The sequence below is a fragment of the Myxococcus sp. AB056 genome (genome assembly GCF_006547365.1).
Lineage (GTDB): Bacteria > Myxococcota > Myxococcia > Myxococcales > Myxococcaceae > Myxococcus > Myxococcus virescens.
This window is the reverse complement of the sequence record NZ_VHLB01000029.1, coordinates 1-88,069: the sequence shown is the minus strand read 5'-3', so window position 1 is coordinate 88,069 and position 88,069 is coordinate 1. Positions and strand designations below refer to the sequence as shown.

Genomic DNA, 88,069 nt, shown 5'->3' with positions numbered 1-88,069 from the left:
TGGGAGCGGTGGGCGGGGGGCGGTGCGCTGCTCTCATCGCGAGCACCGGCCGCGCGGGAGGCTCCTCGTCCCCGAGTGCCATGGGCTCTGGCACGAGGAAGTCCTGCCCGTCCAGGATGGGCAGCTCGTCCGTCATCGTGCGCATGGCGGGCGCGCCGGGCAGGCGGTGCAGCTCCACGACGCCGCGCTCCAGCAGGGCCTTGAGGACGACCTTCACCTCGATTTCGGGCAGCCGTGCCGCCCGGGCCAGGTCCGGCACGGCATGGTCCCCGTCGATGAACGAAGCAATGTGTGCCTCGAAGGGGTGGAGCGGCTGGAGCGCGATGTCCAACCCAGCGCGCAGGTGCGGCACGGTGTGCGCGTCCATGGGCACTGTAAAGCGCGCGGTGGCCAGGTCATGCGGCGTGGGGCGCTGGGGCGGGGGCCTTGGCAGCTCCATGGTGCGCGTGCGCTGCGGTGGGGACAGCAGCGCCCGGACGATGGTGGGCTCGGTGATGACGTACTCCCCGCTGGCCTGCTGCGGGTCCAGCAGCAACCCGCACTGTGTGCACTGGAAGTCGTTTCCACCCACTGTCGCCCGGCACTCGGGGCATTCTGGTTTCGCGGCCATTCCAGGGTCATCATAGCGCCCGGTTTCTGGCCGTGTTGGACGGGGCCGTGCCCACCCTGGCTACGCCCGCCTGTCAGCCCTTCTAATCAAAAAGCAAGGCATCCAGTGTGTGTCCGACTTACGTATGGGGGAGACGGGTGCCATTGCACAATCCGTTGCATCCTCCCTGGTGCGGCTACGCCCCGGAGGGCTATACCGCGCGCGGCGGGTGGCATTGGCATCGTGTTGCGTCCGGAGAACCATGGCTGGCAATTCCCAGGCACCCTTCCACATCCTTCTCGTCGAGGATGAGCCGGTCATCCGGGAGCTCGTTCGCTCCATGCTGAGCGACGGCACCGTGGAGGTGGTGTGCGCCGCCACGGGGCTGGAGGGCCTGAAGCTGGCCAAGAGCCAGACGTTCCACCTCATCCTGATGGATGTGGTGCTGCCGCAGCTGGACGGTATCTCCGTGTGCCGCATCCTCAAGGGAGACCCCGTTACCGCGGGAGTGCCGCTCTACATGCTCACCGCGAAGGCGAAGCGCTCCGACATGGAGAGCGCCACCCAGGCGGGGGCGGACGGCTACATCCACAAGCCCTTCCGGGGCGCCGAGCTGATGGCGCTGGTGGAGCGGCTGCGCGAAGCGGGGCCGAAGCCGGAGCTGCCCTGAGTCAGGCGGGCTTCAGGGCAGGCGCGGGTGGAGGTAGCGCGCCAGGGCGATGAGGTCGTCCCAGTCCAGCTCGCCGAACTCCAGCGCGACTCCGTCCACTTCGCGGCGGCGAATCTGGCAGGTGGTGACGATTTCCCGGTCGCCGGGCAGCGGCACCGCGATGGTGAGCTCCCGCGCGGTGTCAGCCGGGTGGGCCATCAGGAACAGGCCCGCCATGGACACGTCCCGAGCGCGAACCATCACCGAGCGTCCCTTGAGGAGCACCTTCACGGGGAGGTTGGCGTCGACGCGCGGGTGAAAGCGCTCGGCAATCTGGGGGCCGCCATCGGTCGTCCGCACCGGGTTTCTCCTCTTCTCCACACGACAGGGTGCAACAACTCTGAGGCACTCCGGAGCGGACGCAAGTTTCCAGCCAGGGCCGCCGTCCAGCCTCCCGGACGCTCCTCCCGGTCCGCGGAGCGCTTCCGGACCCGCCGTGGTGCCTCAACGCCTGGGATTGCCGGGGGTTATCCCTGGCACGGCGGCTGAAACAGGGCCGGGCAACTCTCCGCAGGAGGCTGCCCGTGTCCAATGACAGTCGGATTCCCACACTGACCATCACCCATACGGTTCCGCGTCAGACGCCGCAGAACGACTTCGGCACGGTGCTGGCGCGCGCGGCGAACGAGGTGGTGCGCTCGGGAGCGGGCCTGGTGGGCGGCATGATTCCGGGGGGGCCCATCGTCAGCGCGGCCGTCTCCAGCGTGAAGACGGTGGTGTCGGCGGTGGCACCGAAGACGTCGGGGGCGGGGATGCCCGCGACGGCGGATACGGGGAGCGCGGCGGGCGCGGGGGCCGCGGCGGGCAACCAGGAGGCGTGGGACCTGCTGGAGGCGCAGAAGGTGCTCGCCGCGGAGGGCCAGAAGTTCAACATGGCCTACCTGCAGCTCCAGAACGAGATGCAGAAGGAGAGCCGCGAGCACACCGCTGTCTCCAACATCATGAAGGTCCGCCACGACTCCGCGAAGGCGGCCATCAACAACATCCGCTGAGGAGCGACACCAGCCATGGCCATGGACACGTTGGGGCCGGTGGGGGGAGCGGGCGCGTCGCCCGCGGTGGAGCCCAGCCGGGAGCGATTCAGCAAGGTGTTGGACGAGGTGCAGGGGCCTGCGAAGGGCACTGGGGTTCCGGTGGCCACGGAGGGGCCGCCGAAGCCCACGCCCACGGCGGCGCCGCGGGGTGTCTCCCGGGCCGAAGGGGTGGGGCCCGCCGCGCCGGGCTGCGCGGACGTGAAGCCGGGCACTCGCGTGGACTCGGTGCAGGCGGCGAGAGCGCAGCAGGCGGCGCAGGTGCTGGACCGGGTGGGGCAGGCGCAAAAGCGGCTGGACCACATCCTTCAGCTGGCGCAGTCCGGCCGCAGCTTCACGCCCGCGGAGTTGCTCGCGTTGCAGGCCCATGTCTACCGGGCGAGCCAGGAGCTCGACCTCGCCGGCAAGGTCGTCGAGAAGGCGACCGGCGGCGTCAAGCAGGTCCTCCAGACCCAGGTTTGAGGAGCACCCGATGCGTTTGCTTTTCCGTCGCGCTTTCTTCCTCGTGCTCCTCGTGAGCGTCACCGCCTGCCGCGAGCGCATCCAGCATGGTCTGGATGAGCGGCAGGCCAACGAGCTTCAATCCGTGCTCGTCGAGCGAGGGCTCGACGCGCGCAAGGTCCCCGAGGCGGGCAAGAAGCCCACGTGGTCCATCGAGGTGGCGGACGAGCACGCCTCGGACGCGGTCCGCATCCTGTCGGAGCTGGGGCTGCCCAGGCCGAAGGAGGAAGTGGGCTGTGACGTCTTCGGCGGTGGCGGGCTGGTGCGCACGCCGGTGGAGGAGAGCGTCTGCCGAGTGAGGGTGATGGAGCGGAGCCTGGAGAAGACGCTCCAATCCGTGGAAGGGGTGCTGCTCGCGCGCGTCCACCTGGTGGTGCCCGCGCCGCCGAGAGTGGGACAGGCCCCGGGGCCATCGAAGGCATCGGCCATGCTTCGCGTGGCGCCGGGCAATGCGGCACGGGTGCGGCAATCCTCCGAGACGTTGAAGGTCCTCCTCGCGGGTGGTGTGGAGGGACTGTCGCCGGAGGCCGTCTCGCTGTTGGTGGACGAGGTCTCCACCCGAGTGGAGGCTCCGACGGAGGTGGGCGTGTCTCCGCTGACCCGATTGCGTGCCCTCTTGGCGGTGTTGGGCCTCATGGTGACGGGGCTGTCGGTGGCGCTGGTGCTGGTGACGCTCCGGATGCGGCACTACCGCGACCGGACACCGACTCCATCCGCGCCGCCTGGACCCGCGCGGCCCGTGTTGTCACCGGGACCGGCTCGGAAGGTGGCGTGAGGTGTCCATGGAGAGCGAACGCATGGATGCGACACGCGTAGGGCGCAAGCCTCGGCCAGGCCGGCACTCCACGTCCGTCCGGGCCACTGCACCGACCGAGGAGGTTCCCCGGCTCGTGGGCCCCTTGCCGATTCCATTCGAACGCCTCGCGCTCGTCGCGTGGGTACTGGGGCGGGAGCGGGCGGGCACCTTGCTGGGCGAACTGGGCGAGGAATCGGCGGTGCGTGCGCGGGAGCACCTCCAGCGTCTGTCCGCGCTGCCCTCCGCGCAGCGACAGGCGAAGGTGGCGGTGGAGTTCGGGGAGCGAGCTGATGCCGCTGCTCGGCTGAGACACCTCATGCGTGACGCGCCTCCCATGCTTCGCCGGGAAATCTTTCGGCGTTTGCCTCCGTACCACCGGACCTTGTTTCCCGATGCGAGTCTGGCACCTCAGGCGACAGAGGTACCTCCCGCGCTGGGGGCACTGGCCGACCGCTTGATTCGCGAGGCCACGCGCTGAGTCTGGAAGCGGCGCCGTCCCGGCCCGCGTACCCGGCGTCCCGCGCACGGATGCCATGCCTTCCCAACCCCGCGACTCCACGAGGCCGGCCCCTGGCGGGGGCCCTGCACGGGAGGAGTGCGTCTCGATGCAGCAGCGGAGCCACCGATGAAGACCCGTATCGAACACGCCGGCAGCCGGAAGGTCCGCCCCCTGCGCCGCTTGGGGGCGCGCCGGCTGACCCGGGCGCACCTCGTGCTCGCGGAGCGGCCCCAGGCTGGGGGCCTTGGAAGGGAGGCGCTGGACGCGGTGATGGCGGCCCTGACTCGGGAACTCGGCTGTCCCGTGCATGCGGAGGCCCGCTTCCTGGAGTCCGTCGTCTCGCCTGCGGTTGGACTGGGCGAGCCCGCGATTTTCGCGCTGCTGGAGCTGTCGGCGGTGGGAGGCACGGCGGTGCTGGAGCTGGAGCCCGCGCTCGCCTTCATGGGGCTGGAGCGCATCGCTGGCGCGGGGCAACGGCCCGGCGTGGTGACGGAGTTGGCCCGGTTGGAAGAGGCGACGTTGGCCTATGTCCTGCTGGTCGCGCTCTCCGCGGTGCGGGCGGCGGGCGGGGCACACCCGTGGCTCGGTCCACGGCTCGCGGGCGTGACGATGTCCAGGTCGGACGTGGTGGCGCGCTTGGACCCTCGCGAACCCTTGGTTGGCATTGAGTTGATGGTGAGCGTGGGCGAGTCGCGCGCGGGCGCGCGGTTGTTGCTTCCGTCACAGGTGGTCCAGACGGTCTTCCAAGTGCTTCCGGTGGAGCGTGCGCCGGGCATCGCGCCAGAGGTGCTGGCCGCCTCGCTGGAGGCCCGCTGCCTCGTAGGCCAGACGCCGCTGCCCGCGAACGCTCTGGACGCGCTCGTGGTGGGGGATGTCGTCGTCTTCGAAGGTGTGCGCAAGCAGGCCGGCCAGCTCTTCGGGCCGGGGCGGCTGGTGACGCGCGGATTCGCGCTCTCGGGAGACTTCCTTGCCGAGGGCTTTTCACTGACCCGCGCGCAGGGGCGCGGGATTCCCCAGGAGTCGGACATGGTGGCCGTGAACAAGCAGGAGGAGGGCATGCCTCCGTTGCCCGTGGATGTGGAAATCGAGCTGACGCGGGTGATGATTCCCCTCTCGGAGCTCGCGGCGCTCAAGCCGGGCGCGCTGCTTCCCCTGCACATCAACGCCAGCGAGCCGGTGGTGCTGCGCGTGGGAGACCGCGCGGTGGCCCGCGCCGAGTTGGTGGAAATCGAGGGCGAGGTTGGAGCCCGCGTCCTGGCGCTGCTGCCGTGAGTCCCGCCATGAATGCACAGCGTTTCGTTCATTCGCCGCGCTCGCGCTTGCTGTTGGCGGGGGCACTGGTGCTGGGTTTGGCGGTGATGGGCCCGGTGGCTGGGGTGTCCACCACGGTGGCCGCGCGGTGGCTGCTGGGCGTCGTGGCGCTGGCCGCGCTGGGATGGTGGTTGCACCGGCGCGGCGCTGTCGTCGCGGGCGAAGCCACGGCGCCACGGCTCAATATCGTATCGCGAGCGGGGCTGTCGCAACGGTGCGGTGTTGCGCTCGTGGAGGTGGATGGGCGCAGCTACCTGGTGGCCTTCGGTGATGCGTTCGCGGAGATTCGCGAGACGGCAGCGCCTGCGCCGGAGTTCGGCCATGTCCTGGCGCAGGCCCGGCGGCCCATGCCCAGGTCCCGCACGATTCGGGGCCGGCGGGAGGGGCCATGAGCCACAGCTTGCTGGGAGCGCTCCTGCTGGTTCCTGCCGCGGCCGCCGCGGCGGAGAACTCACTGTCGCGGATGTCGTACGCGGGCAGCCCTCTGTCGATGATGGGCATGCTCGCGGTGATGTCGCTGCTGCCGTTCGCGGTGCTGATGCTGACGAGCTTCTCGAAGATTGCCGTCGTGTTGTCACTGGCCCGCTCGGCCATGGGCACACAGCAGGCGCCGCCTACCATCGTGCTCACGGGCCTGGCGGCGGTGCTCACCGGGCACATAATGGCCCCGGTGATGGAGCGCATGTACGACGCGGGGCAGGTGGCCTACGCGCAGGTGGCGTCGGGCTCCGGCGCGGAGATGCTCTCCGCCGCGAGCCGTGTGTCGGAGCCGCTGCGCGCCTTCCTGACCAAGCACGGGAGCGCTGAGGAGCGCGCGCGCTTCGTGGACCTGGCGCGCGAGCTACGTCCGGTGGAGGAGATGGACGCGGTGCGGGAGACGGACCTCTTCGTCGTCATTCCGGCCTTTGTCATCACCGAGCTGAAGGAAGCCTTCCAGATTGGCTTCCTCGTCTTCCTCCCGTTCCTGGTGCTGGACATGGTGATTGCCAACGTGCTGCTCGCGCTGGGCATGCAGACGCTGTCACCCAGCCAGGTGAGTCTGCCCTTCAAGATTCTCCTCTTCGTCGCGGTGGATGGCTGGTCGCTGCTCGCGCGGGGCCTCATCCTCGGCTACCGGTGATGCCATGACCCAGGACGTCTTCCTCACCCTGGGACGTGAGGCCCTGCTGTTGATGGTGATGGCGTCGTTGCCGCCCATTGGCGCGAGCCTGGTGGTGGGGTTCTTGTCGAGCCTCTTCCAGGCCACCACCCAGCTTCAGGAGTCCACATTGTCGGTGGTGCCCAAGTTGTGCGCGGCCGTCCTGGCACTGGTCCTCGCCGGGCCCTGGATTGCCGGGCAGCTCACGCGCTTCACCCACCAGCTCCTGATGCTCATCTCCGAGGTCGCGGCATGAATCTGGAGCCGCTCCGCGCCTGGCTCGAGTCACTGGGGCCGGACATCGTCGTGGTGGCGCTGTGTGCTGCGCGGCTGCTGCCCATGACGTTCCTGTGTCCGCTACTGGGAGGACAGGCCTCGCCGACGATGGTCCGCCTGGCATTGGTGCTGTCCCTGTCGCTCTTCCTCCGGGTGGAGGCGGGCGTGGCGCTGGATGTGCCTGTCACGTCCGCGGTGGCCCTGGGCGGATTGGTGATTCGCGAGCTGCTCTTCGGGACGTCCGTGGGGTTGGTCGCGGCACTCCCCTTCGATGCCGCGCGCATGGGGGGCCGTTTCATCGACCTGCTTCGTGGAACCTCCGCCGAGGCGAGTCTGCCCCTGGCGGGGAGCCGTGAGTCCGCGGCAGGGGAGGGGCTCTACCATTTGCTGGTGGCGCTGGTGGTCTCCGGTGGCATGTGGCCGCTCGTCATCTCCAGCGTGCTGCGTGGGTTCGGCGTCGTGAAGCTCGGCGCCTTCGTTCCAACCGAGGCGGCCACGTTGCATGTCGTTCTGCTGGCGGGCGCGGCCATGGCCACGGGGCTGGCGGTGGGGGCGCCGATTGCCGCGGCGGTGCTGACCGTGGACTGTTTCCTGGGCCTGGCCTCGCGAGCGGCGCCGCAGGTGAATCTTCAGGAGGTGGGGACGCCGCTGAAGATTCTGGGTGGGGGCGCCTTGTTGTGGCTGGGGACGGGCGTGTTGTGTGAGCGGCTGCTGGCGGGCGTGTTGTCCGTGGAAGGCACGCTGGCGCTGTTGGGGGAGGTGGCGCGGTGAGTGGGGAGAAGACAGAGAAGCCCAGCGCGAAGCGCCTTCGTGAAGCACGGCGCAAAGGACAGATTCCCCGCAGTCGCTTGCTGAACGCCAGCGCGGTGACGGCGGGTGGATTGTTTGGACTCACGGAGGCCGCGCCAGTGGGCATGGCGCGGCTCCAGGCATGGACGGAGCACCTCTTCCTGGGACAGCAGGCCCTTGGGGCGTGGCAGGAAGGACTCTGGATTGCCGCGCGTTTTTGTGGCCCGGTGCTGGGGGGCGCGTTCGCTGCGGCGCTGCTCGTGTCCGTGGCCACGGTGGGCCTGGAAGCCGACCTCCAGCATGTCGAGCCGAAGCTGGAGCGCATCAGTCTCGTGGCGGGCATGCAGCGGCTCTTCAGCTGGCGCCCCTGGGTGGAACTGGCGAAGACGCTGCTGATTGTCTGTCTGGTGGGGGCGCTCGTCTGGAGCGATGTGGAGGAGGCCGCTCCGGATGCGATGAAGACCGCGTGGCTGGGCGGTACGGAGGGCTTGAGTCTGGTGGTCGCGCACGTGTCCGGACTCGCGAGCCGCCTGGCCTGTTTGCTGGTGGTGCTGGGCGTGGGGGACTACGCGCTGGCCTGGCGGCGCCACATCAAGGATTTGATGATGACTCGCGAGGAGATGAAGCGCGAGTACAAGGAGAGCGAGGGCGACCCCCGGCACAAGGGGCAGCGGAAGGCCCTGCATCGCCAGCTTTCGCAGGGCGGTGCGGCACGCGGGGTGCAAAAGGCGACCGCCGTGGTCGTCAACCCCACGCACATCGCGGTCGCGCTTCGCTACGACGTCGACGAATGTGAGGCGCCCTATCTCGTGGCCAAGGCCCGGGAAGGGGATGCGCTCGCCATGCGAGAGCAGGCCCGCCGACTGGGCATTCCGGTGGTGCGGGACATCCCGCTGGCGCGCAGCCTCATCCACTACGACGTGGGCGAGCCCATCCCAGAGGAGCTGTACCAGGCGGCGGCGGTCGTCCTGCGCACGGCGATGGATGCGCGGGAGTTGGACGGCCATCCACGGAGACAGACGTCATGAACCCCCTCATGAAGGTATTGCTGAAGGCCCGAAACTCCTCGGACGTGGTGTTGGCGATTGCCATGGCCGCGGTCCTGGGCGCGCTCATCATCCCCTTGCCCGCATGGCTCCTGGATGCGGGGCTCGCCGTCAATCTGGCGGCGTCGGTGGCCCTGCTGGTGGCCGCGCTGCGTGCCCGGGACGCCTTGAAGGTGACTTCGTTCCCCGCACTGCTGCTGTTCACCACGCTGTTCCGATTGGCGCTCAACGTGTCCTCCACGCGGCTCGCGCTCGCGGAGGGGCACGCGGGAGACGTCATCCAGGCCTTCGGTGAGTTCGTCGTCCGGGGCGACTACGTTGTGGGCGCGGTGGTGTTCGCCATCCTCACGCTGGTGCAGTTGCTGGTCGTCACCAAGGGCGCGGAGCGGGTGGCGGAGGTGTCCGCGAGGTTCACGCTGGACGCGATGCCCGGCAAGCAGATGTCCATCGACGCGGATCTGCGCGCGGGCGCCATCGACCAGGCGCAAGCCCGGCGCCGGCGGCGTGACCTGGAGCGCGAGTCTCAGATGTTCGGCGCCATGGACGGCGCGATGAAGTTCGTGAAGGGGGACGTGATTGCGGGCCTGGTCATCGTCGCCGTGAACCTGCTCGGAGGAACCGTCATTGGTGTGCTGCAGGGAGGCATGCCCCTGGCCGAGGCGGCGTCGACATTCGCGCTCATCGCCATTGGTGACGGGCTGGTGTCCCAGGTTCCCTCGCTGTGCATCGCCGTGGCCGCGGGCCTCGTCGTCACGCGCGTCGCCTCGGAGAAGGAAGAGGACACGCTGGGTGCGGAGATTGGGGCCCAGTTCTTCGGAGAGGCGCGGACACTCTGGGTGGTGGCGGGCCTGTGCGTCGCGTTGGCCCTCATGCCGGGAATGCCGCACGTGACGTTCCTTCTGCTGGCGGGAGGCCTGGGTGGGCTTGGCCATGTGCTGAGCCGCGCGGGTGTTTCGAAGGTCGAAGAGAAAGCAGGCGCGCCCGCGGAAGGTGTGGCGCCTGGCGCGGCTGGAGCCCCACCGGAGAGTGCCGCGTCGCCCGTGGGGGTCTCCCCGCTCACGCTGGACCTGGCGCCTGACCTGACGGTGCTGGCCGAAGCGGAGGGCGCCGCCTTCGTCCACAAGACGTTGAACGGCGTGCGGGACGAGCTGTTCTTCGAACTGGGGGTTCGGGTGCCCGGCATCCGGGTGCGCACGCAGGCCGCCTACCTGGGCCCGGGCGAGTACCGCGTCCTGGTGGACGAAGTCCCGGCGGGTGGAGGGCAGGTGCTGCCGGGGGCGCTCTACGCGCTGGCACCTCCGGACGAACTGGCGTTCCTCCAGGTGAGCGCGGAGGCCGCGACGGAGCCCTCGAGCGGGAAGGTCATCAGCCGGATTCCAGAGTCGGCTCGGGTCCTGCTGGAGACGGCGCAAGTGCCGCTGCGGCGTCCGGGAGAGCTCGTCTCAGACCATGTGCGCGCCATCCTGCGTGTCCGCGCCGCGGACCTGCTGGGGCTGCAGGACGTCCAGGGACTGCTGGAGGGACTGGAGGCGCAGGCGCCCGTGCTCGTGAAGGAGGCGCTGCAGAAGGTGCCGCTGCCGCTGCTCACGGACGTGCTTCGCAAGCTGCTCCAGGAGGGCGTCAGCATCCGGGACTTGCGAGCCATCCTGGAGGCGCTGGTGTCGCCGACGACGGAAGGGGATGCCGTCGCGCTCGCGGAGCGCTGTCGGCAGGCGCTGCGGCGGTACCTCAGCCACAAGTTCGCGCCCACCGGGCCGCTGTACGCGTACCTCGTGGACCCGGAGGTGGAAGAGGTGCTGCGCGGCATGGGCCCGCGAGGGCTGGCGCCAGACCCGGAGCGGGTGGCGGAAATCCTCGAAGGCGTGCGGCAGGTGGCCACCGAGGGACGGGCGGTGCTGCTCACCGCTCCGGATGTCCGGCGGCCTCTGCGCAGACTGTGCGAGGGCGCGTTCCCGGACGTTGCGGTGCTCACCTATGGCGAACTGGATGGGGCCCTCCAGATTCGCCCCATCGGCCGGCTGTCGCCGGTGGCGGTAGGGCGCTGACGGAGGTGGGCCTAGAGCCCCGTGCCCGTGTTGCCCGGCCCCTTGCTTTCGGGAAGCGGGGGCAGCTCCGTCTGGGCCTGCTGGGGCGCCGGACGGTTCACGCGGTCGCGCAGCTCCTTGCCCGTCCGGAAGAGCAGGCCGCGCTTGGGCTTCACCGGGATGACCTGTCCCGTCTTCGGGTTGCGGCCCTGGTAGCCCTGGTAGTTCTTCACGTGAAAGGCACCGAGCCCGCGAATCTCGATGTTCTCGCCGCGGCAGAGGGCATCCTTCATCGACTCGAAAATCGTCTCGATGGTGGCCTCAGCCTGCTTCTGCGTCACGCCCCTCTTGGCCACGAGGATGTTGATCAGATCGGACTTGAGCATCGGACGCTCCCGCAAACCCGGTGACCCCTTGGAAACAGGGCGCTCTGGCCCGTGGTCGAATCCTGAAAACATAACAGAACACATCCTTCGTGCAAGCAGGGTGAGCTTCCAACCACCCAGAAACGCTACGGATTTCCCCCTGCGGCCACCCTGGGTGGTGGAGCGGGAGCAGGCTCGGCAAGTCCTGGGCGGAGCGGCACCACCAGGTCCAGCCATCGGGTGCGACGTAGCAGGTCGACACCGGCGCAGTCAGCTGCCTGGAAGATGGGCTCCATCTGTTCGAATCCGGGCGCCCGTGGCCCGTTCCATCCCTCCGCGCCGCCGGTGAGCATCACACCGTGCACGGCGAGCGTGGTGTCCGCCAGCGTGAGGGCAGCCGGGTCCTTCGCGGGACGCAGGCCCCCTTTGCGGAGGCGCTCCAGCAGCTCGGCGGCCACCATGCGGTCGACGACCTCGTGGACCAGCGACTCGGGGACGCGCAGCCGCGTCGCCAGCTCGCGCGGCGAGGGAGGCGGCAGTCCGTCCACCCAGGCCAGGGTGGCCTCCTGGGCGACACGGGCGGCGACCAGTTCGTGCGCGCGCGGGTGGCTTCCAAAAGCGAAGAGGGAGTGCCGGAAGGCGGTGTGTTCCACGGCATAGGAGAGCCGGGCGCCAAAGAGCACCAACAGCCAGCTCACGTAGACCCACGCCAGGAACAACGGGAGCGCGCCGAGCGAGCCGTAGAGGGGGTTGTACTGGAAGCTGCGCTCCGCGAATGCGGCGTACACCTGCTTGGCGAACGTCCACCCCAGGCCGGCCACCAGTCCTCCGGCGAGCGCGGACCGGACGCGGACATGCGCGTAGGGCGTCCAGTAGTAGAGCAGGGTGAGGCTGGCCACGGTGACGAGCGTGGTGCCCAGTAGGATGAAGGCGCTGGCGTAGGGCGCGTGGCTCTGCAGGAAGACGCGGACCTTGCCCGTCCCGGAGAAGGACAGCGCGAGGAAGAAGGGGCCCACGAGCAGGAGGCCCGAGTAGATGAGCAGCCGGATGCGCCACGGCCGCTGCCGCCGGATGCCCCACAGCTCGTTGACGGCACCGTCGAGCTGCCGCAACAGCGAGCCGGCGGATAGCAGCACCGCCAGGAAGCCCACGCTGCCAATGGCGACGGTGTGCGTGGGGTTCAGGAACCGGTCGAGGAACTGGGAGGACTTGCCGCGCACCCCGGGGTTGAGCACCTCGCTGACGACGAAGCGCAGCTTCTCCTTGAACTCATCCTGGTGGAAGGCGGTCAGCAGTACGAGCGCCACCGTCAGGAGGGGCACCAGGGAGAACATGCTGACGTAGGTCAGCGCGGCGGCCCGAAGCCGGAGATTCTCCCCGCGAAAGCCCTGGGCCACCGTCTTCGCGGCCAGGAGGGTGTCCGTCGCGAACAGCCCCACGGGCGTGTGCTGCAGGGGCGCCCAGAGCCGGGTGGCTCGCTCGCGGAAGTGACGGAGCCACGGCAGGGGCGTCAGTTTCACCGATTCCCTCAAGAGGCCCGGCCGCGCCAGGGGCGGGCCTGACGGAGGCGGAGGGAACGTGGCCCCACACGGGGCGATACGTGCTCGGAGCGTGAGGACATCATCCGTGTGACATGGCCGGCCCGCGAGGCGGGAACCGCCTTGGGGCATGGACGCTCACGCTAGCCAATCCGCGGCCGCCAGTGCCAGCCCACCCCGGCTTGAGGTGGCTTGCCAGCGTACACAGGCCGACACGGTGCGGGGCTTCGTGTGCACTGGCAGCGACTTCCGCCACGCCAGCGCCGCCGGCTCCCCGCCCCGGCCTTGAAACCACCGGCAGGGCAGGGCGCCGACGACTGACCGGCGGAAAGAACTCAGGTCGTGCCGCCCGAAGGCTCCGACCCACCACTTGAGGCTGGAGGCGGAGGCGGCGTCGAGCCACCCCCGTTCTCGCCTCCACCAGACGTGTTCTGCGAACCGCCGCGCTCTCCACGCTCGCCGCGGTCGCCACGCCGGTCGCCGCGCTCGGGACGCTCGCCGCGCTCGGGACGTTCGCCGCGCTCGGAGCGTTCACCACGCTCGGGACGCTCGCCGCGCTCGGAGCGCTCGCCCCGTTCGCCGCCGCGCTCCCCTCCACGCTCGGAACGGTCGCCCCGCTCGCCACCCCGGTCACCCCGAGGACGGTCTCCGCCACTCCGGCCGTCGCGGCGGCCCTCGCGACGGTCTCCGCCCCGCTCACCGCGCTCGGAGCGTTCGTTGCCCCGCTCACCACCCCGGTCCCTGCCACCACCGCCGCCGCCACCACCGCCGCGCCGGCCCTGCTCCTGGCGGCCGTAGCCTCCGCCATTGCTGTCGGGCTTGCGCTGCTGCATGGCCAGCTCGCCATCACCCGAGCCAGGCGACGAGGCCACCTTGTGCTCCGGTCCCGAGGCCGAGCGTCCGTAGATGTCGTACTGCTCGCGGTGGTAGTTCTGCTGCGCCTTGACCTGGATGGACTTGTTGTACCGGTCCATCAGGTGCCGCAGCTCGTTGCGCTCCTCGCCCTGGAGCAGGCGCGCCACTTCCGCGTTGCAGTTGATGACCAGCGTGGAGTCCTTGTAGCCCGGCGCTTCGCGGCGAATCTCCCGGAAGATTTCGTAGGCCACGGTGGTGGCCGTCTTCACGAAGCCGTTGCCGTCGCAGTACGGGCAGTCCTCGTGGAGCATGCGGCCAATGGACTCGCGCACGCGCTTGCGCGTCATCTCCACGAGGCCCAGCTCGGAGATGCGCAGCACGTTCGTCTTGGCCTTGTCGCGGCCCAGCGCCTCCTGCAGCGCCTTGAAGACCTTGTCGCGGTTCTGCGCCTTCTCCATGTCGATGAAGTCGCAGATGATGATGCCGCCGATGTTGCGCAGCCGGAGCTGGTAGACAATCTCCTTGGCCGCCTCGACGTTGATCTTGGTGATGGTCTCCTCGAGGCTCTTCTTGCCGACGTAGCGGCCCGAGTTGACGTCGATGGCGGTGAGCGCCTCGGCCTGGTCGATGATGAGGTAGCCGCCGCTCTTCAGCCACACCTTGCGCTGGGTGGCGCGCTGGAGCTCCTGCTCGATGCCGTACGCGTCGAAGACGGTGTCGTCGCCCTCGTGCAGGGCCACCCTGTCTCGCAGCGCCGGGTCCTGTGCGGTGACGAAGCCGAGGATGCGCTCGTACTCCTCGCGGTCATCGACGACGAGCTTCTCCACGTCGTGCGCGAAGAGGTCGCGCGTGGCGCGCAGGATGAGGTCCAGGTCGGGGTGCAGCAGGCCGGGGCCGCCGCGCTTCTCGTTCTTGCGCACCACCTGGTTCCACACCTCGATGAGGAACCGGATGTCGCTCTCGAGCTTCTCCTGCGGCACGTTCTCCGCGACGGTGCGGACGATGAAGCCCGTCCCGGGCGGGCGCAGGCGGTCCACGATTTCACGCAGACGCCGGCGCTCCTTCTCGTTGGAGATGCGGCGGCTGATGCCCACGTGGTCCACCGTGGGCATGAACACCAGGTGACGGCCGGGGATGGAGATGTGCGAGGTGAGCCGCGCGCCCTTGGTGCCGATGGGGTCCTTGGAAATCTGGACGACGACTTCCTGGCCCACCTTCAGCAGGTCCTCAATCTTGTCGGTGCGGCGCGGCTTGGCCTTCTCCTTGTCCTCGTGCTTGTCGCTCCGGCGCTTCTCCTCCTGCGGCCGGCGGCCCTTCTCCTTATCGCCGCGCTCCTTCTCCCGGCTCCGGGGCTCACGCGCCTCACGGGCCTCGCGTGGCGTGCGGCGCTCGCCGGAGACCTCGGACGGCTTCGCAGCCTGCGCGCCCTCCTCAGCGGGCGAGGGGATGAGGTCTCCCAGCGCGGTGGCCGCGGGGGGAGGGGGCTCGACGGGAAGAACGGTGGCCTCGCCCTCGGCCGCTTCCACGGCCGATTCAGCGGGCGTCGCCACCCCGGCCGCGTCGGGCTCGGACGCCGCGGCAACGGCCAGCGCCGCCTCGGGCGACGCCACGTTCGCGGCGGGCTCCACGGCGGCCTCGGCCACCTGGGGCTCGGAGGAGGGCACTGCCTCGGCCTCGCCATCCGTCGGAGCAGGCGCGGCCTCCACGGGCGCTGCCGTGGACGGCTCGACCGCGACAATCTGCTCGGGTGTGACGGGCTGAACGGCCGCCTCGGCGGCCACCACCGTCTCCGACCCGGCGGCCGGCGCTTCCTCCGCGGGCGCCACCGGCGTCTCCGCGCCCGGCGGCGTCACCGTCGGGGCGTTGGCGGCCAGCTCCAGGGCGGTGTCGCGCGGCAGGGACTCGGTGGGCGCCGCGACAGGCTCGAAATGGGCGTCCTCCGGCTCCGGCTCCACGTGACGGGGGGGCGCGTGCCGGGCGGCGGCCTCCGCGGCCTCGGCCTCGGACTCGTCCGGGACGTCGGGCGCATCCTCGTGCTCGCCCTCGGTCAGCTCGAACTGCGCGCGCGCGAAGTCAGGGTCGTAGACGACGTCACTGACATAGAGGAACGCGGCCTTCTCCAGGCCAATGTCCACGAAGGCGGCCTGCATGCCCGGGAGCACCCGGACGACGCGGCCCTTGTAGATGTTCCCGACGACGCCCTTGTCCTTCTTACGCTCGAGGTAGAACTCCGCGATGTGTCCGCCCTCGACGAGCGCGACGCGCGTCTCTCGACCCGCGGCGTTGATGACCAGGATGCTGCTCATGGATGAATCCTGCTGGCGCGCGCGGTAGGGCGGACCTCACCGGACGGGCGGCGGCGAGACGCCGCGCCTCCGAGCGCGCTGCGAAGGGAGAGGCGGCCTCCGGCGGGCCTACAGCGAGCGACGCCGGCCCGGGCATGCCGGGTGCGGCTGGGGGCTCGTTGTCGAGGACCGAGGGGACCACCGCCTGCTCCTCCGAGTTCATTGGCGCCCCGCATTGCGACCGGCACCGTGCCGGGCGAGGCCTTGTCTTCACAACGCGTTCGAGCTTCCCCACGACGCGCGTGCCGCCCGCTCTTCTATCCACACCCGGTCGATGCCCATCGTGGGCACCTTGGGGGGGCGACTGGAGCCTCGGTGCAGCTGACGCGCCCGGAGGAGCCGGGAACGCAACCCGTCAAAATCCCTACCAGACGTCGACCCCCGACAACGCGGGGCGTCACACAACCGTCCAGAAACACGGGGAGTTTTTCACGGCCCCCCAGGTGTGTAAAGCCGAGAAACGGCTTCCATCCACTGTCAGGCAGATGCCGGGCGGCTACCCGGCAGGGCATCAGGCCTGGGCGGTGATTCGCTTGCGCTCCCCTGGCTTGTCCGGTCGCCCTCGGGGCCGCCTCACCAGCCGGAGGCCTGTCCAGGTGGCGTCGATGATGCAGATTTTGTTGTCCACCAGACCGATGTCCAGGGCCGCGTGGCGGACGAAGTCCTCGGAGAGGTCCCGGCGGGCACCCTCGCCCCCCGGCCAGCACACCCAGATGCCGCCGGTGAGGGCCATGGCGCGGGCCAGGGCCGGCAGCCGCTGCACCAGTTCCTGCGGGTCCTCGGTGAAGAAGAGGATGACATCCAGGCCCGTCACCGCGGTGATGAGGAACTCCACCCCATCCGGCAGCGGGTTGAGCTTCTGCACGAAGCCCCGCGGCGGGTTGATGACGGAGACCTTGGACCCGGCCCGGATACCCAGCATGGCCGGGAGGGAGGCCAGCGCGTAGGGCGTCATGATGTGCGCTCCACGTTGAATTGACTGAACTCGCCGGTGGCCTCGCCGTCCGTGCGCTGAACGCCCGAAACCCGGGCCTGCGTCGGACCGCGATGACACCAGCGGATGAATTCCTCGAGCACGGCGGGCTCCCCTTCCACGACGGCTTCCACGGCCCCGTCCGGCCGGTTGCGCACCCAGCCCGTCAGGCCCAGGCGTGTGGCCTCAACGCGGGCGCTCTCCCGGAAGAAGACGCCCTGCACCTTGCCTTCGATGCGCAGCGAGGCTCGCCGCGTGCCACTCATGGACCGCCCCATCCTCTAGGCGTTCGTCTGCAACATCTGCAGGAACGCCTGCTCGTCCAGGATTCTTACCCCGAGTTCCTGGGCCTTCTTCAGCTTGCTGCCCGCATCCTCACCGGCCACGACGAAATCGGTCTTGCGCGAGACACTTCCGGCGACCTTGCCGCCCCGGCGCTCGACCTCTTCCTTGGCCTGCTCCCGCGTCATACCCGTCATCGCGCCGGTGAGCACCACCGACTTGCCTACGAAGGGGCCTCCCGTGGCGACCTGGGGCGCCGCGGGCTGGACCCCCGCCGCCAGGAGCGCGCGGATGGCCTCCTGATTCTGGGGCTCCTGGAAGAAGGTGTGGATGACCTGGGCCATGATGGGGCCCACGTCCTTCACGCGGGAGATGTCCTCCAGGCTGGCCGCGAAGAGCATCTCCGACCGGGGGAAGGCCTCCGCCAGCGCCTTGGCGGTGGCGTCACCCACGTGGCGGATGCCCAGGGAATAGAGGAAGCGGCGCTGCGTGGTCTGCTTGGATCGCTCCAGCGACGCGATGAGGTTGTCCGCGCTCTTGTCGCCCATGCGCTCCAGCGTCAGCAGGTCCTGCTTGGTGAGCGCGTAGAGGTCCGCGAACGCCTTCACCCTGCCGGTGGACACCAGCTGCGCGGCCAGCTTGTCGCCCAGCCCTTCGATGTCCATGGCCAGGCGGCTGGCGAAGTGGCGGATCTTCTCCACCAGCTGCGCGGGGCAGGAGGCGCCCGTGCAGCGGATGATGGCGCCGTCCTCGTCCTTGGTCGCCACCGCATCGCAGACGGGGCAGTGCTTGGGGAACTCGAAGGGCGCGGAGTCCGCGGGGCGCTTGGACAGCACCACGGAGACGATTTCCGGAATCACGTCACCGGCGCGGCGCACGAAGACGGTGTCGCCCTTGCGCACGTCCTTGCGGCGCAGCTCGTCCTCGTTGTGCAGCGTGGCGCGCGCCACCGTGACGCCGCCCACCTTTACCGGCTTGAGGTGCGCCACCGGCGTCAGCGCGCCCGTGCGGCCCACCTGGATGCCGATGTCCATCACCTCCGTGGACTCCTCCTCCGGAGGGAACTTGTACGCCACCGCCCAGCGGGGGCTCTTGGAGACCTGACCCAGGCGCTTGCGCTGGTCCTCGTCATCCACCTTCACCACCATGCCGTCCACCTCGAAGGGCAGCTCGTGGCGGCCCTTGAGGGAGGCGTCATAGGCCTCGCGCACGCCCTCCAGGCCCTCGGCGCGGCGGTACTGGTTGATGGGCAGGCCCAGCGTCTTGAGGTACTCCAGCTTCTCGATGTGCGTCTTGAAGACGGGCACGCCTTCGCCCGGGACGCATTCGTAGAGGAACACGGAGAGGGGCCGGGCGGCCGTCATCCGCGGGTCCAACTGGCGCAGGCTGCCGGCGGCGGCGTTGCGCGGGTTGGCGAAGAGCGGCTCGCCTTCCTCCTCGCGCTTCTCGTTGAGCTTCTGGAAGTCCTTCTTGCGGATGAAGACCTCACCGCGGACCTCCAGCACGTCCGGCACCTTCACGCCGTCCTGGGGGAACAGCGACATGGGCAGGCTGCGGATGGTGCGCAGGTTGGAGGTGACGTCCTCGCCGGTGGTGCCGTCGCCCCGGGTGGCGCCCTGGACGAACGCGCCCTTTTCGTAACGCAACGCGATGGCGAGTCCGTCCAGCTTGGGCTCGCAGACGTAGGCGATGCCCGGCAGGCCCACCAGCTTGCGGATGCGCTCGTCGAACTCAATGAGGCCCTGGTCCTCGAAGATGTTGGCCAGCGAGAGCATGGGTGCCCGGTGCACCACCTCGCCAAACTCCTCGGCCGCCGCGCCGCCCACGCGCTGGGTGGGCGAGTCCGGCGTCTGGAGGCTCGGGTGCTTCGCCTCCAGGTCCTGCAGCTCGCGCATCAGCTTGTCGTATTGCGCGTCGCTGACCTCGGGCGAGTCGAGGACGTAGTAACGGTAGTTGTGGTGCGCCAGCTCACGGTGGAGCTCACGGGCTCGGGCTGCGGCTTTCTGGAAGTCGTCCACGGTTCGCGGTCCTTACTCCAAAACACGGCGCGTCGGCGCGTGCCTCGAAAGGCGGCCACTCTACGGTTCCCGACTGACAAGGTCCGGTCGTCGCCTCCGCGTGAACCGCCTCCTGAGGGGAAGCGGACCCGGAGGGCCGGGTGTTGTCGCTGGCAGTGGCGATGCCCGCGCGCCGACCCGCCGGGTCCTCAGGTCCGGGGCAGGGGACTCCGGAAGGCCCGCACGGCCGGGTGGAAATGAGGGCCCCGGGGGCGCGTGTTGCTCATCTGGAAGCGACGCAACCGTGGCCCTCAAGATGCCTTGACAGGCCAGGAGGGGGTCAATAACGTCCCTTGCGGTTCATGGCGCAGGTGTATTCCGACGGCGCCGACTCTTCTCCCAACCACAAGGCTCACGCCCGCGCAGTCCCTTCCTGGGATTCCGGCGGGGCCGTCCTCCTGGAAGGTGCTTCCGAGGGCCGCGCGGACGTCTCCCCCCGCCATTCCACCCGTCCGAGTCCTCGGGCGCTTCATTCCTCCCAAGCGTTACAGACATGCGTAAAGCCCGTACTTCGAGAGAGAAGGCTGCCGACACCGATGTCGCCGTCGAGGCCGACACGGAGAAGCCACGCCGCAAGCGCGCCGCGAAGACGGTGGAGCGGGACGAGGCCGAGAAGCCCGCCCCGCGCGCCCGTCGCAGCGCCGCCCGCCGCGACGAAGAGCCCGGCGCCGAGGTCGAGGAGGCCCCCGCCGAGCCACCCCGTCCGGTGCTCACCCCCATCTCCCGCCCGGTGCGGGACGACGACCTCCAGGAAGCTCGTATCTCCGGCGAGTCCGAAGAGCCGGCCGCCTCCCTGCCGCCTCCTCCGGAGTCCCCTGAGACTCCCGCCATCACGGAAGTCACCCGGGATGGCGAGCCCATGCAGGTCATCAAGCTCAATGACCTGAAGCGGATGAAGATCACCGACCTCTCGAAGATGGCCCACGACGTGGGCATCGAGGGGTACCAGGGCCTGAAGAAGCAGGACCTCATCTTCGCGCTGTTGGGCGGCATCGCCGACAAGCGCTTCGAGGTCCACGCGGAGGGCGTGCTGGAGCTGCTCAGCGACGGCTTCGGCTTCCTGCGCAGCGCGGACAGCGACTACCAGCCCAGCCCGGACGACATCTACGTGTCCCCGTCGCAGGTGCGCCGCTTCAACCTGCGCCCCGGCGACACGGTGACGGGCCCCATCCGCCAGCCCCGCGAGGGCGAGCGCTTCTTCGCGCTCCAGAAGGTGGACAAGGTCAACTTCGCGGACCCGATGTCAGACGCGGCGCGCGAGCGCATCCTGTTTGACAACCTCACGCCGCTCTATCCGACGCGCAAGCTCAAGCTGGAGCATGAGTCGTCGGAGATGACCACGCGCATCATCGACATGTTCTGCCCCATCGGTCTGGGCCAGCGCTGCCTCATCGTGGCGCCGCCGAAGGCCGGCAAGACGGTGCTGCTGCAGAACATCGCGCACGCCATCAGCCGCAACCACCCGGACGTGTACCTCATCGTGCTGCTCGTGGACGAGCGCCCGGAAGAGGTGACGGACATGGAGCGCAGCGTACGCGGCGAGGTGGTGTCCTCCACCTTCGACGAGCCCGCCACGCGCCACGTGCAGGTGGCGGAGATGGTCATCGACAAGGCCAAGCGCCTGGTCGAGCAGAAGTACGACGTCTGCATCCTGCTGGACTCCATCACCCGTCTGGCGCGCGCCTACAACACCGTGGTGCCCGCGTCCGGCAAGATTCTGTCCGGCGGCGTGGACGCCAACGCGCTCCACAAGCCCAAGCGCTTCTTCGGCGCCGCGCGCAACATCGAAGAGGGTGGCTCGCTGACCATCATCGGCACCGCGCTCATCGACACCGGCAGCCGCATGGACGAAGTCATCTTCGAGGAGTTCAAGGGCACGGGTAACTCCGAAATCGTCCTGGACCGGAAGCTGATGGAGAAGCGCATCTTCCCGACGCTGGACATCAACAAGTCCGGTACGCGCAAGGAGGAGCTGCTGCTCGGCCCGGGCGACCTGGTGCGCATCACCGCCCTGCGGCAGGTGCTCCACCCGTTCACCCCCATCGACGCGATGGAGTTCGTGCTCAAACACATGCGGCCCACCGCGTCGAATGCGGACTTCCTCGGGTCGATGAACCGGTAGAGATTGTCTGAGCAAGGAGTGTCCATTGCTCAGACACGGACGTTTCCGCCTGCTCACCCTCGTGCTGGGGGTGACGCTGGGCGGTGGTGGAGTGGGGTGTGACGGTTTGGGAGACCTGCCGCTGGAGGACGTACCCCCGGTGCTGTCCGACCAGACCTGTTACACGGACGATGACTGCGTGGCCGACGCGTGCTGTGGGCTGGGGACCGCCGTCACGCACGCGGACGAAGGCCCGACGTGTAGTGGCCCCTGTAACAGTGGCTGCCCTGAAGGCTCCATCGACTGCGGGCGTTGCATCCCCACCTGCCGTGAAGCGCGCTGCGCCGCCGCCTGCCAGTAGGGCTCAGGCGGCGGGCGGCTGACGTTCAGCGGGCAGCGGTCCGGGCGTGGCCAGGGCCACCGCGGGCGCGGGCTGGGCCTTGAGCCGTGCGTAGTCGAAGCACGCCACCAGGACGGACGCCACCGGCACCGCGAAGAGGGCGCCCACCAGCCCGAAGAGCCGCTCTCCGGCGATGAGGGAGAAGGCGACGATGACGGGGTGCAGGTGCGCCGCCTGCCCCATGATTTTGGGGTTGAGGAAGTACGCCTCGACCGCGTGGATGCCGATGATCCACGCGAGAATCGCCAGGCCCTTCTGGAAGCCGTCCGCCAGCGCGATGAGGACGATGGGCACCGAGCTGAGGATGGTGCCGAAAATCGGGATGAGGCTGAAGAAGGTGGCGATGGTCGCCAGCAGGAACGCAAACTTCACGCCGAACAGCAGCAGTCCCATGAACGTCAGGATGCCGTTGACGATGCAGATGGTGACCTGCCCGCGCACCACGCCGGACAACGAGCGGTCGATGCGCTCCAGCAGTTGCCGCGCGTCGGTGGCGTACTCCGGGGGAATCAGCGTGCCGAAGTAGTGGCGGATGGCGTGCGCGTCGATGGAGAAGAACGCGGCCACCATCAGCACGAAGAAGAGCATGAAGACGCCAGCGGCCACGCTGGTGACGATGCTGCGGGACACGTTGACGATGTCGCCCAGGTTCTCCTGCACCAGGATGGACACGCGCTTCACCGCGTCCCCCAGGAACTGCTCCAAATCCAGCGCGAAGCCGAAGGTGCCGTTGCTGCTCCCCGCGTCCGCGCCCTCCAGCGCGCGGTTGGAGAGCGCCACCGGAATGCCTCGTGTGCTGAGCCACGTCTCCGCGCGCTGCGCGAGCTCCTGGACGTGCTCCGGGGTGAGCGTGTTGGCGAACGTCACCGCCTCACGGCTGACGCGGGACAGCTCGCGGTAGAGCTGCGGCACCAGCGCGACGATGAAGAGGTACACGCCCACGAAGAAGCCGGCGTAGATGAGCAGCAGCGCCGTCCAGCGCGGCACCGGCCGGCCGGCCACCTTCACCCGGGAGATGCGCCCCACCAGCGGCTGCACCAGGTAGGCGATGAGCGCGGCGCCGGCGAAGGGCATGACCACCGAGCGGAAGGCCAACAGGACCAGCGCCAGGCTCAGCCACAACACTCCCAAGAGGAGCAGGCGCTTGCGTCGGTTGGCGGAGGCGGTGGTGTCCGAAGGCTGCTGCGACATGCCGTCTGGCTTACGGCAGTGCCTTCCCGGTGACAAGGGCCGCCACGTGAGTCGCCCGCCCGCGTCCGGGGAAGGCGATGATGCCTGTTCAACATTTCACCGGGTCACCCGGCGGCGGCTCAGGCGCCAGGCACCGGGAAGGCGCCGAGCTTTGACTGGAGCCGCTCCAGGCAGTCGCGCATGTGCTTGCGCTTGACGCGGCCCTCCGTGGCCTCGCCCAGGCCCAGCATCTGCTCGGTGAGCCAGCGGCTGAGGAGCAGCAGGGACAGCCGGTCGCTCGGCACCAGGCCTCGCTCCAGGTAGCGCTTGTTGCGCATGTAGTCGTCGTAGGCGTCCGTTTCGCGCGCCAGCTCCCACTGCGCCAGCCGGAACGCCTCCGTGTAGACGGCCCGGGACGGCCGGGGCCGGGGCTCCGTGAAGAGCGGCGCGAAGTGGCCACCGGTGTCCAGGTCCAGCTCCTCGACGGGCGGCGGCCACTGCAGCAGGTCCTTGTGCAGCAGCTTCGCCACCTCCTCCAGGAGGTGCTCCAGCAGGGAAGTCGGTTTGAGGTCGAAGAGGTGGTCCCAGCGAGACGCCATGGCTTCTTTTCTACCTCAAATGCCGGCGTCGGCCGTGCCCGCGTCGGGGACGCCCGCGTCACCGTCGCCCGTGCCCGCGTCGGTGCCGCCGTCGTCCGTGCCCAGGCCCTGGCAGCAGGCGGGCACCTGCGCGAAGTAGAGCGCCGACTGGGAGCAGGACACGCGGATGTCGCGGCGGTAGGCGCTGCAGCCGGTGACGAAGCGGTCGCTCCCGCAGGTGGGCGGGGCCGCGGTCGCCGGGTCGCAGGCCTCCAGGGTGACGGCGCACACGGCGCGGGAGCGGTAGAAGCGTGCGTCGTTGCGGTCGCCGGGGACGACGGTGCATGTCGTGCGCTCGGTGCATGCCTGGAGGATGGGGCCGCTGGAGCACGGGCCCACCTTGCACTCCGGCTCGCAGTTGAGCGCTTCCGAATCGTCACAGCGGGGCGCCTGGGTGCACAGGTCTTCCGAGCACGCGGTGGTGAGCAGGGCGAGGAGCAGGGTCGGCAGGGCAAGACGGGACACGGAGGGCCTCTGTCAGGTCAGGTGAAGCGCTCGAGGAAGTTCAGCAGGATTCTGCGGCCCGCGGGAGAGGGCGTGAGGCCCGCCAGGAGCTGTCGGACGTATTCGCCGGGCGCGGCGCCTCGCGCCACGGAGTCCCGCTCCAGGCCCTCCCAGCGGGCCTCAATGACGGCGCGAAGGGTGTCCACGCCGGCCTCTGGATGGAACTGCACGCCGCGCACGGTGGGGCGGAAGGCCAGCGCCTGCGCGGCGGTGTTCGCGTTGCCCGCAAGCACCTGTGCGCCGTCAGGGAGGTGCGAGACGATGTCCTCGTGCGTCGCCTGCGCGATGAAGCGCTCCGGCACGCCGCCGAAGAGTGGGTCCTGCTTGCCGGCCTCGGTGAGCGTCACCTCGACGCTGCCCGTCTCCCGCCCCTGGGGATTGCGCGAGACGCGGCCGCCATACGCATGCGCCAGGAGTTGCTGGCCGAAGCACACGCCCAGCACGGGCGTGCCCCGCTCACCGGCCTCCACCATGAAGTCCGCGGCGCGCTTCATCCACGGCTCGAGCGCCGTCACCGACAGCGGCGAGCCCGTCATCATCACCGCGTCGTAGCCATCCGCGCGCGTGGGCAAGGGGGCGCCCCGGTGCGCCAGCACGATGTCGAAGCGGTAGCCGGACAGTCCGATGGCTTGCAGAAACCACCGGTCGTAATCGCCGACGGAGACGCGCACGGCCTCGGCCGCGTCACCGGCTTTCAGCAAGAGGACGTTCTTCACCGCCGTAGGTTGCCGCATCGCATCCCCATTCCTACCGTGTCGTGCCCCGCGTGTCCGTTCCTGGCCAGTCGCAGTGGAACGCGCCCGTGTGTTTCGAGGTACCCACATGACCAGCGCCTGTTGGCTCACCTCCTCATTCCTCGACCCCAGTCTGCGCATGGGCGGGCGGCGGGTGGAGCCCCAGGTGCCGGGCGTTTCCAGCAAGAGAGGGGATTGAATCGATGCCGACCCGACCCAAGGCGAAGGTCCTGACCCACCCTGCCATGGCTCGCCGGGTTCGCGGCAAGGCCTCGCGTGCTCCGGCGCGAGGCCCGGCGCTGCGGGACGCGGCGAGCGTGGACACGCTGCGCCGCTGGCTGGATGAGAAGGGCATCCAGAAGGTGAAGGTGGGCGCGGTGGACGTCGATGGCGTCTGGCGCGGCAAGTACATCTCCCTGGAGAAGTTCCTCAGCGCCGCCAAGGGCGGCCTGGGCTTCTGTGATGTCGTCTTCGGCTGGGACTTGAGCGACGACCTGCTCGACAACACCCAGGTGACGGGCTGGCACACCGGTTACCCGGATGCCCACGCGAAGGTGGACCTGTCCACCGGCCGCGTCATTCCCTGGGAGCCGGACACCGCGGCGTTCCTGCTCGACTTCGAAAACCCCGACGGCACGCCTTTCGAGGCGAGCCCCCGGCAGTTGCTCCAGAAGGTGGCCGCCCGCGCGCGCTCGCTGGGGTACCTGCCGCGCTTCGGCGCGGAGTACGAGTTCTTCATCTTCAAGGAGCAGCCGCAGAGCCTGCGCGACAAGGACTTCCAGGGCCTGACGCCGCTGACGCCGGGCATGTTCGGCTATTCGTGGCTGCGCACGTCGCTCAACGCGCCGCTGGTGCATGCGCTCATCGACGGGTGCAACGCCTTCGGCCTGGGCATCGAGGGCTTCCACACGGAGACGGGGCCGGGCGTCTTCGAGGCGGCCATCCGCTACGACGACATCGAGAAGTCGGCGGACAAGGCCGCGCTCTTCAAGACGGTGGTGAAGGAGATTTGCGCCCGCCACGGCGTCACCGCGTGCTTCATGGCGAAGGTGGACGCGAAGCTGCCGGGGTGCTCGGGGCACGTCCACCAATCGCTGTGGGATTTGGACGGGGAGCAGAATCTCTTCCACGACGCGAAGGCGCCCCATGGCATGAGCAAGCTGCTGCGCCACTACATCGGCGGGCAGGTGGCGCTGATGCCGGAGCTCACCGCGCTCTACTGGCCCACCATCAACAGCTACAAGCGCAGCGTGGAGAACACCTGGGCGCCCACCACCGTGACGTGGGGCCTGGAGAATCGCACCACCGCCATCCGCGTCATTGGTGAGAGCGCCAAGGCGATGCGCCTGGAGTACCGGCAGTTGGGCGCGGACATGAACGCGTACATCGGCATGGCGGTCAGCTTGGCCGCGGGCCTGTGGGGCATCGAGAACGAGGTGGAGCCGCCCGCGCCCTGCGAGGCCAACGCCTACGCGAAGAGCGACGCGCCGCCCTTGCCCCGCAACCTCAAGGACGCGGTGGCGCTGCTGAAGGGCAGCGAGCGCGCGCGGGAGTTGCTGGGTGACGGCTTCGTGGACCACTTCGTGCGCACGCGCGAGTGGGAGGTGCGTCAGTACGAGCGCGCCGTCACCAACTGGGAGTTGGAGCGTTACCTGGAGCTCATCTGATGAGCGCAAATGAGGCAGCCGCCATGAAGCCGTTCGACATTCCCTCCGAGCCGCGCGTCACCGAGATGGCGTGGCCCACGCGCATCGTCTTCGGCGCCGGCGCGCTGCTGCGCCTGCCCGCGCAGGCCCAGCGTCTGGGCATCCAGCGCCCGCTGCTGGTGACGGACGCGGGCGTGGTGAAGGCGGGGCTGGCCGCGCGCGTGGCGGACGTGCTCAAGACGGCGGGGCTGGCCTGTGAAGTCTTCGACCGCGTGGAGCCCAACCCCACCGAGCGCGACGTCTTCGCGGGCCTGGAGGCGTACCGGAGCCACTCCTGCGACGGCATCGTCGCGCTGGGGGGCGGCAGCGCCCTGGACGCGGGCAAGCTGATTCAGCTCCTCACCACGCACGAGCCGCCGCTCAGCCGCTACGACGACGCGAAGGGCGGCGACCAGTACGTGCGCGACGACCTGCCGCCGCTCATCGCGATTCCCACCACCGCGGGCACCGGCTCGGAGGTGGGGCGCTCGGGCGTGGTGACGCTGGAGGACACGGGCCGCAAGACGGTCATCTTCAGTCCGCACCTGCTGCCGCGCGCCGCCATCTGCGACCCGGAGCTGACGCTGGGGCTGCCGCCGGGCGTCACCGCGGCCACGGGCATGGATGCCTTCACCCACTGCCTGGAGGCCTACCTGGCCAATGGCTTCCACCCGCTGGCGGACGCGGTGGCCATTGACGGCATCCACCGCGTGGGCCGCTCGCTGGAGACGGCGGTGCGCGACGGCAAGGACCTGGCCGCACGCACGGACATGATGGTGGCGGCGATGGAGGGCGCCATGGCCTTCCAGAAGGGCCTGGGGGCCTGCCACGCGCTGGCCCACGCGCTCACGCCCGTGTCCAACGTGCACCACGGCCTGGCGAACGCCATCGTCCTGCCCGTGGTGATGGAGTTCAACCGCGCGGTCTGCACGGCGCGGCTGGCCCGGGTCGCGGTGGCGCTGGGGGACACAACGCAGGCGCGCGAAGAGGTGCTCGCGGGCAACGCCATCGACCGGGTGCGCAAGCTCAACGCGGCGGTGGGCATTCCCTCGCGGCTGCGCGACGCGGGCGTCCAGGAGAAGGACCTGGAGCGGATTGCCGAGAAGGCCTTCCAGGATGCCTCGCACCTGAGCAACCCGCGGAAGGTGTCGCAGGCGGACCTGCTGGCCCTGGCGCGCGAGGCCTACTGAGCCGCGGCCCGCCGGGGGAGGGGATTCCCCCGGCGCGCCGCTTCATGGCTCAGGGCGCTTCGTCCATGGCGCCCATGCCGCCGCCCTCGGTGCCACCATCCGACAGCACCGGGGCACCCGTGCCCTCCGGTTCGGTGTCGCCTCCCGCGCCCACCACGGTGCCCGTCACGGGCGTGCCGCCTTCCTCGGGGGTGAACTCCAACGTTTCCACGAACACGCGGCCGGGCAGGCGCAGGTCCATGGCGTTGATGCGCTCCTGGCTCCGAAGCTCGTAGAGCTGCTGTGCCACCGGGCCCGCGGGGATGCGGTCGTCGGAGAAGAAGATGTACATGCGGACCTTCCCCTCCTGCACGGGGATGCGGAAGCTCGTGTGCGCCACGGGCTTGTTCGCATCACAGCGGATGGAGCGGTTCTCCCGCGTCAGCGTGAGCTGCCGGATGACGCCCTTCTCGGACACCGTGTACAGCATGCAGTAGGGAAGCTGGCCGTCGGAGGGGATGACCTCCACCGTGGCCCCGCCTGTCTTCCGCAGCTCGGCCCGCGTGGGCCTGTCCGTCGACTTCTTCCCGTCACAAGCCGCGCCACTCAGCGCGGCCACCGCCAACAACCCAGTCCAGCGCCTCATGTGTCCCTCCCGGGGTGTGGAAGAGCCTTCACCTGCCACCCTCCAGCCTACTTCGGAGCTTCGTCCTGAGGGGAGGTCAGGGGTTGTCCTGTGACAGGTCGCGCCAGCTGCAACGACCGCCAGTGCACACCGCAACCGGGCGGGCGCGCGCATGCACGGCGTCATGTCCTCCGCGCGCGACGTGGGCGCGCGCCTGGCGGGGCTCAGGGACAGCCGGAGCTGACCTGGAGGGCGTCATAGGCCATCCACCCGTTGCGCTTCGTTCCCGTGGCGGCGATGACGTAGCCGTAGAGGAATTTCATGGTGCCGGACTGCTGACGGTAGCGTCCCGCGCTGTCCTGGACCCATAGAGGAATGTCGATGGACGGCACACCGTGCTCGGTGGGGACGTCCAGGCGCTGGAACTTCGTCCCCGCAGGGAAGTGGTCCACCGCGGGCCCGCCCAGCGCGAAGCCCGGCACGTTGAAGACCAGGTTCACCGAGCGCAGACCATTGGCGCGCACCAACGGCAGGTAGTCCCCAGCCCGCTCGTGCGTCGCCGTGCTGTCGTAGACGACCTTCTTGAATTCGAGCGTGGTGTCGTGCCAGTCGCGCACGGCGTAGCAGCCCAGGTTGCCCAGGCCCGCGCCCAGCGCGGAGACGTGGCCGACCTTCTGCTCGAAGGAAGTCCTCCCCAGGATGCTGGAGATGGGCAACCACCCTGCGCTGGAGTTGGACGTCGACACCGCGAAGGCATGCAGCTCACCCGCGAAGGTGCGCGTCTGGCCATAGTTGAAGGCCGCGCTCGTCCGCATGTTGGTGCCTACCACCGTGCCATGGCCGTCCCGGATGGGAACGCCTGTCACCAGACCCCAGTTGTCGTCCTCGGGCGCATTGGTGGGGACGCGGTTTCCACCAGACGCTTGCAGCTTGCAGTTGTAGGGGCTGACCAGACAGTAGGTGCCATTCACGCCGGAGAACGCCGCCTGCTCCCGGGAAGCGAGGGCCTCGTATGGACTGGAGTCGGCGGAGGACGGTGCCTCACCTCCACAAGCCGAGGCCACGAGCGTTGCTGCGATGAAGGCATGGAGTGGGATTCGCATCTTGAGATGGGAATTCGACAGGATTTGAGAAAGCAAGTGAGCGGCTGTGCGGGCTTGTCAGCTGGGAGGGGAAATGGTCAATGATAGACACATTCCTTTCGCCGCCGCCCGCTGGGTAGCCTTTCTGGGGGACAGGATCGACGGCGCCAGGGATTTGGATTCAATTCCTCACCTCCCCCGAAGGAGTTCTCCATGAAGAAAGTCGGCTCCCGAAGCCTCAAACCCAGCACTTCCTCCTCGAACCGCTACTCGCCGTACCCCAAGCCCCCGCCGAAGACGTCGGCCTCGCCGTCTCCATCGGCTTCGTCCTCGAATCGCACGCCGTCTCCGACGGATGGCTTTGACGGTGGGCCGGTGAGGACGCGGCCCCAGCGCGCGGCGGCGACAGGAGGGCCACGCCCCTCCAATGCGGACCTCTTCAAGCAGTCGCAGGCGGCGGGACTCCAGGATACGCACGCGGCGCGTCCGGCCAACATGGAGGCGCTCCGGACGGAGAAGGACGGTCCCAATGACAACCTGAACATGCTGGCGCACTACGGGAGCCAGGCGGCGAGCAAGAAGGGCATCTTCGCCTCGGGGCCGCTCGACCCCAGGGGCCTGGGGCCGCAGCAGGTGCAGACCGCGGTGCCGGACCGCGACAAGGGCGAGCACACCCAGGTCTTCGGGAAGATGACGGGCGGGGAGACGAGCTCCACGAAGTACCAGCAGAAGCTCGGCACGGCGGAGCCGCGAACGGACTACGAAATCCTCCACGGCATGGGCCACGGCGAGGGGGGCAAGAAGACGCAGTCGCCCAACAACCTGGCCTCGGCGTCCCATGGCGCGAACACGGCCATGATTCCTCCGGACAAGGCCATCTCCGGCAACCCGGACGTCATCGTGGACACGAAGTTCGCCATGCGCCCGGGCACGCAGCGCGCCGAGTACGTGGACCAGCGCTTCTTCCACAAGGACTTCCCCGACCAGCCTTTCTTCCAGCAGCGCATCGACGGGGACCGGCCCAAGGTCACCCAGAGCGAGTACAAGCAACTGAAGGAACAGGTGGCGCCGCTCAGTGACGCGGAACTCCTGCGCGGGGCCGCCCACTTGATGAACTTCCGCAAGAAGGCGGGGAGCAGCGGCGGCGACACCTGATCCCCGCGTCCCGGCGGACGCGGTGGCCTCGAGGGGCTACCGCGTCTCCGGCCGGACGTAGACGACCACCTGGGGCGTCTCATCCAGGTAGAGGCCCGTCACCGGCGTGCGCGTGCCGAAGGCCTGCCACGTGAGGAACTCGTGCTCGCGGAACTCCTGGTGGTACTGGTACGCGACGATGTCCGCGTCCGCCGGGCTGCCCACCGCGCGCAGGTCCTTCCGCAGCATGCCGTTGCGCTGGTAGTCGCGGAACGAGCCGCCGTGCACCTCGTGCAGGAACAGGCGTGCGCCCTGCTTCGCGTTCGCGTTGATCCACGGCAGCACGCCGGTGACGTGGCTGGACCAGAACTGGCGCTGCATGCCCAGCGTGGCCGCGCCCGGCAGTCCTCCCGCCAGCTCCGAGTACGCCGCCGTCCCGTAGGGGAACACGCGCACCGAGTACACCAGCGCGGGGGCCAGCAGCACGGCGAACACCGGCACGGCCACCACGGCCTGCGGCAATGAGGGCCACTTCATCTTCAGCCGCTCCCACAGCGCCGTGCAGCCCCGGGCCACCGCGGCGCCCGCGAGGATGCCCAGGAACACCATGGACGGGAACCAGTGCTTCACCCCGCCGAAGTGCGGCACCTGCGGGTGGCTGATGATGAGGATGGACGCCACCGCGTTCACGCACACCAGCGCCTCCGTCATCGTCACCGGGCGCTCCACCCACGCGCGCGTCCGCGTGAAGGCCCCCAGCACCATGCGCGCCACCAGCGCCGCCAGGCCCGTCACCATGGGAACGAAGAGGCTGGTGGGCACCGTCAGCGCCGTCTTCACGACGACGTAGGCGAGCGGGAAGGGCGGCTCGCGCAGCAGCTGGTTCAGATAGAACCAGGCGTAGTGGTTGTGCTTGGCGTGGAAGGCCAGGTACCACGCGGTGCGGTCCACCGGCTGGTGCCACAGGTAGGGCCAGTGCAGGTAGAAGATGACGGGCCCCAGCACCGCCATGGCGGCAATGGGCACCAGCGCGCGCGTCACCTGCGCGTTCACCTTGTCCACGCCCTTGAGCACCCAGGCGCCGCCCACCGCGAGCCCGGCGAACAGCAGCGTGTGCGGACTGAGCAGCAGGAACTTCCGCTGGAAGCCCTCACCGCCGCCCAGCGACAGCACCAGCAGGCCGTAGAACACGGCCACCGCCGTGAACACGCCCACGAAGCGGCCCAGCCAGGCGCGGGCCTCCGGCTGACCCTCGCTGGCGCTGTAGGCGCGCCACAGCGCGAAGGGCGTGAGCACGAAGGGGAGGAACAGCGCGTTGTGCTTGGTGGCCAGCGTCAGGCCAAAGGCCACGCCGCACCACAGGCCCCAGCGCACGTCCTCCATGGCGCGCCAGAAGCAGTACACGACGAGCAGCCACATGGCGGCCACGGGGACGTCGAAGCACGCCATCTCCGCGTTGAAGTACTGCCGCGGCACCAGCATGAAGGCGAAGGCGGCGAACAGCCCCGCGAGGCGGCCGTACATGGCGCTGCCCAGCAGGAAGGACAGCGCGGGAATCAGCGCCGCCATGGCGAAGGCGGGGATGCGGAACGCCGTCGCCGAACGCACCCATCCCAGCTCCGTGTGGAAGAGCAGGTGGCTCAGGCCGAACAGCGTCTTCATCAGCACCGGGTGCTCGTGGTTGTAGTCCCACGCGCGCACGATGGCCGCGTCCGTCAGCGCCCGGGCCGGTGACTGAAAGAGCTGTCGGAACCAGCTCGAGTAGCCCTCCGCCGCGATGAAGTAGACGCTTTCGTCGCGCGTGTAGCCCACCGCGGACTCCGTCAGCCACAGCGCCGCGAAGGCCAGCACCCAGAGGGCCCAGGCCAGGGACTTCTCGTCGCGCGTGGGGGCGCGTCCTTGCATCATCCCCGCACTCCCACTTCGGGCTCCACGGCCAGCACGTCCAGGCACACCTGCCGCCGGTCCGCGTTATCCGCCTGCACCCAGACCTTCACCGTGTGTGGCGCGCCCTCGGGGAGCCGGGCCTCCGCCTTCTGCACGCCCTCCAAGCCCGGCGGTATCGCCAGCGACAGCAGCCGCGCGCCGCTCGCCGCGTCATCCACGCCCAGGTGCGTGGTGGAGAAGCGTGAGTCCTTGGGGAAGGCGTGCTCGAAGATGATGCCGCCCTCCAGGCGCAGGCCCAGGCCACCGGGGATGCCGTCCAGCTCCGCCACCAGCCGCTGCTTGCCGCCCGGCGCGTGCATCCACAGGCAGCGCCGCGGCTCGTAGAGGATTTCGTGCCACTCCGGCGCCACGTACAGGTGCGAGGGCCCGGGGCAGCGGTGCACCTTGCCGTCGAAGGGACAGTCGCGGCGCGTGCCATCCGGCTGCTCCAGGTACACGCGGGCGCGCGCATAGGCCTCCGTGGCGGTGAAGCGCCGGGGCCGGTGCCGGCCGTTCTCATAGAGCGCCAGCGTCAGGGTGCCATGCCTCGACGTGGCGCCCATCGCGCGGCGGCCACGCAGGAAGGTTTCGAGGAAGCCCGCCTCGTCCGAGCGGGGCAGCTCCGGCTGGCCCAGCACCCAGACCCGTGGGTGCGCGGACAAGTCATCCTGGTCCGAGCCCAGGTAGCCGTACACCGGCAGCGTGGAGGGGACGAAGATGCGGGCGCGCTCCGTCCACCAGGGGAAGAGCAGCACCGCGTCGCCGGGCTGGGCTTCCGCCTGGAGGCGCTCCGCCACCGCGCGGTAGTCCGCCTCCGACGGGAGGCGGCCGGGCAGGCGCAGGTGGAAGAGCAGGCACAGGAACGCGACCAGGAGCAGCCCCCCCAACTCCACGAGGGGCAGCGCGCGCGTGATGCTAGGACTTCGCAAGGCGAATCTTCTGCTCGCTCTTTTCGCGGCAGAAGGTGCAGAAGATGGCTTCACCCTGGGCGAAGGACGGCGTCCAGGGCGGGTACATCGAGCAGCGCGGGTCCAGGCAGTGGTGCAGCTCCCAGAGGTGCCCCAGCTGGTGGAGCGCGTGGCGGGAGACGGCCTTGAAGGCGCTCTCCAAATCCTTGTGCGGCGCGATGGTGAGGACGGCGCGGTCCTTCCCCTGGCGCGCGAAGCCCGCCGTGGGCGCCACGCCGCTGGGAAGCTCGCGGTCCTTCAGCTTGCGCGTGGTGAGGAGCAGCACCTTGTCGTCCTTGTAGGAACGGATGCCTTTCACCTCATCAATCAGCTTCTCCGCATCCAGCGGCTCGGACATGCCCGCGGGCACCTCCAAGCTGTCGGAGTGCTCACTGCCCACGCCGAACGCCGTGTAGAGCGTGCGGTTGAACTTCGCGAGCTGCTTGTCGTCGAAGGGGTCCAGCGTCACGACGCGAATCACGGGGCGTCACCTCGGCGGAAGGGCCCCATGTGCAGGGGCCCGTCGGTCCATGGGGCTGTCAGCTCTCACCCTCGGGCGGCTTGACCTTGGGCGGACGGCCGCGCTTCTTCGGCGCGGCGGGCGCGGCGCCTTCCGCCTCGGGCGGCTTGGGCTTGGGCGGACGGCCGCGCTTCTTCGGAGCAGGGGGCTCGGCGCCCTCGGCCGTGGCTTCCGGCTTCGGCTTGGGCGGACGGCCGCGCTTCTTCGGAGCAGGGGGCTCGGCGCCCTCGGCCGTGGCCTCCGGCTTGGGCTTGGGCGGACGGCCGCGCTTCTTGGGCGCGCTCTCCTCGGAGGCCGCGGCCTCCTCGGACTCGCCTTCCTCGCTGGACTCCTCCTCGGACGGCTCGGAGGGCTCCTCGTCGGACGGCAGGTCCAGGTCGCTGTCCAGGCCCAGCAGATCGCTGTCCAGGTCCAGGTCGCCTTCCTCGCGCTGGAACTCGGCGGCGGTGCGCTTGGGGCGCTCGCGGCCGGGCGGGAAGAGGACGATGTCGATGGCGTCCTCGGCGTTGACCTCGGCGGTGCCCAGCGCGGCGGCGACCTCCGTCACCAGCAGGTGCCGGGCATTGTCGTAGAGCTCGCGCTCCTTGGTCGGCAACGGGCGCAGCTCACTGAGAACCTGGAGCCCCTTCACCACCTCGGCCAGGCCCATGATGCCGCCTTGGGTCATCCGGTCCAGGTTGGTGCGGGCTCGTTGCTTCCAGTCGAGGTCGGCCTTGTCGCTGTCCGAGCGGAGGAAGGTGAAGATGGCCTCCACGTCCTCGGCGGATGCGACCTTGCGCACGCCGATGGCGAGCACCTTGCCCTCGGGGACCATCACGACGGCGCCATCTTCTTCGCGGCGCATCGTGACGAAGGTGAGCTTCTGTCCCGCCACTTCCTTCATATCGATGGCGGAGACGCGGCAGACCCCCTGGTTCGGATAGACGACCCGGTCGCCAACCGCGAGCTGGAGTGACGCGGACCCTTCAGGCATGTCCCCCTCACGGGTGAGGTTGGTGGGCTGAACGTCGGAACAGGCCCGGGCTTAGCACCGAGCCACGTCGGACGCCACGAGTTTACCGGTGGATTGCCGCCGTACGTGCGTCCGTTTGCTGAACCCTGAGGAGGTTGCCCAGCACCAGCTTCTGCCGCGCGTCCAGCGCCGCCTCGACCTGTGCATCCGTTGGCTCCATCCCGTCCACTCCCGGCCGGGCGTCCACGCGCGCGGCCATCCCCAGGGTTCCCATCAGGCCGAACACGGCCACCGCCACCAGCTTCTTCATGGTGAGTCCTCCGTGGCGCCCAGGGTAGGGGGCAGCCTCCGGTGATCAACTTTTCAGCAACAGGTCGCTGCACCGCTGTAGCGGCCCGTTACCGGGTGGGAGCGGGAGGCCCTGGTGAGGGGGCGGGCGAGGTGCCGGGCGCCGCCACGGGCGATACCTCCAGCACCAGGCTGCCGGTGTTGTCGGCCAGGTGGTCGTCGGGGAACGCGAGCTGCAACCAGGTGGCGCCCCGCAGGCGCAGGGGACGGCCCACCTCCAGCAGCGTCAGCAGGCCGGACGCGGTCTCCGGGCCCTCGCCGGCGCCGTACAGGCCCAGCACCCGGCCCACCGGCCCCCCGTCGAAGCCCCGTGTGCGCGCGGACTCAGCGGTGTCCCGCAACACGACGTCGTAGTGCGTGCCCGGCTCCAGCCCGCGCAGCAAGAAGCGGTCGACGCGCGACAGCTTCACCGCGTGTGTCCGGGCGTCCACCCGCAGGGTGGTGACGGCGCCGTCGTTGTCCCATTCGCGCACGCGGACCATCAGCGTGCCGTGGTTGTCCGTGCGGTTCGCGTCCAGCAGGAAGACGTGGAGGCGCGAGGCGTGGCGCACCAGTCGCTCCTCGCCGTCCAGCACGCCGAAGGACTCGCGTGCCGCCAGACGCGCGTCTCCCTCCAGGAAGTACCCGGCATGCTCCACCATGCTGGCATGTCCCAGCGAGGCCCAACCCTCCACCCGGACGCTGTAGGTGCGCGACGGGTCCAGCCGCATCTGCGCGGTGGAGAGGTAGGGCACGCGGAAGGCGTGCACCACGCTGGACAGGGCCATCTGCCCGGCGGGCATCCGCACCTCATGGGGAGGCGGGGCGCGGTGTGGCTGCTGGGCGGGGCCTTGAATCCGCTTGGGGAGCAGGCGGGCATGGACGGCCAGGGTGGTGCCGCGCTCGGCGCGCACCGTCTGACTCCACGCCACCATGCCCGGGACCTGGACCTCCAGCAGGTGCTCCGCGTCCGCGGGGAGCTGCGTGAGCAGGGCGGGGGTGCGCGCGGTCTGTTGCTGGCCGTTCACCCGGATGGCGGCGCCTGGAGGGGAGGAACTCAGCTCCACGGAGAAGGTGCCCGTGCTGTTCGACACCAGCAGGGCCAGCGTGGCTGTCAGCGCCACGATGATGGGCGCGCCCAGGGTGACGGCCCGGGGCATGCCCATCGTCCGCGATGCCGCGGCGTCCAGGGGCGGGACACCGGGCTCGGGCGGCGCTCCGGGGCCGGGCAGCGCGGGGAGCGGCAGCGTGGTGCGCTCCATCCGCGCTTCGACGGGCGCGGAGGCCTGGGCGGGGGGCAGCTCGAACTCGGCGATGGGGGTCCGCTCCTCCTCTTCATCACCCAGCGGCTCGCGGACGGGCGGCGCCATCTCCCGGAGGGCGCGGCGCTCCAAGGGGGACTGGGTCCACCGGGCCATCTGCGCCAGGAACTCGCGAGGCAGCAGCACGGGGCGGCCTTCGCCCACCAGCTCCGCCTCGAAGAGGTAGCCCATGAAGTGGGCGCGCGCGCTGGAGGACACGTCGGGCGCGGCCGTGTGGAGGTGGCGTGTGAGGGCCTCGGCGAAGGCCTCCGCGGTGGCGTAGCGCTGCTCGCGCTCCACGGCCAGCGCGGTGAGGAGGATGCGCTCCAGCGCGGTGGGGATGCCTGGGTTGAGGTCGCGGGGCCGCGGGAAGTCGCCCAGGGCGAGCTTGCGCAGCACGTCCGGCATCTTCCCTTCGAAGGGGAGGCGGCCGCACAGCATCTCGTAGATGACGATGCCCGCGGCGAAGATGTCCGAGCGCGCGTCGGGCTCGCGCCCGCGGACCTGCTCCGGCGCGAAGTAGGTGTACTTGCCCTTGAGGTCGTGCTCCACCGGCTCGGCGCTGCCGGCCAGCCGCGCCCGCGCGATGCCGAAGTCGACCAGCTTCACCTGGCCTTCGTAGCTGAGCAGCACGTTCTGCGGGCTGACGTCGCGGTGGACGATGTGGAGCGGTCGGCCGCGTTCATCCAGCCGCGTGTGCGCGTAGCCCAGCCCTTCCAGCATCTCCACGGCGATGAGCAGCGCCAGCGGCTGGGGCAGGGTGTACATGCCCTTCTCCCGCGCGCGCCGCATGACGCTCGACAGGGTGCGGCCGTCCACCCACTCCATGGCGATGAAGTACTCGCCGTCCACCTCGCCGAAGTCGAAGACCTGGGCGATGTTGCCGTGGCTCAGCCCCGCGGCGATGCGGGCCTCGTTGACGAACATCGACAGGAAGGCGCTGTTGCCCGCATAGCCCGGGAGGATTTTCTTGATGACCACAGGCTTGGTGACACCCGCCGCCGCTGTCATCCGAGCGCGGTAGATCTCCGCCATCCCGCCCGTCGCGATGCGCTCGAGCAGCTTGTATTTACCGAAATGAAGCCCTTCGGAAAGCTGCTGCACGTTCGTTCCGGCTCCTTCGGGTGCAGGTGGCCGCTGCGCCAAGGGGGCCCGTGCTGTCTTGGCAGGGCCACCTGAATGTATCATGGGGTAGGCAAAACGCCATGACGGGAAAAATCCGTTGACTGTGATTCGGTGGTGGGTGCGCCTCTTCCTATGTTTCGTGACATCCACCGTCATGGCGGTGCCCGAGGTGTTGTGGGTGCCGGGGAGCAGGGCCGGGCGCCGAAGGATGCCCGCTCGGCGAGCCATGTATCGATGCGTCATCACCAGCGACGTTGGATGGCGGCCACTTGGGGGGAGCGCCACGTGAGGACGGTGCGGGGCATGTATGCGGCCACCCAGGCGCTCGCCCTGGTGCTGCTCGTCGTGGTGGGCACCGGCTGTCGGGAGGAGAAGCAGGCCGAGCCGCTCAAGTCATTGAAGCCCGAGCCCTTGCCCTCACTCGCCGTGCCGGGCGAAGCGGCTCCGGACGCACCGCGACCCGCGCCGCCATCCGAAGTGGAGGTGGCGGGCCCCATCCACGGTGAGCCGCTTCCGGCCTCCGCGCTCCGGGTGGCGCTGGCGGGGGAGCGCGTGCGCGTGGGCGAGGAGACCTTCGAGCCAGCGCGCCCGGATGACGCCGCGCGGCTGGCGCAGCGCGTGAAAGGGCACACGGTGTTGGTGGTTCCGGACGCGGACACGTTCCTGGTGCAGACGTCGGAGCTGTTCACCGTGCTGCGGGACTCGGCGGAGTCCGTGTGGCTGGCGCACCCGGATGGGCCCGTGGCCTATCCCGTGGTGCTGCGGGACGAAGCGGGCTTCCGCGCGTGGCTGGAGGAGGTCGCGCCGGGCAAGCTGCGCATCATCATGCGCGCGGACGGTTTCGAGCTGACCACCAGCGTGGGCAAGTTGCCGGGGCCGGATCCGAATGGTCCCTCGGTGCCGGTGCGGGCGGGGCGGCAGGACATCGTCACGCTCCGTCGGGGCCTGGGCCTGCTCAAGGGGCGCTTCAAGACGTCCGAGGACATCTGCCTCGTGCCCTCGTTCGGCACGGAGGTGGCGCAGGCGGCGCGGGCGCTCGGTGGAAATTTCACCGCGCCGGGTGAGCCGCTGTTCGACACCCTGTGCTTCGTCTACCCCACGCCGCACAAGGCCCCGGACGGAGGGTGAACCCGCTGTGTGGAGTCCACCGTGGCCGCGCTCTCGTGTCATCGCCTTGAGCGTTGACATCTTCGATAAGTCGCCATTTATATAAGCCCACGCTTATTTATGGAGGCGACATGATGGATGTGAAGCGGTATCTGGGGGCCGTCGTGCGGGAGGTGGAGAGCCGTGAGCATGAGGGCAAGCCCGCACGCGTCGTCGTCGCCACGCGCGATTACGACACGACGGTGGAGGACCTCTGGGACGCGCTGACCAACCCCGAGCGCATCCCCCGCTGGTTCCTTCCGGTGTCCGGCGACCTGAAGCTGGGTGGGCGTTACGAGCTCAAGGGCAATGCCAGCGGCACGGTCACCCGTTGCGAGGCTCCGCGGCACCTGGGGTTGACGTGGGAGTTCGGAGGGACGGTGAGCTGGTTGGAGGTCATCCTGGCCAACGCGCCTGGTGGTGGCACCCGGCTGCGGCTGGAGCACATGGCCCATGTGAGCCCCTTTTGGGACGACTACGGCCCTGGGGCGACTGGCGTCGGCTGGGAGCTGGGGCTGATGGGCCTGGGCATGCACCTGGAGTCCGGCGGCGCCGCTGTCGACAGCGCGGCGGTGGAATCCTGGACGACCTCGGCTGAAGGCAAGGCGTTCATCACGGCCAGCAGCGAGGGCTGGGGCCAGGCGGATGTGACGCGGGGAGAGGACGCCGCGGCGGCGAAGGCACGCGCGGCGCGGACGACGGCCTTCTATACTGGAGCGCCGCCGCCCGACGTGCGGCATCCGGGGACCTGATAGCCACGATGCATGCCTTCGACGTCCTGGGTGAGCCGGTGCGCAGACGGATCCTCGAGCTCCTGGCCGAGGGGGAACGCCCCTCTGGCGAGGTGACCGAGTCCATCCAGGCGGAGTTCGGCATCAGTCAGCCCGCGGTCAGCCAACACCTGAAGGTGCTGCGCGACAGCGGCTTCGCGGAGGTTCGCGCCGAAGGGACCCGCCGCCTCTATCGCGTCGACCCGGCGCCGTTGCAGCAGGTCGACGCGTGGCTGGAGCAGTTCCGCGTGTTCTGGACACCGCGCCTGGAGGCGCTCGCCACCGAGGTGGCGCGGGGCAAGCGGGCTCGGGCCAAGGCCGACACCGAGGGCGGCGGTCCGTAGCCTGGCGTGCGCGGTGTCCAGGCTCACCTGCTTCGGCTGCCTTGAAGGGCACCGCTCGCCCCTTCGCTTGCGGGAAGGCGCTGCCTGCCAGACAGCGGACTTCATCTGAAGCGAAGCAGGGCAGTGGACTGGCGAGGACTCGCCGGGTCTTCGCGGGCGACTTCCAGCCGGAGGATTAGATTCAGGCCCCAGGGCGGGGTGCGCTCGCCCGCTGGAGGGATACTCATGGATGTCGCATCCAAGGCCACTTCGCAGCAGGGGCTTGCTCCCGGGGGCGCGTTCCTCTTCGAGGAGGTGGGCTCGGCCCGCATCCTCACCCCGGAGACCTTCACGGAGGAGCAGCGCCTCTTCTTCAAGACGGCGCTCCAGTTCTCCCGCGAGCAGGTGCTCCCCCTGTCCGAGCGAATCGAGGCCAAGGACAACGCGCTCCTGCGCCAGTTGCTGCGACAGGCCGGCGAGCTGGGCCTGCTGAGCGTGGACATCCCCGAGGCCTACGGCGGCACCGGTCTGGATAAGACGACGTCGCTGCTGCTGGCGGAGGCCATGAGCCTCAACGGCTCCTGGTCGGTGACGTTCGGCGCGCACACCGGCATCGGGACGTTGCCCATCGTCTGGTTCGGCAACGCCGCGCAGAAGGCGAAGTACCTGCCGAAGCTGGCCACGGGGGAGTGGGTGGCGGCCTACGCGCTCACGGAGCAGGGCAGCGGCAGTGACGCGCTGGGCGCGAAGACGAAGGCAGTCCGGTCCCCCGACGGCAAGCACTGGATTCTCAACGGCTCCAAGCTCTACATCACCAACGCGGCCTTCGCGGACGTGTTCGTCGTCTTCGCCAAGGTGGACGGGGACAAGTTCACCGGCTTCATCGTGGAGAAGGACACGCCCGGCCTCACCGTGGGGCCGGAGGAGCACAAGATGGGCATCCGCGGCTCCTCCACGTGCCCGCTCTACTTCGAGGACGCGCGCGTCCCGGTGGAGAACCAGCTGGGCGAGGTGGGCAAGGGCCACAAGATTGCCTTCAACATCCTCAACTACGGCCGCCTCAAGCTGGGCGCGGGCGTGCTGGGGGGCATGAAGCTCCAGCTCCAGAACGCGCTGCGCTTCACGCAGGAGCGCAAGCAGTTCAACGCGCCCATCGTCCAGTTCCCGCTGTCACGCGAGAAGCTGGCCCGCATGGCCGCGCTCGTCTACGCGGTGGAGAGCATGACGTACCGCACCGCCGGGCTCGTGGACGCGCGCCTGGGGCAGGGGGACACGGACGCCCCGGACTACGAGGCGCGCCTCCTGGAGGCGGTAGAGGAGTACGCCATCGAGTCCTCCATCATGAAGGTGCACGGCTCGGAGTCCTTCGGCCACCTCGTGGATGACGCCGTCCAGCTCCACGGCGGCGCGGGCTACATCGAGGAGTACCCGGTGGAGCGCTCGTACCGCGATGCGCGCATCAACCGCATCTTCGAGGGCACCAACGAAATCAACCGCATGCTCATCACCGGCATGCTCCTCAAGCGCGCGGTGAAGGGCGACCTGCCGCTGTTCGCCATGGCCGGCAACGTGGCGGAGGAGCTGTCCCGGGGCGAGCGGCCCCGCGCGCGCGTGCAGGATGCCCTGGCCCCGCAGGAGGTCGCCGCCGAGGCCGCCAAGCACCTGGCGCTCCACGGCCTGCGCGTGGCGGCGGAGACGTTCGGCCCGGAACTGGAGCAACACCAGGAGGTGCTCGCGGCCCTGTCGGACGTGGTGATGGACGCCTTCGCCCTGGACTCCATGGTGACGCGCACGCGCCAGGCCGCCACGTCCGGCGCGTTGGACCCGGTGCGGGTGGCGATGACGCAGCTCTACGCGCTGGACGCCATCCCCCGCGCCTACGACAGGACGCGCCGCGCGCTGTGCGCCACGTTGAAGGGGGGCGCGCTCGACCAGGAGCTCGAGCGCCTGGGCACGCTGGACGTCTTCACGCCGTATGACCCGGCGGCGCTGCGGGAGACGGTGGTGGCTGCCCTGGAGTCCGCGGGCGGCTACCCCCTGGGCGCGGTGTAGCCTGCGGAAGCCTCCGGGCCGTCACGGCATCCGCGCGACGGCCTCCATGCCGAAGCTCACCCGGGCCTTCCAGGGGACGGGTGGCAGCGTGGCCAGGGACAACAGCCCCTCCAGCCGCTGCTGCATGTCCGGCCGGAGCCGGCCGAAGGTGGCGCCGAAGCCCGGCGCCACCGTCCCCGAGTTCTTCCGGGGCACCGTGGAGGTCCACACCACCTCGCCGTGCAGCATCATGGGCCCCTCCCGGAAGTCCATCTCCAGCAGGAAGGGCGTGCCCACCTTCACCTGGCGCGGCAGGGAAGGGGCCTGCACCTCCAGTCCCACGCCGCCCCGGGAGATGTCCCGGACGACGAAGCCCGGGGACAGGGGGGCCGCCTCGACGGCGCGCAGGTACAGGGGCAGCCGTGGGAAGCGGCGCAGGCCGGAGTGTTCATCGGCGGAGTAGATGCGCTGGAGGATGGCGTCCAACGCGCTGCGGTCTTCTCCGACCCCATAGCGGACGGTGAGGAGGAAGCGCTGGGACTCCTCGTGTGGGACGACCTGGACCACTTCCCCCAGCACTTCCACGGGCCGAGGCACACCGCCCGCATGGAGTTCGAAGGTGAAGCGGGTCCCCAGCGGCAGGCTGCGGCGCGTCTCCAGGGTGACGCCCCCCAGTCCGACACTGCGCGTGTACTCCCCCACCAGGGACTGCGGCGTCTTGTAGGCCACCTTCAGCCGAACGTTCGTGTTCACGCGACTGACACTTTGCGCCTGGGTCAGGGGGGAACTCAAGTTTACCCCAGCGCAATAGGTAGGGCGTCGTACGGCGCCAACCACTGGACCTTCCAGGTGTGACGACCTTTCCGGACGTCCGGCGCGGACAAACCGCTGTTTCAACCTGTTGCGGTTTCTTGACCCCCCCAGGTGGGGCGCGTATGTATGCCGCCCGGAAGTGGCAAGGAGTGGGAAGGAGTGGAGGTTCATCCCTCAGCGGGCTGAAAAGGTGGATCGTCCCGAGTGTTCCGAGGCGTCTATGAGCACCAGATCGACGCGAAGGGGCGGACGAGCCTCCCGGCGAAGCTCCGGGACACGCTGGTGGGCGCCTACGACGAGAGGCTCATCCTCACGACGGCGCTCGACCGATGCCTCCACGCCTACCCGGTGCGGGAGTGGGAAGCGCTGGAGCTGTCGTTGGCCAAGCGCAACCCGATGGAGCCTGGGGTGAAGACGCTGATGCGCTTGTACGTGGCCAGCGCGCAGGAGTGCCCGCTGGACAAGCTGGGGCGCCTGCTCATCCCTCCGACGCTCCGCTCCTATGCGGGGCTGGAGAAGGACGTGGTGTGGGCGGGGATGGTGAAGGTCATCGAGTTGTGGAGCCGCGAGGGGTGGGCGAAGGCGCAGGAAGAGGCGCGCCAGGAAGCGACCTCCGCGGACGTGATGAAGGTGCTCGCCGAGCTGCGGCAAGCGTGACGGGAAAGTCGACAGGACCCCGAAGTACCGGGAGGGTGGCAAGCGTATGAACCAGGTTCTGGAGGTTCGGCCAGGGTTGGCGGGCGCGGCGATTGCCGCCGGCCGTGTCGAGACGCTCATGCTGGAGGGCGAGCTGAGCGAGCAGGACCTGCTCGAGCTGTGCGACGACCTGGGCCGCAAGCTGCAACGCGGCACGCGTCAGGTGGTGCTGGACTTCGGGGACGTGGGGCACCTGAACTACCGCGGCGTCAAGCCGCTGATGGCGCGCACGGATGCCTTCCGCCGCGCCGGCGGGGACGTGAAGCTGTCCGGACTGTCGCCGTACCTGGCCGCCATCTTCCGCGCGGCCGGCGCGCACGACTGTTTCGAAATCTACCCGCACATGAACGATGCCCGAGCCGCCTTCGCGCTGGCGCGGGCACCCTTCGTCTGACGGCCCGTGACGGCTTCGGACTTCCAGCACCAGACCGTCCTCCTGCGGGAAGCAGTGGCGCTGCTCCAGCCGGCGGATGGGCGGGTCATCATTGACGGGACGCTGGGTGGCGGTGGCCACTCGGAGGCGCTGCTGGCCTCGGGCGCCACGGTGGTCGGCGTGGACCGGGATCCGGTGGCGCTCGCCGCGGCCACCGCGCGCCTGGGCGCGAACCCGCGCTTCCAGGGCCGCGCCGGCAACTTCGCCGAGCTGCCCCGCGTCGCCGCGGACCTGCTGCCCGTGGATGGCGTGCTGGTGGACCTGGGCGTGTCGTCTCCGCAGCTGGACGTGGCCGAGCGCGGCTTCTCCTTCTCCAAGGACGGCCCGCTGGACATGCGCATGGGGCCGGACGGCCTGACGGCGGCGGAGCTGATCGCCACCACGGATGAGCGCGAGCTGGTCCGCATCCTCAAGGACTACGGCGAAGAGCCCTTCGCGCGGCCCATTGCCCGCGAGCTGAAGAAGGCCCTGCCCACGCGCACGCTGGAGGCCGCGGAGGTCGTGAAGCGGTCGGTGCCGCGCAAGGCGTGGCCCAACCGCATCCACGTGGCCACCCGGACCTTCCAGGCGCTGCGCATGGCCGTCAACGGCGAGCTGGAGGCGCTGGACGCGCTGCTGGCCGCCATCCCCGGGCTCCTCAAGGTGGGGGGCCGCGCCGCCGTCATCGCATTCCACTCCCTGGAGGACCGGAAGGTGAAGGAGGCGTTCCGCGCGCTCGCGGGGCGCTGCACCTGTCCGCCGGGCCTGCCCGTGTGCGTATGCAGCGGGGTGGGGGATTTCGCCCTGGTGACGAAGAAGGCCGTGGCCGCCTCCGAGGCGGAGGTCGAGGCCAATCCCCGTTCACGCAGCGCGCATCTGCGCGTGGTGGAGAAACTCCGATGAGCAAGGTGCACTCCCGGGTGTCGGCGTTGCGTTCTTCCGTGACGGTGGGCGGCGTGCTGCTGCACCTGTTGCCGGCCGTGTGCCTCTTCGCCCTCTTCGCGGCGGTGGGCATCCTGCACGTCTCCAGCCGGGTGCTGGTGGTGGACATGGGCTACCGCCTGTCGCGCGAGGAGGCGGAGAGCCGCATCCTCACGCGCGAGAATGACCGGCTGAAGCTGGAGCTGGCCACGCTCAAGGCGCCGGGCCGGCTGGAGCGCGTGGCGCGCGAGCAGCTGAACATGGCCATGCCGCGCGGCGGCGCCGTGGTGTCGCTGTCGGCGGACAAGCCGGCGCGTGGCAGCGGGGCGCGCGCGGAGTCCCCGGACGCCACGCAGCCCACCGTCCGCGTGGCGGGCCGCGCCGGAGCGGGTCGGTGAGAGACTTCAAGGCGGCGCGGGCTCCCGAGCCCAACGCGAAGTGGCTGAAGCTGCGGGTACGGCTGCTGTTCGGGCTGTTCCTGATGCTGCTCGGCGTCGCCTTTGGTCGTGCGGTGCAGCTCCAGGTCTTCGAGCAGGAGAAGCTGCGCGGCATGGCGCAGGACCAGTACGTCCGGCACATCGAGATTCCGGCCCGCCGCGGCGACATCTTCGACCGGCGCGGCACGCCGCTGGCCCAGAGCGTGGAGGTGGACTCCATCTGGGTGGACCCCTCCATGCTGCCCGACGTGAAGGCCGCGTCCCGGGCGCTGGCCAAGGCGCTGAAGATGGACTCAGACGAGCTGGGCGCGCGCCTGGCTCGGGCCAGGCGCTTCGCCTGGGTGAAGCGCCAGGCCAAGCCCGCCGAGGTCGCCGCGGTGAAGGCGCTGGCGCTGCCGGGCGTGGGCTTCTCCAAGGAGCCGAAGCGTTTCTACCCCCAGCGCGAGCTGGGCGCCCACGTGGTGGGCACAGTGGGCATGGACGGCCGCGGCCTGGAGGGCCTGGAGCTGGCCTTCCAGGACGAGCTGTCCGGACAGAACTCCTCCACCTCCGGCTTCCGTGACGCCAAGGGCCGCAAGCTGCTGGTGCAGGGCGCGTTGGATCCGCTCCAGCGCCAGGGCGCCGCCGTCACCCTCACGTTGGACCGCCACCTCCAGTACGTCGCGGAGAAGGCGCTCAGCCGCGCGGTGGAGGACGCCAAGGCCGTGGCCGGCATGGCGGTGGTGTTGGATCCGCGCACGGGCGAGCTGCTCGCCGTCGCCAACCACCCGCGCTTCAACCCCAACACGCCGGAGTCCAGCTCGCGCTCGGGCATGCGCAACCGCGCCGCCCTGGACACCTTCGAGCCGGGCTCCACGCTGAAGGCCTTCGTGGTGGCCGCGGCGATGGAAGAGAAGGCCATCACCGCCGACAGCCTCTTCTTCTGTGAGAATGGCGCCTGGCGGGTCGGCCGCCACACCATCAACGACACCCATTCCTACGGCTGGCTCACCCCGCAGGGCATCCTCCAGAAGTCCTCCAACATCTGCATGGCGAAGATTGCCCAGGCCATGGGACGGGAGAATTTCGTGAAGGGCTACCGGGCCTTCGGCTTCGCCGAGCGCACCGGCCTGTCCCTGCCGGGCGAAGGGCGCGGCGTCCTGCCGTTCCCGAAAGCGGAAGTCTCCCTGGCCACCCAGTCCTTTGGACAGGGGATGACGGCCACGGCGGTGCAGATTGCGGCCGCCTATGGTGCGCTGGCCAACGATGGGGTGCTGATGCGGCCCTATCTGGTGTCGAAGGTGGTGGACCCGGACGGTGTCGTTCTGCTGGAAAACCGTCCCACGGAGCTGCGCAGGGCGGTCTCCGCGAAGGTTGCCCGGCAGGTCGTGGGCATGCTCGAAAGCGTGGTGGCCAAGGGAGGAACGGCCCTCAAGGCCGCCATGGAGGACTACCGGGTGGCCGGAAAGACGGGCACCGCACAGAAGGCAGACCCGGTGGCGCGGGGGTATTCGGACAAGCGGATCGCCTCCTTTGTCGGGGTGGTACCGGCCGAGTCTCCGCGAGCAGTGATTCTTGTCGTAGTGGACGAACCCAAGACGGACGTATACGGGGGGACCGTGGCTGCCCCTGCTTTCAAGGAGATTGCGACCGCCGCCATGGCTCACCTGGCCGTGCCCCCGTCCCGGACGGTGGCACCCGAGGTGGCCGTGGCCGCCGAGTCCCCCGCGCCTGCCGCGGCGAAGCCGGGGGCGAATGCCTCCGGTGCCGCCCGGACGGCACTGGCGGACGCGGTGACGGAGACCCCTGAACCCGGCACGGTACGTGTGCCGGACCTTCAGGGAGAAGTAGGACGTGAGGCCGTGGTGAAGCTGCTCGCCGCGGCGCTGGAGCCACAGGTATTGGGCAGTGGACGCGTGGTATCTCAAACCCCCGCCGCCGGTTCACTGGTGGAGAAGGGGGCCCGGGTGACGCTGGAGCTCGCCGCGCGGCAATAAGGCCGCGTCCGCTCCAGGCCCCGCTCTTGCAATGCGTGTGAAGGGGAAGAGATGAAGCTGACGGATGTCCTCGCAGGATGTGGTGCCGAGCAGACCTCGGGCGGCCGTTCCGCGGTTGACGTCACCGGTGTGACGCAGGACTCGCGGCGCGTGAAGCCGGGAGACCTGTTCGTCGCCATTCCTGGCACAAAGGAGGATGGGGCCCAGTTCATCGGTGAGGCCGTGTCCCGTGGCGCCGTGGCGGTGGTGTCGGAGAAGCCGGTGCCGTCCTCTCAGGTGCCCTTCTTCAAGGTGAGCAGCGCTCGAAAGGCGCTGGCGCTCATCGCGGCCAACTTCTACGGCCGCCCGGCGGACCAGCTGACGTTGCTGGGCATCACCGGTACGAACGGGAAGACGACCACCAGCTACCTGCTGGAGGCCATGAGCACCGCGGCGTACGCGTCCACCGGTGTCATCGGGACGCTGGGCTACAAGTTCGCTGGCCGCACGGTGGAGTGCGCCAACACCACGCCGGATCCGCTGGAGCTGCACCGCATCCTCCGGGAGATGGTGGAGGCGGGCGTGGAGACGGTCATCATGGAGGTGTCCAGCCATGCGCTCGCGCAGGATCGCGTGCACGGGCTGACCTTCAAGGCCGCGGGCTTCTCCAACCTGAGCCGCGACCACCTCGACTACCACAAGGACATGGAGGACTACTTCCAGTCCAAGCGGAAGCTCTTCGCGGAGAACCTGTCCGCCACGGGCGTGGCGGTGGTGAACGGCGACGACACCTACGCCAGCCGCATCTACAACGAGCAGCGCGGCCAGAAGCGCATGGCGTGGAAGTTCAGCCGTCAGGGCTCCGGGGAGATTTCCGCGGCCGACGTGAGCTTCTCGCTCCAGGGCATCAAGGGCGTGCTGAAGACGCCCGCCGGTGACATCCCGCTCAAGAGCAAGCTCCTGGGGCCCCACAACCTGGAGAACATCCTCCTGGCGGTGGGTATTGGCCTGGGCGCGGGCTTCGCGCGGCGCGACGTGCAGGAAGGCATCGAGCGGATGATGCCGGTGGCCGGCCGCATGGAGCGCGTGGAGAACTACGGTCCGTCTGGCGCCCCCGCAGTGCTGGTGGACTACGCGCACACGGATGACGCGCTCAAGCGCTCCATCGAGGCGGCGCGCTCGCTGGCCAAGGGCCGCGTCATCGCGGTGTTCGGCTGCGGCGGGGACCGCGACAAGGGCAAGCGTCCGCTGATGGGCGCGGTGGCGGGTGAGGGCGCCGACCTGGCCGTCATCACCAGCGACAACCCCCGCACCGAGGACCCGGAGGAGATCATCTCCCAGGTGACCGCGGGCATCGAGAAGAGCGGCCTGCGCCGCATCTCCGCCGGCAAGGCGAAGAGCGGTGAGAAGGGCTACCTGGTCGACGCGGACCGCCGCGCGGCCATCGAGCAGGCCATCAGCCTGGCGTCCGCGGACGACGTCGTCCTCATCGCGGGCAAGGGCCACGAGACGTACCAGCAGGTCGGCGAGGAGAAGCTCGTGTTCGACGACCGGCAGGTGGCCGCGAAGGCGCTGGCCAACCGCATCGCTGGCTGAGCCCGAGCCTCCCAAGCCCCGTCGACCCGCCCATCTCTCACACCATGGCAGCTTCCTTCAGCGACGAAGAGGTGGTGCAGGCGACCGGGGCGACCCGGCGTGGCGGCCCGGCCCCGGCCGCCTACGCTACCGTCTGTACCGACACGCGGGCACTCACCCCCGGGTGCCTCTTCGTGGCCCTGGTGGGTGAGCGCTTCGACGCCCACGCTTTCGTGGACGCCGCGGCGAAGGGCGGGGCGGCTGGCGCGGTGGTGGCACGCGGGCGCCCGTTGCCCGCGCTGCCCGACGGGCTGACGCTCTATGAAGTGGATGACACCCTGCGGGCCCTGGGCGCGCTGGGACGGCACCACCGTCAGCGCTTCCGGATTCCGGTGTGCGCGGTGGGTGGCTCCAACGGGAAGACGACCACCAAGGAGATGGTGGGCGCCATCCTGGCCACGCGCGGGCCGGCGCTGAAGACCGAGGGCAACCTCAACAACGAGATTGGCGTCCCGCTGACGCTCTTCCGGCTGGAGCCGCGCCACGTCGCGGCGGTCATCGAAGTGGGGATGAACCAGCCGGGGGAAATCGAGCGGCTGGCGCGCGTCGTCCAGCCGGACGCGGGCGTCATCACGGTGGTCCAGCCCGAGCACCTGGAAGGGCTGGGCAGCATCGAGGGCGTGGCGGCGGCGGAGGGCGAGCTGTTCCAGGAGATGGGCCACGGCACCACCATCGTGGTGAACGTGGACGACGCGCTCATCCCCGCGCAGGCGGAGCGCAGCGGAGCGCAGCGGCTGACGTTCGGCCGGGCGGAGCACGCGGACGTGCGGCTGGCGGACGTGAAGACGCTGGGCCGCGAGGGCATGGTGGCCACGGTGCGGCACCTGGGCCGCGAGTGGCCGGTGCGGCTGCACTTCGTGGGGCCACACAACGCGCAGAACGCGACGGCGGCCTTCGCGGTGGCGCTGGCGCTGGGCTACACGCCGGAGGAGTGCGTGCGCGGCCTGGAGTCGGCGCGGCCGTACTCGCGGCGCCTCAACGTGGTGGACGGGCAGCACGGCGTGACGGTCATCGACGACTGCTACAACGCCAACCCGGCCTCCATGGACGCCGCGCTGGAGACGCTGGGCACGCTGGTGCCCGCGAGTGGCCGGGCCGTGGTGGTGCTGGGGGACATGCTGGAGCTGGGGCCGGGCGAGCTCGAGGAGCACGCGCGCCTGGGCGGCCAGATTCCCTCGCACGCGGCGCTGGCGGCATTTTTCGGTCCCCGCTCCTTGAAGGGGTGGGAGGCCGCTTCCATGGGTGAATCCGCCGCCCACTTCACCGACGTGGAGCCGCTGATGGCGTGGTTGGCGCCGCGGCTTCGCGAAGGTGACGTGGTGCTGGTGAAGGGCAGCCGCGGCATGCGGCTGGAACGGGTGGTGGCCGCCCTGACGGGCACGGCCGCCCCCGGAGGAAACCACTAGTGCTGTACCTCCTCTACGAGGTCATCCAGAACTCCGAGGCGGGGCGCGTACTCAACTTCCTGCGCTACCCCACCTTCCGCATCATCGCCGCGGGCGTCTTCGCGCTCCTCCTGGGCATGCTCATCGGGCCCAAGCTCATCGCCCGGCTGCGGCTGAAGCAGCACGGGCAGAGCAACGTGCGCGAGGACACGCCGGACTCGCACCAGAAGAAGAAGGGCACGCCCACCATGGGCGGCGCGCTCATCCTGCTGTGCATCGCGGCGGGCACGCTGCTGTTCGCGGACCTGAAGAGCCGCGCCGTCTGGGTGATGCTGCTGCTGACGCTGGGCTACGGCTTCATCGGCTTCCTGGATGACTGGCTCAAGCTGTCCAAGCGCAACTCCAAGGGCCTGGCCGGGCGCAAGAAGATGGCGCTGCAGACCTTCTTCTTCCTCGTCGCCGTGTTCGGCTTGCTGACGACGTGGACGCTGCCGGACGGTTCCTTCGGCCCCACGCTGCTCATCAACACCAAGCTGACGCTGCCCTTCATCCCCACGCGCTGGTTCAACCCGGACCTGGGCTGGTTCTACGTCTTCTTCGCGTGGATTGTCGTCGTGGGCACGTCCAACGCGGTGAACCTCACGGACGGCCTGGACGGTCTGGCCATCGTTCCCACCATCGTGTCCGCCATCACCTTCGCGGTGCTCTGCTACGTGGCGGGCACCACGCTGAGCATCGCGGACTCGGAGGTGGTGGGCGGCGTGTCGAAGCTGGTGGCCACGCCGCTGTACCAGTACCTGGGCGTCCTCCAGGTGCCGGGCGGCGCGGAGCTGGCGGTGTTCTGCGCGGCCATCGTCGGCGCGGGCATCTCGTTCCTGTGGTTCAACACCTACCCGGCCTCCGTCTTCATGGGCGACATCGGCTCGCTGGCCCTGGGCGGCGCGCTGGGCGGGCTGGCGATGCTGTCCAAGAACGAGGTGGTGTCCGCCATCATCCACGGCATCTTTTTCGCCGAAATCCTGAGCGTGATGATTCAGGTCACGTCCTTCAAGATGACGGGCAAGCGCGTCTTCAAGATGGCGCCGGTGCACCATCACTTCGAGCTCAAAGGGATGGCCGAGCCGAAGATCATCGTCCGTTTCTGGATCGTCTCCATCCTCTGTGGTGGCGTGGCGCTCCTGTCCCTGAAGCTCCGCTGAAGCCGGAGGTGGCACGGCCATGACGTTGGCGCTGTCCGGTCAGAAGGTGCTGGTGTTCGGGCTCGCGAAGAGCGGCGTGGCTGCGCTGCGCCTGCTGCGTCAGCAGGGCGCGGACGTCACGGCGCTGGACGCACGTGGCGAGGACGCGCTGGGCGCGGTGGCCCACGAGGTGAAGGCGCTGGGCGCCACGCTGGTGTCCGGGCCCACGCCGCCGGGGCTGCTCGCGTCGCAGGACCTGGTGGTGGTGAGCCCGGGCGTGCCGCTGGCGCTGCCGGAAATCCAGGCCGCGCGCGCGGCGGGCGTGGCCGTGTGGGGCGAGGTCGAGCTGGCGGGCCGCCTGCTGTCCGGCGTGCCGCTGTTCGGCATCACCGGCACCAACGGCAAGAGCACCACCACGGCGCTCACCGGAACGCTCTTCGCCAGCGGCGGCAAGCGCACCTTCGTGGGTGGAAACCTGGGCCGGCCCTTCAGCGAGGCGGCCATGTCCCCGGACGACTGGGACGCGCTGGTGGTGGAGCTGTCCAGCTACCAGTTGGAGGGCATCCGCACGCTGCGCCCCCGGGGCGCGGCCATCCTCAACCTGACGCCGGACCACATCGACCGCTATCCCAGCCACGCGGCGTACGGCGAGGCGAAGGCGCGCATCTTCCAGCAGCAGCAGGCCGGCGACTTCGCGGTGGTCAACGCGGACGACGCGGACGTGCTGGGCCTGGCGCGCGCCGCGAAGGCGCCGGTCTACGGCTTCAGCCTCACGGGCAAGCCGGTGGCGGACGCCCCGGCGCTGGCGGGCCTGGCGGTGGCGGAGCCGGGCGGCTTCCGGCTGGCCTTCCTGGGCGAGCACTACACGTTGACGAACCGCGCGCTGCGCGGCGCCCACAACGCGCAGAACGCGATGGCGGCGGCGCTGCTGGCGCGCCTGGGCGGCGTCACTTCCGGCGAGGTGCAGGCGGGGCTGGACGGCTACCCGGGCCTGCCGCACCGGCTGGAGAGCGTGCGCGTGCTGGATGGCGTCGAGTGGGTGAATGACTCGAAGGCCACCAACGTGGATTCGGTGCTGGTGGCGCTGCGCGCGTTTTCCAGCGGCGTGTGGCTGATTGCCGGCGGCAAGGGCAAGGGCGCGTCCTACGCGCCCATGGTGGAGGCGGGGCAGGGCAAGGTGAAGGGCGTGCTCACCATCGGCGACGACGCGGACACGCTGGCCCGGGCCTATGCCGGCGCGGCGGAGGTCCACGCGTGCGGCACCCTGGCCCATGCGGTGGCGCGGGCGCGGGAGTTGGCGGAGCGGGGTGACAAGGTGCTGCTGTCGCCCGCGTGCGCGTCCTTCGATCAGTTCAAGAACTTCGAGGACCGGGGCGATTCGTTCAAGCGCCTGGTGGAGGCGCTGTGACGGCATGAAGAACCCTTCTCCTCCGTCCTCCGCCCTCGTGCGCTTCGACCCGGTGCTGCTTTGCGCGGTGCTCGGGCTCGTGAGCTTCGGGCTGGTGATGGTGTACTCGGCCAGCGCGGTGCTCGCGCAGGACAAGCTGGGCGACAGCCTCTACTTCCTCAAGCGTCAGCTCGTCGCCGCGGGCCTGGGGCTGGTCGCCATGGCCGTGGCCATGAAGATCGGCTGGCGCCGGCTGGCGCGCTGGGCCTATCCGCTGCTGCTGGCGGCCATCGTCCTGTTGGTGCTGGTGAACATCCCCGGCATCGGCAGCACGGCGGGTGGCGCGCGGCGGTGGATTCGCCTGCCGGGCTTTGGCCTGCAGCCGGCGGAGGTGGCGAAGTTCGCCTGGGTCGTCTACCTGTCCTACTCGCTGGCGAAGAAGCGGGAGAAGGTGGCGAAGTTCTCCGTAGGCTTCGTTCCGCACCTCGCGCTGTGCGGCATCCTGGTGTTGCTTTGTATGATGCAGCCCGACTTCGGCAGCAGCGTGCTGCTGGTGTTCATGCTCTTCGTGCTGCTGTTCGCGGCCGGCGCGAAGCTGAGCTACCTGGTCGGCATGGTGCTGCTGGCGTTGCCCCTGGCCTACGTGGCCATTGCCTCCAGTCCGTACCGCATGAAGCGCATCCTGGCCTTCATGGACCCCTGGGCGCACCGGCATGACGTGGGCTACCAGGTGGCCGAGTCGCTGATGTCCATCGGTTCGGGCGGCGTGGTCGGCCTGGGCCTGGGGGACGGGCGGCAGAAGCTCTTCTTCCTGCCGGAAGCCCACACTGACTTCATCTTCTCCATCATCGCCGAGGAGACGGGCCTCATTGGCGTGGGCCTGCTGGTGGTGCTGTACGGCGTCGTGCTGTGGCGCGGCGTCCGGGCCAGCCTGGCGGCAGGGGAGACGTTCGGAACGTACCTGGGGCTGGGCATCAGCTCCATCATCGCGTTCCAGGCCGCGGTCAACATGTGCGTGGCCATGGGGTTGCTGCCGACGAAGGGGCTGACGCTGCCCTTCGTGTCGTACGGAGGTTCGTCGCTGGTGGTGTTGATGGGCGCGGCTGGAGTGCTGTTGTCGTTGAGCGCGAACACCCAGGGGGTCGCGAGGCCCAGCCGGGTGGGAACCGACATGCGGGAGGTGGCGGCATGATGAAGGTGCTCATCGCGGGTGGGGGCACGGGCGGACATCTCTTTCCGGGCATCGCCCTGGCGGAAGAGGTGGTGACACGGCATCACCGCAACGAGGTCGTCTTCGTGGGCACCGAGCGCGGCATCGAGTCGCGCGTGGTGCCGAAGGAAGGTTATCCGCTGGAGCTGGTGAAGGTGCAGGGCCTCAAGGGCAAGGGTTTCGTGTCCCTGCTCAAGGCGCTCTTCGCCCTGCCGCTGGCCTTCATCGAGTCCTTTCGCATCCTCGCCCGGCAGAAGCCGGACGTGGTGGTGGGCGTGGGTGGCTACGCCAGCGGGCCGGTGGTGCTGGCCGCGTGGCTGATGGGCATCCCCACCGCCATCCAGGAGCAGAACGCGCTGCCCGGCTTCACCAACAAGGTGCTGGGCCGCATCGTGCGCGTGGTGTTCATCGCCTTCGAGGAGGCGCGCGCCTTCTTCCCGGAGAAGAAGGTCCAGCTCATCGGCAACCCCATCCGCCGCAAGCTGATGGACAACTACCTGCGCAGCCACGTCGCGCACGAGCGCTTCTCCGTGCTCGTCTTCGGCGGCAGCCTGGGCGCGCGGGGCATCAACCAGCGGATGACGGAAGCGCTGGACTCGCTGGGCGACCTGAAGGACAGCCTGCACTTCGTCCACCAGACGGGGAAGAACGACCTGGAGTCGGTGCGCAAGGGCTACGCGGACAAGGGCTTCCAGGCGGAGGTGGTGGAGTTCATCGACGACATGTCCAGCGCCTATGCCCGCGCGGACTTGGTCGTCTGTCGCGCCGGCGCGACGACCCTCGCGGAGCTGACCGTCTGTAAGAAGGCCAGCATCCTGATTCCCTTCCCCCACGCCACGGACGACCACCAGGCCGTCAACGCGCGGGCGTTGGTGGATGCTGGCGCGGCGCTGATGTTCCGTGAGTCGGAGCTCACCGGGGAAAAGCTGGCGCAGACGATTCGCGAGCTGAAGAGCCACCCCGAGCGCCTCAAGAGCATGGAGAAGAAGGCGGGCCTGTTGGGCCGTCCCGAGGCCGCCAAGGAACTGGCGGACGTGTGCGTGGACCTGATGGTCCAGACGTGGGGCCCCAACGGCCGCGAGCGCACTCCCATCGAAGCCGAGAAGAAGGCCCCCAGGAGCCATTCGTGACACGTAACAAGCCCCCCAGCCTCTTCAAGACGCGCCATGCGGCGCAGGTCCACTTCGTGGGGCTCGGTGGTATCGGCATGAGCGGCATCGCCGAGGTGCTGCTGAACCTGGGCTACCGGGTGTCCGGCTCCGACTTGCGCGAGAGCGACATCACCCGGCGTCTGGTGCGCATGGGCGCGACCTTCTTCGAAGGCCACCGCGCGCAGAACCTGATTCAGGCGGACGTGGTGGTGATTTCCTCCGCGGTGCGCAAGGACAACCCGGAGGTGGTCGCCGCCCGGCAGCGGAAGATTCCCGTCATCCCCCGCGCGGAGATGCTCGCGGAGTTGATGCGCCTGAAGTACGCGGTCGCCGTGGCCGGCAGCCACGGGAAGACGACGACGACGTCCATGGTGGCCACCGTGCTGAGCGCGGCGGGGCTGGACCCGACGGCGGTGGTGGGCGGCAAGGTGAACGTGCTCGACTCCAACGCCAAGCTGGGCAAGAGCGAGCTGATGGTGGTGGAGGCCGACGAGAGCGACGGCAGCTTCCTCCACCTGCATCCGTCCATTGCCATCGTCACCAACATCGACCCGGAGCACATGGACCACTACGGCGACCTGGACACGCTCCAGTCCGCCTTCGTGGAGTTCTGCAACCGGGTGCCGTTCTACGGCCTCAACGTGCTGTGCCTGGACAATCCCAACGTCCAGGCGCTGCTGCCGCGCATCGAGAAGCGCTTCGTCACCTACGGCAGCTCGCACATGGCGGACTACCGGCTGGAGAACATCCAACTGGACGGCTTCACCACGCGCTTCCACGCCTACCGCCGGGAGGAGTCGCTGGGCGAGTTCCGCGTGCGGATGGTGGGCGCGCACAACGCCTTCAACGCGCTGGCCGTCATCGCCGTGGCGGAGGAGATGGACATCCCGCTGGAGACGGTCCGCGAGTCGCTGGCCGAGTTCGGCGGCGTGCAGCGGCGCTTCACCGTGCGCGGCGAAGCCCAGGGCATCACCGTGGTGGACGACTACGGGCACCACCCCACGGAAGTGCTGGCCACGCTGGCCGGCGCGCGGCGGGCCTTCGGACGCCGGGTGGTGGTGGCCTTCCAGCCGCACCGCTACACGCGCACGCATGACCTGATGAAGGAGTTCACCACCTCCTTCAATGATTCGGACGTGCTCTTCGTCACCAGCGTCTACGCGGCGGGCGAGGAGCGCATCCATGGCGCCACGGGCGACGCGCTGGCGGACGCCGTCCGCGCCCACGGCCACCGCGACGTCACGTTCGTGGAGAAGCGCACCGACCTGCCGGCGGCGCTGCTGCCGCGTCTGCGCGAGGGGGACCTGGTGCTGACGCTGGGCGCGGGTGACATCACCCACGTGGGGCCGGAGTTGCTCGAGCTGCTGCGTACCACCCCCCTGTCGAAGGACTAGCGCCATGGTGGAAGCGGGCGTGAAGACGGCGCTGGCGGCGCGCGTGGAGTCGCTGGGCGGCTGCGAGGTGAAGGCGGGCGAACCGCTGGCGCCTCTCACCAGCGTCCGGGCCGGCGGCGCCGCGGAAGCCCTGGTGCGCCCGCGCTCGCCAGAGGCCCTGGTGGCGCTGCTGAAGCTGGCGCGCGAAGAGGGTGTCCCCGTTTCGATTCTGGGCGGCGGCGCCAACACGCTGGTGGGGGACGGCGGGGTGCCCGGCCTGACGCTGAAGCTGCCAGGAGACCTCTTTCCGGAGGTGGCCGACGTGGGCCCCGAGGAAGGGCGGCTCACCCTGGGCGCGGGGGCGGCCATCGTCCGCCTCATCAACGTCATGCGGGCCCACGCGTTGGTAGGCGCGGAGTTCCTGGCCGGCATCCCCGGCACGCTGGGCGGCGCGGTGTCGATGAACGCCGGCACCAAGAACGGCGAGGCCTTCCGCGTCATCGAGGCGGTGGAAGTGGCCACGGCGGACGGGGTGGGGTGGCTGACGAAGGCGCAGGTGCCGTATTCCTACCGTCACTCCGAATTGCCGCCGGGCGGCGTCGTCACCCGGGTGCGTTTCGCGCTGCGCAAGGGGGACGTGGTGGCCTCCAAGGCCGTCATGGACGCGGACCTGGGTTACCGGAAACGGACACAGCCGCTCAGTCAGCCCAACTTCGGCAGCGTCTTCACCAACCCGCCGGGCGACCATGCCGGACGGCTCATTGAACTGGCGGGCCTGAAAGGGTACTCGCTGGGGCGCGCGCAGGTGTCCACCCTGCACGCCAACTGGATTGTGAACCTGGGCGGTGCCTCCGCCCGCGACGTGCTGGGACTCGTCACCCTCATGCGGCAGCGGGTGCTCGAGCAGTCCGGCGTTGACATGAAACCCGAAGTCAAGCGCCTGGGAGACTTCCTGTGACTCCGAACCGCGGTGCCTTCACGAAGGACGAGCTCAAGCAGAAGCGTGTCGGTGTGCTGTTGGGCGGAATGTCCGCGGAGCGCGACGTGTCCCTGCGCACCGGTGAGGCCGTCTCCGGGGCGCTGCGCGGGCTGGGCTACGACGTGGTGGAGATTGACGTGGGCCGGGATTTGCCCGCGCGTCTGGCGGCGGAGAAGGTGGACGTGGCGTGGCTGGCCGTCCACGGGCGTTATGGCGAGGACGGCTGTCTCCAGGGACTGCTGGAGTCGCTCTTCATTCCTTATACCGGCAGCGGCGTGCTGGCCTCCGCGCTGGGCATGGACAAGGTGTACGCCAAGCAGGTCTACGTGGCCCACGGCATCCCCACGCCCGCGTACCGTTCCTTCCGGGACGCCGCGTCGGCGCTGGCGGCGGCGGACAGCCTGCCCTTCCCGTTTCCAGTGGTGGTGAAGCCCAGCCGCGAAGGCAGCAGCGTGGGCGTGCACATCTGCAAGACGCGGGACGCCTACGATGCCGCCGTGACGGACGCGGCGAAGTACGCGGGCACCCTGCTGGTGGAGCAGTTCGTCAAGGGACGCGAAGTGCAGGGTGGCGTGCTGGACGATGAGGCCCTGGGCGTCATCGAGGTCCGCGCCGCGCGCGAGTTCTACGACTATGACGCGAAGTACAAGGCGGGGACCGGCACGCAGTACCTCTTCCCCGCGCCCCTGCCTCCGGATCAGTATGCGCGGGTGAACGAGGTGTGCCTGGCCGCGCACCAGGCCCTGGGGTGTAGCGGGGGCTCGCGGTCGGACGTCATCGTCACCGACGGAGGCGATGTGTTCCTGCTGGAAACCAACACGCTGCCGGGCATGACGGCCTCGAGCCTCTTGCCCAAGATTGCCGCGGGGCGCGGTATCGACTTTCCCGCCCTGTGTGAGCGCCTGCTGCTGGGCGCGTGTCTCAAGGCCTGAGCGTCTGGTATGGGGCCGGCGCAACTTGGCGTCGGTCTCCTTCGAAAATTTCCGAAGCCCCTGTGTGGCGGCTTGCGCTACAGCGACGTGCCTGTAGCCAAAAACTGGCGTGGCTCCCGAACCGGGCACAGCATGCGTCAACCCTTTTCTCCCCATGGCCTTCGGTAAATCCAAGAACCGCCGCCGTCAGGACGCCGCCCAGCAGAAAGAGGCGGTCCGGGGCGCGGTGCGCTCGCACGGGCCGGGCGTGCTCAAGGTGCTGGGGCTGACCCTGGGCACCGGGCTGCTGGTGTGGGGTGGGGTGGCGCTGCGGGAGTGGGCGCTGACGTCGCCGCGCTTCGAACTGGAGGCGGTGTCCTTCTCCGGCCTCCAGCGCGCCTCCCGGGTGGAGCTGCTGCGGCTGGCGGCGCTGACGAAGGGGCAGAACCTGTGGACGCTGGACGTAGACGCGCTGGAGCGCGCCATGCACCAGCACCCCTGGCTGCGCACGGTGGAGGTGACGCGTCGCTTCCCCAACCGCGTGTCGGTGGAGGTGACGGAGCACGTGCCGGTGGCGATGGCGGTGCTGGGGGAGCTGTACGTCCTGGATGAGGAGGGCGAGCCCTTCAAGCGGGTGACGCCCGGGGACGGACTGGACCTGCCCCTGGTGACGGGCCTGGACCGGGAAGGTTATGTGGCGGACCCGGCGGCGGCGCGGGAGCGCCTCCGTTCGGCGCTGACGGTGGCCAGCGCGTACGCGCGGCTGTCACCCGAGAAGGCCGAACAGTTGTCGGAGGTCCGCCTGGAGGCGCAGAGCCTGGCGCTGGTGACGGCGTCCGGGCAGGAAGTGCGCCTGGGTGAAGGAGATTCAGAGGTCAAGCTGCAGCGTCTTGCCCGTGTCCGGCGCGAACTGGGTGCGAGGGGGCTTGCAGCGGAGATCATTCACCTGGATAACCGTGCCCGGCCCGGCTGGGTGGCGGTGAAGATTTCGAGCCCCGCGTCCGAGAGGAGCGGGGCTTCGATGCGGTAAGAGGACGCGCCCCTTTCACGAGAGTGGGGGGCCTGGGAGGGTTGTCATGGCGAAGCAGAAGTCGGGGGAGATCATCGTCGGCCTCGACATCGGCACGACGAAGATCTGCGCCATCGTCGGAGAGCTGACCGACAGCGGCATCGACATCATCGGTATCGGGACGCATCCGTCGAAGGGTCTGCGCAAGGGCGTGGTGGTGAACATTGAGGCGACCGTCTCTTCCATCCGCCGCGCGGTGGAAGAAGCGGAACTCATGGCGGGGGCGGAGATTTCCCACGTCTACACGGGCATCGCCGGAGGCCACATCAAGGGCTTCAATTCCCAGGGCATCGTCGCCGTCAAGGACAAGGAGGTCCGCGAGGCGGACATCGCCCGGGTCATTGATGCGGCCAAGGCCGTGGCGATTCCGCTGGACCGGGAGGTCATCCATGTCCTCCCGCAGGAGTTCATCATCGACGACCAGGGCGGCATCAAGGAGCCCCTGGGCATGGCGGGCGTCCGGCTGGAGGCCAAGGTCCATATCGTCACCGGCGCGGTGTCCAGCGCGCAGAACATCGTCAAGTGCGCCAACCGCACCGGGCTGAATGTCTCCGACATCGTCCTTCAGCCGCTGGCCAGCGCGGAGGCGGTGCTGGGCGAGGACGAGAAGGAGCTGGGCGTGTGCCTTGTCGACATCGGCGGCGGCACCACGGACATCGCCATCTTCTCCGGCGGCTCCATCGTCCACACGGCGGTGATTGCGCTGGGCGGCAACAACCTCACCAGCGACATCGCCATTGGCCTGCGCACCCCCGCGCACGAGGCCGAGCGCATCAAGCAGAAGTACGGCTGCGCGCTGTCGTCGCTCATCAACAAGGACGACACCATTGAAGTGCCCAGCGTCGGGGGCCGTCATCCCCGCGTGCTCGGGCGGCAGATTCTCTGCGAAATACTGGAGCCGCGCGTGGAGGAGATCTTCCAGCTCGTGCACCGTGAAATCCAGAAGTGCGGCTACGAGGACCTGCTGGCCTCGGGCGTGGTGATTACGGGTGGCTCCACGCTGCTGGCCGGCATGCCGGAGCTGGCCGAGGAAGTGCTGGGCCTCCCCGTCCGCCGCGGCATGCCGCGCGGCATTGGCGGTCTGGTGGATGTGGTGAAGAGCCCCATGTACGCCACCGGCGTGGGCCTGGTCGTCTACGGCGCCCGCCACCTGGACCGGCGCATGTTCCGCATCCGCGAGGAGAACGTGTACAAGAAGGTGAAGGGCCGCATGCGCGAGTGGCTCGAGGAAATCTTCTGACGCGCCGGGCCGAGCGCCCACCGCGTTGCCAAAGGGCTCTCCGAAAGGGGGGCCCTTTTTTGTTGGCCGTGGGCCACACACCCTGCGTCCCGGTTGACGCGTCAGCGTCCTGGTTTGACGCGTCAGCCGACCTGGTGGGTTGCCCTCTGAAGTGCCCGAGCCGGTCCAGTTTCCGGAATCTGGATCCGTGGTTCGGATGGGGCGCGGGATACCCCGTGAGCCGGGCGCTGAAATCCTCGGAATCTCCAGGGTCGTAGATTGGACAGAGGCTGGCTCCCGGATTGCTATGTGCGGCATTTGCCGCTGGGCCCACACCCCCCAACGACCCCAGGTTTATGACTCGAAAGACCTTTTACGTTCCCCTGCTTGAGCGGGTTTCCCGAGGACGCCTCGGCTTGGCCGTCGCACCCCTGGTGCTGCTGTGCGCGGCGCTGCTGGGTCCTGTGGCGAAGGCCGCTGCAGATACCTTCGGCCTGGGGAACGGGAGCGACGGCGCGCTGACCGTCGGTGTCGCCGGCACCACCGTCAACGACTACGCGGGCGTGACGGCAGACGTGTCCGTGGGGCAGAGCTTCGTGGTGGTGGACACGACGGCCGACTTCACGGCGGAGGACCTGGTGATGGTGTTCCAGGCCACGGGCCTTGAGGATGGCCCATCTGGGAATCAAGCGCCCATCGTCCTGACGGGGGGCTTGGTGGGACGCTGGGAGCTGGCGCGGATTGACAGCGTCGATGTTGAAAACGCGCGGCTCCATTTCATGCAGCCTCTCACCGGCGCCTTCGCGGCTACCAGCACGCAGGTGATTCGGGTGCCCGAGTACACCAACGTGACGGTGACCGCCGCGGGCAGCATCGTTGCGCGGCCCTGGGATGGGACGAGGGGCGGCGTGGTGGCCTTCCTGGCGCAGGGGGCGGTGAGCAATGCGGGGGCCATTCATGCCGATGGCCGTGGGTTCCGTGGAGGGTTCGCCTGGAATGGTTCGGGAGATGGCTGCGACGGCCTGGATGAGGCGTGGGGGCCGGGTAATCTGTGGCTGGGCGGGACGTCGAAGGGCGAAGGCCTGGTGCCTGGTCGTTTTGGGGGGGAGGACCTCCCTCCTGATGGGCCGACAGGCCTGACGACGGGCCGGGGCAACGCCGCCAACGCCGGTGGCGGCGGCGTCTGCCACAACTCGGGTGGCGGCGGTGGCAGTAACGTGGGCATGGGCGGCATTGGAGGGCGGACGTGGGTGGGTGAAGCGCCCCCGCGTTCCCGCGAGGTGGGTGGTCTCGGCGGGGCTCCGCTGACCTTCGATGCGGTGTCCTATGCGGTGTTCGGCGGCGGTGGCGGCGCGGGCCATGGCAACAACGATGCGGCTGGAGGGGGGAGCGCAGGTGGCGGTTGGGTGTTCATCCGCGGGGCCTCGCTCTCGGGGGCCGGTCGCGTGTCGGCGGACGGGTTCGCGGGTGGTAACGCCCTCGGGCTTGCCAATGACGCCGCTGGCGGCGCCGGCGCTGGCGGTACCGTGTATGTGCGCGTCACCGGAGCTCTGTCTTGCTCGGCTAATGCAGTGACGGCCCGTGGTGGTGATGGTGGCAGCACCACAGAAGATCAGCATGGAACAGGCGGCGGCGGTGGCGGTGGTCGTGCGCTGATTCAGGGCGCGACGGTCGGGTGCACCCCGGTCGTCACGGGCGGATTTGCGGGCACGCAGCCGACAGCCAACGCGCCGGATGGGTTCACGTATGGCGCCGCTCCTGGCAACCCCGGTATCGTCACCATCCTGCCGGGTGCCTTCCCGGCGACTGTGGCGGCTCCCGTGGTGGTGATGCCTGCCAACGGCTCCACCACGGGCTTTCGTCCGGTCATCAGCGGTACTGCCCCCGCGAACTCGACGGTGGTCATCTTCGTGGATGGCGTCGAAGTGGCCCGCGTGACGGCGGACCCCTCGGGGAACTTCAGCTTCACGGCGACCGCGGATGTGTCCGTCGGTGCTCACACGGTGAATGCCTACGCACTGCTCCAGGGCGTGTCGTCCGTGCTGAGCAACACCAATACCTTCACCGTGGTCTCCGACACCACGCCTCCGGATACCACCATCGTGAGTGGGCCGCCGGCGGTGACGAATGCCACCAGCGCGACGTTCGACTTCAGCTCCAACGAGAGCCCAGTGACGTACCAGTGCGCGCTGAACGGCGGCCCGTTCGAGGCCTGCTCGGACCCGCAGACGTTCCCGGGACTGAGTGAGGGCGACCAGACGCTGGCGGTGCGCGCGGTGGACGCGGCGGGCAACATGGACCCGACACCCGCGACGTACGCGTGGACGGTGGATACGACGGCGCCGGACACGACGATTGTCAGCGGTCCTTCGGGGACGACGACGTCCCCCAGTGCCACGTTCGACTTCAGCTCTGATGAGAACCCGGTGACGTACGAGTGCTCGCTGGACGGCGCGCCCTTCGTGGCCTGCACGGACCCGCAGACGTTCCCGGGACTGGCGGATGGTTCGCACACCCTGGCGGTGCGCGCGGTGGACGCGGCAGGCAACATGGACCCGACGCCCGCCACCCGGACCTGGACGGTGGATGCCACCGCGCCGGACACCACCATCGTGAGCGGCCCGCCGACGGTGACGAATGCCACCAGCGCGACGTTCGACTTCAGCTCGAATGAGAGCCCGGTGACGTACGAGTGCTCGCTGAACGGCGCGCCCTTCACGGCCTGCACGGACCCGCAGACGTTCCCGGGACTGAGCCAGGGCAACCAGACGCTGGCAGTGCGCGCGGTGGACGCGGCGGGCAACATGGACCCGACGCCCGCGACGTACGCGTGGACGGTGGATACGACAGCGCCGGACACGACGATTGTCAGCGGTCCTTCGGGGACGACGACGTCCCCCAGTGCCACGTTCGACTTCAGCTCTGATGAGAACCCGGTGACGTACGAGTGCTCGCTGGACGGCGCGCCCTTCGTGGCCTGCACGGACCCGCAGACGTTCCCGGGACTGGCGGATGGTTCGCACACCCTGGCGGTGCGCGCGGTGGACGCGGCAGGCAACATGGACCCGACGCCCGCCACCTGGACGTGGACGGTGGATGCCACCGCGCCGGACACCACCATCGTGAGTGGGCCGCCGACGGTGACGAACGCCACCAGCGCGACGTTTGACTTCGCGTCCAATGAGAGCCCGGTGACGTATGAGTGCTCGCTGAACGGCGCGCCCTTCGTGGCCTGCACGGGCCCGCAGACGTTCCCGGGGCTGAGCGAGGGCGACCAGACGCTGGCGGTGCGCGCGCGGGATGCGGCTGGCAACGTAGACCCCACCCCCGCGACGTACGCGTGGACGGTGGACCTCACGCCCCCGACGCTGCCGACCATCGACTCGCCCGCGGACCAGGAGGAGGTCGCCACCGGGACGCCGACGCTGACGGGAACGGGTGAGCCGGGCAGCAACATCTACCTGGACGTGGGCGGCGCCACGCACGGCCCCATCCTGGTCGATGAGGACGGCAATTGGACCTTCACCGTGCCGGAGCCGCTCGACGAGGGGCCGCACACGGTGTCCATCACCAGCGTCGACCCGGCGGGCAACTCCGCGGGTCCGGTGACGAGCACGTTCATCGTCGACCTCTCGGCGCCTGACACGTTCATCGACTCCGGCCCGACGCTGCTGACGCGGGACGTGACCGCCACCTTCGACCTTCGCTCGGAAGGCGGAGGCGTGGCCTATGAGTGCAGCCTGGATGGGGGCGTCTATGTGGCTTGCGCCGACCCCGCGACCTTCACGGGGCTGACGGATGGGGACCACCTGCTCCTGGTGCGCGCGGTGGACGCGGCGGGCAACGTGGACCCGACGCCCGCGCAGTACGCGTGGACGGTGGACACGACGGCGCCCGACACGCTCGTGGTGAGCGGTCCGGCGACGCCGACCTCGTCGAATTCGGCCTCGTTCGAGTTCGCCGCTTCCGAGCCGGGTTCCACCTACGAGTGCAGCCTGGACGGCGCGGCCTACGTGCCGTGCGCGGAGACGGTGACGTACGAGGGCTTCGCGGAAGGGGAGCACACGCTCCTGGTGCGCGCGGTAGATGCGGCCGGCAACGTGGACCCGACGCCCGCCGAGCACATCTGGACGGTGGATTTGACGCCGCCGGTGGCGCCGCTCATCACCACGCCCGCGAACGGCGCGGTGCTGGATGACGGGGTGGTGACCATCACCGGCACGGCCGACGGCGCTGAGTCCGTGACGCTGGTGCTGGATGGCGTGCCCTACGGCCCCATTCCGGTCGATGCCGGTGGCAACTGGACCTTCACGCCGCCGGTGACGCTGCCGGACGGTCCGTACACGGTCGTCGTCACGGCGACGGATGATGCGGGCAACACCAGCGCTCCGACGAGCTCCACCTTCACGGTGGACACGACGGCGCCGGATACCGCCATCGACAGTGGCCCGGCGGTGGTGACGAACGTGGCCACCGCGGACTTCGTCTTCTCGTCGAACGAGTCTCCGGTGACGTACGAGTGCTCGCTGAACGGCGCGCCTTTCACGGCGTGCCCGGCCCAGGCGCAGTTCGGCCCGCTGCCGGACGGTGACCACACGCTTGCGGTGCGCGCGGTGGATGCGGCCGGCAACGTGGACCCGACGCCCGCCGAGTACACCTGGACGGTGGATGCAACGCCGCCGGTGGTGGTCATCACCACGCCCGCGAATGGCGCGGTGCTCGATGTGCCGGTGGTGACGTACTCCGGAACGACGGAGGCGGGCAGCACTGTGACGGTGGTGGTGGATGGCGTCATGGTGGGCACGGTGGTGGCGGACCCGTCTGGCAACTGGTCGCTCCCCGTGAGCGACACGTTGTCGGAAGGTCCCCACTCGGTGTCCGTCACGGCGGAGGACGAGGCGGGCAATACCAGCACGACGGTGACGCACACGTTCATCGTGGACGCGGAGCCGCCGGAGACGACGTTCACCTCGACGCCGCCCGCGCTCTCCAACAGTGATTCGGCGACGTTCGACTTCGACTCGGACGAATCCCCGGTGACGTACGAGTGCAGCCTGGACGGCGCGGCCTTCACGGCGTGCACGGACCCGGCCACCTTCACGGGCTTGGATGACGGCGAGCACACCCTGGCGGTGCGCGCGGTGGATGAGGATGGCAACGCGGACCCGACGCCGGCCAGCTACACCTGGACGGTGGACACCTCCGCGCCGGACACGCTCATCATCTCCGGCCCGCCGCTGACGGAAGCGCCTGGCACCGCGACGTTCGACTTCGATTCGGACGAATCCCCGGTGACGTACGAGTGCAGCCTGGACGGCGCGGCGTACGTGCCGTGCTCGGACCCGGTCACCTTCACGGGCCTGGCGGGAGGCAGCCACACGCTGAGCGTCCGCGCGGTGGATGAGGCGGGCAACGTGGACGGCACGCCGGCGACCTACAACTGGTCGGTCGCGGTCGACACGGATGGCGACGGCCTGACGGACGCCGAGGAGGTTGTGCTGGGCACCGACCCGGAGAACGCCGACACGGACGGTGACGGACTGCCGGACGGCATCGAGGTGAATACCGCGGGGACGGATCCGCTCGACGACGACTCGGATGACGACGGCATCCTGGATGGCAACGAGGACGCCAACCACAACGGCATCGTCGATGAGGGTGAGACGGACCCGAACAACTGGGATACCGATGGCGACCTGCTGTCGGACGGTCTGGAGCTGGGCCTCGCCGAGCCCCAGGGCGCCAACACGGACACGACGCGCTTCGTGGCGGACTCCGACCCGACCACGACGACGGACCCGCTCAACCCCGACACGGACGGCGGCAGCGTGCGTGACGGCATCGAGGACGCCAACCGCAACGGCCGGGTGGACCCGGGCGAGACGGATCCGCTCAACCCCGCGGACGACGTCGACTCGGACGGCGACGGCATCGATGATGCGACCGAAATCGCGCAGGGCCTGGACCCCAACGACGCGGACAGCGACGACGACGGCGTGCCGGACGGCATCGACGGCATCACCGACACGGATGATGACGGCCTCATCGACGCGTTGGACTCGGACAGCGACAACGACGGCATCCTGGACGGCACGGAGATGGGCGTGACGCTGGAGAGCGCTCCGGCGGACACGGACCGCAGCTCGCCCAACTTCCGTCCGGACGCGGACCCGAGCACCACCACCGACCCGAAGAACCCGGACACGGACGGTGACGGCCTGTTGGACGGTGAGGAAGATGCCAACCACGACGGCCGCGTCGACAGCACGGAGACGGACCCGAACAACCCGGACACGGACGCTGACGGTCTGACGGACGGCGTGGAGGCGCGTGGTAACAACCCCACCAACCCGCTGAACCCGGACACGGACGGCGACGGCTTGCTGGATGGCGCGGAGGACGCCAACCGCAACGGCTCCTTCGACAACGGCGAGACGGACCCGAACAACGCCGACACGGACGGCGGCGGCGTGAACGACGGCGAGGAAGTCACCGGCGGGACCAACGCGCTGGACGGCAACGACGACTTCGTCATCTCCGGCCGTGGGTGCAGCACGAGCGGGGCGGGCACCTTCGCTCCGCTGGCGCTGCTGCTGCTCGGGCTGCCCCTGCTGGGCCGCTTCCGCCGCTCGGCGGGGCGGGCCGCTGGGGCCCCTGTGGCCGCCGCCGTGCTGGCGCTGGCGGTCCTGATGGTGTCGCGGCCGGCCGTGGCGCAGGTGCCCACGCTGTCCGCGTCCCAGTCCATCGACGTGCAGCAGTACAAGCCGGGGCCGAGCTCGAAGGACATCCTGGGCGTCCAGAGCGCCCAGGTGCATTCCCACCTGGGTTGGAACGTGGGCGTGTCCGTCAACTACGCGGACAAGCCGCTCAACTTCATGGACCCGCGCTCGGGCCGGTACATCACCGCGCTGGTGCGCAGCCAGGTGGGGGTGGACCTGATGGGCTCGGTGGGCCTCTTCGACCGCTTCGAGCTCGGCGTGCTGCTGCCGGTGACGCTCCAGCGTTCGCAGGCGGCGCCCATGGTGGACCCGTCCTTCGCCCAGGGCGTGGGCTCGGGTGGCATCGGTGACCTGCGCCTGGTGCCCAAGGCCCGCCTCCTGGAGGAGGGCTCCTTCGGCCTGGCCCTGACGGTGCCGGTGGTGCTGCCCACGGGCGGCGGCTCCGACTTCCTCGGGGGCTCGGGCGTGGGCGTGCAGCCGCGCCTGGTGGCCGAATACGGCGAGCGGTTTCGCGTGGCCGCCAACGTGGGCGTGGACTTCCGGGAGAAGCAGCAACTGCGCAACCTGAACCTGGGCAACGCGGTGTCCTACGGCGTGGGCGCCGAGCTGCCCTTCACGGTGAGCGAGGTGCCGCTGGCGCTCGCGGCCACGCTGGTGGGCGCGGTGAACCTGGAGCAGCAGGACACCGAGGAGCGCCCGCTGGAGTTGTTGGCGGCGCTGAAGTACCGCGCGCTGGGCGGCTTCTCCGCGCACGTGGGCGGTGGGCCGGGGCTCACCCGCGGTTACGGCACGCCGGGCTTCCGGCTGCTCGCGGGCTTCAGCTACAGCCCGGAGCCGTCCCGCGAGCCGAAGCAGGCCGCGCCCGTGGACACGGACGGCGACGGCATCCTCGACATCGACGACGCCTGCCCGACGGAGCCCGAGGACAAGGACGGCTTCCAGGACGAGGACGGCTGCCCGGACCCGGACAACGACGCGGACGGCATCCCCGACACGGCGGACACGTGCCCGAACGAGCCGGAGACGGTCAACGGCTTCGAGGACACGGATGGCTGCCCGGACGTGGCGCCGCCTCCGCCGCCGGTGGACACGGATGGCGACGGCATCATGGATCCGGATGACCGCTGCCCCAATGCTCCCGAGGACAAGGATGGTTTCCAGGACGAGGACGGCTGCCCGGACCCGGACAACGACCGGGACGGCATCCCCGACGCCGAGGACAAGTGCCCGAACGAGCCGGAGACCATCAACGGCTTCCAGGACGAGGACGGCTGCCCCGACAAGGGCAAGGTGAAGGTGCTCGTCGATGGCGAGCGCATCGTCATCCTGGAGAAGGTCTACTTCGCCACTGGAAAGGACGTCATCCTGGCCCGTTCGCACCCGCTGCTGAAGCAGGTGGCCGCGGTGCTGCGCGCCAACCCGCAGGTGGAACTGGTCCGCATCGAGGGCCACACGGACGACCAGGGCAACGACGCGAAGAACCTGGACCTGTCCCAGCGCCGCGCGAACAACGTGCGCGCCTTCCTGGTGAAGGAGGGCATCGCCGAGGGCCGCATGGAGGCGGTGGGCTACGGCGAGACGAAGCCGGTGGACACCAACAAGACGGCGAAGGGCCGTGAGAACAACCGCCGCGTGGGGTTCACCATCCTCCGCGTGGGGAAGGTGGAAGTGGAACGCGAGGCGCACTGACCCACGGGCTCTGAATCCCCGGTGAAACACACCGGGTGATTTCAGCGAGGGTGGCTCCGAAAGAGATTTCGGGGCCACCCGTCGTTTTTTGGGGCATGCTGCGCCCCACCCGCCAAGCAGTGCCGTGTATCGCGAGTCAAGGGGCGAAGTTCACCCACCGCGTCGCACGCCTGCACGTCCATGGGTTGGCGTAAGTGCGCGTCAGGACTCAGACGCGCAGCATCCCGCTACAGGCTCGTAGCGGAATACTTGCCAAAGCGTGGGACTTGCTGATGATTGTGGGGGTTGGGAGCACGCGCGCTGCATCGTGCGACTCCGGGCGAGAGGACCACCATGGACCAGTTCGATCAGAACAAGCAGGCCGCCAAGATTCGGGTCGTCGGGGCGGGTGGGGCCGGCTGCAACGCCGTCAATACGATGATCCTGTCCAAGCTGGACCGGGTGGACTTCATCGCCGCCAACACCGATGTCCAGGCGCTCGCCGCGAGCAAGGCGCCCACCCGGCTTCAGCTGGGCCAGACGCTGACGAAGGGCCTGGGCGCGGGCGCCAACCCGGAGATGGGCCGCGAGGCAGCCCTGGAGTCGCGTGACCAGATTGCCGCGGTGCTCGAGGGCGCCGACATGGTGTTCGTCACCGCCGGCATGGGCGGCGGCACCGGCACGGGCGCCGCGCCCATCATCGCGGACATCGCCAAGAGCCTGGGTTGCCTCACGGTGGGCGTCGTCACCAAGCCCTTCCTCTTCGAGGGCAACAAGCGCCGCAAGCAGGCCGAGCAGGGCATCGTGGAGCTCAAGGCCGCGGTGGACACGCTCATCACCATTCCGAACCAGCGCCTACTGTCGCTCTCCAATGAGCCGATGCCGCTGCTGGAGACCTTCAAGCGCGCGGACGAGGTCCTGCTGAACGCCGTGCAGGGCATCAGCGACCTCATCCAGTACCACGGCTACATCAACGTCGACTTCGCCGACGTGAAGACCATCATGAGCGACAAGGGCATCGCGCTCATGGGCACGGGCAACTCGACCGGTGACAAGCGCGCGCTGATTGCCATGCAGCAGGCCATCGCCAGCCCGCTGCTGGAGGACGTCTCCATCGACGGCGCCACGGGCCTGCTCATCAACATCACCGGTGGCCGCGACATGACCCTGCAGGAGGTCAACGAGGCCCTGACGCTGGTGCACGACGCCGCCGACAGCGAGGCGGAAATCATCTTCGGCTCGCTCATCGACGAGAACATCTCGGATGAGGTGAAGATCACCATCATCGCCACGGGCTTCGTGCACCGCGACGCGCCCAAGGTCCGCACGGTGGCGCCGGTGGTGCAGGTGCCGCTGTCGCGTCCGGCGCCGTCCGTGCTCGCGAACGCGCGCGAGGAAGTCGCCAGCCTGGTGCCCACGAAGGGCAGCGGCTCGCGGCCCTTGACGGTGGAGAGCGCCAAGTCGGTGAGCGCCCGCACCGCGGTGGTGAAGGACGCGCCACTGCCGCTGGACGAGGACCAGTTCGACATCCCCACCTTCCTGCGGCGGCAGGGCCAGACGGAACTGCCGTAAGGGGCAGGGGAGACGCGGGGCTCAGCGAGCGGGAAGCTGGGCCACGCTGGCTTCGTCGCGTGCGGAAAGGGTGTCCGCGCGGGCGAAGAGGCCGTCGACTTCCGAATAGAGCGCGTCCACGCGCTCCGGGAGCCGGGCCGCGGGCAGCACGCCGTCGCCGGACACTTCCTCCAGGCGCGCGTGGGCCCGCTGCAGCAGCTGGAGCGCCTTCAGCAGGGAGAGGCCGCGGCGCGTGCCCTCCTCGGTGAAGAGGGTGCCGCTCTGCGTCAACGTCTCGAGCGTGGTGCGCACGAAGCGCACGCGGTCCGCGTGCCGGCCACGGTAGAGGTCCAGGCGCTTGGCGCGCCGCGCGTGGTGCAGATTGACCACGCCGCCAGGGCTTGAGGAGGTGGGGGGCGTCACGGGGAGCAAGGTACGACACCGCCTCGTAGACCCGCAAATTTACTGGACTGTAGGGACCTGTTGCACGTCCGTTCGCACCCTTGTCTTGGGAGGGAGCGAGGGTTAGGTTCGCCGCCCTTTCGCACCCGCACCCCAGGGGTTTCGCCATGTTCCAGAAGCTGCTCATCGCCAACCGGGGAGAGATTGCCCGCCGCATCGGCGTGGTGGCCCGGGGCATGGGGCTCAAGACGGTCGCCGTCTATTCGGACGCGGACGCCGAGCTGCCCTTCGTGAAAGAGGCCGACGAGGCGGTGCGCATCGGCCCCGCACCGGCCAAGGACAGCTACCTCAACACCGCCGCCATCCTGGACGCCGCGAAGCAGACGGGTGCGCAGGCCATCCACCCGGGCTACGGCTTCCTGTCGGAGAACGGCGAGTTCGCCCAGGCCTGCGCGGACGCGGGGCTCATCTTCGTGGGACCGCCGCCGGAGGCCATGGCGCGGATGAAGGACAAGAGCCAGGCCCGCAAGCTGGTGTCCGCCGCGGGGGTTCCCGTGGTGCCCGGCAGCGAGGGCGTGGTGCCCGACGTGGCCAGCGCGCTGGCGGAGGCCGAGCGCATCGGCTACCCGGTGCTCGTCAAGGCGGCCAGCGGCGGCGGCGGCATTGGCATGGCGGTGGCCAGGAACCCCGCGGAGATGGAGAAGGTCTACCGCCAGTGCACGGACCGGGCGAAGGCCGCCTTCGGCAAGGAAGGCGTGTACGTGGAGCGCTACTTCCCGGCGCCCCGGCACATCGAGGTCCAGATTCTGGGGGACCAGCACGGCCACCTCATCCACTGCCTGGAGCGGGAATGCTCCATCCAGCGGCGCCACCAGAAGGTGGTGGAGGAAGCCCCCTCCGTGCTGTTCGCGGACGGGCGCAACCCGGAGCTGGCGCAGAAGCTCTTCACGGCCGCGGTGGCCGCGGCGAAGGCCTTCGGCTACGCCAACGCCGGCACGGTGGAGTTCCTCTACTCGGACGGTGAGGTCTACTTCATCGAGATGAACGCCCGCCTCCAGGTGGAGCACCCGGTGACGGAGCTGACCACGGGGCTGGACCTCATCGGCTGGCAGCTGCGCATCGCCGCGGGCGAGCACCTCACGGTGAAGCAGGAGGACGTGAAGCGGCGCGGGGCGGCACTGGAGTTCCGCATCTACGCCGAGGACCCGGTGAAGTTCTTCCCGTCTCCCGGGCCGCTGAATGTGTTCCAGCCGCCCACGGGCGAGGGCGTCCGCCTGGACGCGGGCTACGGCGAGGGCAACACCGTCACGCCCAACTACGACCCGATGATTGCCAAGCTCATCATCACCGGTGAGACGCGGGCGCAGGCGATTGAGCGCTCCGTGGCGGCGCTCCAGTCGTTCCGCATCGAAGGCATCAAGACGAACATCCCGCTCCACCTGCGCATCGTGCAGGATGCGGCCTTCCAGGCCGGCGAGCTGGACACGCACTTCCTGGAGCACCACGCCAAGCCGGCGTAGCGGGGCCCGCTCCAGCCCCAACCACCCCTGAGGAGGCACGGATTCATGGCGGACGTAGCGGCGCACATCACCGGCACGGTGTGGAAGATTGAGGTTCAGGTCGGCCAGCAGGTCAACGCGGGCGACACGCTCGTCATCCTCGAATCCATGAAGATGGAGATGCCCGTGGAGGCAGAGGATGGCGGGACGGTGAAGGAGATTCGGGTGAAGGAGGCGCAGTCGGTCAACGAGGGCGATGTCCTCGTGGTGCTCGGTTAGCAGTGGAGCCCGTCGTCGCGACAGGCGCTTCGCTGAACGTCGAGGACCGCGACGACGGGGTCCGGGTGTTGACGCTGTCCAACCCGGCCCGCCGCAACGCGCTCGATGACGGCCTTCTGGCGCGGCTGGACGCGGCGCTGGAGCCCGCCCCGCATGTGCGCGCCTTGCTGGTGCGCGGCGCGGGCGGGGCTTTCTGTTCCGGCTATGACTTGACGCACCTGGGGCCCCCGGGCGCGGGCGGACGGCTGCCGGATGACTTGCTGGTGGAGTGTCTGCTGAAGCTGGAGTCCCACCCCGCGCCCAGTGTGGCGCTGGTGGAGGGCCCCGCGGTGGGTGCCGGCTTCGACCTGGCGGCCTCGTGCGACTTCCGCATTGGCACGCCCAACGCCGTCTTCCTCATGCCCCCCGCGAAGCTGGGCATCGTCTACTCCCCGGAGGGGCTGGCCCGGGCCGCGCGGCTGGTGGGCGTGGCGCGCGCCAAGCAGCTCTTCCTGGCCGCGCGGAAGCTGAGCGCGCGGGAGGCGCTGGAGTGGGGGCTGCTGGATGACTGCCTGGCGGACGCGGAGACGCGCGCGCTGGCGCTGTGCGCCACCCTGGCGAGCCATGCACCGCTGGCGGTGTCGGGGATGAAGGAGTCCTTCGGGCGTCTGGCTCGGGCCCCGTTGGAGGAGGCAGACCGGGCGCGGCTGCGCGGCTTGCGCGCGGCGGCCTTCGGGAGCGAGGACGCGAAGGAGGGGCGGGCAGCCTTCCTTGAAAAGCGCCCGCCCCGCTTCTCCGGCCGCTAGTCAGGGCGGCCGGCGGGGCACTGCCACGGCGACATCAGGTATCGCCGAAGAGCTCGCCCATGCGCAGCTGCAGCGCCGAGGCAATCTTGTACAGCGAGGAGATGGAGGCGGAGGACTCCGCGCGCTCAATCTGCGACAGCAGCGACACCGACAGGCCCGTGCGCCGCGCCAGCTGCTTGAGCGTGAGCTCCTGCGTCTTGCGTGCGTCGCGGATGGTGCGGCCAATGGCGCGGTGCAGGTCCGCCTCCGGGTCCTGGGACAAGCCCTTCTTCTGGAGGGCGTTGCGGACCGCGGTGATGAACTGCTCCGGCTCCATGGGCTTCTTGACGTAGTCGGAAGCCTGCGCCTTGAGCGAGGCCACCGCCGTGTCCACCGTGGGGTACGCGGTGGCGACGATGACGGCCACGTCCGTGTCGTACTTGCGAATCTGCTCCAACACCTCGGTGCCCGACATCTGCGGCATCATCATGTCGAGGATGACGAGGTGGAAGTCGGAGCCCCGGAGGATTTCCACCGTCTGGGTGGGGTCCGTCGTGGTCACGACCTCGTAGCCTTCACGGGTCAGGACCAGCTTGAGGTAGTCGCAGTTGTCCTGCTCATCATCAACTACCAGGATGCGAATCTGCACAGCGTCTCCTCGCTGCAGTTCAGTGCGATGGGACCGGAATACCCCCGGGGGGCGAGGGTGATTCCGGCAGACCACTACTTCTTGGGATTCTCGTAACTCTCGACCAAACCCTTCACGCGCTCGTAGTACGCGTGATTGGGCGCAAGTTCCAGGAATCGCTTGTAGTGAACCGCGCCCTTCTCGGGCTGGTTGTCATTCGCGTAGGCGGACCCGAGGTAGAGGTGGCACTCGGCGCGGGTGGGTTCCAGGTCGAGGCACTTGTTCAGCTGCTCGATGGCCTGCCGATAGCGCAGACCCTTGATGTGGTCGAAGCCGTCCGCCTGGGCCTTGGCCGCCGCGGACTGCGCGGCAGGCGGCGCCTTCTCCGTGCCGGAGGTGGGAACCGCGGCGGGCGGAGCCGCCTTCTTCTGGGCCTCGGCGACCTGCGTCTTCAGCGCCGCGTACTCCTTGGCGAACGCCTTGGTGGCGGCGCTCTCGCGCAGGGCTTCCTCAGCCTCCGGCAGCTTGCCGTCGCCCAGGGCGTTGCGGACGTCGTCGAGCCGCCGCTTCATCAACTGCTCGGCGCGCGCCTCGTCGAGCCGGGTCTCCACGTCACGGGGGCGCTGGCCGTTGGCATCCTTGATGCGCTCCAGCGCGTCCACGGCCGCGTCGAAGTCTCGCGCCGCAATCGCCTTGTCAGCGACCGCGCGCTGCTCCTCCATGGAGGGACCACGCGGGGGCGGTGGCGTTTCAGGCGTCTGCGCCGCCGCCGTTGCCGTCGTGGGCGGGGTGTCGTTGGCCGCGGCCGGTTCCTCGATGGTCGGCTGCGGATCCTCGTCCAGAGGGGGCGTGGGCGCCTGCGCGATGACGGGGGGCGCCGTCGGCTGGGTGCCCTGCTGGTTCATGTACCAGAGGGCTCCGCCGCCTCCGCCGAGCAGCAGGGCCGCGAGGCTCGCCACCAGGGGCAGCTTCGAGCGCGAGCCGCCACCCGCGGCCACGTCGTCCGACGCGTCACCGGCGTTGACGAAGCGCAGCTTCACGTGCCCCAGTTCGATGATGTCGCCGGTGGCGAGCGTGGCCTGTGCGTAGCTCTCACCGTTGACCGTCATCCCGTTGGCCGACTGCATGTCGATGACGCGCCACTCGCCTGCGTCCTCGCGGACGAGCTTGGCGTGGGTGCGCGACAGCGACCGATGATCCAAGGTGATGTCGTTGTCGTCGGTGCGGCCGATCCGCAGCTCCGTGCGGATGCAGGCGAACTCCTGGCCCTTGAGCTCGTCTGGGGACAGCACGAGCAGGCGGGGAGCGTCCTCGGCGGGCACGTCCACCACCTTGCGTGGCCGATCCGCCTCCACCTGGTCCAACCGGATGATGGAGGTGGAGTGACGGCGCGCGTCCGCGGCGCTGAGGGAGGGCGGGGTGTGCTCGCTCTCCTCCGGCTCGTCGTCGTCGGAGTCGTCCTCCTCCGGCTCGGGCTCCGGCCGGCGGGCGGGCACTTTGGTGGTGATGGGGCCTACGGCGTTGGCCGCGCCCTCCGCTTGGAGCGCGAGGTCGTAGTCGCCAATCTGGACCAGGTCACCCTCTTTCAGGGGCGACTGACCCGCGATTCGCTCGCCGTTGATCCGGGTGCCGTTATAGCTCCCCAGGTCTTCCACTACGACGTGGCCATTGAGTCGCACCAATCGTGCGTGACGGCGAGACACATTCCGTTCCGTCAGGCGGATGGTGTTTCCCTCCTGACGGCCGATGGTGATCTCGTCACGCACGAAAGGAACAACGGTCTTGCGCCCCTCGTCGTCTTCGATGATGAGCTTCAGCACGGGTCCGATCCGCGTACAGTCATAGCAGAACGGCCTTTCCCTGTACAAGCCATGTATCCCCCTCAAAAGACACGACTTTCTCCCGAGGAAGAGGGGCAGCCGAGGCTGTTGTCCATCGGTCAATCGGCCGGTGGAATGCGACTTGGGGGGGCGCCCTGGCTCACGTTGATCCTCGCCACCGTGCTGGTGGGCATCCACGGCGCGGCGCGAGCCGCGGGGCCGGTGGGGCTGGACACCCTGCTGCGGTGGGGCGCGAAGGCGGGGCCTCTGGTGGTGGACGCGGGCCAGGTCTGGCGGCTCGTCACCGCCCACTTCCTGCACCGGGACTTCCCCCACCTGGCGCTCAATGTCCTGGTGCTGTTGGCGGCGGGAAGCGGCCTGGAGCGCCTGTGTCGGCGCCGGGACTACGCGGCGCTGCTGGTGGCGGCGGGGCTGGCCACCATGGCGGGCTCGCTCGGCAACTCCGGGGGGGTGAGCGTGGGGGCCTCCGGGCTCGTATATGCCTGTGTGGGTGCCTTGCTCGTCCTGGGCCGGCGTCACCGGGCGAAGCTGCCGGCGCGGTGGATGTCCAGCGAGGCCGCGGTGCCCACGGTGCTCGTCTTCATATGGATAGGGTGGACGTCGGTGGGCGTGGACAACGCGGGGCACCTGGGCGGATTGCTCGCGGGGCTGCTGGCGGGCGTCTTCCTGGAGCCGCGCTGGCACCCGGACACAAGCTGGCTGCGCCCGGTGGGGATGGTGGTGGCGGCGGTGGTGGTGACGGGGGGCGTGGTGGCGGAGCGTTCCGTCTGGCGCACGGAGCGGGATGACGGCTTTGGCCTCTCCGTGGCGCTGCCGCGCGACTGGCGGGGCGACGTGGACGGGCAGGGCCGGCGGGCCTTCTCCAACGGGCTGCTGGGGCGTGGCCGCGCGACCTTCTCGGCGGAGGCCATCGAGGCGGGAGAGCCAGGAGACGGCTCGGTCCAGGCGCGGCAGTTCCAGCAGGAGGTGCTGGTGCAGGGCGCTCCGAGCCCCGAGGGGCGGACGCTGGAGGTGACGGGGCCGGTGGCGGCGCGCGTGGGCGGGCGGAGCGCGCAGCGGCTGCATGCGGAGTTGGAGGGGCCAGGGGGGCCCACTCATCTGATGGCGCTCTTCGTGCCACGGGGGGAGTGGGTGTACCGGCTGGTGTTCACCTGGCCCGCGGCGTACCCCGCCTACCGCGCGGTGGTGGACCGGATGGTGGCGGAGGTGCGCTTCGACGAGCCGTCCGTCCTGCGCGAGGCGCGGGCCAAAGCGCTGCTCGTTCCGGGGGCGCCGGGACCGCTGCGTGCATTGGGCGGAGTGCTGCGCCGCCTGGGCCTTCCCAAGGAAGCAGTGGCGCCGTTGAGCGAGTCCGTGCGGTTGGCGCCCGCTCATGTGGAGACGCGTGTCGAGCTGGCGCGCGCGCTCCTGGAGGCATCGCGCGTGGAGGAGGGGTGTCACGCCGCCGCGGAGGCGCGGGTGTACGGGCCCTGGGACACAGGCGCGCTGGAGGCCGGCGTGCGCTGTGAGCTGTCACGCGGCAACGTCGCGCGGGCCCTGGAGCGCCTGGTGGAAGCGCGCCGGGTGGACCCTCAGGATGCCCGGCTGCGCGCGGCGGAGCTCGCGCTGCGGACGGTGCTGGAGGCTGCGCCGCACCACTGAAAATCAGGTCGGAAAGTGTAGGCGAAACTCCCGAGAATCATCGCAGATAACCCCAATGTAGGCCGAAGGCACACGCAGAGGGGGGACACCATGACGAGGATTTTTGGAAAGCCGACCGTTTCGCCCAGCAAGCCGCCCGTCAATCTGGGCGCCACCGGGGTGGAAATCGGGGACAGGACCGTCAACGCACTTCAGCTCGGAGCGACCGGCGCGAAGAGCGTGGGAGGCAAGAGCGGGACATCGGAGCAGGTCCAGACGCCGCCGCACTCGGTGATGAGCCAGGTGGGCAGCATGTCCGGCACGGCGAACAACGCCATCAACGTGGCGGACACCTTTGAGTCGGGCGTCCGCGTCATCAAGGATGGGCTGCAGGGCAACATGCCTTCGTCGATGCCCTCGACGACCGTCGCGAAGACGGTGGGCAAGGCCGTGCCGTTCCTGAACGTCTTCAGCACGCTGTCCTCGTTGTCCAACACGCGGGACGTGTTCACCAACCCGACGTCCACGCCGTCGCAGAAGGCGTATGCGGTCATCGACTCGGCGACCTCTGTTCTCTCCGCGGTGCCTTACCCGCCTGTGGCGCTGGGGGCGACGCTCGTGAACGTGTTGAACGGCGCCGTCACGCCGACAGAGCCGAAGTGAGCCAGCGCCGGGCGCTCCTTGGGGGGAGCGCCCGGGCGCCTTGCTTCAGTCCTCGTCCTTGAGCAGGAAGTCTTTGTTCGCATCATCGGGCGCCGAAAACTCGGACCGCGAGCCCGACGTTCGCGGTCCACTCACTGCGCCGGTCCAGCCCCGCGTCCCGGTGGACATAGGCCCCGCTCAACTGGAGCACCACGGGCTGGTCCGCCACCGCGAGCACGACACGCTCCAGGCCCACGTCCGTCCTGGCGCGGAAGTACAGCCCACGCTCGATTCCGATGCTCCAGCCCGCGAGCCCCGATGCGCGCAGGGCCCACAGTCCGTCCCGTGACTCCAGGCCCGCGTCGAACATCAGCTCGGTGAAGGGCGCCACCGTGTGCGAGACGCCCTCCCGGGAGCGCCGCACCGCGTGCCCGGCGACGGGCCCCACGCCGAACCACACCCGCTCCGTCTCCGCGCGCATCGGGTCCAGCAGCAGGCCCAGCCGTCCCGTTTCCAAGGTCCAACCGGGGCCCTCCCAGACGCGGCGCTCCAGGTGCCCCAGTCGCAGCGCCACCGTCACGTCGAAGGGGAAGGGAATGCGCGCTGGCCGCGCCGTGGGCACCAGGATGAAGCCTTCCTCCAGGTGCCGGCGCAGCGTCCCGTCATACGCGGTGAAGGTGAGCCCACGCTGCTCCCCATCCCACGCCTCCAGACCGAGCAGCCGGTGGTTGTTGAACCAGGGCGAGCCCTTGCTCCGGCTGCTGCGTCCGCTTCGGATGTGCACGCCCGTGCGCACCGCCTGCGCCATCGCCGAGCGGCTGAGCCGCGTGCGCGTGCCCACCACGAAGCCGTCGCCGGGGTCGAAGCAGATGGGGTAGCGCTCACCGCGTTCGTCCAGGGCCACGCAGGCGTCGTCATCGGGCACGCCCCGCGGCACGTCCGCGGCGGTGGCCAGCAGCAGCGCCAGTCCGAGCATCAGCATGGAGGCCTACTCCTTCACGGACGTGGCCAGGGGCGCGGAGCGACGCGCGGGAGCCCAGAGGGAGAAGCGCAGGCCCGCGGACGCGGACCATTCCCACTGCTCGGGGACGCCCGCGATGTCGCCACGCTTCATTCCGCGGCCATCCACGAGCAGGCTCAACGGCTGGTCGTTGATGGCCAGGAGGATGACCTCGTAGCCGGCCTGGAGCCGCAGCCGCTCCGGCCTCAGCGGGCGGCCCGCGACGGCCGGGGCCAGCAACACCTTCTCCGCCTCCACCCCCAGCCGCAGGTGGTGGAAGCCGTCCCGGTCCAGCGTCAGGTCTGCTTCGAGCGCCGCGCCGGGGACGAAGGTGTTGAAGCCATTCGCGTAGTCCCGCTCGAAGGATGGACCGGCGCGCACGCGCACGTAGGACACCAGGTCCTTCGAACGCCACAGGTCCACCGTGGCGTGGAGCGTGCCCCAGGTGAGGAAGCGCCCCGCTTCGCCGCTGCGTTCGAGTTCCTCCACGCGGAGCGTCTCCATCCACAAGCCCAGGTTGAGGTGGAGGTCATGCCGCCGCGGCTTGCCGAAGAAGGTCGTCACGCTGAAGAGCGGGTCGTCGCGCTCGACGCTGAAGTCATAACGCGCCGCCGTCAGGTCGAGCGAGGGCACGCCCAGGTGCAGCTCCGTCTCCAGGAAGCGGAGCCGGTGCAGCCGCTTCCCCCGGTGGGACGGTGCCTCCACCGCGATGCCGAAGTCGGCGCGCATGCGGCCCTGCACCTGGCCGTCATGCCACAGGGGCGCCCAGGCGCCTCCGAGCCAGACGCGCCGGTTCAGGTCGAAGTTGAACTGCATCATCCGCCCGCGCTCGTCGCGGTACCAGCCGGGTGGGGCCGCCGCGCGGGCCGGCTCCATTCGATAACCCTTCACCCGCTCCGCCGTTTCCTCATCGAACCCGCTGGAGCAGGTCGTCGCCCGCGCTTGCAGCCGGTCCGTCTCCACGCCCTCGGCGTCCAGCTCCCTCAACGGGGACACCCGGCACACCTGAGCGGTGTCGTCACACTGGGCCCGCCACTCGCCGGAGGGAACATTCTTCGTCGGTGGCAGCCGCAAGCACACCGTGGGGGCGCGCCATGCCTGGACCGGAAGCGGGGTGGTGGGCGGCTGAAGGACAGGGGCCTCGTTCCCTGGCTGCGCGAGCAAGAGGGCGCAAGCCAGGGACACTGCGGGGGCGAGCATGATGTCTCCTCGGCGGCCACGTCCCGTCGGCCTCGGGACGCACCGCCGGCCCCGGGCGTTTCAAGCGCCGTGCCTCTGCCGAGGAGCCGTGCTTTCGCGGGGTTGACGCCCCTGTCGTGTACATCCCCCTGCACAACGGCGCGCAGTCAGGCTCACGGCAGAGGCCGTTGGCGGTGGTCGACCGGAGGGGGCCGCGGGGATATAACGCCGCGTCCTGCCGAGGGTGGGCGGCCCACCGCCCGGAACGACTCAAGGAGCTTCAGTCCGTGGAGAGCGAAGTCGAACAGCAGCGGGAGCAGACCTTCGTCGAGGCCATCCTCGGCAAGGACTTCTTCCAGGCGAAGTGGGCGAAGCGGTGGCTGGAGCTGTCCTTCAGTCTGCGCGTCGTGACGGCCACGGCGGGCTTCGCGGCCCTGCTCTTCCTTCCCTACCTGGGCGCGGTGGGGCTCTGGGACCCCTGGGAGACGCACTACGGCGAAGTCGCGCGGATGATGATTGTCCGCCAGGACTACGTGTATCCCTTCTGGGAGAACTCGTGGTTCTTCTCCAAGCCGCCGCTCACGATGTGGATGCAGGCGCTGGGCATGAACGTGGTGGGGGCGGCGAACCCGGGTGGGATGCTGGGCCGCTATACGGAGTGGGGCATGCGGATGCCCTTCGCGCTCCTGAGCATCACCGCGGTGGCGCTGCTGTCACTGGCGGTTGCGCGCGTGGTGTCCCGGCGCGCGGGATTGGCCACCGGCTTCGTGCTGGCCACCATGCCGCTGTACTTCCTGCTCACGCGGCAGACGGTGACGGACACGCCCTTCGTCACCACCTTCATCTGCGCCATGGCGTGCGCGCTCATCGGCCAGCTGGATGCGACGACGAAGCACCGCGCCGCCTGGTGGTACGGCTTCTATTTCTTCGCCGGCCTGTCCGCGTTGGCCAAGGGCCTGCTGGGCGTGGGCCTGCCCGCCGTCATCCTGGTGCTGTACGCGGCCCTGTCCGTCATCCCCTGGGACAGCGACAGCCTGGACGCGCACCTGAAGTGGCTCACGCAGTCCCGCTTCCGCAAGGACGTGCGCGAGGGCCGGCAGCCCATGCCCGTGCTGTGGGGGCAGATGTTCAAGATGCACCTGGGCACGGGCATCCTGGTGTTCTTCGCGGTGGCGGGCCCCTGGTACCTGACGCTGTCGCTCTTCGGCTCCGTGGACGATGAGGGCAAGCTCTTCTGGTACCGCTTCTTCGTCCACGACCACCTCAACCGCCTCACGGCGGGCGTGCACACCACCACGCCGGGCGGCACGTTCATCTACTTCATCGAGCAGGGGGGCTTCGCCATCTTCCCCTGGGTGGCGCTGCTGCCCGGCGCCTTCGCGGTGGTGGCGCGGCTGAAGCTGCGCTCGGAGAAGGCGGCGGACCACCTGGCCATCATCGCGGTGCTGTGGGTGGCCTTCTCCTTCTGGCTGCTGTCGTCCAGCGCCACCAAGTTCCACCACTACGTCTTCCCGGTGCTGCCGGGTGTGGCCGTCCTCCTGGCGCTCTTCATCGACCGGCTGTGGGAGGAGGGCATCTCCGCGCACGCGGTGAGCCTCATCTTCGGGTTCCTGCTCTTCGTCCTGGTGGGGAAGAACATCGCGGAGAACCCGAAGATCTTCACCGACCTGTTCGTCTACAACTACGACCGGACCTATCCGCAGGACCTGGTGACGAAGCCCATCGCGTTCTTCACCTCGCGCCCGCTGTGGACGGGCGATTTGGTGACGCTGGTGCTGCTGGCCTTCGGCGTCTACCTGTCCTTCGATGCCTTCTCCGCGAAGGGGCGGGCCCGGACGACGCCGAGCGCGCGCGCCGTGGCACTGATGCTGCTCCTGGGCGGCGTGGCGACGCTGGGCGCGGTGAGCGCCCAGGCCCAGGTGTCCGCCAAGGCGCTGGTGGGCGTGGCGGTGCTGGCGGTGGCGGGCTATCTGGCGTGGGAGTCCATGCGGCCGGGCGCGGAAGGCCGCGCGTCGCTCCAGACACTGGCCGGCGTGCTGGCCGTGGTGGGCATCGCATTCGCGGTGCGGGGCTTCCGCCAGCCGGCGGCGGAGGACTCGCTGCTCAAGGCGCTGTCGGAGCCCGTCAACGTCAAGAAGACGCTGGGCTTCGCCTTCGCGGTGGCAGGCGGCATGGCGGTGGTGGCGTCGTTGATGCGGGCGCGGGCGATGCTGTTCGGCACCTTCTGGGTGCTCGCGGCGGGCATGGCCCTCTGGTTCAACTGGAACCACTGGGTGGACCTGTCCCACCACTGGACGCAGCGCGACCTCTTCTGGCGCTACTACGCGCAGCGTCAGGCGGGCGAGCCCATCGTCGCGTACATGATGAACTGGCGCGGCGAGACGTTCTACTCGCAGAACACGGTGGAGCAGTACCGCGTGTCGGACGCGAACGCGCGCATGCGCGCCCTGGCGCAGCGGCCGGGTCGTGAGTGGGCCCTGGTGGAGCACAACCGGCTCAACCTGCTGCGCACCGCGGTGGGCTCGGACAAGGTCGTCACGCCGGTGGACCGCGACATCAACAACAAGTTCGTCCTGGTGACCATCGATTGAGCGGCATCCACGTCCAGGACCTGGGCAAGCGCTTCGGAGACCGGGTGGCCGTGGAGGCGTTGTCCTTCCACGTGCGGCCCGGCGAGGTATTCGGCCTGCTGGGGCCCAACGGCGCGGGGAAGACGACCACGGTGCGCATGCTCACGGGGCTGCTTCAGCCCACCGAGGGCGAGGCCACCGTGTGGGGCCACCGGGTGGACCGCGACGGCGAGCCGCTGCGCAAGGTGGTGGGCCTGCTCACCGAGCAGCCCGGCCTCTACGACAGGCTCACCGCGCGAGAGAACCTGCGCTTCTTCATGAAGCTGCATGAGCTGGATGAAGCCGCGGCCTGGCCTCGGGCCCGGCACTACCTGGAGCGCTTCGGGTTGGGTGGGCGCGAGGAGGAGCCGGTGGGCGGCTTCTCCAAAGGGATGCGGCAGAAGCTGGCCATCGTCCGGACGCTGGTGCACGACCCGAAGGTCATCTTCCTGGACGAGCCCACCAGCGGCCTGGACCCGGAGTCGGCGCGCACCGTGCGCGACGCCGTGGCGGAGCTGGCGTCGGAGGGGCGCACCATCGTCCTGTGCTCGCACAACCTGGCGGAGGTGGAGCGCCTGTGTGAGCGCGTGGCGGTGGTGAAGCGCCGCCTGCTGGCCATGGGCCCCGTCCGCGAGCTGCGGCACGCGGGACAGGCGCTGGAGGTGCGCGTGGAAGGGGAGGCGGAGCGCTTTCGCGGCGCGCTGGCCCAACTGCCCTTCGCGCCCAACGTGCTGGCCGAAGGGCCGAAGCTGCGCGTGATGCTGGCGGACGATGCGCAGGCGCCCGACGTGGTGGCGTGCCTGGTGGGAGCGGGTGCGCGGGTGCACAGCGCGGTGCCCACGCAGCGTCCCCTGGAAGAGGTCTATCTGGAGCTGCTGCGCGAGGGGAGGGGGTAGCCCATGGCGTTCCGTCCGAAGCGGGCCCTGGCGGTGTTCTGGAAGGACTTCCTGGACCTGCGAAAGAACGTGGGCCTGCTGGTGTCCATGATGGTGCTCCCGGCCGTCATGGTGCTGGTGCCCATTGGCGTGGTGTGGACGTACGTGCGCACGCCGGACCACGCGGACCTGCGCAGCGTGGCGCTCTTCTACGATCCCACGCTGCCGTTGGGCGCCAGCGCCGCGCGCTTCCTCATCGACAAGACGCTCACCGACTGGTTCGGCATGTTCCTGGTGATGCCGGTGTTCGTGCCCATCCTCATCGCGTCCCAGAGTGTGGCGGGGGAGAAGGAGCGGCGCACGCTGGAGCCGCTCCTGGCCTCGCCCGTGACGGCGGCGGAGCTGGTGACGGGCAAGAGCCTGGCGGCGCTGGTGCCGTCCGTGGCGATTACGTGGACGGCCTTCGTCTTGTTCTGCGTGGGCGTGGACATCGTCGCGTGGCCGCTGGTGCAGATGCCGCTGATGCCCAACGCGCTGTGGACCTTCGGCGTGTTCGTCATCGCGCCGCTGTTCGCCTTCTTCGGCAACGGGGTGGCGGTGCTCATCTCCGCCCGGGTGAGCGAGGCGCGCATGGCCCAGCAGTTGTCCGCGCTGGTGGTGCTGCCCATCGTGGGCATGGTGGGTGGGCAGGTGGCGGGCGTGCTCAAGGCGGGCTTCGGCTACTACCTGCTTCAGGGCGCGGTGGTGCTGGTGCTGGACGCCCTCCTGCTGTGGGCCAGTATCCGCTTGTTGGACCGCGAGCGGCTGGTGAGCCGTTGGGGCTAGCGCGGACGCTGGCCGTCGCTTTCCAGGGCATCCGGCCTGCCGAGCGGCTAGGCTTTCGCCAGTGAAACTGGCATGTTGCGAGCAGGTGCCGGTACGCGAGCGCGCGCGCTTTCGTCCGGGATGCCATGCTCTTAAAAGGGTTGGGGTGGCGGCGCGGGTTGACCGGCTGCCAACGCGGCCACGGAGGCGCTGACGGCAATGGGTATCTTCGACAGCATCAAGGGTGAGACGAAGCGCAACTTCATCGCCCGGGCGGACTCGGCGAAGGGCGACATCATCTACAAGTATCCGGAGAACAACGTCCGGATGCTGACCCAGCTCACCGTCGATGCGGACGAGGTCGCCCTCTTCGTGAAGGACGGCAAGGTGGAGGGCAAGCTGGGGCCCGGCCGTCACTCACTGGACACGAACAACATCCCGTTCCTGTCCCGCCTCATCGAAGGCTTCACGGGCGGCAACCTCTTCATCTCCGAAATCTTCTTCGTCTCCACCCGGGAGTTCGCCGGCGTGAAGTTCGGCGGTCCCATCGGTGACGTGCGCGACCCGGAGACGGGCCTGGGCATCGGCACCATGGTGTACGGCGACTTCTCCATCCGCGTGACGGACCCGGAGCGCCTGGTGGTGGGCCTGGTGGGCATGGGCCGCACCGGCAACGACGAGCTGCTCGGCTGGTTCAAGAACCAGGTGCTGAAGGTGACGCGCGACCGCATCGCGGAGCTGCTCGTCAAGAAGCGCTGGCCGCTGCTCGACGTGACGAGCGGCGCGTACACCGAGGAGATCGAGACCGAGGTCATCTCCGGGCTCAAGCCCCACGTGGACGGCTACGGCCTCACCGTGGTGCGGATGGGCAACTTCCACGTCTCCATCAAGGAGGAGGACGAGGCGACGCTGAAGAAGCTGGGCAAGGACGTGGCGTACTCGCGTCTGGCCGGTGGCTTCCAGCAGTACGCGCAGGGTCAGGCGATGCTCGGCGCGGCCGAGGGCATGGCCAAGGGCGGTGACGGCGGTGGTGGCGCGGGCAACGCGCTGGGCGGCATGGGCATGGGCATGGGCTTCGGCATGGCCCAGCAGTTCATGAACCAGCAGCAGCACCAGCAGCGGCCTCCGGAGCCCGCGCCCGCGGCGCCCCCGGCGGACACGCGCAGCCCCGCGCAGCGCCTGAAGGAAATCAAGGAGCTGAAGGACGCAGGCGTCCTCAGTGACGAGGAGTACAATGCGAAGCGCGCGGAGCTGATGAAGCTCCTGTAGTTCCCTTCGTGTGCCCTTGCGGTACCCAGAGCCTCCGTCCGACACCGGGCGGGGGCTCTCGTGCTTTCCCTGACATGCACTGGGGCCGGATGGACCTCAAACGTTCCCTGCGCTACATAGGGGCCGCCGCGGTCGTCGTGCGATGTGCGTTTCAGGGCGCCCCACCTGGGGACTCAGATGGCGTGCGCCGTGCACGGGCGCGTGTGGGACGTGTCGCAGGAGGTACGTATTCCTGCGGGCCGGACGTCCCCGTGCCAGTCATGCGCTGGCCGCTCGTTCCCAGGGAGACAGGCGTTGATGCCCCTTCGTTTCAAGTCCCGCTCGGCGTTGTTGTGGCTCACTCTTTCACTGTCCGCCTGCCGTGAGGATGCCCCGCCGGCGCCAGTCGTTCCGCCCATTGAAAACCCGCGGGAAGAGCAGTCGGTTCCGTACGTGTCCATCGATGGCATGGACAATGCGTCCGGCTTCCTGCGGGGCACCATCCAGGGGCAGGGCGACATCAGGGCCGTGGAAGTCCACGTGGACGGCGTGCTGCTCGGCTGGGCCGAGGTGAATGGTGACCAGTGGAGCATCCAATGGCTGCCCGGCGCGACGAGACATTCCATCGAGGTGGTGGCCCATGACGGCTCGGGCACTCCGGCCCGCGCGTCGCTGGCGCTCCAGCCGTTGGACTTCGCCACGTCGCACGCGCTCTACCAGCCCCCGTCGCTGCTGACGCTGCCCACGAGCGAGTCCGCGACGACGCGCTACACGCTGGATGGCTCGACGCCGACGGCCCACTCGCCCATCTACACCTCGCCGTTGGTCCTGATGCGTTCACAAGGCGAGCCCACGCCCCTGTCCCTCATCCCCACGAATCCGCCGGAGACGCCGGTGGAGTGGCGATGGCTGCCGCCTCGCGGGCCGGTGGGCCGCGCCGCCGTGGTGCGGTTCCAGCAGTTCCAGGACGCCACGCCCGTAGGCGCTTCCGGCACGCGCAGCTATCTCATCGACAAGTCACATGGTTCGTTGCCGGTGATGTCCCTGTCGGTGGACGCGGAGCACTTCTTTGGCTTCGAGCACGGCATCTACGTCCCCGGACGGATTCACGCGGAAGACCCCATGCCGGACGTGATGTGGGGCAACGGCAACTATCACCAGGGTGGCAAGGACTGGGAGCGCCCCCTCCACGTGGAGTGGTTCGAAGTGGAAGGCCAGCCGGTGATTTCGCAGGGGGCGGGCGTGCGCATCCACGGCTCGGGCAGCGCGGCGCTGCCGCACAAGAGCCTGCGCCTGTACGCGAAGGAGGACTACGGGCCGAAGACGTTCCGCGCGGCGGTGTTCCCCGGCGAGCCGCTGGATGAATACACGCGGCTCATCGTCCGCACGTCGGGCCAGGACCTGCTGTACTCCAAGATTCGCGACTGCGCGCTTCAGGGGCTGCTGCGGGAGACGGCGCTGCACCTGCAGGCCTGCCGCCCCACGGTCCTGTACCTCAACGGCGAGTACTGGGGCCTGCATGAGCTGCGCGAGCGGTATGACGAGTACTACCTCGCGTCGCGCCACGGCATCGACCGCAAGAAGGTGGCCATCCTGGAGCTGGATGGGGTGCTCGACACCGGCGAGGAAGGCGACGAGTCGCACTACCTCGCGCTCCTGGACTTCGTCCGGAACAACGACCTCTCGCTGCCGGAGAACCTGGCCCACGTGGAGTCGATGATGGATGTGGACGACTTCATCGACTATCAAATCGCGGAGATCTTCTTCGCGAACACGGACTGGCCCCACAACAACGTCAAGTTCTGGCGCTACGTCCAGCCGGAGTCCGGTGGGGCCGCGGCGAAGGACGGCCGCTGGCGCTGGCTGGTCTATGACTTGGACAACGCCTTCCTCGGTGACCCGGGCTACGACTCGCTGGCCCGGGTGATGACGGACGAGTCACTCCCGGAGTGGTCCGTGCTGCTCATCCGCCAGTTGATGACGAACGCGGACTTCAAGAGCCGCTTCGTGTCGCGCTTCCAGTGGCACCTGGACAACACCTTCCGCGCGGAGCGCGTGACGGCGCAGCTGGAGTCGCTGGCCGACCTGGTCGCCGCGGAGATTCCCGCGCACATCGAGCGTTGGGGCTATCCAGTGTCTGTGGAGTCGTGGCGCTACTACGTGGACGCGATGCGTGACTACGCCACGCAGCGGCCCACGCACGTGCGCCAGCACCTGGAAGCGAGCTTCGGTCCCTTCTAGGGGGCCGGCGCGGGCGGGGTGGGGGGCTGTCTCTT

74 protein-coding genes and 1 pseudogene are annotated in these 88,069 nt (G+C 69.4%); 49 read left to right on the top strand and 26 right to left on the bottom strand.

Going from position 1 to position 88,069, the window contains the following annotated elements:
* Positions 1-610 (bottom strand): annotated as a pseudogene (locus FMP39_RS15410) (tetratricopeptide repeat protein); the annotation flags it as partial.
* Positions 611-851: 241 nt separating this feature from the next.
* On the opposite strand from FMP39_RS15410, the gene FMP39_RS15405 reads away from it, so the two are divergent.
* Positions 852-1,259 carry a response regulator gene (locus FMP39_RS15405; protein ID WP_141590801.1) on the top strand — a complete coding sequence of 136 codons (408 nt, stop codon included), beginning with the start codon at positions 852-854 and terminating at the stop codon, positions 1,257-1,259.
* A 12-nt stretch (positions 1,260-1,271) separates the two neighbouring features.
* Here FMP39_RS15405 and FMP39_RS15400 read toward each other — a convergent pair whose 3' ends face one another.
* Entirely contained in the window at positions 1,272-1,598 is a 327-nt protein-coding gene (locus FMP39_RS15400) for a PilZ domain-containing protein (RefSeq protein ID WP_026113775.1), read from the bottom strand.
* A gap of 224 nt (positions 1,599-1,822) precedes the next feature.
* On the opposite strand from FMP39_RS15400, the gene FMP39_RS15395 reads away from it, so the two are divergent.
* The 11 genes from FMP39_RS15395 (at position 1,823) to FMP39_RS15345 (ending at position 10,730) form a co-directional block, all read left to right on the top strand.
* A complete protein-coding gene (locus tag FMP39_RS15395) occupies positions 1,823-2,290 on the top strand; it encodes a hypothetical protein (RefSeq protein ID WP_141590799.1) in 468 nt (155 codons plus the stop codon).
* Between the two features lie 15 nt (positions 2,291-2,305).
* Positions 2,306-2,791, top strand: coding sequence for an ATP-dependent helicase HrpB (locus tag FMP39_RS15390; protein ID WP_141590797.1), 486 nt, complete (start codon positions 2,306-2,308; stop codon positions 2,789-2,791).
* 10 nt (positions 2,792-2,801) lie between these two features.
* On the top strand, positions 2,802-3,605 hold the full coding sequence (locus tag FMP39_RS15385) for a flagellar M-ring protein FliF (RefSeq protein WP_141590795.1): 804 nt from the start codon (positions 2,802-2,804) through the stop codon (positions 3,603-3,605).
* A gap of 22 nt (positions 3,606-3,627) precedes the next feature.
* Positions 3,628-4,104 carry a hypothetical protein gene (locus FMP39_RS15380; protein WP_228558013.1) on the top strand — a complete coding sequence of 159 codons (477 nt, stop codon included), beginning with the start codon at positions 3,628-3,630 and terminating at the stop codon, positions 4,102-4,104.
* Between the two features lie 147 nt (positions 4,105-4,251).
* Entirely contained in the window at positions 4,252-5,397 is a 1,146-nt protein-coding gene (sctQ, locus tag FMP39_RS15375) for a type III secretion system cytoplasmic ring protein SctQ (protein ID WP_194858411.1), read from the top strand.
* An 8-nt stretch (positions 5,398-5,405) separates the two neighbouring features.
* Entirely contained in the window at positions 5,406-5,828 is a 423-nt protein-coding gene (locus tag FMP39_RS15370; protein WP_228558012.1) for a flagellar biosynthetic protein FliO, read from the top strand.
* Positions 5,825-6,556 (top strand): type III secretion system export apparatus subunit SctR, encoded by a 732-nt coding sequence (gene sctR, locus FMP39_RS15365; RefSeq protein ID WP_141590787.1) that lies wholly within the window; start codon positions 5,825-5,827, stop codon positions 6,554-6,556. The genes FMP39_RS15370 and sctR overlap by 4 nt, the downstream gene beginning before the upstream one ends.
* A gap of 4 nt (positions 6,557-6,560) precedes the next feature.
* The gene (locus FMP39_RS15360) at positions 6,561-6,830 is read left to right on the top strand and encodes a flagellar biosynthetic protein FliQ (protein WP_011555600.1); all 270 of its coding nucleotides are present in this window, start codon (positions 6,561-6,563) and stop codon (positions 6,828-6,830) included.
* The gene (locus FMP39_RS15355) at positions 6,827-7,621 is read left to right on the top strand and encodes an EscT/YscT/HrcT family type III secretion system export apparatus protein (protein ID WP_141590785.1); all 795 of its coding nucleotides are present in this window, start codon (positions 6,827-6,829) and stop codon (positions 7,619-7,621) included. Before FMP39_RS15360 ends, FMP39_RS15355 begins: the two co-directional genes overlap by 4 nt.
* Entirely contained in the window at positions 7,618-8,667 is a 1,050-nt protein-coding gene (locus FMP39_RS15350) for a flagellar biosynthesis protein FlhB (RefSeq protein ID WP_141590783.1), read from the top strand. Before FMP39_RS15355 ends, FMP39_RS15350 begins: the two co-directional genes overlap by 4 nt.
* Complete coding sequence (locus tag FMP39_RS15345) at positions 8,664-10,730, top strand: flagellar biosynthesis protein FlhA (RefSeq protein WP_141590781.1); 2,067 nt, start codon at positions 8,664-8,666, stop codon at positions 10,728-10,730. Before FMP39_RS15350 ends, FMP39_RS15345 begins: the two co-directional genes overlap by 4 nt.
* Positions 10,731-10,741: 11 nt before the next feature.
* Here the strand turns inward: FMP39_RS15345 and FMP39_RS15340 are convergent, their stop codons facing one another.
* The 6 genes from FMP39_RS15340 to ligA all read right to left on the bottom strand — a co-directional run bounded on the left by FMP39_RS15340 (position 10,742) and on the right by ligA (position 19,085).
* A complete protein-coding gene (locus FMP39_RS15340; RefSeq protein ID WP_011555596.1) occupies positions 10,742-11,095 on the bottom strand; it encodes an HU family DNA-binding protein in 354 nt (117 codons plus the stop codon).
* Between the two features lie 125 nt (positions 11,096-11,220).
* Positions 11,221-12,594 (bottom strand): YhjD/YihY/BrkB family envelope integrity protein, encoded by a 1,374-nt coding sequence (locus FMP39_RS15335; protein WP_228558011.1) that lies wholly within the window; start codon positions 12,592-12,594, stop codon positions 11,221-11,223.
* Positions 12,595-12,947: 353 nt separating this feature from the next.
* Complete coding sequence (locus FMP39_RS15330) at positions 12,948-15,773, bottom strand: Rne/Rng family ribonuclease (RefSeq protein ID WP_141590778.1); 2,826 nt, start codon at positions 15,771-15,773, stop codon at positions 12,948-12,950.
* Between the two features lie 550 nt (positions 15,774-16,323).
* Complete coding sequence (locus FMP39_RS15325; protein ID WP_141590776.1) at positions 16,324-16,767, bottom strand: DUF3052 family protein; 444 nt, start codon at positions 16,765-16,767, stop codon at positions 16,324-16,326.
* On the bottom strand, positions 16,764-17,063 hold the full coding sequence (locus FMP39_RS15320; RefSeq protein ID WP_141590774.1) for an acylphosphatase: 300 nt from the start codon (positions 17,061-17,063) through the stop codon (positions 16,764-16,766). The genes FMP39_RS15325 and FMP39_RS15320 overlap by 4 nt, the downstream gene beginning before the upstream one ends.
* Before the next feature lie 3 nt (positions 17,064-17,066).
* Complete coding sequence (ligA, locus tag FMP39_RS15315) at positions 17,067-19,085, bottom strand: NAD-dependent DNA ligase LigA (RefSeq protein WP_141590772.1); 2,019 nt, start codon at positions 19,083-19,085, stop codon at positions 17,067-17,069.
* A gap of 532 nt (positions 19,086-19,617) precedes the next feature.
* Between ligA and rho the strand changes: the two genes are divergently transcribed.
* Together rho and FMP39_RS15305 are read left to right on the top strand one after the other, a co-directional pair.
* A complete protein-coding gene (rho, locus tag FMP39_RS15310) occupies positions 19,618-21,246 on the top strand; it encodes a transcription termination factor Rho (protein ID WP_186817784.1) in 1,629 nt (542 codons plus the stop codon).
* A 25-nt stretch (positions 21,247-21,271) separates the two neighbouring features.
* On the top strand, positions 21,272-21,586 hold the full coding sequence (locus tag FMP39_RS15305) for a hypothetical protein (RefSeq protein ID WP_141590771.1): 315 nt from the start codon (positions 21,272-21,274) through the stop codon (positions 21,584-21,586).
* A gap of 3 nt (positions 21,587-21,589) precedes the next feature.
* On the opposite strand, the gene FMP39_RS15300 is transcribed toward FMP39_RS15305, so the two are convergent.
* The 4 genes from FMP39_RS15300 to FMP39_RS15285 all read right to left on the bottom strand — a co-directional run bounded on the left by FMP39_RS15300 (position 21,590) and on the right by FMP39_RS15285 (position 24,671).
* Positions 21,590-22,816, bottom strand: coding sequence for an AI-2E family transporter (locus FMP39_RS15300; protein ID WP_141590769.1), 1,227 nt, complete (start codon positions 22,814-22,816; stop codon positions 21,590-21,592).
* A 119-nt stretch (positions 22,817-22,935) separates the two neighbouring features.
* Positions 22,936-23,394, bottom strand: a complete 459-nt coding sequence (locus FMP39_RS15295) for a hypothetical protein (protein ID WP_141590767.1) — start codon at positions 23,392-23,394, stop codon at positions 22,936-22,938.
* Positions 23,395-23,409: 15 nt separating this feature from the next.
* Complete coding sequence (locus FMP39_RS15290; RefSeq protein ID WP_141590764.1) at positions 23,410-23,898, bottom strand: hypothetical protein; 489 nt, start codon at positions 23,896-23,898, stop codon at positions 23,410-23,412.
* A 17-nt stretch (positions 23,899-23,915) separates the two neighbouring features.
* Positions 23,916-24,671: a glutamine amidotransferase gene (locus tag FMP39_RS15285; protein ID WP_141590761.1), complete on the bottom strand. Its 756-nt coding sequence runs from the start codon at positions 24,669-24,671 to the stop codon at positions 23,916-23,918.
* Between the two features lie 203 nt (positions 24,672-24,874).
* Here FMP39_RS15285 and FMP39_RS15280 point away from each other — a divergent pair, with 203 nt between their 5' ends.
* Positions 24,875-26,338: a glutamine synthetase family protein gene (locus FMP39_RS15280; protein ID WP_228558010.1), complete on the top strand. Its 1,464-nt coding sequence runs from the start codon at positions 24,875-24,877 to the stop codon at positions 26,336-26,338.
* A gap of 23 nt (positions 26,339-26,361) precedes the next feature.
* The gene (locus FMP39_RS15275; RefSeq protein WP_141590759.1) at positions 26,362-27,546 is read left to right on the top strand and encodes an iron-containing alcohol dehydrogenase; all 1,185 of its coding nucleotides are present in this window, start codon (positions 26,362-26,364) and stop codon (positions 27,544-27,546) included.
* 49 nt (positions 27,547-27,595) lie between these two features.
* On the opposite strand, the gene FMP39_RS15270 is transcribed toward FMP39_RS15275, so the two are convergent.
* Entirely contained in the window at positions 27,596-28,171 is a 576-nt protein-coding gene (locus FMP39_RS15270) for a hypothetical protein (RefSeq protein WP_228558009.1), read from the bottom strand.
* A gap of 203 nt (positions 28,172-28,374) precedes the next feature.
* Positions 28,375-29,253 carry a hypothetical protein gene (locus tag FMP39_RS15265; RefSeq protein ID WP_141590755.1) on the bottom strand — a complete coding sequence of 293 codons (879 nt, stop codon included), beginning with the start codon at positions 29,251-29,253 and terminating at the stop codon, positions 28,375-28,377.
* A 192-nt stretch (positions 29,254-29,445) separates the two neighbouring features.
* Here FMP39_RS15265 and FMP39_RS15260 point away from each other — a divergent pair, with 192 nt between their 5' ends.
* Entirely contained in the window at positions 29,446-30,387 is a 942-nt protein-coding gene (locus tag FMP39_RS15260) for a hypothetical protein (RefSeq protein ID WP_228558008.1), read from the top strand.
* Positions 30,388-30,423: 36 nt separating this feature from the next.
* On the opposite strand, the gene FMP39_RS15255 is transcribed toward FMP39_RS15260, so the two are convergent.
* From FMP39_RS15255 to FMP39_RS15230, 6 genes are all read right to left on the bottom strand, one after another.
* The gene (locus tag FMP39_RS15255; protein ID WP_141590753.1) at positions 30,424-32,274 is read right to left on the bottom strand and encodes a glycosyltransferase family 39 protein; all 1,851 of its coding nucleotides are present in this window, start codon (positions 32,272-32,274) and stop codon (positions 30,424-30,426) included.
* A complete protein-coding gene (locus FMP39_RS15250) occupies positions 32,271-33,221 on the bottom strand; it encodes a hypothetical protein (RefSeq protein ID WP_141590751.1) in 951 nt (316 codons plus the stop codon). The genes FMP39_RS15255 and FMP39_RS15250 overlap by 4 nt, the downstream gene beginning before the upstream one ends.
* On the bottom strand, positions 33,208-33,720 hold the full coding sequence (locus FMP39_RS15245) for a hypothetical protein (RefSeq protein ID WP_141590749.1): 513 nt from the start codon (positions 33,718-33,720) through the stop codon (positions 33,208-33,210). The genes FMP39_RS15250 and FMP39_RS15245 overlap by 14 nt, the downstream gene beginning before the upstream one ends.
* Positions 33,721-33,778: 58 nt before the next feature.
* Positions 33,779-34,732 (bottom strand): CarD family transcriptional regulator, encoded by a 954-nt coding sequence (locus FMP39_RS15240; protein ID WP_141590747.1) that lies wholly within the window; start codon positions 34,730-34,732, stop codon positions 33,779-33,781.
* An 82-nt stretch (positions 34,733-34,814) separates the two neighbouring features.
* Positions 34,815-35,021 (bottom strand): hypothetical protein, encoded by a 207-nt coding sequence (locus FMP39_RS15235; RefSeq protein ID WP_011555575.1) that lies wholly within the window; start codon positions 35,019-35,021, stop codon positions 34,815-34,817.
* Positions 35,022-35,109: 88 nt separating this feature from the next.
* Complete coding sequence (locus FMP39_RS15230; protein WP_141590744.1) at positions 35,110-37,443, bottom strand: serine/threonine-protein kinase; 2,334 nt, start codon at positions 37,441-37,443, stop codon at positions 35,110-35,112.
* 324 nt (positions 37,444-37,767) lie between these two features.
* On the opposite strand from FMP39_RS15230, the gene FMP39_RS15225 reads away from it, so the two are divergent.
* The 4 genes from FMP39_RS15225 to FMP39_RS15210 all read left to right on the top strand — a co-directional run bounded on the left by FMP39_RS15225 (position 37,768) and on the right by FMP39_RS15210 (position 41,755).
* Positions 37,768-38,592: a hypothetical protein gene (locus tag FMP39_RS15225; RefSeq protein WP_141590803.1), complete on the top strand. Its 825-nt coding sequence runs from the start codon at positions 37,768-37,770 to the stop codon at positions 38,590-38,592.
* Between the two features lie 110 nt (positions 38,593-38,702).
* On the top strand, positions 38,703-39,362 hold the full coding sequence (locus FMP39_RS15220; protein ID WP_141590742.1) for an SRPBCC family protein: 660 nt from the start codon (positions 38,703-38,705) through the stop codon (positions 39,360-39,362).
* 8 nt (positions 39,363-39,370) lie between these two features.
* On the top strand, positions 39,371-39,724 hold the full coding sequence (locus FMP39_RS15215; protein ID WP_141254383.1) for a helix-turn-helix transcriptional regulator: 354 nt from the start codon (positions 39,371-39,373) through the stop codon (positions 39,722-39,724).
* A 225-nt stretch (positions 39,725-39,949) separates the two neighbouring features.
* Entirely contained in the window at positions 39,950-41,755 is a 1,806-nt protein-coding gene (locus FMP39_RS15210; protein ID WP_141590739.1) for an acyl-CoA dehydrogenase family protein, read from the top strand.
* 21 nt (positions 41,756-41,776) lie between these two features.
* On the opposite strand, the gene FMP39_RS15205 is transcribed toward FMP39_RS15210, so the two are convergent.
* Positions 41,777-42,487, bottom strand: a complete 711-nt coding sequence (locus FMP39_RS15205) for a PilZ domain-containing protein (RefSeq protein ID WP_026113772.1) — start codon at positions 42,485-42,487, stop codon at positions 41,777-41,779.
* A gap of 264 nt (positions 42,488-42,751) precedes the next feature.
* Between FMP39_RS15205 and mraZ the strand changes: the two genes are divergently transcribed.
* The 18 genes from mraZ to ftsZ all read left to right on the top strand — a co-directional run bounded on the left by mraZ (position 42,752) and on the right by ftsZ (position 70,424).
* On the top strand, positions 42,752-43,204 hold the full coding sequence (gene mraZ, locus FMP39_RS15200) for a division/cell wall cluster transcriptional repressor MraZ (RefSeq protein ID WP_090490200.1): 453 nt from the start codon (positions 42,752-42,754) through the stop codon (positions 43,202-43,204).
* A gap of 46 nt (positions 43,205-43,250) precedes the next feature.
* A complete protein-coding gene (locus FMP39_RS15195) occupies positions 43,251-43,637 on the top strand; it encodes an STAS domain-containing protein (protein ID WP_011555567.1) in 387 nt (128 codons plus the stop codon).
* A 6-nt stretch (positions 43,638-43,643) separates the two neighbouring features.
* On the top strand, positions 43,644-44,558 hold the full coding sequence (gene rsmH / locus FMP39_RS15190) for a 16S rRNA (cytosine(1402)-N(4))-methyltransferase RsmH (protein ID WP_141590734.1): 915 nt from the start codon (positions 43,644-43,646) through the stop codon (positions 44,556-44,558).
* The gene (locus tag FMP39_RS15185) at positions 44,555-44,974 is read left to right on the top strand and encodes a cell division protein FtsL (RefSeq protein WP_141590731.1); all 420 of its coding nucleotides are present in this window, start codon (positions 44,555-44,557) and stop codon (positions 44,972-44,974) included. Before rsmH ends, FMP39_RS15185 begins: the two co-directional genes overlap by 4 nt.
* Complete coding sequence (locus FMP39_RS15180) at positions 44,971-46,989, top strand: penicillin-binding protein (protein WP_141590729.1); 2,019 nt, start codon at positions 44,971-44,973, stop codon at positions 46,987-46,989. Before FMP39_RS15185 ends, FMP39_RS15180 begins: the two co-directional genes overlap by 4 nt.
* Before the next feature lie 51 nt (positions 46,990-47,040).
* Positions 47,041-48,564, top strand: a complete 1,524-nt coding sequence (locus tag FMP39_RS15175; RefSeq protein ID WP_141590727.1) for a UDP-N-acetylmuramoyl-L-alanyl-D-glutamate--2,6-diaminopimelate ligase — start codon at positions 47,041-47,043, stop codon at positions 48,562-48,564.
* A gap of 44 nt (positions 48,565-48,608) precedes the next feature.
* Positions 48,609-50,009: a UDP-N-acetylmuramoyl-tripeptide--D-alanyl-D-alanine ligase gene (murF, locus tag FMP39_RS15170; RefSeq protein ID WP_011555562.1), complete on the top strand. Its 1,401-nt coding sequence runs from the start codon at positions 48,609-48,611 to the stop codon at positions 50,007-50,009.
* Positions 50,009-51,187, top strand: coding sequence for a phospho-N-acetylmuramoyl-pentapeptide-transferase (mraY, locus tag FMP39_RS15165; protein WP_141590725.1), 1,179 nt, complete (start codon positions 50,009-50,011; stop codon positions 51,185-51,187). The genes murF and mraY overlap by 1 nt, the downstream gene beginning before the upstream one ends.
* Positions 51,188-51,206: 19 nt before the next feature.
* On the top strand, positions 51,207-52,574 hold the full coding sequence (gene murD, locus FMP39_RS15160; RefSeq protein ID WP_141590723.1) for a UDP-N-acetylmuramoyl-L-alanine--D-glutamate ligase: 1,368 nt from the start codon (positions 51,207-51,209) through the stop codon (positions 52,572-52,574).
* Between the two features lie 4 nt (positions 52,575-52,578).
* A complete protein-coding gene (ftsW, locus tag FMP39_RS15155; protein WP_141590721.1) occupies positions 52,579-53,745 on the top strand; it encodes a putative lipid II flippase FtsW in 1,167 nt (388 codons plus the stop codon).
* Positions 53,742-54,893, top strand: coding sequence for an undecaprenyldiphospho-muramoylpentapeptide beta-N-acetylglucosaminyltransferase (gene murG / locus FMP39_RS15150; protein ID WP_141590719.1), 1,152 nt, complete (start codon positions 53,742-53,744; stop codon positions 54,891-54,893). The genes ftsW and murG overlap by 4 nt, the downstream gene beginning before the upstream one ends.
* Positions 54,890-56,308, top strand: a complete 1,419-nt coding sequence (gene murC / locus FMP39_RS15145; protein ID WP_141590717.1) for a UDP-N-acetylmuramate--L-alanine ligase — start codon at positions 54,890-54,892, stop codon at positions 56,306-56,308. Before murG ends, murC begins: the two co-directional genes overlap by 4 nt.
* A gap of 4 nt (positions 56,309-56,312) precedes the next feature.
* Complete coding sequence (murB, locus tag FMP39_RS15140; RefSeq protein ID WP_141590714.1) at positions 56,313-57,245, top strand: UDP-N-acetylmuramate dehydrogenase; 933 nt, start codon at positions 56,313-56,315, stop codon at positions 57,243-57,245.
* Entirely contained in the window at positions 57,242-58,198 is a 957-nt protein-coding gene (locus FMP39_RS15135; protein WP_141590712.1) for a D-alanine--D-alanine ligase, read from the top strand. Before murB ends, FMP39_RS15135 begins: the two co-directional genes overlap by 4 nt.
* Before the next feature lie 154 nt (positions 58,199-58,352).
* On the top strand, positions 58,353-59,207 hold the full coding sequence (locus FMP39_RS15130) for a cell division protein FtsQ/DivIB (protein WP_186817786.1): 855 nt from the start codon (positions 58,353-58,355) through the stop codon (positions 59,205-59,207).
* 46 nt (positions 59,208-59,253) lie between these two features.
* Positions 59,254-60,486, top strand: coding sequence for a cell division protein FtsA (gene ftsA, locus FMP39_RS15125; RefSeq protein WP_011555553.1), 1,233 nt, complete (start codon positions 59,254-59,256; stop codon positions 60,484-60,486).
* A 395-nt stretch (positions 60,487-60,881) separates the two neighbouring features.
* Positions 60,882-68,873 (top strand): Ig-like domain-containing protein, encoded by a 7,992-nt coding sequence (locus FMP39_RS15120; RefSeq protein ID WP_194858410.1) that lies wholly within the window; start codon positions 60,882-60,884, stop codon positions 68,871-68,873.
* A gap of 333 nt (positions 68,874-69,206) precedes the next feature.
* A complete protein-coding gene (gene ftsZ / locus FMP39_RS15115; protein WP_090490184.1) occupies positions 69,207-70,424 on the top strand; it encodes a cell division protein FtsZ in 1,218 nt (405 codons plus the stop codon).
* Positions 70,425-70,445: 21 nt separating this feature from the next.
* Here ftsZ and FMP39_RS15110 read toward each other — a convergent pair whose 3' ends face one another.
* On the bottom strand, positions 70,446-70,835 hold the full coding sequence (locus tag FMP39_RS15110; RefSeq protein WP_141590707.1) for a hypothetical protein: 390 nt from the start codon (positions 70,833-70,835) through the stop codon (positions 70,446-70,448).
* A gap of 137 nt (positions 70,836-70,972) precedes the next feature.
* On the opposite strand from FMP39_RS15110, the gene FMP39_RS15105 reads away from it, so the two are divergent.
* Genes FMP39_RS15105 through FMP39_RS15095 form a run of 3 tightly spaced genes read left to right on the top strand, consistent with a single transcriptional unit; the run spans position 70,973 to position 73,368 of the window.
* Positions 70,973-72,325, top strand: a complete 1,353-nt coding sequence (locus FMP39_RS15105; RefSeq protein WP_141590704.1) for an acetyl/propionyl/methylcrotonyl-CoA carboxylase subunit alpha — start codon at positions 70,973-70,975, stop codon at positions 72,323-72,325.
* Positions 72,326-72,370: 45 nt separating this feature from the next.
* Positions 72,371-72,583: a biotin/lipoyl-binding carrier protein gene (locus FMP39_RS37955; protein WP_011555548.1), complete on the top strand. Its 213-nt coding sequence runs from the start codon at positions 72,371-72,373 to the stop codon at positions 72,581-72,583.
* Between the two features lie 2 nt (positions 72,584-72,585).
* Entirely contained in the window at positions 72,586-73,368 is a 783-nt protein-coding gene (locus FMP39_RS15095) for an enoyl-CoA hydratase/isomerase family protein (RefSeq protein WP_141590702.1), read from the top strand.
* A 34-nt stretch (positions 73,369-73,402) separates the two neighbouring features.
* Here FMP39_RS15095 and FMP39_RS15090 read toward each other — a convergent pair whose 3' ends face one another.
* Positions 73,403-73,996 carry a response regulator gene (locus FMP39_RS15090; protein ID WP_002634367.1) on the bottom strand — a complete coding sequence of 198 codons (594 nt, stop codon included), beginning with the start codon at positions 73,994-73,996 and terminating at the stop codon, positions 73,403-73,405.
* A 74-nt stretch (positions 73,997-74,070) separates the two neighbouring features.
* Positions 74,071-75,795, bottom strand: a complete 1,725-nt coding sequence (locus FMP39_RS15085) for an FHA domain-containing protein (RefSeq protein ID WP_141590700.1) — start codon at positions 75,793-75,795, stop codon at positions 74,071-74,073.
* A 135-nt stretch (positions 75,796-75,930) separates the two neighbouring features.
* Between FMP39_RS15085 and FMP39_RS15080 the strand changes: the two genes are divergently transcribed.
* Together FMP39_RS15080 and FMP39_RS15075 are read left to right on the top strand one after the other, a co-directional pair.
* Positions 75,931-77,457 (top strand): rhomboid family intramembrane serine protease, encoded by a 1,527-nt coding sequence (locus FMP39_RS15080; protein WP_141590698.1) that lies wholly within the window; start codon positions 75,931-75,933, stop codon positions 77,455-77,457.
* A 90-nt stretch (positions 77,458-77,547) separates the two neighbouring features.
* Positions 77,548-78,099 (top strand): hypothetical protein, encoded by a 552-nt coding sequence (locus tag FMP39_RS15075; protein ID WP_141590696.1) that lies wholly within the window; start codon positions 77,548-77,550, stop codon positions 78,097-78,099.
* A gap of 82 nt (positions 78,100-78,181) precedes the next feature.
* On the opposite strand, the gene FMP39_RS15070 is transcribed toward FMP39_RS15075, so the two are convergent.
* Positions 78,182-79,060: a hypothetical protein gene (locus FMP39_RS15070; RefSeq protein WP_141590694.1), complete on the bottom strand. Its 879-nt coding sequence runs from the start codon at positions 79,058-79,060 to the stop codon at positions 78,182-78,184.
* Positions 79,061-79,066: 6 nt separating this feature from the next.
* Positions 79,067-80,278, bottom strand: coding sequence for a hypothetical protein (locus FMP39_RS15065; RefSeq protein ID WP_141590691.1), 1,212 nt, complete (start codon positions 80,276-80,278; stop codon positions 79,067-79,069).
* 266 nt (positions 80,279-80,544) lie between these two features.
* Here FMP39_RS15065 and FMP39_RS15060 point away from each other — a divergent pair, with 266 nt between their 5' ends.
* From FMP39_RS15060 to FMP39_RS15040, 5 genes are all read left to right on the top strand, one after another.
* Complete coding sequence (locus tag FMP39_RS15060) at positions 80,545-82,848, top strand: glycosyltransferase family 39 protein (protein ID WP_141590689.1); 2,304 nt, start codon at positions 80,545-80,547, stop codon at positions 82,846-82,848.
* Positions 82,845-83,762, top strand: coding sequence for an ABC transporter ATP-binding protein (locus FMP39_RS15055; RefSeq protein ID WP_141590687.1), 918 nt, complete (start codon positions 82,845-82,847; stop codon positions 83,760-83,762). Before FMP39_RS15060 ends, FMP39_RS15055 begins: the two co-directional genes overlap by 4 nt.
* Positions 83,763-83,765: 3 nt before the next feature.
* The gene (locus FMP39_RS15050; RefSeq protein WP_141590685.1) at positions 83,766-84,566 is read left to right on the top strand and encodes an ABC transporter permease subunit; all 801 of its coding nucleotides are present in this window, start codon (positions 83,766-83,768) and stop codon (positions 84,564-84,566) included.
* 198 nt (positions 84,567-84,764) lie between these two features.
* On the top strand, positions 84,765-85,814 hold the full coding sequence (locus FMP39_RS15045; RefSeq protein ID WP_141590683.1) for an SPFH domain-containing protein: 1,050 nt from the start codon (positions 84,765-84,767) through the stop codon (positions 85,812-85,814).
* Between the two features lie 432 nt (positions 85,815-86,246).
* Positions 86,247-88,034 carry a CotH kinase family protein gene (locus tag FMP39_RS15040; RefSeq protein WP_228558006.1) on the top strand — a complete coding sequence of 596 codons (1,788 nt, stop codon included), beginning with the start codon at positions 86,247-86,249 and terminating at the stop codon, positions 88,032-88,034.
* Positions 88,035-88,069: the final 35 nt, after the last annotated feature.

Bases quoted from the DNA above. Each gene is read 5' to 3' on its own strand.
- FMP39_RS15215 (WP_141254383.1), top strand. From the start codon at position 39,371: ATGCATGCCTTCGACGTCCTGGGTGAGCCGGTGCGCAGACGGATCCTC.
- FMP39_RS15185 (WP_141590731.1), top strand. From the start codon at position 44,555: ATGAGCAAGGTGCACTCCCGGGTGTCGGCGTTGCGTTCTTCCGTGACG.
- FMP39_RS15320 (WP_141590774.1), bottom strand. From the start codon at position 17,063: ATGGGGCGGTCCATGAGTGGCACGCGGCGAGCCTCGCTGCGCATCGAA.
- FMP39_RS15240 (WP_141590747.1), bottom strand. From the start codon at position 34,732: ATGCCTGAAGGGTCCGCGTCACTCCAGCTCGCGGTTGGCGACCGGGTC.
- FMP39_RS15265 (WP_141590755.1), bottom strand. From the start codon at position 29,253: ATGCGAATCCCACTCCATGCCTTCATCGCAGCAACGCTCGTGGCCTCG.
- FMP39_RS15285 (WP_141590761.1), bottom strand. From the start codon at position 24,671: ATGCGGCAACCTACGGCGGTGAAGAACGTCCTCTTGCTGAAAGCCGGT.
- FMP39_RS15130 (WP_186817786.1), top strand. From the start codon at position 58,353: ATGGCCTTCGGTAAATCCAAGAACCGCCGCCGTCAGGACGCCGCCCAG.
- ftsW (WP_141590721.1), top strand. From the start codon at position 52,579: ATGAAGAACCCTTCTCCTCCGTCCTCCGCCCTCGTGCGCTTCGACCCG.
- FMP39_RS15370 (WP_228558012.1), top strand. From the start codon at position 5,406: ATGAATGCACAGCGTTTCGTTCATTCGCCGCGCTCGCGCTTGCTGTTG.
- FMP39_RS15070 (WP_141590694.1), bottom strand. From the start codon at position 79,060: ATGCTGATGCTCGGACTGGCGCTGCTGCTGGCCACCGCCGCGGACGTG.
- murG (WP_141590719.1), top strand. From the start codon at position 53,742: ATGATGAAGGTGCTCATCGCGGGTGGGGGCACGGGCGGACATCTCTTT.
- rho (WP_186817784.1), top strand. From the start codon at position 19,618: ATGCGTAAAGCCCGTACTTCGAGAGAGAAGGCTGCCGACACCGATGTC.
- FMP39_RS15105 (WP_141590704.1), top strand. From the start codon at position 70,973: ATGTTCCAGAAGCTGCTCATCGCCAACCGGGGAGAGATTGCCCGCCGC.
- FMP39_RS15195 (WP_011555567.1), top strand. From the start codon at position 43,251: ATGAACCAGGTTCTGGAGGTTCGGCCAGGGTTGGCGGGCGCGGCGATT.
- FMP39_RS15300 (WP_141590769.1), bottom strand. From the start codon at position 22,816: ATGTCGCAGCAGCCTTCGGACACCACCGCCTCCGCCAACCGACGCAAG.
- FMP39_RS15255 (WP_141590753.1), bottom strand. From the start codon at position 32,274: ATGATGCAAGGACGCGCCCCCACGCGCGACGAGAAGTCCCTGGCCTGG.
- FMP39_RS15355 (WP_141590785.1), top strand. From the start codon at position 6,827: ATGAATCTGGAGCCGCTCCGCGCCTGGCTCGAGTCACTGGGGCCGGAC.
- FMP39_RS37955 (WP_011555548.1), top strand. From the start codon at position 72,371: ATGGCGGACGTAGCGGCGCACATCACCGGCACGGTGTGGAAGATTGAG.
- FMP39_RS15210 (WP_141590739.1), top strand. From the start codon at position 39,950: ATGGATGTCGCATCCAAGGCCACTTCGCAGCAGGGGCTTGCTCCCGGG.
- FMP39_RS15405 (WP_141590801.1), top strand. From the start codon at position 852: ATGGCTGGCAATTCCCAGGCACCCTTCCACATCCTTCTCGTCGAGGAT.
- murD (WP_141590723.1), top strand. From the start codon at position 51,207: ATGACGTTGGCGCTGTCCGGTCAGAAGGTGCTGGTGTTCGGGCTCGCG.
- FMP39_RS15080 (WP_141590698.1), top strand. From the start codon at position 75,931: ATGCGACTTGGGGGGGCGCCCTGGCTCACGTTGATCCTCGCCACCGTG.
- FMP39_RS15330 (WP_141590778.1), bottom strand. From the start codon at position 15,773: ATGAGCAGCATCCTGGTCATCAACGCCGCGGGTCGAGAGACGCGCGTC.
- FMP39_RS15275 (WP_141590759.1), top strand. From the start codon at position 26,362: ATGAAGCCGTTCGACATTCCCTCCGAGCCGCGCGTCACCGAGATGGCG.
- FMP39_RS15295 (WP_141590767.1), bottom strand. From the start codon at position 23,394: ATGGCGTCTCGCTGGGACCACCTCTTCGACCTCAAACCGACTTCCCTG.
- FMP39_RS15075 (WP_141590696.1), top strand. From the start codon at position 77,548: ATGACGAGGATTTTTGGAAAGCCGACCGTTTCGCCCAGCAAGCCGCCC.
- FMP39_RS15065 (WP_141590691.1), bottom strand. From the start codon at position 80,278: ATGCTCGCCCCCGCAGTGTCCCTGGCTTGCGCCCTCTTGCTCGCGCAG.
- sctR (WP_141590787.1), top strand. From the start codon at position 5,825: ATGAGCCACAGCTTGCTGGGAGCGCTCCTGCTGGTTCCTGCCGCGGCC.
- FMP39_RS15260 (WP_228558008.1), top strand. From the start codon at position 29,446: ATGAAGAAAGTCGGCTCCCGAAGCCTCAAACCCAGCACTTCCTCCTCG.
- FMP39_RS15235 (WP_011555575.1), bottom strand. From the start codon at position 35,021: ATGAAGAAGCTGGTGGCGGTGGCCGTGTTCGGCCTGATGGGAACCCTG.
- FMP39_RS15175 (WP_141590727.1), top strand. From the start codon at position 47,041: ATGAAGCTGACGGATGTCCTCGCAGGATGTGGTGCCGAGCAGACCTCG.
- FMP39_RS15325 (WP_141590776.1), bottom strand. From the start codon at position 16,767: ATGACGCCCTACGCGCTGGCCTCCCTCCCGGCCATGCTGGGTATCCGG.
- murF (WP_011555562.1), top strand. From the start codon at position 48,609: ATGGCAGCTTCCTTCAGCGACGAAGAGGTGGTGCAGGCGACCGGGGCG.
- FMP39_RS15385 (WP_141590795.1), top strand. From the start codon at position 2,802: ATGCGTTTGCTTTTCCGTCGCGCTTTCTTCCTCGTGCTCCTCGTGAGC.
- FMP39_RS15390 (WP_141590797.1), top strand. From the start codon at position 2,306: ATGGCCATGGACACGTTGGGGCCGGTGGGGGGAGCGGGCGCGTCGCCC.
- murB (WP_141590714.1), top strand. From the start codon at position 56,313: ATGGTGGAAGCGGGCGTGAAGACGGCGCTGGCGGCGCGCGTGGAGTCG.
- FMP39_RS15050 (WP_141590685.1), top strand. From the start codon at position 83,766: ATGGCGTTCCGTCCGAAGCGGGCCCTGGCGGTGTTCTGGAAGGACTTC.
- ftsA (WP_011555553.1), top strand. From the start codon at position 59,254: ATGGCGAAGCAGAAGTCGGGGGAGATCATCGTCGGCCTCGACATCGGC.
- FMP39_RS15280 (WP_228558010.1), top strand. From the start codon at position 24,875: ATGCCGACCCGACCCAAGGCGAAGGTCCTGACCCACCCTGCCATGGCT.
- FMP39_RS15045 (WP_141590683.1), top strand. From the start codon at position 84,765: ATGGGTATCTTCGACAGCATCAAGGGTGAGACGAAGCGCAACTTCATC.
- FMP39_RS15270 (WP_228558009.1), bottom strand. From the start codon at position 28,171: ATGAGGCGCTGGACTGGGTTGTTGGCGGTGGCCGCGCTGAGTGGCGCG.
- FMP39_RS15345 (WP_141590781.1), top strand. From the start codon at position 8,664: ATGAACCCCCTCATGAAGGTATTGCTGAAGGCCCGAAACTCCTCGGAC.
- FMP39_RS15220 (WP_141590742.1), top strand. From the start codon at position 38,703: ATGATGGATGTGAAGCGGTATCTGGGGGCCGTCGTGCGGGAGGTGGAG.
- ftsZ (WP_090490184.1), top strand. From the start codon at position 69,207: ATGGACCAGTTCGATCAGAACAAGCAGGCCGCCAAGATTCGGGTCGTC.
- FMP39_RS15380 (WP_228558013.1), top strand. From the start codon at position 3,628: ATGGATGCGACACGCGTAGGGCGCAAGCCTCGGCCAGGCCGGCACTCC.
- FMP39_RS15340 (WP_011555596.1), bottom strand. From the start codon at position 11,095: ATGCTCAAGTCCGATCTGATCAACATCCTCGTGGCCAAGAGGGGCGTG.
- FMP39_RS15360 (WP_011555600.1), top strand. From the start codon at position 6,561: ATGACCCAGGACGTCTTCCTCACCCTGGGACGTGAGGCCCTGCTGTTG.
- FMP39_RS15225 (WP_141590803.1), top strand. From the start codon at position 37,768: ATGTATGCGGCCACCCAGGCGCTCGCCCTGGTGCTGCTCGTCGTGGTG.
- sctQ (WP_194858411.1), top strand. From the start codon at position 4,252: ATGAAGACCCGTATCGAACACGCCGGCAGCCGGAAGGTCCGCCCCCTG.